Origin of the sequence: Lentzea terrae (assembly GCF_003265345.1) — a bacterium.
GTDB classification, from domain to species: Bacteria; Actinomycetota; Actinomycetes; order Mycobacteriales; family Pseudonocardiaceae; genus Lentzea; species Lentzea terrae.
Genome location: NZ_QFWW01000038.1, coordinates 56,457 through 167,823, shown reverse-complemented (window position 1 = coordinate 167,823; position 111,367 = coordinate 56,457). Strand labels below are relative to the sequence as shown.

The following is a 111,367-nucleotide window of genomic DNA, read 5'->3' as shown; positions in this document are numbered from 1 at the left end:
ACCGGTTCCCCACCGCGTTCGAGGATGCGCTCGTTCAAGCCGTCCAATGAGGACAGCGAGATCATCAGCACCGCGGCCGCGTCCGCGAACCCCATCAGCCCCGCGGTCTCCCCGGAGGTCTCCCGGTGCAGGTCCGGCGGCGTGCGCATCAGCCGCACCGACATGCCGAGCACGTCCGAGAAGTGCGCTGCGGCGGCGTCGCCCTGGTCGATCCCGAAGCCCTGCCACTTGTGCACGACGACCGGAACCCGTGGCCCGTCAACGACAACCGGGAACGAGTTGCCGCCGACGAGCAACGCGGAGTCCGAAAGGTACGGACGCAGCGCGGCCATCTGCGGCACCTTGCGCTGTGACAGGAACACGCCGTCGTCGTCGACCAGCATCATCATCCGATCACCGCGCAACCCCGTGAGGTCGACCGGAGTGGACCCGACGGAGTACCCGCCGCAGCCCTTGATCGGATAGATGCGCAGGTCGGAAACGATCACAGAATGGGCTCCGGCTCGTAGGCCGGGTACTTCTCGACCACCGCGGCGACCTGCTCGACGATCGACGCGACCTGTGCCGACGCCACGCCCGTGAACGACAGGCGGTCGGCCAGCAACGCGTCCAGCGCGGCGCGGTCCAGCGGCAGGCGCTCATCGGCGGCCAGGCGGTCCAGCAGGTCGTTCTGCGCCAGGCCTTCCTCGCGCATCGCCAGCGCCACGGCCACCGCGTTCTCCTTGATGGCCTCGTGCGCGGTCTCCCGGCCGACACCCGCGCGCACGGCCGCCATCAGCACCTTGGTCGTGCCGAGGAACGGCAAGTAGCGGTCGAGCTCGCGCGCGACCACGGCCGGGTAGGCCCCGAACTCGTCCAGCACCGTCAGGAACGTCTCCAGCAGCCCGTCGAACGCGAAGAACGCGTCGGGCAGCGCGACCCGGCGGACCACCGAGCACGACACGTCGCCCTCGTTCCACTGGTCGCCCGCGAGCTCGCCGACCATCGACAGGTAGCCGCGCAGGATCACCGCGAAGCCGTTCACGCGCTCGCACGAGCGGGTGTTCATCTTGTGCGGCATCGCGCTGGAGCCGACCTGACCAGGCTTGAAGCCCTCGGTCACCAGCTCGTGGCCGGCCATCAGCCGGATGGTCTTCGCCACCGACGACGGCGCCGCCGCGAGCTGCACGAGCGTCGACACGACGTCGAAGTCGAGCGAGCGCGGGTAGACCTGGCCGACCGAAGTCAGCACGCGCTCGAAGCCCAGGTGGCCGGCGACCGTGCGCTCCAGCTCGGCCAGCTTCGCAGGCGAACCGAGCAGGTCGAGCATGTCCTGAGCGGTGCCGACCGGGCCCTTGACGCCGCGCAACGGGTAACGCGCGATCAGCTCGTCCAGCCTCGAGAACGCGACCAGCAGCTCGTCCGCCCCGGTCGCGAACCGCTTGCCGAGCGTCGTGGCCTGCGCCGCCACGTTGTGCGAGCGACCGGCCATGACCAGGTCGGAGTGCTCGGCCGCGAGCCGCGCCAGCCGGCCGAGCACGGCGGCGACCTTGGACCTGATCAGTTCGAGCGAGCGCAGCACCTGCAGCTGCTCGACGTTCTCGGTCAGGTCGCGCGAGGTCATGCCCTTGTGGACCTGCTCGTGGCCCGCCAGCGCGTTGAACTCCTCGATGCGCGCCTTCACGTCGTGCCGCGTCACCCGCTCACGCGCGGCGATCGACTCCAGGTCGACCTGCTCCAGCACGCGCTCGTAGTCGGCGATCGCGGTCGCCGGCACGTCGATGCCCGCAGCCGCCTGGGCGCGCAGCACGGCGAGCCACAGCTGGCGCTCCAGCACGATCTTGTGCTCGGCCGACCAGAGCGTCGCGAGCGACGTGGAGGCGTAGCGACCTGCGAGGACGTTGGCGATGCGCGGCTTGCTCACGCCCCTCAGGCTAGTGCACCCCGGACTCACTCCCAGGTGATGGCCCGGTCCATGACCAGCGCTGTGAGCACGTCCACATTCACCGGGATCATCTGCCGGTAGCCGGTCATCGTCGACGGGTTGTGCGAGTAGGCGGAGATGATGACCGACCTCTTGCCGTCGGGGAGCCTCCGCATCGCCACGGCCTTGACCCGTTCCGGGCCCTCCTGGAACTCGGCCTCGGTGACCACCGTGCCGTCCTGCTGCGGCACGTCCCGGCAGAAGGCCGGCTTGCCCGCCCCGCAGATGTCGTTGGTCGAGACCGCGTCACCCATGGTCACCAGCAGCGCCGTCGGCCCGATCGAGTCGGTGAAGTACAGGAACCCGTACATGTCGTCGGAGTCCGGCCGGATCGGCTGCAGCGGCGCCTCCGGCTTGAACGTGGTGCCCCGGAAGCCGTCGAAGGACGGGTAGATCTCCTTCAGGTCCTGCCGCGTCTCCTGCAGCCTGCTCGCCAGGGCGTCGCCGATCTTCTTCTGGCGGCCGTACACGGACAGGGACGGTGGCGTCGACGAGGCGGTCGTGTCGGTCGGGGAGCCGAGCTGGCTCTCGCGGTCGCGCGGCAGCAGTCCGGGCAGCGCGAACGACGCCACGGCGATCATCGCCGTAGCCACGCCCACAGCGACCAGCGCTCGACGACGACTTTTTTTCTGCTCGACCCGCCTGATCAGCGTGTCGGGGTCGAAGTCGAGCGGCGGCTCGTCCCAGACGGCCAGCAGCATTCCCTCGCGGATCTCCTGCTCACTCACGACGCGACCCTCCCCGAACTGCTGTCGAGCTTCTCCACGATGACGCGCAACGTCGCGAGGCCGCGCGCCGTCTGGCTTTTGACCGTTCCCTCGGTGCAACCCATGGCCACCGCCACCTCGGCGACCGACAGGTCTTCGAAATAACGCAGCACGAGCACCGCTCGTTGCCTCGGCGGCACCTGGAGCAACGCGGTGTGCACCAGCTCACGCGCCCACAGCTTCGCGCTGGTCGTGTCGGGGTCGACGCTGGCGTCCGCGGCGTCCGGCAGCTCCCCGTCGCGCTGCTCGGCTCTGCGCCACGGCCTGCGCTTCTCGTCCAGCCAGGTGCGCAGCAGCACCTTGCGGGCGTACGCGATCAGGTTGTCGAGGTCCTTGATGCGCTTCCAGGCCAGGTACATCTTCATCAGGCTCGACTGCATCAGGTCTTCTGCCGTGTGCCAGTCGCCACAGAACAGATAGGCAGTGCGTCGCAAAGACGCGGCATTGGCTGCCGCGAACTCGCGAAAGCCCTGCTCATCGGCCTTGCGCATGCGATCCCCTCTCGCGTCCTCAACCAGGGGAACGCATCAGGGGAACGTGAGGTTGCATCACCCGTGACGCGAAAGGGCCGTTCGGAGCATCCTGGCCGCGACGCCGCGCGGGTCCGACTTGAGCTCGATGAACGAGTTGACCACCGAACCGTCGACCAGCGCGATCAGCTCCTCGACCCGATCGGCCGCGATGTCGCGACCGGAGCGGGCGAAGATGTCGGCGATCAGCGCGTGCAGCTCCATGGACATGATGCGCATCAACGGCCGCAGATACGGGCGGCGGCCGGTGGCGACGAGGCGTTCGTAGCGCAGCAGCATCGTCTCGGTGTCGGTGACGTCCTGGCCGACGAGCAGGTCGAGGATCAGCTCGATCAGCACGTCGTCGTCGCTCAGCCGGTCCGCGAGCTCCGCCAGCCGGGCGCGGCAACTGGCCAGCTCACCGCGGCCGTGGAACTCCACCGCGGCGGTGATCAGCTCGTCGAGCGAGTCGAAGTAGTAGGTGGTCGACGCGAGCGGCAGACCTGCGCGTTCGGCGACCGCGCGGTGCCTGACCGCGTCGAAGCCGCCCTCCACGAGCAGTTCGGACGCGGCCTCCACGAGCGCCTGCCGCCTGCGCTCACCCTTCGGGGTTGCTGCCGTCATAGTCGCGCCAGGGTACTGGGCGCGCTGTCAGAACTTCCGGGCCAGTGCGGCCGCGATGGGCCTGGCCTTGCCCTTCAGCTCGCCGTCGCCCTGCGTGAATACGAACAGGTCCTGGCCTTGTCCGGTCTTCAGCTGCTCCGTCTGCGCTCCGGCCGGCGGCACGAACCCCTGCGGCGTGACGATCGCGGTGATCGTCAGTCCGTCGATCTTGAAGGCGGCCGAACGCGAGTCGGGCGAACAGGTGACCGTCGGGACCTGGGCGAAGTCCGGTGAGACCGAAAGCTCGCCGGCGAGGGCGTCTGCGAGCTCTCGGTCCACCGCCGCGCAGCCCTGCACTGCGCGTTGTGCACCGGTCGAGAAACCGGTGCTCCCCGGCGTGGACGCGTCCCCCTGCGTGGACACGTCTCCGGGGTTGTTCTTGGGGGGTGGCTGTGCCTCCAGCGGGTTCCCCGGCGCTTCTGCGCCGTTGTCCTGCTGCTGCGCAACACCCGCGCCGTTCTTGTCCGTGCTGATCCAGTTCGTGCTCGCGACGGCACCGCCGAAGCCGAGCACGACGACCAGCGTAGTGCCGGCGGCGATGGAGTTGCGCCTTCTGAGCGTGGCGCGTCGCGAAGCCGTTCGGACGTCACTCGCGTCGAAGGACGCCGGTGGCGCGTCGTGTGCCGCGTCGCGGAACAGGTCAGCGAGCTTCTGCTCGTCCATCTACGTCCTCCTTTCGCTGTTCACGACGCCGGCCTCAGGTCGTCGATGGCGTCACCAAGAGCTTCCCGCAACGCGGTCAGCCCGCGGGCGGTCTGACTCTTCACAGTTCCTTCCGAGCACTTCAGCACCTCGGCCGTGGCCGTCACGTCGAGGCCCTCGAGGAACCTCAGCACGAGCACCGCCCGTTGCCGCGGCGGAACTCTGCGCAGGCCCTTCAACAACGCCTCGCGCGTGGCCACCGCGTCGCCGATCTCGTGGTCCTGGGTCGGCGACTCCGGCAGCTCGTCGGTGAACTTCTCGCGCCGCCACGGACGGCGCGACTCGTCGATCACCGCGCGCACCAGCGTGCGCCGCACATAGGCGTCGAGAGCCTGCTTGTCCCGGATCTTCCGCCACCTCCTGTGCACCGCCACGAACGCTGTCTGCGCGAAGTCGTCAGCGCGGTGCCAGTCGCCGCACAGCAGGTATGCCGTTCGGCGCACGGCCTCACGGCGAGCCACGAAGTACTCCGCGAACTCCTGCTCGTCGCGCTGATCCACGCGGACTGCTCTCCGCTCGTTCCTCGAGTTGCACTTACCGGACGGAATCTGAGGCACCAACGGTTGCACGAACCACCAGCGAGAGCTACATCACCCCCTCGGTCGTTCACCGGATGTGATGTGATCGGGTCCGTGACCCCCATCGACCTGCGCTCGGACACCGTCACCCAGCCGGACGAGGAGATGCGCCGCGCGATGGCGGCGGCCGAGGTCGGCGACGACGTGCTGGACCACGACCCGACCATGGCCGCGCTGGAGGAGCGGGTCGCCGCGCTGCTCGGCGTCGAAGCCGCTTTGTGGGTGCCCTCTGGATCCATGGGCAACCTCATCGCGTTGTTCTTGCACTTGCGGCGCGGTGATCGGTTCCTGGCTCCGCTCGGTGCGCACGTGCTGGACGCCGAACTGGGCACCGCCGCGTGGCTGGCCGGCGGGATGCCGCACGGGCTGCCGGTCATGTCCCCGGAGGCCGTGGTCGCCGCCGGTGGTGGTGAGTCTCCCTACTACGGGCTGAACACCACGTTGTTGTGCTTGGAGAACACGCACAACGCGTCCGGTGGCACCGTGACCACGGCTGATGAGCACGCACGACTGGTGTCGGCGGCTCGGTCCGTCGGGCTGGCAGTGCACCTGGACGGGGCTCGATTGTGGAACGCGTCGGTAGCCCTCGGGGTGGCTCCCTCGGTGCTGGCTGCCGGGGCGGACACCGTGCAGGTGTGTCTGTCGAAGGGTCTCGGCGCGCCGGTCGGGTCGCTGGTGGCCGGTTCCGCTGCGTTCGTGGTCGAGGCCCGGCGGGTGCGGAAGATGCTCGGTGGCGGGGTGCGGCAGGGCGGGGTGCTGGCGGCCGCCGGTCTCGTCGCTCTTGATCGCGTTGATCGCCTGGCCGCTGATCACGCGAACGCATCGGCTTTGGCTGACGGGCTGCGTTCGCTGGGCTGGGACGTTGCCGAGCCCGCCACGAACATCGTGCTGGCGTCGGTGCCGGACCTGGAGAAGACGCTGACGTCGTTGCGCGATGTCGGGGTTTTCGCCAGTCCGATGTCCGGCAAGGTTCGGTTCGTGACGCACGGCGACGTGGACTCGTCCGACATCGCCGAGGTGCTGCGCCGGCTACGAGAGGACGCCTGAGATGCGCTGGATCGTGTTCGACTTCGGCGAGGTCATCAGCCAGCGGAACCCGGCGTTGCCCGCGATGGCTGAGCGTCTCGGCGTCTCGCTGGAGCGGTTCGAGTCGGCCTACTGGGACCGGGACGCCTACGACCGCGGTAGTTCGGACGCCGACTACTGGTCGTTGATCGGGTCCTCGCTGGGGATGACGTTCGACGCTGCCACCGTGCGCGAGCTGACCGCGCTGGACAACGCGGGCTGGCTCGACGAGCCGGTCGCGGAAACCGTTGCGCTGATTGATGATCTGTACTCGCTGGGCGTGCCGCTGGCGTTGCTGTCGAACGCGCCGGTGACGTTCGCGCGGCTCGCGGAGAAGGAGCCGTGGGCCAAGCACTTCCAGCACCTGGTGTTCTCCGGAGACCTCGGCTACGCGAAGCCGGATGCAGCGATCTGGCACCACGTGGAGTCGGTCCTCGGGTCGTCCGACCTGGTCTTCTACGACGACCGCGGCACGAACGTCGAAGGTGCTCTGATTGCTGGATGGGACGCGCGGCTGTGGACGTCAGCTGCCGCTGCGCGCGTTGAGCTCCGCGCGGAGTTCGGCGATCTCGGCGCGTAGGTTCCGCAGCTCCTGCGCGGTCTCGAGCTCGGCTTCCTCGACGCCGCGCAGCTTCTCCACCAGCCAGCTGGCGATCGTGCCGGTGATGACACCGAGCAGCGCGATGCCGCCGACCATGAGCAGCCCCGCGACCAGTCGTCCTTCGACCGTGACGGGATAGCGGTCGCCATATCCGACCGTCGACATGGTGGTGAGGGTCCACCACAGCGCGTCGCCGAACGTGGTGATGCTCGCGTTTTCCGCGTGCCTTTCCGCGTCCAGCACGGCGAGGCTCGCGCAAAAGACGACGAGAATCGTCACGCCGCCGACGTAAATGCTCACCCGCTGCCGGATCTTGTGCTGGAACTTCTTGTTGAGCAGCGTGATGACCGTGATCAGCCGCAGCACCCTGAGCTGCCGGACCATCGGCAGCACGACCGCGGCAAGATCGAAGATGTGCGTTTTGAGGAATTGGACCTTGTTGCCGGCGAGCGTGAACCTGGTCGCGAAGTCGGCCGCGAACACCGCCCAGACCAGCCACAACACGATCTCCAACGGGAAGTGCATCACCCCGTGGTCGTCGAACACCTGCCAGGCGTACACGACGAGGAAGAGCACGGCGAGAGCCGTCAGCGGCCACTCGACCTTGCGCTCCCACCGTTCGAGGCGCGCCTCGTTGGACTGCAACACCGCTTCATGGTGAGCGGTTCGTCCCGTTTAGACCAGGGTCATCTTTTGGATTTGATCGCACCGTAAGCCGCTGTGCCTGCGAGGAGTAGTCCTCCAATCACAGCGAGCCAGAAAAGACCTTTCACCACGGCCCCGACGACGGCCAGCACGATCCAGATCGCCACCAGCCAGCCGATGATCGCCCACATGGCGTTCCTCCCCTTCTACAGCCATGCCTTCAGACGTACCAACGCCTCCTCGATGTCCTGTGTTGCACCCGCGAACGACATCCGCACGAAGTGGTGCCCGTCGACCGGGTCGAAGTCGATGCCGGGGACGATCGCGACGCCCGTGTCGTCGAGGAACCTGCGGCAGAACGCCATCGAGTCGTCCGTGAGGTGCCGGATGTCGGCGTAGACGTAGAACGCGCCGTCGGCCGGTGCGAGCTTGTCGATGCCGAGGTTCGTCAGGCCGTCGAGCAGCAGGTCGCGGTTGGTCTTGTACCTCTTCAGGTGCAGCGCCGTTTCCGCGTACGCGTCCGGGTGGAACGCCTCGACCGCGGCGTACTGGGCCAATGCGGGCGGGCAGAGCGTGAAATTGCCGGTCAGGCAGTCGACCGCCCTTCTGAGCCGTTCCGGCAGCAGCATCCAGCCAAGCCGCCAGCCCGTCATCGCGAAAGCCTTCGAGAACGAGTTGACGACGATCGCTTCTTTCGACGTCTCCCAGGCGCATTGCAGCGGTTCGCCGTAGCTGATGCCGTGGTAGATCTCGTCGCTGACCAGCTGGACGCCGTTGCTCTGACACCACTGCGCGATCGGGCCGATGTCGACCGTGGTGCCGGTGGGGTTGGCCGGGCTGGCGACGATCAGGCCCTTGAGGTCTGCGTCGAGCATTTCGACGGTGGGCTGGAAACGCGTTTCCGGGCCGCACGGCAGTTCGACGACCTCACACCCCAGCGCTTTCAGGATGTTGCGGTAGGCGGGATATCCGGGCCTGGCCAGAGCGACCTTGTCGCCGGCGTCGAAAGCGGCCAGGAACGCGAGCGTGAAGGCGCCCGACGAGCCCGTCGTCACCACCACGTCGTCGGCGTTGATCTTCAGGTCGTACTGGCGCTGGTAGTGCCCGGCGATGGCGCTGCGCAGCTCGGGGATGCCGAGCTGCTCGGTGTAGCCGAGGGCGTGCTCGTCGAGGGCTCGTGCCGCGGCTTGGCGGACCGGCTTCGGCGCCGGGCTCGACGGCTGCCCTGCGGCCAGCGAGATGACGTCACCGTGCGTCCGCTGCCGTTGTGCGGCAGCGGAAAGCACGTCCATGACGTGGAAGGGCGGTACGTCGGCGCGGGCAGCCACGGTCAGCATGCCGTCAGGCTAACTCCTAGTAGCCCTGGTAGCCGCCGCCCTGAGCCATCGCCTTGAGTCCCGGATGGCCTTCGAAGCCGCCGTAGCGCGAGAACGTGTACCGGACGCCGGCGATGATGTTGTCGACCGGGTTCCAGATGTCGTCGTGGCCGGGCAGCTTGTGCGCCTGGAAGGTCGGGTCGATGCACTGCATCAGGCCCTTGGACGGCGTGCCCTTCGCGGCGTTGGAGTCCCAGTTGTTGATGGCGTGCGGGTTGCCGCTCGACTCCTTCTCGATGATCTTCCAGATCTCGTCGATGTTCTCGTCGGTGACCGGGATGCCGTTGGCCTGCAGGATCTTGATGGCCTCGCGGATCCACTCCTCGACGTTGCCGGGAGGAGGGCTGCCCGACGGCGGGCCGCCGCTGGGGCCCAGTCCGCCGCCGCCACCGCCGCCGCCACCTGAGGCGTCGCCGCCACCGCCACCACCGCCGCCACCGGTGTGCTGGGCGGGTGCGGGTGCGGGTGCGGGTGCGGGCTTCGGCTGGGTGTCCGAAGAGGACTGTTTGGTCGAGTCGTCCGGCGGCGGGGTCGGTGCCCACTCGATCGGCTTGCCCGGCGCCGGCGTGAAGGACTGGGTGTTCGGGTCCTCAATGGACGAGAACTTGGGCGACAACGCTGCTGGACGGCCTTTCAGCGTGCCCGCGGCCGCGTTCACGGCGTTCTCCGCCTGGGAGATCACGGGTTTCGCGTCGCCGGTGGCCTCGGCGCAGTAACCGCGGATGATGCTGTCGACGTCCTCCTGCGGCTGGTTGTGCAGCTGCTGGCGGGTCTGCCGGGCGCGGCTCAGCAGGTTCTCGCAGATGCTGCTCATCGAGGTCTTCGCGGCTTCCAACGCGTTCGCGGCCGCCTCCAGGTCGGCCGCGGCGCCGTTGAGCGCGTCGCTCATCGAGGTGCCGGCCTTCATGACGTTGCCCATGTAGGCCACGAAACCGTCGGCCGACTTGCCCTCCCAGGCACCGTCGAGCTGGCTGATCGACCGCTGCAGCGCGTTCGTCTGGTCGCCGCACTTGCCGGCGGCCTGCTTCCAGCGGTTCGCGATGTCGCGCACGGCCTGCGGTTGCGCGGTCTCGATCTTGTCAGCGAGCGCGGCCAGCTCAGCCCCGCCGGGCAGCGCCGCGACCTCGTCCATCGCGCTCACGTCACACCGCCCTCAGCGAGTTCTTGTTGGCTTCCTCGGTGTCCGTGACGTTGGTCTGGATCGCGTCGAGCGCGCTCTCGACCTTGCGCAGCACCTTCTCGGCGGCCTCGAACTCCTGCGCACCGGCCTGGTCCATTGCCGTCACCGCGCTTTGCACCGAGTTTGAAGCACCGAGTTTTCCGAAAATGTCCGGATTTCCGTACTGGTTGGCAAAGCCGTCGCCGATCGCGCCGAACTGCCCGGCCTGGCTGCTCACGGTCGTGCGGCACTGTTCCATGGCCTCGATGTTGAACTTGGCCACCGCCATGCGCGCCCACCCCCTAAATCTCTCCCCGCCGACCTTAGAACCTGTTGCTTTGCACGGTCGGGTGATTGTTCGACGCGGGGATCGGGCCGGGCGTTCCGCTCACACCTCCTGCAGCAGCTCCCAGACGGCCGCCGCGAGCCGATGGTTGTCCACCGGCGTGATCGTGCACCACTGGCGCCCGTCACTGCTGGGCTTGAGCTGCCGCAGGTATCGCCCGTTGTGCGTGTCGTGGAACGAAACGACCCGCTTGGCGCGCTGCCCGTTGCGCTGCACGCCGAACTGCCCGCGCGTGGACGTCCCGTCGAGCATCCCGGCGAGCTCCTGCGCGTCACCGAGCCGCATTCCCTGCCGCTCCAACATGGTGATCAACCGCTGCGCGTCCGTCCCGACGTCCTTGGCCGCCTTGACGAGTTCCTCGTAGGGCAAGCTGATCGAGCGCCCGAACCCGGCAGGCATCTCCCCGGCCACCGACACGGCGGCCTCGGCCAGCGCAGTCCCGCGCGCCTCGATCAACCACATCTCGTCCCGATCCTGCACCGCCAGGATCGCGTCGTCGCCGATCGCCGCAGCGAGCCCGCTGATCTGCCGATCGGCCCAGATCCACAGGTCGATCGACATGTTCGCGTTGGCCAGCAACGCAAACCCGTCAGCGAGCTCGGGCACGACCCGTCCGTTGTGCGCCAGCCCGCGCGCCTCCAACGACTCCCAGGCCCGCTTCACCACCTCGGCCTTCTCGGTGTGGGTGATGGAGGGAATCCGCGTGTCGAGCGCAACGTGCGCGGCCGGGAGGCGTTGCGCCTCCCAGACCACGGCGAACTCCACTGTGGACAAAACCACAGAACCTGGTGAGCTCAAGGGATTACTGGTCCTTCGGGTCTTCGCCGATGACGGACTGCACCACCATGCGTTCGTCACCGAACACATCATCGGAGTCGACGCCGTACTTGCGCACGTGCTCGCCGTCCTCCTCGCCCTCACCCCTGGCCCCGCCAGCGGCAGGCGACATGAGCGACCCAGCCCCCTTGCCCGCTGCGGCCGCACCCTTGCCCGGCGCTGCTCCCGGCCGGTTGGCCTCGGGCCCAACACCCGTCGCACCGCCGGGCGCCATCATGCCCGGCGTCTTGGCGGCGGTGCCCGTGCCCGCGCCTGCTCCTGGGCCGGTGCCGGGTGCGCCTGGGCCGCCCTTGCCAGCGCCGATCGTGGGCGGGGCACCCTTCGGACCGGTGGGCGCGATGGGGGTCTTCGGGGCCTGGCTCGGACCTCGGCCGCCACCCACCACCTGCGGGCCCTTCGCGGTGCCCGCTGCGCCCGCGAGGCCGGTGGCGGCTGCGGTTGCCGCGGTGATGCCGAGGGGGAGGACGGACGGGAAGGGCTTGGGCAGGCCCGTGCCTGCTGCGATCGGGTTCGGGGTGCCGGTGCCGGGGAGGATGCCGGTGGTGCCGCCTGGGAGGCCCGGGGTCGGGCCGAGCGGGGCACCTGGGGTGCCGGGGCTGCTGCCCGGGGTGAAGCCGGGGCCGCCTGTGATGCCGGGGGTGGTACCGCCTGGCGTGCCGACCGGAGGTCCGACGGGCGTGCTTACCGCACCGCTGGTGACCACGATGTCCGGTGCCTGGTTCGGGGCGCGGAAGCCGTCCAGCGAGTTCTGGCTGCCCGCGACGTAGCCGTTCAGGCTGTCAATGGCCTGCTGGCGGGCACGGTTGGTCGCCTCGACTTCTTTTGCGTGGTCGGTCTCGATCCCGACCACGCTGCCGAGCTTGTCCTTCCAGTTCTGCTCCGAGTCGCCGCGGAGGTCCTGCGCCGGCGGCGTGCTGTAACGGGCCTGGCTCGTGCTCTCGCCCTGCTGCCCCATCGCGACGGAGCTCTGGTTCGACGCCTGGCTGCTGTCGTCGAGACCAGCAGCGACGACATCCGTTTTCTCCTGGCTCTTCTCGCCGGCAGCGCCGCCCCACTCGATCTTGAGTTCCTTGAGCTGGGCTCGGATAGTGCTGTCCACCGAATCCAGCAGGTTGGCAAGATCACGCAAGGCCGCAGACGCGTCACCGAACTTCGAAGCGACGGAGCTGCTTGAGAGCTTCTGGACCTGGTCTGCCAGCTGCCCGTTGGACCAACCTTCGAAGTTCCAGTCAGTGAGCTGCTGATAACCCGACATGGCTCCCCCTCACTTCAATGTCTTGAGCGTAGCGAGCGCGAGACCGGCGGCTTTCTCAGCGTTCCCGCACAACACTGACTGCGCCGGTTTCTTGGCTGAAGTCGGGACGTAGCTGACCATCAGCTGCTGGCCTTCAGCCACGTCAATCGCGACTGAGCAATCGAATCCAGATACGCCCTTCAGCTGAACCTCGACGGCACCGAAATCCGCAACCTTGATCACCTTGGTGTCGAAGTTGCCGCCCTGCAGCCAGTAGGACACACCATTGTGAGTCACCGCACCGATTGTGTAGGCGAAGCTGTCTTCACCGTTGTAGTGGCAACTGGGTGATTTCGCGCCGTCCACCAGGTCAAGGGTTGTCGGATTGGTGGCGACAGCCTGAAGCTGCTTCATCTGATCTGCGTTCAGCAGCTTACATGCATCCACAGAATCCAACTTCAGACTCGACGGACGCGCCGGAAGACTACTCCCAGCGCTATTTCCCGACGAGGATCCCGGCGTCGAGGCGGGCGTAGGGTTTCCCTTTTCGCCGCTTGTCGTACAGGCCGACACGAGCACCGCAATGAGGACTGCGGAGGCTAGTTTGTAAGTACGCATCTTCACGCTTTCGGCCTGAACGTCGCCTTGATGTCATCATCAGAGAGACCGTACTGTTCGGCAGACGCCTTCAACTGATCGGAAAGGTGCTTCAAAGCATCCTTGTATTGTCCGATCCGAGCGGCGTACGAGTCGTCACGTTCGCCGACCAAGCGGTCGTTCCAGGCCTGGACAACGTCAGCGGTGACCTGGTCGCCGTTGAAGTTGATCCGCAGCTTGGGGACAACGTTCAAGTATGCCTGCTCAAGCATCAGCCACTGGTCGTGAATGACCTTGCCCGCTTTCAAGACGGTGTCCTTGTCGACGTGGAACTGCTGAGTCGACGGGCCGGCTGCCTGAGCGACCCTGTCCATGATCGACGTGGCGGCCTTGAAGGCGCTGACCGCACCACCGATCGCGCCACCAGCCAGTCCCGCAGCGGCACCGAGAACGGCATCCGCCCCCGCGTTCTCCTGTGTCACGACGTCCTACCCCCGTACGGTTGGTAACGGTTCGGTCCCGCTTCGCAGGTTACCAACGCCTGCGTAAGACGTACCTGAGGTTGGACGAAGACCACCCCTCGTTGGTTCCACGTCACTCTGAGTTCCGTTTCCGCTGGCGCACCGTGTCGATTCCGGTAGCTTCCGCGACTTGGGGGAGGAACGCAGCCGACCACCTGGGGGAGCACGTGCACGGGCCACAGCAGCCTTATCCGCCGCAGCAACCGCATCAGCAGCCCTATCCGTTTCAGCAGTACCCGCAACAACAGCTGCCGCCGCCCAAGAAGAAGCGCGCCGGGTTGGTCATCGCGGCGATTGTCGGAGCGCTGGTCCTCGTCGGCGGTGGGGTCGCTGCCGCGATCCTGGTCAAGGGCGGCGACAAGGCACCAGCGGCTGGGCAGGTGGAGCCCGGTCCCGTTGACACTGCGGTGATCGCGCAGAGGGTGGGGCCGGAGGCCACCAGGTACGGCGACGTGGCCGTGTTCGACGCCTGCACCGTGATGCCTGCGACGCTGATCGAAGAGGTGGGCTTCCGGGACGCCGCGCACGGCTGGCACAACCAGATCTATCTGAGCCGGTCCGTGCCCGTGAGCGACGCGACCATCAAGAACGAGCTCGACCCGATCTCGGTCTGCATGTACGAGCCGATGCTCGAGAACCGGATCGAGCGCCTCTCGCTTGCGGTCTACCAGCGACCGTTCAACAGCCTGCTGCCCGCGGACTACGTGGCCGAAGACGACAAGCTGATCACGGTCGAAGGGCTCCAGACCGTCTTGTCCCCTGGGCTGAAGGCGGACGGGTTCGACGCTCGCATCACCACGAGCGACGGCAAGACGCAGGTGGTCGTCGGCGCCTCGACGATGAGTGACAACAAGGAGATCACCGACCACAAGGCCACGTTCATGGAGCTGGTGGAGCGCGTGGCGCAGAACCTGAACAAGGGGCCGCAAGGTCTGACCACGCACGTGCACACCGGACGGTACGAGAGCGTGCCGAGCGCCTGCGACATCTTGAGCGCCGAACTGTTCCAGGAGATCACGCAGAGCAAGGACTCCGGCGTCGCAGAGGCGGACTTCCGTGAACGGGAGAGCATGGAGAAGTTCGTCAACGACAAGGGCGAGACGCGGTACTACTACTCGAACCAGCAAGACTGCCGGCGGCTCTCGACCGAGTGGTACAACGCCAAGTCTCGCAGTGAGGGCAAGGCGTTGAAGGTCGAGCTGCGGACCTACCGGGACGCCGACATGGCGGTCCGGAACGCCCACGACTGCAACCCGAACTCGCCGGCCCGCAAGATCATGGGTGAGGCCGTCCTGACGGACGAGAAGATCGGCGACTTCGCGACGTGCAGCTATCCGGTGGGTGACTCTCCGACGATGTCGTTCGTCGCGGGACGCACCCAGGTGCGGCTCACGGGGTACGGCAACTGGGCTCCCGATGACCTCAAGGCGTACAACGCGGTCTTCACGCCGATCGCCAAGCGGATGGTGGACGAGGTTCGCAAGGCGATCGGATAGGGCACAGGAAGTCGGGTACGACCGAAGCGCAGCCCATAGCGTTGTGGACGTGCTGGAACGACTCAACGAAGCCATGGCCCGCATCGAGGACGACCTCGAAGGAGAGGTCGACGTCAGGCAACTCGCCCGCATCGCCGGCACGAGTGAGTACCACCTCAGAAGGATGTTCAGTGCGCTCGCGGGCATTCCGCTCAGCGAGTACATCCGGCGGCGGAAGCTCACGAAGGCCGCGAATGAGGTCCTCAGTGGACAGGACTCCCTGCTCGACATCGCGATCAGGTGGGGGTACGGGTCCAACGAGGCCTTTGCGCGGGCGTTCAGGGCCATGCACGGTGTCGGGCCGCAGGAGGCTCGCGCCAAGAAGAAGCCGTTGCAGTCGCAGCAGATTCTCACGTTCAGGCTGGTTGTCGAAGGGAGTACGAGCATGGAGTACCGGATCGTGAACAAGGAGGCGTTCAAGGTGGTCGGCAGGGGGACGCGGGTGCCGTTGGTGCACCTCGGGATGAACCCCGCGATCGTCGAGTTCGTCAAGGGCATCGGGATGCCGACGCTCGAGCGGATGAAGGAGCTCGGTGACGGGGAGCCCAACGGCCTGCTGGCCATCACTTCCAACCAGGAAGGCACCGACGAGGGCGACCAGCTCGACTACTTCCAGGGCGTGGTGACCAGCCGGGACGCGCCGGAGGACATGGAGACCATGACGGTGCCCGCGCACACCTGGGCCGTGTTCCGGACGGAAGGGCCGTACCCGGAGACGATTCAGTACATGTGGCGGGACATCTACGCGCAGTGGTTCCCGTCCAACAGCTACCGGAGCGTTGAAGGGCCGTCGATGTTGCAGACGCAGATCGACGGCGACACGGCCAAAGCGGAGTTGTGGATTCCGGTCACCAGCTGAGGGCGAGGCGTTCGATCACGTCGCGGAGCTCCAGCACGGAAATCCACGACGAGGGAATCACGGCAACGCCGTCGCGGGCGCCCAGGATGTTGCCGCAGATCGAGCCGGTTGAGTCGCTGTCACCTGAGTGGTTGACGGCGACCCGCACCGCCGAGGCGAAATCGGGTGCCACCAAGGCGGCGTGCAGGCCGATGGCCAGGGCTTCTTCGCCCACCCAGCCGCCGCCCAGTTCGGCCTCGATTTCCTCGGGGGTCAGCGGGCCGAGCGAGACGACCTTGTCCAGCAAGGTGGTCTGTTCCTCGTGGCCGTCCCAGCGGACCAGTTCGGCGCGGGAAACCGCAATGGCCGACGGCAGGTCCGCGCCATCCAGCAACGAACGGACGATCACTGCCAGGACGCCTGCCGACAGGTAGCCGCTCGGGTGGTGGTGGGTCATCTTCGCCGTGTCCACGGCCAGTGAGAAGACCTCGCGGACGTCGGACGACCACACGGCGACGGGGGCGGCGCGCATCACGCCGCCGCAGCCCTTGGAGTTGTTCTTTTCGTTGTGCTTCAACGCGGTGATGCACGTGTGGCCCGGCGCCCGCCGTGAGTGCAGGCGCTGGTCCGCCATCAGCCAGCCGTCAGAGGCGACCGGTGGGCCGCCCTGCGTGTGCAGCCAGCGCGCGTAGGCGGCCCGCACGGTCAGCAACGGGTCGACGCCGTGCTCACGGGCCAGAAGCAGGCCTTCGAGAGTGAAGAGCACCATCTGGGTGTCGTCGGTGATCTCCAACGACGGCAGATCGACGACACCGGCATCACCGTGACGACGCCGGATCTCGTCGATCGACGTGAACTCGATCGGCGCGCCCAGCCCATCTCCTACCGCGCCGCCCAGGAGGCAGCCCAGCAGGCTCACGGCACCGTGATCTTGCCGTCGACCGCCTTCAGAGCGATGTCGGAGCGGTGGTGGGAGCCGGCGAGGTGGACATCCGCGATGCGCTTGTAGGCGCGCTCGCGGGCCTTCGACAGGGACTTGCCGGTGCCGACCACCGACAGCACGCGGCCGCCGGCGGACACGACCGCGCCGTCCTCGCGGCGGCGGGTGCCGGCGTGCAGGACGCCCTCGGATTCGGAGCCGGTGATCACGTCACCCGTGCGCGGGCGGCCGGGGTAGCCCTCGGCGGCCACGACCACGGTGACGGCGTAGCCGTTCTCCCACTCCAGAGCGGGCAACGACGACAACGAACCCGTCGACGCCGCCAGGAACAAAGAAGAAATCGGCGACTTCAACAGCGCGAGCACCGACTGCGTCTCCGGGTCGCCGAAGCGGCAGTTGAACTCGATCACCTGCACGCCGGACGACGTCAGCGCCAGACCCGCGTACAGCAGGCCGACGAACGGGGTCTCGCGAGCGCGCAGCTCGTCGACGACCGGCTGCACGCAACGCGAAACGATCTCTTCGACAAGCCCGGAAGGCGCCCACGGCAACGGTGCGTAAGCGCCCATGCCGCCGGTGTTCGGACCGTGGTCCCCGTCACCCACGCGCTTGAAGTCCTGCGCCGGGATCAGCGGCACGACGGAAACACCGTCGGTGACGCAGAACAGCGACACCTCCGGACCGTCCAGGAAGGACTCCAGCAGCACCGGGTGCCCGCCGTCGAGCAACGTCATCGCGTGCGCACGGGCCAAAGCCAGGTCCGAGGTCACCACGACGCCCTTGCCCGCGGCCAGGCCGTCGTCCTTCACGACCCAGGTGGGGCCGAAACGGCCGAGCGCGGCGTCCAGGCGGGCCGGGTTGTCCACGACCTCGCTGTGGGCGGTCGGGACGCCCGCCGCGTTCATGACGTCCTTCGCGAACGCCTTGGAGCCCTCGATCCGGGCGGCGGCCTTCGAGGGCCCGAAGCACGGGATGCCCAGTGCTCGGACCGCGTCAGCGGCCCCGACGACCAGCGGTTGTTCGGGGCCGATGACGACGAGGTCGGCCTTCCACTCCTTCGCGAGGGTGGCGACCGCCGAGGCATCTGCGACGTCCACGCCGTAGATCTCGGCGTGTCCCGCGATACCTGCGTTGCCAGGCGCGCACGCCAAAGCAGTCAGCTGCGGATCGCGTGACAACGCGAGGACAAGGGCATGCTCACGGGCTCCAGACCCGATGACCAGGACGCGCACGATGCCCCAGCGTAGTTCAGCCGAGTGCCTGCTTCGCTCCAGGGTGCAGCGGGACCGGGTCGGACGCCGAAGCCTTCGCGCGATCGATGTCCTTCACGGCCGGGTGCACCTTCTCCAGGTCAGCCTTCTTGTCGAAGATCAGCTTGGTCACGGCGCACGCGTTGTTGGCCGCGAAGTCCTCGCGGACCAGCAGCAAGTTCGGTACGACGATCGTCTTAGCCTCCGCGGTGCCGTACGTCGCAGCCGGGATCGTCCCCGTGTCGTACACCGGGCTGATCTTCTTCATCTCCGGCAGCAGCGGGGTGATGTCGATGAACTTGACCTTGTCCTTCATCGACGTCGTGATGTCGGTGATCTGCGGCGTCGGCAGACCGCCGGACCAGATCAGGCCGTCGATGCTGCCGTCCTTCATCCCGTCCGCGGTCTTGGTCAGGTCCAGCCGCTGGGCAGAGACGTCGGAGTCGATGTTGAGACCCGCCGACTTCAGCAACCGGCCGGCGATCACCTCGGTGCCCGACTTCGGCGAGCCCGTCGAGATCCGCTTGCCCTTCATGTCCGCGACCGAGTTGATCCCGGAGTCGGCTCGCACCAGCACCTGCGTGTAGTTCGGGTAGATCCGCGACAGCGCCGCGATCTTCTCCTTCTTGCCGTTGAACGCACCGGTGCCGTTCACCGCGTCCGCAGCCGTGTCGGCCAGCGAGAACGCGATGTCGTACGTGCCGCTGACGAGCTGCTGGATGTTCTGCACGGACGCGCCGGTCTCGGCGGACGACGCCTTCAGCTTCGAGTTGTCGGAGATCAGCTTGGCGAGACCGCCGCCGACCACGAAGTACACGCCACCGGAGTTGCCGGTCGCGATCGTGATCCGGCCGTCGGACGCCTCGCACGACGCCTGAGAGCCACCGGCGTCCGGCGTGGTGGGCGTGCGCTTGCCGCCACACCCGGAAACCACGAGCGCCAATGCGATCGCACCGATCGCGTATTTACGCAGCATCACGAACCCTCCCACGGGTGACCAGGTGTACCGCCACGGCCACCACGAGGAACCCGGCCCCGATGGCGATCGTCAACGGCTGCAGGTAGAGCAGGAACAACGCGGCCGGCACGCACAGCAGGCGTTCCGGCCAGCGCGCAGGACCGAACAGCCACCCGCCCGTCAGCACGGCCAGGGCGGCGACTCCCAGTGCGGACGCTCCGAACGCCCACACCGAGTCCAGCAACGGCCCGCGCAACAACAGCGCGGCACCGGAATCGGTCAGCACGAACGCCAGCGGCACCAGGAACGCGGGCAGCGTGTACTTCCACGTCTGCCACATCGTCTTCATGACATCGCCGCCGGTCAGCGCGGCCGCGGCCACCGCAGCGAGCGCGGTCGGCGGCGTCACCTCGGACAGCACCGCGTAGTAGAAGATGAACATCGCGGTCTCGGCCGGCTCGACGCCCAGCGTGATCAACGCCGGACCGATGACGACCCACGAGATGATGAACGACGCCGTCACCGGCACCGCGAGTCCGAGCACTGACACCGCGACGGCCGCGAACACCGCCGTCAGCATCAGGATGACGACCTCGGACGACGACAGCGCCGAAGCGAGGTCCACCAACGACCCCGCAAGCGCTTGCCCCAGCCCGGTCTTGGTGATCGTCGACGTGATCACACCGGCCGCCGCGCAGACCGCGATCACCGGGAACGCCGAGCGCACACCGGTCGACAGCGCGTCGGCGATCAGCCGGAACCACTCGCGCCGGTGGTTGATCAACGCGAACAGCGCGGCGACCCCCGTCGCGTACACGACCGCCTTGTAGACCGGGATGCCCAGCGCCAGGAAGACGATGATGATCCCGAGCGACAGGAAGTGGTACCAGCCGAGCTTCAGGACGTCCCAGAACCGCGGCGCGTCGATGTCGACCGGCCGCGCCCCGAACCGCCGGGCGTCGGCCTCGACCGCCAGCGCGATGCCGAGGTAGTAGAGCAACGTCGGGATGATCGCCCAGATCAGCACCGACAGGTACGACACCTGCAGGTACTCGGCGATGATGAACGCCGCCGCGCCCAGCGTCGGCGGCGACAGGATCGCCCCGATGCCGGACGCCGCGAGCAGCCCGCCCGCGTTCTCCTTGGGATAGCCGGCCTTCCGCAGCATCGGCCACGTCACCGCGCCCAGCGACACGGTCGTCGCCGTGCCCGAACCGGACACCGTGCCCAGCAGGAAACCGGCGGTCGCGGCGGTGCGGCCGGGCGCGGTCCGCGACTTGCGGAACGCCGCGAAGCTGACGTCGACGAAGAACTTCCCGGCACCGGAGGCGTTCAGCACCGCGCCGTAGATCGTGAACAGCACGATGTAGGTCGCGGCCACGTCCAGCGGAATCCCGTAGAACCCGCTGGAGTCGTTGAAGAAGCCGTTGATGATCTGCGCGAAGTCGATGCCCGAGTGAGCGATCGACCACGCCGACGGCAGGAACCCGCCGTAGTAGGCGAACGCGATGAACCCGAGGCACACCACCGGCAGCACCCAGCCGGTCGTCCGCCGGCACGCCTCCAGGATCAGCACGAGCAGCACCGCGCCCGCGATGACATCCAGCGTGGTCAACTGCCCCTGCCGGTTCAGGAACTCGTCATAGCCCCCGAACAGCGGGTACGCGCCGGCCACGAACGCGGCGAGCGCCAGCACCCAGTCCCACCACGGCGGCTGGTGACCGCGGCCGTAGGACAGGAACACCAGCGGCAGCGTCACCGCCAGGAAGATGATCAGGTAGTACTGGCTGCCCTTGGCGAACGGGAAGAAGACCTGCTTCAGAACCAGCAGGGCGATGAGGAGACCGGCGACCCACAGCGCCCGCTCCCACCTGGGTGAGAGCGAGCGCGACGGCATCTCCTCGTCGTGCTCCGCGACGATGCGGGCGAGGTCCGGGTTGGCCACGATCGCACCGTACTGTGGGGCCTGTCACAGCGTTAGACGATCAATCCAAAGGGATTGCAAAGAAGCTCAGACGATCCGAGTGTCCACATAGCACCAGCGCCAGTCCTCGCCCGGCTCGAACGAGCGCATGACCGGATGCTGGGACGACCGGTAGTGCTTGGTCGCGTGCTTGCCGGGGCTCGAGTCGCAACACGCCACGTGCCCGCAGGAGAGGCACATCCGCAGGTGAGCCCAGTTGCGCTCACCCTCAGCAAGGCAGTCGACACAGCCATCGGCCGACTCCGGCGCCACCGCCTGGGGCAGCGCTCCCACGTGCGAACAGGTCATGCCGTCCATCTTTACGCAGAATGAGCGGCATGGTCGGGCCTGAACTCCTGCTGCTGTTGCTCGGCGCGCTGGTCGTCACGTCCATCGCGCGCCGGCTGAACTGGTCGGCGCCGCTGGTCCTGGTCGCGGTCGGGCTCGTCGTCTCGTTCATACCGGGCGTGCCGGAGTTCGAGCTCGATCCGCACCTGATCCTGGTCCTGGTGCTGCCGCCGCTGCTCTACAGCGCCGCGCTGGACAGCTCGTACCTCAACATCCGCGCGAACCTGCGGCCGATCGGCCTGCTCGCGGTCGGGCTGGTGCTGTTCACGACGTTCGTCGTCGGCGTGACAGCGAGCCTGGTCTTTCCCGACCTGCCGTTCGCCGCGGCGCTGGTCCTGGGCGCGGTCGTGGCGCCACCGGACGCCGTCGCGGCCGTCGCGATCGGACGCAAGCTCGGGCTGCAGCGCCGGGCGATGACGCTGCTGGTCGGCGAGAGCCTGATCAACGACGCCACGGCGCTGACCGCGTTCAAGGTCGCGGTGGCGGCCGCGGCGGGAGCAGCCATGCACCCCGTCCAGGGTGTCGGCATGTTCCTGCTGGTCACGGCGGGTGGCATCGCGATCGGCCTGGTCGTCGGGGTGGTGGTCAGGTTCCTGCGCAAACGGCTCTGCGAGGGCGTCCTGGAGAGCGCGCTCGGCCTGCTCGTGCCGTTCGGCGCCTACCTGCTCGCCGAAGAAGCCGCGCACGTCTCCGGTGTGCTCGCGGTCGTCGTCGCGGGGCTCTACATCGGCCACCACTCGCCGCGCGGCACCTACACGACCCGGCTGCAGGACGCGGCGGTGTGGCGGTCGGTGGACGTGCTGCTGGAGTCGTTCGTCTTCGCGCTCATCGGGCTGCAGGTGTCGGCGATCGTCGGCGAGGTCGACCTGAACATCGGCCTGCTCCTGGGCGCAGGTGCCGTACTGCTGGCCACGATCCTCGCGCGGTTCGTCTGGATGTACCCGGCCACGTACGTGCCGATGTACCTCTCCAAACGCCTGCGCGAGCGCGAACGGTGGCCGCACCTCGGTCAGGTGACGGTGATCGCGTGGGCGGGCATGCGCGGTGTGGTGACGTTGGCCGCAGCGGCGGCGATTCCGAACGATGTGCCGGGGCGCGACATCATCGTGTTCTGCGCCTTCGTCGTCACGGTCAGCACGTTGCTGCTGCAGGGCACGACGTTGCCGTGGGTGATCAACAAGATCGGTTTCGAGGGCAACGACGCGCGCGAGGACGCACTGGCCGAGGCGCAGATCCAGCACCGCGCGGCACAGGCAGCGGTCGACCGGCTGGACCAGGAGATCTCCGACGTTCCCGAGCACGTCGCGGACCAGTTGCGGTCACTGGCGGAGCACCGGGGCAACGCCGCGTGGGAACGCCTTGGGCGGCAGGAGGAGGAGAGCCCGGCGGCCGCGTACCGGAGGCTGCGCAGGGTGATGCTGAAAGCGGAGCGTGACGAGTTCATCAAGGCCCGCGACGCCGGCGAGATCGACGACGAGGTGCTCTTCCGCGTGCTGCGCGAGCTGGACCTGGAGGAGGCCGCCCTGTCACGTGAATAGACACTGCCTCGTGAGTAACCGTTCACCTGCTTTTCGTGTTGCGATGCTTGGGTGCGCTCTCAACACGAACTGGGAGGTCGAACGATGTATCGGAGAGGTCTAGCCGCCGCAGTCCTCGTTTTCGCGGGTGCGGTGGTGGCGTCCCTGCCCTCCGCGTCGGCTCACGACGACAAGGGTCCGATCGTCATCGGGCACCGCGGCGCATCGGCGTACCGGCCGGAGCACACGCTCGCGGCCTACGAGCTCGCCGCCCGCATGGGCGCCGACTACATCGAACCGGACCTGGTGCCCACGAAGGACGGCAAGCTGGTCGCCCGGCACGAGAACGAGATCGGCGGCACCACCGACGTCTCGGTCAAGCCGGAGTTCTTCGACCGCAAGAAGACCAAGACCATCGACGGCACGCAGGTCACCGGCTGGTTCACCGAGGACTTCACGCTCGCCGAGCTGAAGACGTTGCGCGCCAAGGAACGCATCCCGGCGATCCGCCCGCGCAACACGCTCTACGACGGCCGCTTCGAGGTGCCGACGCTGCAGGAGGTCATCGACCTCACCAAGCGCCTGTCCCGCGAGCTGCACCGCGAGATCGGCATCTACCCCGAGACCAAGCACCCGACGTACTTCAAGACGATCGGCCTCGCGCTGGAGCCGAAGCTCGTCGACGTGCTGAACCGCAACGGCCTCAACCGCCGCAACGCCAAGGTCTACGTGCAGTCGTTCGAGGTCTCGAACCTCAAGGAGCTCAACAGGTCGCTGCGGGTGCCGCTGGTCCAGCTCGTCAACGCCTCCGGCGCGCCGTACGACTTCGTCGTGGGTGGCGACAAGCGCACGTACGCCGACCTCGTCACGCCCGCCGGCCTGCGAGAGATCCGCGGCTACGCGGACGGCGTCGGCCTGCACAAGGACCTGATCATCCCGCGCGACGCGGCCGGCTTCCTCAAGCAGCCGACCACCGTCGTCAAGGACGCGCACAAGGTCGGCCTGGACGTGCACTCCTGGACGTTCCGCAACGAGAACTCGTTCCTGCCGGCGGACTTCCGCAGCTCGGCCGACCCGGCCGCGTACGGCCGGGCCTTCGAGGAGTACGACGTGTTCTACAAGACCGGCATCGACGGACTGTTCGCGGACAACCCGGACACGGCCGTCGAGGCCAAGGTCAAGCGCTAGCGAGTGACAGCGTGCGGTCCTTGTCGAGCAACCCGCGTTGCTTCAACAGGGGCCGCACGCCCTCGCCGAACCAGTAGGCCTCTTCCAGGTGCGGATAGCCGGAGAGGATGAACTCGCTGATCCCGATGGAGTGGTACTCCTCGATGAGATCCGCGACCTCCGAGTGCGAACCCACCAAGGCCGTGCCCGCACCGCCGCGCACGAGGCCGACGCCCGCCCACAGGTTCGGGTAGATCTCCAGACCTCGGACGCCACGGCTGAGGTCACCACCGTGCAGTGCCACCATCCGTTGCTGGCCAACGGACTCAGACGTCCGCAGTTGGTCCTGCGCCTTCGCCACCGCCGCCGGGTCCAGCGCGTCGAGCAATCGTGAAGCCGCTGCCCACGCTTCGGTCGACGTGTCACGGCTGATCGTGTGGAGACGGATGCCGAACCGGATCGGCCGGTCCGTCAACGCCCGCACCCGCGCGATCTTCGCGGCCACGTCTGCCGGCGGCTCACCCCAGGTCAAATACACATCCGCGCGTGCAGCCGCCACCGGCAGAGCGGCGTCGGACGAGCCACCGAAGTAGATCGGCGGCACCGGGTCCGGCGCGGCCAGCACCGTCGCGTCCTGCACCTGGTAGTGCTCGCCGTGGAACGAGTACGGCTTGCCGGTCCAGACGCCGCGCACGATCTGCAGGAACTCATCGGTTCGCGAGTAGCGTTGGTCGTGATCGAGCCAGTCACCGAACCGTTGCTGCTCAACGGAATCACCGCCGGTCACGACGTTGAGCAGCAGCCGTCCGCGCGAGATTCGTTGATACGTCGCAGCCATCTGCGCGGCCAGCGTCGGCGACAGCACGCCCGGCCGGAACGCCACCAGGAACTTGAGCTTCGAGGTCTGCGCGATCAACGCGGACGTGGTCAGCCACGCGTCCTCGCACCACGTGCCGGTGGGCGTGAGCACGCCGGTGAACCCGACCTGCTCGGCCGTGCGCGCGATCTGCGCCAGGTAGTCGATGTCCGGCTCGCGGCGCGCTCCGGCAGCAGGTGCGCGCTGGGCGTGGAAGTGCTCCACGACCGTGCGGCCGTCACCAGATGTCGGCAGGAACCAGTGCAGTGTGACGCTCATGCGAGATCTCCCTGGAACCTCGTGTCGACGAACTTCGCGAAGTCGACCTTGCCCGGCAACGTCTTGTCCTCGGTGAACGCGTCCGCGAGCTGCTGCTCGGACTTGATCAGGGTGTCGTCGATCCGCACCGGCAGGTCGCCGTTGCGCTGCACGGCGGCGAGCGCGACCTCGTACTTGAGCCCGGTCTCGGCCGCCCACGCCTTCGCCCACTCCTCGCGGTGCGTGTCGGCCCACTTCTGCGCCTTGTAGTAGCGGATCAGGTACTCCTTGATCGCCGGGTTCTTCCCCTTGTCGTCCAACGCCTTGCGGCCCGCGACCTGGAAGCCGTACCCGTTCGACTCGCCCCGGCCGTCGGTCAGCACGCGCGCCTTGGCCTCCAGCTGCGCCTGCGCGGTGTAGGGATCCCAGATCGCCCACGCGTCGACCTTGCCCTGCGTGAAGGCGCCGTACGCATCGGACGGCTGCAGGAAGTTCAGCGTGACGTCCTTGGTGGTCAACCCGTTGGCGCGCAACGTCAGCAGGACCTGACCGTGGGCCGAGCTGCCCTTGGCCACGGCGATGTTCTTGCCCTTCAGGTCGCCGGCACTGCGCAGCGGCGAGTTCTCCGGCACGAGGATCGCGTCGGCGTCGACCTCCCCCTTCGACGCGCCGACCGCGGCGATCTTGGCGTTGGCGGCGGCGGCGAAGATCGGCGGTGTGTTGCCGACGCCGCCGAGGTCGATCGCGCCGGCGGACGCGGCTTCGAGCAACGGCGGCCCGGAGGTGAACGTCGACCACTCGATCTTGTACGGGAAGTCGTTCAGCAGGCCGGCGGCGGTGAGCAGAGCCTTCGCCCCGCCCTTCTGGTCGCCGACCTTCAGCACGACCTCGCCGGCCGGGGTGTCCTGCGCGGCGGCCGAGCACCCGGTCGTGAACAAGATCGCAGCGAGCAGGCTAAGCAGCGGTTTCAACATCCACTCCCAGGTCGGCGAGCACGCGGGTGCGTTGCTCCACAACGGATGCCCGGCGGCGCGGGCGGGGCAGGTCGACGTGGTGCGCCGCGACGATCCGGCCCTCGTCGAGCACGAGGATCCGGTCGGCCAGCAGCAACGCCTCGTCGACGTCGTGCGTCACGAGCAGCACGGCGGGCCGGTGCCGGGCCCACAGGTCTTCCACCAGGTGGTGCATGGCGAGCCTGGTCAACGCGTCCAGCGCGCCGAAAGGTTCGTCCAGCAGCAGCACGTCCGGCTCGCGCACCAAGGCCCGTGCGAGCGAAACCCGTTGCGCCTCACCGCCGGACAACGTCAGCGGCCACGCGTCGGCGTGATCGGCCAGCCGCACTTCTTCCAGTGCTTTCAACGCGATCGCGTGGCCGTTCGGCTTGTTCAGGCCCAGCGCGATGTTGCGCCAGACCTTGCGCCACGGCAGCAGCCGCGGCTGCTGGAACGCGATCGACACCGTGCCGGGGACTTCCGCCGTGCCGTCGACCTGGCGGTCCAGGCCGGCCAGGATCCGCAGCAACGTCGACTTGCCGCAGCCGCTGCGGCCGAGCAGGGCCACGAACTCGCCCGGCGCGATCTCCAGGTCGATCCCGTCCAGCACCGAGCGCGGCCCGAAAGCCTTGCGCAATCCCCGAATGCTCACCGCGCTTGCCATCGCAGCACCTTCCTCTCCAGCAACCGCACCAGGGCGTCCGTCGTGAGGCCGAGCAGCGCGTAGACCACGAGGCCGACGACCACGACGTCGGTGCGGAGGAACTCACGGGCGTTGTTGATCAGGAAGCCGAGCCCGGCGTCGGCGTTGATCTGCTCGCCGACGATGAGCGACAACCAGGCCGTGCCCAGCGCGATCCGCAGTCCCACCAGGGTTTGCGGGACGGCGGACGGCAGCACGACGTGCACGATCCGTTCGAAGCGGCTGTACCCGAGCACGCGCGCCGCCTCGACCAGGCCGGGATCGGTCTGCCGGATGCCGGCGTGCAGGTTGAGGTAGAGCGGGAACGCCACACCGGACGCGACCAGCGCGAGCTTGGGCTCCTCCCCGATCCCGAACCACAGGATGAACAGCGGGATCAGGCCGAGGTGCGGGAGCGTTCGCAACATCTGGACCGGCGGATCCAGCAACGTCTCACCCCACCGGGAAAGACCGGATGCCAGCCCCAAAGCGACACCGATCGTGCCGCCGATGACAAATCCCAGGAAAACGCGGCCGAGCGAAACCACGAATGCCTCACCCAATTGGCCGTCGGCGATCAGCTCACCGGCAGATTCCAGCACGGTGAGCGGCGAGGCCAGTTTCTCGGGCGAGAGCACACCCGTTGAGCTGGCCAGTTGCCACAGCAGGACCAGCGCAACCGGGCTGATCCAGCGCAGCTGCAGCGCGGGTTTTCGAGCGAGAGAAAGGGCCACGACGGGAATTACAGGCGAGCGCAGAACGTGCGTCAACGACGCCCAAATCGTGAAAAAACGTCGGACGTCGAGATAATCGGTCGCGGTGGTTTCCCGCCAACGGCCGAGTGACAACACGGGATCCGGCGATCATCATCCGGGGATGAACGAGGGGGAGAGATCCGGCGTGCCTTCCGGCACCACGCTCAGGTTCGCGTCGCTGGTGCTGCTGACGATCGCGACCACGTTGTTCGTCTTCGGGCAGTACGCGGTGTCGACTCCGGAAGACGAGCGCTGCCAGGTGACCACAGGGCTATACCTGACCAGGCCCCACTTCATCGCCCCCGACGAATCCAGGTGGGCTGCTTATCGCGCGTGCATGGCCGAGCTCGTCGTTCCGCACGCGCTGTGGCTCTCCGGCGGGCTCGTGCTGCTCTTCGCCGTCAGCCTGCTGATCTACCTCGTCCGGCCCGCGTGGCGCATCCGCAGGCGAAAGCTCATGCCCGTACCGGAAGAGCTGCACGAAAGCCTCGCGGAACTCGCCGCACAGGCCGGTCTCCCGCACACGACCTTCCTGCTCGACCCGACCAGCCTCCGGGCCGGCGGCGCCGCGTTCGGCAACCACCGGCGCAAGTACGTCGTGCTGAACGCCGGCATGCTCGTCCTGCACCGGACCGACAACGGGACGTTCCGCGCCATCGTTCTGCACGAACTGGCGCACGTCCGGTCAGATGTGACAACGACGTACGCGACTCTCGCGCTCTGGCGGGCATTCGTGCTCGTGGTGCTCGGGCCGTACCTGTTCCTCCTGGCCGACGACTTGTCCGACACCGACACGTACGGCCTGATCGGGAGGCTCGGGGCGTTGGTGGCGCTGGTGTTCCTCGCTCGCGTCGCGGTGTTGAGAGCCCGTGAACAGCATGCCGACGTGTTCGTGGCGCGCTGGACCGGGTCTGCGGACCCGTACCGCACGCTCGAGCCCTCAGGCCGGTTTCGACGCTGGTTCGGCCTGCATCCGCCGCCGGCCGCCAGAACCGCGGCGATGCGCGAGCCGGACTCGTTGCTGCGACCGGGTTTCTGGGAGGTACTGGGCTGCACGGTCGCGTTGCAGGTCGCGTGGTGGCACCTGCGTGCCGGACTGCACGTGCTCACCTGGTACCGGGCGGAAAACGAGTCGTTCCTCGTCCTGCGGGCCGGCTGGGCGGTCCTGATCACCGCACTGATCGGGCTGATCGCGTGGCGCGGTGCCGCGTTCGGGGCCAGGCGCGGGGTGTTCGCGTTGCCGGGCCTCGCCGTCGGGCTCGGGCTGGTGCTCGGCGAACGGCTGGACGCCTACAACTTCGAACCCGTCACGCTGCCCAGCGCGGTCGCGGCGCTCGTCCTCGCCGGCACGGCCGTGCTGGTGACGGTGTGGGCCACGTACTGCGCCACGCTCGTGCGCACCCGTTGGCACGCCTGGGTTCTCGGCCTGTCCACGGCCGTGGTCGCGTTCACGCTGCTGGGCTGGTTCCCCGAGGCTCGCTACGCCGGTCCGACGTGGCGTGACCACATCGGCCCAGCACTGGATCAGTCCGTTGTGGACGTTGTCTTGGTTCCGTTCCTGCTGAACTCGAACCGCGTCCTGACCGTGGTGTCGCTCGCCCTCGTCTGGCTGGTGCCGCTGGTGTTGCGCCGCGAGTTCCCCAAGGTGGCATTGGCAACGGGCGCCGTGGGCAGTGTGCTCGTGACTGTCGTGGTCACACTGCTCGACTCCGGGACCGACCCGTTGGTCAGCACGGCCCGGCAGGTCGTGGCGGTGGTGATCGTTCAGTTCGCCGTGGTGTTCGTGGCCTCCCGGTGGGTGGACCGGGTCGGCGCGCTGCTGGTGGCGTGGCTGATCGGACTGGCCGGCACCGGCGTGATCTGGCTGACGCACCTGCAAGGCACCCAGGTCGACAGCGCCTTGGCCACCCGCCCGCACCAGGTGCTGCCGTTGTTCGGCACGCTCGCGGCGCTGGCCGGAAGCCTGTACGCGGTGCGCCGCACCGAACAACAGGGACGACCGTGGGCGCTGATCGGACTCGCGGTCGTCTCGGTCGCGTTGGCGTCGTGGTGGCCGAAGGCCCCGAACGCCGCACCACTCCTGCCACCGGCAGCCGCTCCCACGAGCACACCGCCGACAACTCCGGTACCGACGACGACCACTCCCAAGCCCGTGGACCCGGCGGAGGCGATGCGCACCTGGAAGGTCGACGGCGGCCTCGAGCGCCTCGCGGCCGTGGAACAGGCGAACCTCGCGTTGTGGGCCGAGACGAAGCCGGACAACGACGCCCGCCTGGAACCCATGTGCGTGGCGCTGGCTCAGCTCGCCGGGGAGACGTTCCCAACGCCACCGGACACCACGATCGGTGCGAAGTGGACGGAGACGCTGCGGGCGTTGCACAAGGGCGCGCAGGCGTGCGCCGACGCCATCCACGGCGTGGTGAAGGACGACGGCACGATGGCCCGAGAACTGATCAAGGGCCGCAACCAGCTCGCGGAGCTGATCACGGCCCTTCGCTGACCTGTCTGCTGTCGGCTGTCAGCCCAGGACGTCGTGCCGGACGATCGTCTGGTCGCGGCCGGGGCCGACACCGATCGCCGAGACGCGGGCTCCGATGATGCTCTCCAGGTACTCGACGTAGGCCTTGGCGTTGGCCGGCAGCTCGTCGAACGTGCGGCAGTGCGAGATGTCCTCGAACCAGCCCGGCAGCTCCTCGTAGACCGGCACGGCGTGGTGCACGTCGGTCTGCGTCATCGGCATCTCGTCGACCCGTCGACCGTCCACTTCGTACGCGACGCAGACCGGCACCTTCTCCAGGCCCGACAACACGTCGAGCTTGGTGAGGAAGTAGTCGGTGATGCCGTTGACGCGGGAGGCGTAGCGGGCGATCACGGCGTCGAACCAGCCGGTGCGCCGGCTGCGGCCGGTGGTGACACCGAACTCACCGCCCTGCTTGCGCAGGTACTCGCCCTGGTCGTCGTTGAGCTCGGTCGGGAACGGACCGGAGCCCACGCGGGTCGTGTAGGCCTTCAGGATGCCGATCACGGTGCTGATGCGGGTCGGGCCGACACCGGAGCCGACCGTCGCGCCACCGGACGTCGGGTTCGACGACGTGACGAACGGGTAGGTGCCGTGGTCGACGTCGAGCAGCGTGCCCTGCGAGCCCTCCAGCACCACGATCTCGTCGCGGTCCAGCGCCTGGTTGAGCAGCAGGCGGGTGTCCGCGATGCGGTGCACGAAGTGCTGACCGCGCTCCAGCACCTGGTCGACGACCTGGTCGGGGTCGAGCGCCTTGCGGTTGTAGACCTTGACCAGCACCTGGTTCTTGAAGTCCAGGGCCGCCTCGACCTTCTGCCGGAGGATCTTCTCGTCGAGCAGGTCCTGCACGCGCACGCCTACGCGGGCGAGCTTGTCCTGGTAGGCGGGCCCGATGCCGCGACCGGTGGTGCCGATCTTCGCCTTGCCGAGGTAGCGCTCGGTCACCTTGTCGATGGCCACGTGGTACGGCATGATCAAATGCGCGTCCGACGAGATCAGCAGGCCGCTGGTGTCGACGCCCTTCTCCTCGAGTCCCGCGAGCTCCTCGAGCAGCACGCCGGGGTCGACCACGACACCGTTGCCGATGACGTTCTTCACACCGGGCGTGAGGATGCCGGACGGGATGAGGTGCAGGGCGAACTTCTGGCCGTCCGGGAGGACCACTGTGTGACCCGCGTTGTTGCCGCCCTGGTAGCGGACGATCCACTGGACACGCTCACCGAGGATGTCGGTGGCCTTGCCCTTGCCCTCATCGCCCCACTGGGCACCGATCAGCACGACGGCCGGCATGTGAAACTCCAAGCGCTTGGACTGGTTCGAGCGAACGCCGGTAAGCGAGGGTAGACCAGGAGATGACCGTGCACGGAATCGTGTTGGCCTGCGGAAACTCGCAGTTGCCAATGATCACTCAACGTGACGGGGTGCAGCTCGTCCCCGCCCGCCCCGGCAAGGACCACGTAGATCAACACCTGGACGCCGAACGGCTCGTCGTCGTGGGCACCGACGCCGACCTCTCTGCCGTCGCATTGCGGTTGCTGCGCAAGGAAAAACTGGGCTCTGTGGCCCTCGGTTACGTCCCGGTGGCCGACTCGCCGGTGGCCGCCCTCTGGGGCCTGTCGACCGATCCCGCACGGGCCCTGGACATCGCCCTGAACGGTGACGTAGATCCCGTTCCGTTCGTCCGCGACGACGTCGGCGGCGTGCTGATGGGACTCGGCGTGTTGTCGCCCGTCCGTGGCGTCGGTTACAGCGACGAGCACAACGTCCTGCGCGGCCAGGCCTCTCGGATCGAATGCACGCCGGACCCGGACGGCGGCCGCGGCCTCGTAGTGCGAATTGTTAACAAGCGCCTGATCGGGTCGCGCGTCCGGGAGAGCCGCCCGCGCGCGTTCCAGCTCGGCTGCCTGCCCACCACAGCCGTTCTCGATGGTCACAAGCACCCCCGCCCGGTCGACAAGTGGACCTGGTACCGCCACACCGAGGACTTGAGGCTCGTCCGAGGCGTCTAGCCGTGCGCTTGTAGTTCACTTGAGTGTCACCCGAAGGCATTGCCTAATTCCATACAGTGACTAAGGGTATGTCCCGATCACTTCCAACAAGGAAGGTCGGGATGATGTCAAAAGTTAACCGAATCATCGGTGTTTCCGTTGCCACCGTGGCACTCGCCGTTGGTTTTGTTTCCCCTGCACTCGCGACACCGCCGAACATCCCCAGCACCACCACCGCGAAGTCCGAACTGGCGAGCCTCACGGTCGCCAGCGAGGGCTCGATGACGGGCTATTCGCGCGACAAGTTCCCCCACTGGATCACGCCGTCGGGCACCACCTGCAACACCCGCGAGACCGTGCTCAAGCGGGACGGCACGAACGTCGTGACCGACTCGTCGTGCGCGGCCACCTCAGGCCGCTGGTTCTCCCCGTACGACGGCGCCACCTGGACCGCGGCCTCCGACGTGGACATCGACCACGTCGTGGCGCTGGCGGAAGCCTGGCGGTCCGGCGCGTCCTCGTGGACCACGTCCAGGCGCCAGGCGTTCGCGAACGACCTGTCGGGTCCGCAGCTGATCGCGGTCACCGACAACGTGAACCAGGCCAAGGGTGACCAGGACCCGGCCTCCTGGAAGCCGCCGCTGACGTCCTACTACTGCACGTACGCGAAGATGTGGGTTCGGACGAAGAAGAACTGGGGACTCACCTTGCAGAGTTCCGAGAAGACCGCACTGACCGGGATGCTGAACGCCTGCTGATGAACTCGCTCTCTTCGCTTTTCGTGGCCGGCCCTGGCGGCGTGATGACCGACGAGGTCGGCGTCGTCACCGGGGACCTGGAGCTGTGCACGGAACTCTCCGACGACGGAAAGCTCCGCGCACTGGTCCGCTACGAGGGCGCGGAAGAGTGGTACGCCATCACGGGCGCTGCTTGCGTCCTGGCTGATCCTCGCGATCACGAGCAGGTGCACTCGCTTCTGCGCGGGCTTCTGCACCGCCCGGAGGGCTGAGAGGCGGCAACGCCTCCATCGCCTCGCTCCGGCTCAACCCGGTCGCCTGCAACAGATCCACCGCGACACTCCGGATCTGCGCCAGCACCACCTTGGACGAGAACCCGTCCCCACCGAGACGCCGCGCGGTCAACTGCCGCGCGGCGTCCCGCACGGCCTCCCGCGTCTCCTTGGGCGTCTTCCCCTTCTCCAACTCGCCTTTGAGGCAGTCAACGGCATCCGCGTACGCCTTCAACACTTCCGGCACACCGTCCGGAATCCGCTCGTCCGCCTTGAGCGCCGCCATCGTCCGCCGCGCCAGCACCCGCGTGTTCCGAATCGCGTAGTCCACCGGCCCAGCCGCCGTCTGGTACCTGCTCAACTCGTCCTTGGACCGCCACCGGATGGGCGCGATCCTCGCGATCTCACTGCCGGTCTGCAGCGCCGACTTGTAGTCGTCGATCGTGCTCTGGCTGGTCCGCAACTCGGACAACACCCCAGCCGCCTTGACCGCGTCCTTCTCGGTCAGGGCCTCGGCGATGTTCCGCAACGCCGCACTGAGCGTGTTCGTCAACGCCTTGAGCTGCCGTTGCGCCACCGTGACCGGATTGGCAGGCAACAAGGCCGCCACCGCAAGCCCGACCAGCCCACCGGTGAGCGCGTCGATCATCCGGTCGAACCCACCGCCCGCACTGGGCGGCAACAACGTCGCAACCAGCACCGCGCTACTTCCAGCCTGCAGCGCGATCACCGAACCACCGTCGAGCAACACCGCCGCCGACATCGCCAGCCCGACCACGAGCGCGATCTGCCAGGGCCCACTACCGATCCAGCTGATCAGCGCGTCGCCGACCCCCACACCAACCGACACGCCGACAACAAGCTCACCAACGCGCCGCAGCCGCTGCCCCAACGAAACCCCGAGGCAGACCACCGCAGCAATCGGCGCGAAGAACGGGTGCTGGTGTCCGATGACGAGGGTCGCCACGACCCAGGCGAGCCCCGCCGACAGGGCACTTTGGACGATCGGCAACGCGGCCCCGCGCCACCGCGCAAGCCCACGCCCGACCGCATCCCTGACCGCGCCCACCACTCACCCCGCCCGCTGATCCCGACTAGCCGCCCCAGTCTTGGTCCAGCGGCCACCAGGCACAACCTGCGGGTACGCCACAACACATGTCGACGGTGGTTACAGGGGGTTCCTCATGGGTCGGCGGTACTCGACACGCCTCAGATCTCCCGCGAAGGCGAAGCCAAGCGGCGATGGCGAAGCCGAGGCGCGTGAAAGCTTGAAACGCGGTGCGGGCGGGTCCCCGTCACGAGGACCCGCCCGGACCGCACCACCTACGCAACAGGCAGCCGCCGTAAGCAACAGGCGTGCCATCAACCCGCGTGCGGCGCTGGACCCCCCGATCAGATTGGCGGGGGGTTTGGGGGCGGCGCCTCCCAAGGGGAAGCACGCACGGTGAACGGGAGCACGCAACAGGGGGACGACCTACGCAACCGACGCGCCCACGCCGAAACGGCGGCCCGGCGCAAACACGCCGGAACGGCGGCCCCTAAACCAGCCCCAACGCAGCAGGAGCCTTGGGATCCGAATCAGCCAGGAACTGGGAGCACCGCTCCCACTCCTCGTCCTCCCCGATCTCCCGAGCAGCCCGAGCAAGCGCACCCAACGCCCGCAAGAACCCCTGGTTCGGCCGGTGGTCCCAAGGCACAGGCCCGAACCCCTTCCACCCGGACCGCCGCAACTGATCCAGCCCCCGGTGGTACCCGGTACGCGCATAGGCATAGGCAGCCACCGGGTCCCCAGCGTGCAACGCCCGCTCAGCCAGCAATGCCCAGGCCTCGGAGAAGTCCGGATAAGCCCGAACGATCTTGCCGGGGTCCGTACCCCCGTCAGCAGCAGCCTGCGCCTCAGGACGATCAGGCAAACGAGTCGGCTCGGGTCCGAGGAGGTTCTCAACCATGCGGCCATCGTGCCGCACAACTCGAACCTACGAGAGGAAGACCCGCATGACCGCAGCCACAACGGCCAGCATCAGCGCAGTAACCAGCACCCCAGCGATGATCTTCTTGCTCATGGCCAGGCATGGTTCCGCGCTAGCCCGACCAGATCAACGCCGTTCACCCGATCGTGCATACGAATTGGAAACATCAGGGTAAAACCAGGGTGGTTTCGGCTTCCTGGACACCGACCAGCCACGCATGATGTCGGGATGATCCAGGGGGTAAGGCAGTTCCGCGACCAGTACTGGGAGCGGGGTACACCGGGCAGGGACACACCGGCGAAGCTCACGAAGCAGCTCTACCAGCTGTGGCTGGTCGGTCTGCTGCTGAAGCTGATCGGTTCGTCGTGGGACGTCTCCTGGCACTTCAAGTGGCTGCGGGACGACCTGGCTCCGCCGCACCTGATCAACACGGTCGGCACGGTGATCGTGGTCGGGCTCACGTTGTTCCACACGTTCACCGGGTACGGCGTGGACAAGCTGACCCTGCGACTGATGCAGGTCGGCTGCGGGATCTTCCTGGTCGCCCTGCCGATCGACGTGATCAACCACCGCGTCAACGGCCTGGACATCACGTCCTGGTCCGGCTCGCACGCCCTGCTCTACCTGGGCACCGCGGTGATGCTGGCCGGCGCGATCCGCGGCTGGATGAAGTTCTTCCCGCAGGGCAACGCCAGGACGTTCGGGCTGGTCGCGTTGTGGTTCTTCTTCCTGGAGAACATCTGGTTCCCCAACCAGCACCAGGAGTACGGCGTGCGCGCGCTGCAGGCCTACGACAACGGCAGGCCAGAGGCCGAGCCGATCCTGCTGCAGTTCGCCGCCGACCAGCTCGGCATCCCGGTCGGACGCGAGGCGGTGGTGAACTTCGCCCTGCCCATCGCGGACTGGGTCTACCCGGTCTGGGGTCTGGTCGCCGCGGCGATCGTGCTGGTGATCGCGCGCAGGACGATCGACAAGCCGTGGGCGGCCACGGCGGTGGCGGGCGGGTATGTCGCGTACCGGTGCCTGATCTGGCCGTTGCTCGCGGGGATCGACTTCCCGAAGTCCGCGGTGCCGCTGTTCCTGATCGTCGTCGGACTGGCGATCGACGCGGCGCACGTCGTCAAGATGCCCACGCCGGCCGCGGCCGTGCTGGGGTCGGCGGCGGTCACGACGGTCGGGTACGTCGGCATCTGGTTCCAGCAGGAGTACCTGTGGGGCCCGCCGATCGCGTTCGCGTCGGCAGCGGTCACGGCCGTGCTGCTGGCGGTGCTCTGGACGTTCGGCGACATGGCCATCCACCGGCCGGAAACCCAACTGCTCGCCTCACGCCTCAAACTGAGCTGACAAAAAGGGCCCCGGCAAGCGCCGGGGCCCTTTTCACAGCACGAGTCAGCCCGCGATCATGCGGCCCGACGACTTGAGGTGCTCGCACGCCTGGGCGATGCGGGCGGCCATGGCCTGCTCAGCGGCCTTGAGGTAGCTGCGCGGGTCGTAGGTCTTCTTGTTGCCGACCTCGCCGTCGATCTTCAGCACGCCGTCGTAGTTCGCGAACATGTGCGCCGCGATCGGGCGGGTGAAGGCGTACTGGGTGTCCGTGTCGATGTTCATCTTGATGACGCCGTACGACACGGCCTCGTGGATCTCCTCGAGCAGCGAGCCGGAGCCGCCGTGGAAGACGAGGTCGAACGGCTTCGAGCCGGCCGGCAGGCCCAGCTTCTCCGCCGCCACGTCCTGGCCCTGCTTGAGGATCTCCGGACGCAGCTTGACGTTGCCCGGCTTGTACACGCCGTGCACGTTGCCGAACGTCGCGGCGAGCAGGTAGCGGCCCTTCTCACCGGCGCCGAGCGCGTCGACGGTCTTCAGGTAGTCCTCTGGCGTCGTGTAGAGCTTGTCGTTGATCTCGTTGTCGACGCCGTCCTCCTCGCCGCCCACGACGCCGACCTCGATCTCGAGGACGATCTTCGCCTTGGCGGAGAGGTCGAGCAGCTCGCTCGCGATCTGGAGGTTCTCCTCCAGCGGCACGGCCGAGCCGTCCCACATGTGCGACTGGAAGAGCGGGTTGCCACCCTTGTCCACCCGCTCCTGGCTGATCGCGATCAGCGGACGCACGTACCCGTCGAGCTTGTCCTTCGGGCAGTGGTCGGTGTGCAGCGCGATGTTCACCGGGTACTTCGCCGCGACGACGTGCGCGAACTCCGCGAGCGCCACAGCGCCGGTCACCATGTCCTTGACCTTGGTGCCCGAGGCGAACTCGGCACCACCGGTCGAGATCTGGATGATGCCGTCGCTCTCGGCTTCAGCGAATCCGCGCAGAGCCGCGTTGAGAGTCTCCGACGAGGTGACGTTGATCGCGGGATAGGCGAACTCGTTCGCCTTGGCCCGGTCCAGCATCTCCGCGTAGACCTCGGGGGTTGCGATGGGCATCGGTCGTCCTCCTCAGGTGCCCTGAACGCCGTGTCGACCGCATCCTACGAGCACGTGTCACGGGGCCAGCGCGGCGGCCAACTCGGCGTACCTGCCGTTCAACGACTGGATGGCCACGTGGTCCGCCCCTGAATCCAGGTGAGCGCGCAATTTCGCGGCAACCTGAGCCGGGCTGCCCCATGCGACCAGTGCATCGATCAAGCGGTCCGAGCCGGGCGCGGCGACCTCCTCCGGCGAGAAACCCCAGCGCATCCAGTTGTTCGTGTAGTTGGTCAGCGTGAAGTAGTACGCCAGCTGCTCGCGCGCGATGGCCCTGGCCGCCTCCGGGTCCTCCTCGACGACCACGGTGACCTCGGGCGCGAGGATCTTGTCGCCGAGCACCCTCCGCGCCTGCGCCGTGTGCTCGGCCGTGACCAGGTACGGGTGCGCGCCGGCGGTCCGGTCGGCCGCGAGCTTCAGCACCTTCGGGCCGAGCGCGGCGAGCAGCAGCCGGTCCGCGGGCACGTTCAGCCGATCGAGGTACGAGACCAGCTTCGGGTACGGCTTCTCGTAGGCCTGGTCGATCTGCTTGTGGCCGACGCCGACCCCGAGCACCAGCCGATCGCTGCCGATCCGGTGGAACGAGCGGGAGACGTCCTCCGGCTCGGTCTGCCACACGTTGACGATCCCGGTGGCGATGGTCATCGACTTCGTGACGCCCAGCAGCCGCTCCGGCAGTGCCAGGTCCGACTCCGGCGAGCTGCCGAGCCAGAACGTCCCGAAGCCGAGCGACTCGAGCTCGGCCACCTCGTCGACCCGGTCCGCCCACTGGTACCGCGAACCCCACACCCCGAACTTCCCCAACAACTCGCTCATGCTTCTCGGCAACGCGGACTACGGTCCCGTTATGCCGATCTTGAGCACCACTGATCTGAACGTGTCCCGGCTCTGCCTGGGCGGCAACGTCTTCGGCTGGACCGCCGACGAGGACCAGTCGTTCGCCGTGCTCGACGCCTACGTGGACGCGGGCGGGAACTTCCTCGACACCGCGGACGTGTACTCGGCCTGGGCCGACGGCAACTCGGGCGGCGAGTCGGAGACGATCATCGGCAGGTGGCTGGCCAGGCGCACCGACCGCGACCGGATCGTGGTGGCGACGAAGGTCGGCATGCTCGCCGGGTTCAACAACCAGAAGCGCGACACGGTCCTGGCCAGCGCCGAACGCTCGTTGAAGCGGCTCGGCGTGGACCACATCGACCTCTACTACAACCACCTCGACGACCCGAACACGCCGCTCGAGGAGACGCTGGCCGCGTACGACCAGCTCGTGCGGGACGGCAAGGTCCGCCACATCGCGGCGTCCAACTTCTCCGCCGCACGCCTGCAGCAGGCGCTGGAGATCCAGGAGCGCGAGGGCTTCGCGAAGTTCGTGGCGCTGCAGCCGGAGTACAACCTGGTCAGCCGCGCCCAGTTCGAGGGCGAGCTCCAGGAGACGGTCGCGAAGCACAACCTCGCGACGGTGCCGTACTGGTCGCTCGCCAAGGGCTTCCTGACCGGCAAGTACCGGCCCGGCGTCGAGGTGCGGAGCGCTCGGGCGACAGCTGCCTCGAAGTACCTGGACGAGCACGGCCTGCAGGTCCTGGAGGTGCTCGACGAGCTGGCCGAGACGCACGAGACCACGGTCGCCTCGGTCGCGCTGGCGTGGCTCGCCCAGCAGCCCACGGTGGCCGCGCCGATCGCGTCCGCCCGCACGTTGGAGCAGCTCAGCGACCTCGTGCCGCTGCTCACCCTGGAACTCTCCCAAGCCGAGGTGGACCGCCTGAGCGCAATTTAACTTGCCAGTAGCTTACCGGGAGTAGGTTGCGTTACCGTGGCGGCATGGACGTCACGGGCAAGGTGGTACTGATCACCGGCGCGGCCAGGGGCATCGGCGCCGAGGTGGCGAGGCAACTGGCCGCGCGCGGGGCACGTCTCGCGCTCGTCGGGCTCGAGAAGGCCCAGCTCGAAGAGGTGGCGCGGGAAACCGGCGGCAAGGCGTGGGAAGCCGATGTCACGGACTGGGACGCCCTCGAGACCGCGTTCCACGAGGTCGCCGAGCACTTCGGTGCCATCGACGTCGTCATCGCGAACGCGGGCATCGCGGCCACCGGCTTCGTGCGTTCCATGGACCCGAAGGCGTTCGAACGGGTCGTTGAAGTAAATCTGCTCGGTGTGTGGCGCACGGTCCGCACGGCGCTGCCACACCTGATCCGCAGCCGCGGCTACTGCCTGGTCGTGTCGTCGCTGGCCGCGATCGTGCACATCCCCGGCAACGCGGCCTACTCGGCGGCGAAGGCGGGCTGCGAGGCGTTCGCGGACAGCCTGCGCGCGGAGGTCAGGCACCTCGGCGTCGACGTCGGCACCGCGTACTTCTCGTGGATCTCCACGGACATGGTCAACAGCGCCGACGAGCACCCGGTCTTCGGCAAGCTGCGCCAGGGCATGCCGGGCCTGGCCGGCAAGAAGTACCCCGTCCGCAACGTCGGCAGGGCCGTCGTCCGGGGCGTCGAGAAACGTGCGAAGGCGGTCCACGTCCCCGGCTGGGTGGGCGCGCTGAAGTACTTCCGCGCGTTCACGCCGATGGTCGTGGACCGCCAGGCGGTCGAGGAGGTGGCCGACGCGGACCGGCAGATGGCTGCCAGCGACACGTCAGGCCTGGTCGGACCAGGTGGTCAAGCCGCTAGTCGGTGAGCCAGGAGCCGAGCAACGCGTTCCAGACGCGGATCTCCCACTTCGTGATCACGTTCGCCGGGGTGTAGGGGTCGGCGGAGATGATCTCCTTCAGGGTCGTCTCGTCCGCGGCTTCGTAGATGATCAACGCGCCGGTGTCGTCCGCGTACGGCCCGGCCGCGAGGACCACGCCTTTCTCGGACAGGGAGGCGATGTACTCGCGGTGTGCGGGGCGCACCGCGAGACGCTTCTCCCGATCGGGACCGAACACCAATTCGACAGCAAAGCGGGCCATGCGCCCACCGTAGTGAAGCTGACCGGTACCGTCCTACCTTGTGGTTGGCGAAGAAACCCCGCGCACCGTGCAGGACACCCTGACCAACCTGCGAATCAAGGACGGCGTCGCAGGACCTCCCACAGGGCCCCTCACGCTTGAAGACCTGTACAAGCAGCACCGCATGCGCCTCGTCAGGCTCGCGCTGCTGCTGGTGGACGAGCCGTCGACGGCCGAGGACGTGGTGCAGGAGGCGTTCGCCGGACTGCACCGCAACTGGAAGGGCCTGCGTGACGCCCAGGCGGCCGTGGGTTACCTCCGCACGGCCGTGGTCAACGGCTCGCGCAGCGTGCTGCGCCGCCGCAAGACCGCGCGCGACTACACCCCGCCGCACGTGGCGAACGCCCGGTCGGCCGAGTCGCTCGCGATGCTGACGGCAGAGCACCAGGCCGTGGTCAAGGCCCTGCAGCAGCTGCCGCCGCGCCAGCGCGAGGTCCTCGTGCTGCGCTACTACGGCGACCTGTCGGAGGCCGAGATCGCCGAGGCCACCGGCATCTCCAAGGGCACCGTGAAGTCGACGGCTTCCCGCGCGTTGGACGCTCTGCAGAAGATCATGGCGGGGTAGGGAAACCCCTTACCAGGCCGTTTTGCCCGGTGAGAGCGGTCTCACCGGGTAACGTCACGCCCCCAATCCGGTACTTGGTATAGACCAATAGGGCTCCGATGCCGCAGGATCAGTCCTCGTGGCACGCAGACACGTGGTCGCCGTCGACATCGGCGGCACCGAAACCAAGGCGGCGCTGGTCACCGGCACCTCGCAGGAGGTGGCGGCGCAGAAGCACGCCCGCCGGCCGACCCCGGCGCAGCTGGAACCCCTCCTGGCCGTGATCGCCGAGCTCGTCGACGAGCTCCGGCACGCCTCCGAGCACGAGATCGACGCCGTGGGAGTCGTGGCGCCGGGCATCGTGGACGAGGCCAACGGCGTCGGCGTGTACACGACCAACCTGCCGTGGAGCCAGTTCCCGTTCAGCACCGTCCTCACGGAACGGCTGGGCGTTCCCGTCGCGTTCGGACACGACGTCCGCGCCGCCGGGCTCGCCGAGTGCCGCATGGGGGCCGCCAAGGGACTGCGCAACGCGGTGATCCTGCCCATCGGCACCGGGATCGCCGGTGCGCTGCTGCTCGACGGGAAGATCTTCAGCGGCGCCGGCTACGCGGGTGAGATCGGGCACGTGAACGTCGGCCACGGCGTGCCTTGTGCGTGTGGCCAGATCGGCTGCGTGGAGACAGTGGCGTCCTCCGCGGCGATCGCCCGCCGGTACACCGCACGTACCGGCACCCCCGTCAACGGCGCCGCTGAAGTCGCACGCAGGGTCACCGCCGGGGAGCAGGACGCTGTCGCCGTGTGGCACGAGGCCGTGGACGCGCTCGCCAGGGGGATCCTGGTGCTGGCGACGTTGCTCGGCCCGGAGGCCGTGGTGCTCGGCGGCGGACTCGCGCTGGCAGGTGATCTGCTGGTGGAGCCGCTCGAGGAAAGGCTGGACGGGCTGATCGCCTTCCAGCGCCGACCGGAGCTGCGGCTCGCGGCGCTCGGCGACGAGGCGGGCTTCCTCGGCGCGGCGCTGCTGGCCATCGACATGCTGGAGGCGTCATGAGCACGTGGGGTGGACCTGTCGACGTGACCCTGACCAATGGTCGGGTCGTCACGCCGGACAGGGTGCTCGAGAACGGGTGGGTGAGCGTCCGGGACGGCCGGATCGCCGCGGTCGGTGAGGGCGCCGCGCCCGACGGCCCGACCACCGACGTCGGCGGCGGCACGATCGTGCCGGGGTTCGTCGACATCCACTGCCACGGGGGCGGCGGTGACGCGTTCACCAGCAGCGACCCGGCGAAGGTGCGCAAGGCCGCGGCCGCGCACCGCAGGCACGGCACCACGACGTTGCTGGCCTCGCTGGTCTCCCGCCCGGTGCCGGAGCTGGCCGACCAGGTGTCCGCACTGGCCGAGCTGGTTCAGGAGGGCGTCGTCGCCGGCATTCACCTCGAAGGCCCGTTCCTGTCCGCCGCACGTTGCGGCGCGCACGACCCGGCGATCCTGTGCCCGCCGGAGCAGACCGCGGTGACGAAGCTGCTCGACGCGGGCAAGGGCACCGTCCGGATGGTCACCATCGCGCCCGAGCTGGAGGGCGCCGTGCGTGCCGTGCGCCAGCTCGTGGACTCGGGCGTCATCGCCGCCATCGGCCACACCGACGCGACCGAGGCGCAGGTCCGTCCTGCCGTCGACGCGGGCGCATCGGTGGCGACGCACCTGTTCAACGGCATGCGCCCGTTGCACCACCGCGAGCCCGGCCCGATCGGCGCGCTGCTGGACGACGAACGCGTCACGGTCGAGCTCATCTGCGACCTGGTGCACCTGCACCCGACCGCGGTCCGGCTGGCCGCGCACCACGCCGGTCTCCAGCGCACGGTCCTCATCACGGACGCCATCGCGGCCGCCGGGGTGGGCGACGGCGTGTACGACGTCGGCGGGCTAGAAGTCCGCGTGGTCGACGGCGTGCCGACGCTGGCAGGCGGTGCCGCGCTGGCAGGCAGCACGCTGACCATGGACATGGCCTTCCGCAACGCCGTCAACGCCTGCGGACTGTCGCTCGTGGAGGCCGCGTACGCCACCTCGACCCGCGGCGCGGAGCTGCTCGGCCTCGACACCGGCAAGCTCCAGGCGGGATGTGCCGCGGACATCGTGGTGCTCGATGCAGAATTGAAGCCGCGAGACGTGCTGAGCAAGGGCGAATGGGTCAAGGACTAGGTGGATGGCGGACGATCCGGAACGGCTGGTGACCGACGCGTTGCGAGCGCAGGCGACCAGCACGAATGCCGGATTTGCCGTACCCGTCCCGGTTCCTGAGGAACGTTCCGCCCCCATGTCGGTCTGGCTGGTCCTCGGCCTCGCGCTGCTGTTGGGCCTGGCAGCGGGCACGGTGGCCGCAGTGATCACGCTGAGCTGACCTGTACCGTTGTGCCCGTGACGATTGCATTGGGCCCTGACTGGCTGGATCCCGAAAAACTGCTGACGATGCTCGGCCCGTGGATGCTCGTCGGGCTTTGCTTGATCGTCTTCGCCGAGTGCGGACTGCTCGTGGGGTTCTTCCTGCCGGGCGACTCGCTGCTGTTCACGGCGGGTCTCTTCGTCGCGGCGGGGCACATCTCGACGCCGCTCTGGCTCGTCTGCATCCTGCTGACGGTGTGCGCCTTCGTCGGCAACGTCGTCGGCTACTACATCGGCCACAAAGCCGGTCCGGCGTTGTTCAACAAGCCGGAGTCGAAGATCTTCAAGAAGGAGTACGTCGACAAGACGCAGGAGTTCTTCGACAAGTACGGCCCGCGCGCCATCGTCCTCGCGCGGTTCGTGCCGATCGTCCGCACGTTCATCACGGCCATGGCCGGTGTCGGGCGGATGGACCCGAAGAAGTACTTCACCTACTCCGCGATCGGCGGTGTGGCGTGGGCGGCGGGTCTGACGGTGCTCGGCTACTACCTCGGCCAGATCTCGTTCATCAAGAACAACCTCGAGGTCACGCTGCTCGCCATCGTCTTCCTGTCGATCGTGCCGATCATCATCGAGGTGATCAAGGCGCGCCGGGAGAAGAAGTCGCTCCTGCAGGAAGAGGCCGACGACATCACCCAGGTCATGCAGAAGATCGAGGACTGAGGCACTGAGGCCCGTCTGCTGGACGGGCCTTTTTGCTGGCGTGATTTGAATACAGAGCTGTACTGTATTTGTATGGTAACGATCGCGGGGGCGGGCCCGACCGGCTTGGCGCTGGCGTGCGGACTCCGGCAGTTCGGGGTGGATGTGCGGATCGTGGACGCGGCTTCCGGGCCCGCCACGACGTCGAGGGCGCTGGGGCTGCAGCCTCGGGGCGCCGAGGTGCTGGCCCGGCTGGGGGCGTTGGGCGACCTGCCGGACAAGGCGATCCGGTTGCGGTCGCTGCGGATCAACGGCGCGGTGGCGCTGGACATGGGATTTCTGCGGGACGCCGGTCAGTTGATCGTGTCGCAGGCCTGGGTGGAGGAACGGCTGCGCGACCGGTTGTCCGCGCTGGGCGTGCAGATCGAGTGGAACACGCCGGTCGCGTCCGTCTCCGGCTGGGACTGGCTGGTCGGCTGCGACGGCGCGCACTCTGCGGTGCGCAAGATGGCGGGGATCGCGTTCGAGGGCGAGTCCGTCATGGAGAACTTCTTGCTGCGCGACGTGCACGCGCGGTGGGACCTCGACCGCGAGTCCATCCACGTGTTGCTCGACGGACCGCGGATGACGACGCTCTTCCCGCTGCCCAGCGACATCTGGCGGGTGATGTCACCGGACGGCGGGCGGTGGACACCGGGGCCGATCGACTCGGTGGTGTGGGAGTCGGCGTTCCGGATCCACCGGCGGCAGGCTGCGGCCTACCGGCGGGGGAACGTGCTGCTGGCGGGCGATTCCGCGCACATTCACAGCCCGTTGGGCGGGCAGGGCATGAACACCGGGCTCGGCGACGCGGAGAACCTCGCGTGGAAGCTCGCGCTGGTCGTGCAGGGCAGGGCTGCGCCGGCCTTGTTGGACACCTACGAGGCTGAGCGCAGGCCGGTCGCCGCGCGGGTGCTGGCCACGACCACGCCGGCGACCAGGGTGGCGATGCGGCCGGGGCTGGTGAGCGGGGCGCTCCGGGACCTCATGTGGCCGTTGCTGACCCTTCCCGTCGTGCAACGGCGTCTGGTCCGTGCTGCCTCGCAACTGGACGTCCGGTACTCCGGTCCGCTGGCCGTCGGACGGCGGGGAGGACAGCGCGTGCCGGCGTTCGCGCGGGTCGGTCGGTGGGTGCTGGCGGGGCCGGCGACGGGCCTGGAGGTGGCGCGGGAGCGACTTGGGGACGTCGTGCACCATGAACGCGCCGGTGACACGCTGCTGGTGCGTCCAGACGGCCACCTCGCGTGGCGTGGTCCCTCTGAAAGGCTTTCCGCGTGGCTGAACGAAGTGCTGGGCGTCCCCGCGACCCCGAGGCCGACCACGCGATCCTGACGGCGGCCTTCGAGCTCTTCCTGGAACGTGGCCTCGACGGCACCTCGATCGAGCAGGTGGCACGTCGCGCGGGCGTGACCCGCGCGACGGTCTACCGCCGGTTCGCCACCAAGGAAGAGCTCCTGTTCAGCGTGATCGAGCTGCCGCGCACCGTCGCGGCGCTCGATCCCGAACGGATGGCCGTCGCGCCGCCGGAGGAGACGCTGAAGGGCTGGGCTGCGCTGATGTCGACGCCGGAATCCGTCCAGCTGCTGCGCCGGATCGTGGGCGCGTCCGCGGACAACTTCGAGCTGATGCGGCGGTACTGGGACCTGTTCATCGCGCCGCGCCGGGCCGTGCTCTACGAAGTCATCCGTCCCGGTTTCCCGGCCGGGACCGACCTCTCCCTCGTGGTGGACCTGGTCGGCGGCGCCCTCTTCTACCGCGCCCTGACCCGCCCGGAGCAGAACACCCCGGCAGAACTGGAAACTTTCTTGCACAAAGTGTTGCACCAGGTCGGATACCGCCCTTAGGTTGCTGTGGTCTGGACCATTGCCGAAGAGCGATAGAGGCCACTGATGTCTTTGCTCCGCAAGGGATTGGCGGTCGCACTGGCCGCACTTTCCGTCTCACTTGGCGTTGTCCCTGCAGCTGAAGCCGGCCCGCGCAAGATCGTCGGCGCCTACTACGGCAACTGGTACAGCGCCTCGAAGCCGATCTCGTCCATTCCCACGAACACGCCGATCACGCACCTGTTCTACGCGTTCGCACTGATCGAGAACGGCAAGTGCGTGATGCCCGCGGCGACCGCTGCGAAGGACTTCGCCGACATCCGGGATCTGAAGCAGCGCAAGCCTTCCCTGAAGGCGTTGATCTCGCTCGGCGGCTGGGGTGCGGGCGGTTTCTCCGATGCCGCACTGACGGCCGAGTCGCGTTCCGTCCTGGTCAAGTCCTGTGTGGACCTGTTCTTCCGCGACGGCACGTTCGACGGCATCGACATCGACTGGGAGTTTCCGGTCCACGGCGGTCCGACCGAGATCAAGGACCGGCCGGAGGACAAGCGCAACATGACGCTGCTGACCCGCGACTTCCGCAAGGCGCTGGGGAAACGGCTGGTCACCGCAGCGCTGCCCACCGGCCGCCTGCAGACCGACGGCCCGTACGACCCGGCGAAGTCGTTCGAGCTCCGCGAACTGTCGCAGCTCATGGACTTCATCAACGTCATGACCTACGACATGGGCACCGGTTTCTCGCCCGTGGCCACGTTCAACGCGCCGTTCCGCGAGGTGGCCAACGACCCGATGCCACCTGCAGACCGGCGCTGGAACAACGTCGTCGGCGCCATCAACTACTACCAGCGGCACGGCGTCTCGCCGCGCAAGATGGTGCTGGGCGTGCCGTTCTACGGCCGCGGTTTCAACGTGCAGACCGAAGGCCCGCAGCACGGCCTCTACCAGGCCTACGACAGCGCGTTCTGGGTCGACGGCTACGAGGAGGCGTTGAAGCTCAAGGCATCTCCGGGCTGGCAGGAGTACTGGCACCCGGTCGCGCAGTCGCCGTGGCTGTACAACGCGGCTGAGAAGAAGTTCGTGTCGTACGAGAACCCGCGGTCGATCGGGATCCGCGCGGACTTCGCAAAGACTCGTGGCTTGCTCGGCACGTTCATGTGGGAGCTCGGGCACGACGACGCCCAGTACTCGCTGCTGAAGGCGATGTCGCGCTAACGGGTTTGAGTCTGACGCAACGTCAAGGTGTTGGTTGAACGGCATGACTGACACCACTCGACGTGAAGTGCTGGGTTGGCTGGCAGGGCTCGGTGCGGCAGCAGTGCTCGCACCGGGCCGGGCCAGCGCTGCTGTGGCTGTTGATGTCACTAGCGTCACCGCACTGCGAGGCGTCACGCTCGTCGACTCCGCACGCGTTGTCCCCAACGCCACCATCGTGCTGGCGGACAACAAGGTTCTCGCGGTCGGGTCGCGCGACCTGCCGCTGCCGCGCGGCTCCACGGTGCTGGACCTGCCCGGCAAGTTCGTCATCCCCGGCCTGTGGGACATGCACGTGCACGGCGCGTACCTGGACCGCATCACGTTGTCGCTGTGCCTGGTCAACGGCGTGACGGGCATCCGCGAGATGTGGGGCTTCCCGCCGATCTACGAGCTGCGCGCGCGAATCGAACGCGGCGAGGTGTTCGGACCGCGGTTGGTCGTCGGCAGCACGATCATCGACGGCCCGCACTCGACGTTGCCCGGCGCGCAGATCGTGGCCACGCCGGACGAGGGCCGCCAGGCAGTGCGGGACGCGAAGACCCAGGGCGCGGACTTCGTGAAGGTCTACTCGTACCTGGACCGTCCCACGTTGACGGCCATCGCGGACGAGTGCGCGCGGCAGGACATCACCTTCGCCGGGCACTGCTCGAACCACGTGGCTCTGGGGGACGCGAGCTCGCTCGGCCAGCGCACGTTCGAGCACATGTACGGCCTGCCGCTCGCGACCAGTACGCGTGAAACCGAGCTGCGCCAAGCGATCGCGGACCTGCCGCTCGACCCGGCGAACTCGTTCGCGTGGTTCAAGCAGGTGCTGGAGTTCGAACGCGCGGCGGCTTTGTCGCACAGCAGGTCGAAGGCGGTGCGGGTGGCAAACGTGCTGCGGCGCAACGGTTCCGCGTTGTGCCCGACGATGGTGGCGATGCGGGTGTACGCCAGCCCCGCGGACCGGTACGCGAACGACCCGAGGCTGAGGTACATGCCCGCGTTCTACCGGGACTTCTGGCGGGACAACCTGAACAACTGGGCACCGGTGACACCGCAGGAGATCCGGCAGCAGGCCGAGTTCTTCCGGCGCCGCATGGACCAGGTCGCCGAGATGCACTCGCACGGCGTCGAGGTGCTGCTCGGCACGGACGCGGGCAACCCGTACGTGTTCTCCGGCTTCTCGGTGCACGACGAGCTGGAACTGCTGGTGGAAGCGGGCCTGTCCCCGAAAGCCGCTTTGCAGGCGGGCACGCGCAACGGCACGCTGCAGCCCGGCGCGGACGCGAACCTCGTCGTGCTGGACGGCAACCCGGTCAAGGACATCTGCAACACGCAACGGATCCACGCCGTGCTGACGCGGGGCAGGGTGCTCGGACCGGCGGAACGGCAGCAAATGCTCGCGGACGTGGAAAAGGCCGCTCAGGAGCCGTTCCCGCCTGCCGTGCGGACCTGCTGCTAGAGGCTGAACATCGAGCCGGGGTTGAACAGGTTCTCCGGGTCCAGCGCGCGTTTGATGTCGCGGTGCACCCGGAGGCCGACCGGTCCGATCTCCTTCGCCAGCCACTCGCGCTTGATCTTGCCGATGCCGTGCTCACCGGTGACCGTGCCGCCCAACGCGAGGCCCACGGCGAGGATGTCGTCGAACGCCTTCTGCGCCCGCGCGAACTCGTCCGCGGAGGTGGGGTCGTAGACGATCGTCGGGTGCATGTTGCCGTCGCCCGCGTGGCCGACGACGGCGATCTTGAGGTCGACCTCCTTGGAGATGTCCTCGCAGCCCTGGATCAGCTCGGCGATGCGGGTGCGCGGCACGCACACGTCGTCGGTGAGCCACGAGCCGTAGACCTCCAACGCGGTCAGCACCGCCCGACGCGCGGTCAGCAGGTCGCGGCCTTCGTTGATGTCGTGCGTCGCGTAGACGAGGTCGGCTTCCGCACAGATGGTCTCGATCTGCTGCAGCTCGTGCCTGGCCTGTTCACCGCCCGCGTCCGACTGGCAGATCAGCAGCGCCGCGCAGCCGGGCCCGGCACCGATCTCGGTCTTCAGGTACTGCTCGACGGCCTCGATCGAGGTCCGGTCCATGATCTCCATCAGCGACGGCACCAGGCCCTCGCGCACGATCCGGCTCACCGCGGCACCGGCCGTGGCGGTGCTGCTGAACGCGGCGACCAGCGTGGCCGGCGCCTGCGGGAGGGGCTTCAGAGCCAGCGTGGCCTTGGTGATCACGCCCAGCGTGCCCTCGGAGCCGATGAAGAGCTTGGTCAGGTCGTAGCCCGCGACACCCTTGACCGTGCGCCGGCCCGTGCGCAGGACCTCGCCGTCGGCCAGGACCACTTCGAGCCCCAGCACCGAGTCGGTGGTCACGCCGTACTTCACGCAGCACAGGCCGCCTGCGTTGGTGGAGAGGTTGCCGCCGATCGTGCACCAGTCGTAGCTGCTCGGGTCCGGCGGGTAGAACAGGCCGTTCTTCTCGACGGCTCCGCGCAGGTCGAGGTTGATCACGCCCGGCTCGACGACGGCGAGGCGGTTGTCGGCATCGATCTCGACGATGGCGTCCATCTTGGTCGTGACCAGGACGACGCAGCCGTCGATGGCGTTCGCGGCCCCCGAGAGGCCGCTGCCCGCGCCACGCGGCACGATGGGGACGCGGTGCCGTGCACAGGCACGGACGACCGCCTGGACCTGCTCCGTGTTCAACGGGAACACCACCGCCAGCGGGCTGCCGTGCGGCGCCAACGGCATCATGTCGCGCTGGTAGCTCGCGGTGACATCGGCGTCGGTGAGCACACCACTGGAGCCGAGTGCGGTGCGGAGTTCGGCGAGCAAGGTCTCCATGCTCCCACGCTAGTCCGATTCGACTGGTTCACTCGAAGGTGATCTCAACGGAAGGGGAGTTCACGTGGTGACCGAGCGTGCTCAATGCAGATTTCGTGATCCCGTTAGACCGATGTCGCCGCGCCGCCCGCGCAGCACGACGTAGGCTGGTTCACCGTGGCGCATGCTTTTGCCTCGCTGGAGACCGCAGGTCCGGTGGCCGTGTGGGTCATCGTGCTGAGCTTCATCTTCTTCGAGTGCGCGTTCATCTTCGGGTTGTTCCTGCCCGGTGACTCGCTGCTGTTCGCGGCCGGCGTCGTGCTGGCCTCGCACAACAGCGAGCTGTCGGCGTGGGCGTTGTCCGGTGTGGCGCTCATCGTGGCCGTTGTCGGCAACCAGGTCGGCTACTACATCGGCAGGCACACCGGTACGCGCGTGCTGGCCCGCAAGGGCGGCAAGGTGCTGAACCGGAAGAACCTCGAACGAGCCGGTGAGTTCCTCGACCGGCGCGGGTTCTGGGCCGTCGTGCTCGCGCGCTGGTTGCCGTGGGTGCGCACGCTGGCGCCGATGATCGCCGGTGCGGCTCGCATGGACGTCCGCAAGTTCACGCTGGCCACCACCATCGGTGCCATCGCGTGGGTGCCGACGCTCGTGCTCGCCGGCTACTACGGTGCCGGCATCCTGCAGCAGCTGCCGTGGCTGGAGACGGCCGCGCTGATCGTCAGCATCGCGTTCTTCCTCGGCGGCACCGGGTGGGGCATCTGGCGCTACCGGCAGGAGATGCAGAAGCCGATCGACGAGACCAGCGAGGACCTCGAGCACCTCAGCCACCACCACCCGCACCCGCACCCGAGCAAGTAGCTACAGCACCTCCGTGATCAGCAGGTCCGCTGACCCCTTCGACGAGTTGACCATCAGCGCGTTGACGTGGTCGGTACCGTGCAGCACGCGTTCCTCCGCCTCCGACAGGGTGCGCCCGTACCGCAGGTGGCGGTCGATCAGCCGCTGCACGCGCACGTCCTCGTCGATGAACAGGAACCAGGCCTCGTCGAGGATGATCCGGACGCGCTTCCACTTGTCGTAGTTGAGCAGCAGGTAGTTGCCCTCGGTCACGACGAGCGGGACGTCCGGGTGCACCGGCACCGCGCAGGCGACCGGCTCCTCGATCTCGCGGCGGAACTCCGGCGCGTAGATCATGTCCGGCCCGCACGCCTTGATCCGGCCGAGCAGGTCCACGTAGCCGGGGATGTCGAACGTGTCGGGCGCGCCCTTGCGTTCGACCAGCCGCAACCGTTCCAGCTCCCGCTGCGCGAGGTGGAAGCCGTCCATCTCGACGAGCACGGCCTGGCCGTCGAGCGCCTCGACGAGCCGGCGCGCGAGCGTCGACTTGCCGGAGCCGGGCGCCCCGCCGATCCCGAGGATCTTGCGCTCACCCTGGTCGGTGAGCACTCGAGCCCGTTCTAGCAGCTCGTCGAACCTGACCTGCTGTCCTGCCACCGCGCCAACCTCTCAACCCAGTCCCCGACCGCACCGACCCGGACCGCCGCCGCCTCCGACGCGAAGCCGATGGCCGCGACCGGATCCGCACCTGACGCCAGCGCACAGGCGTACGCGCCGTGCCAGACGTCGCCGGCACCGTTCGTGTCCTTCACCTCCACCGCGGGCACGGGCACCTCGCCGGTCGAGCCGTTCCGCGACCAGGTCACCGGATTCGCACCGTGCGTGCGAATGACCAGCGGCACTCCGTACGAGTGCACCTCGGCCTCGGACCGCTCGAACCCCGAACTGCAGGCAGCCACGTCCACCAGCGGCAACAGGTGATCGAGGACAGGTTTCCAGCTCCCGGCGTCGAGCACCACAGTCAATCCCCGTGCTTTCGCCTGCTGAGCGACGGGGATCACCAGGCCGTCGTGGTGTCCGTCCAAGAGCACGACGTCCGCGGCGTCGAGCAGAGCGGACAAATCCGGCGCAACGACCGGCACCGACGCGTTGCGGGAGACGACCGTGCGCTCCCCATCTGCGGCTCTGACGACGACCATGCTCACGGGCGTCGTTCCGGCCACGGCGGTGACTTGGACCGGGTCCAAGGATGCCCGGACGAATTCACCCAGTGCGTCGGCACCCAACGCGGTGAGCAGTGCCGACTGACCACCGAGAGCCGCGACGGCACGGGCCGCGTTGGCCGCAGGACCGCCGGGCGAGAGTTGTGCGTCGAGCGAGCGGACCTTCTCGCCGGGCTCCGGGAAGGCATCCACCCGTTGAGTCACATCGAGAGTTGTCAGCCCGACACACAGCACGGCTGCCATCTGGGCTTCCTCCAAACGGGTAAGGTCCCTGGCCATGGTCACCATGCGGGATGTCGCGGCTCTCGCGGGGGTCTCCATCACCACGGTGTCACACGTGATCAACGAGACCAGGCCGGTAGCCGGTGACACGCGAGAGCGCGTCCAGAAGGCGATCGACGAAACCGGGTACACGGGTGACGCCATCGCGCGATCGCTGGTCATGGGCGGCACGAAGTCGCTGGGCCTCGCGGTCTCGCTGGTCTCCCACCCGTACTTCGCCGAGCTGATCGCCGCCATCGAGTCGGAAGCGACCCGCAACGGCTACTCGCTCGTGCTGATCGACACCAGGGACACCCCCGAATCCGAGCAGACCGCGGTCAGAATGCTGCGCTCACGCCGGGTCGACGGACTGCTGCTCACACCGACGGCCGCCGCCGGTGGAAGCCTCGTGCTGCCGGAACTCAAGCGGCTCGGCATCCCCACGGTGCTGGTGGACCGGCTGACCGTGGCCAAGGACATCGACCAGGTCGGGCCGGAGAACGTCCAGGCCACCTCGGGTCTGGTCCGCCACCTCGCCGAACTGGGCCACCGGCGGATCGGCATCGTCTGCGGCAAGGCCGGTGTGGCGACGACCGAGGAACGCATCCTCGGCTACCGGCTCGGCCTCGGCCGTGCGGGGCTGAAGTGGGACGAGGCGCTGGTGTCGCAGAGCGGCTGGCTCGCGCCATTGCTCGACCAGGACGACCCGGCGACCGCCGTGGTCGCCGCCGATCACCTCGTCACGGTCGGGATGCTGCACGAAATGCGCGCTCGTGGCCTCAAGCTCGGCACGGACCTCGCGGTCGTCGCGTACGACGAGGTCGAATGGGCGACGTTGATCGAACCGCCGCTCACCACGCTGGCCCAGCCGGTCGAGGAGATCGGCAGGACCGCGGTGAAGCTGCTGCTGTCCCGGATCGCCGACCCGGAGCGGCCGCCGGAGACCATCCGGCTGGCGCCCTCGCTGATGCACAGGCAGTCCTGCGGATGCTGATCCCCGGCCTCGTCTCGGTGACGTTCCGGCAGCTGACCGTCGAGGAGATCGGCGACCTGGCGACGGAGTGCGGGCTGCAGGCCGTGGAGTGGGGCGCCGACGTGCACGTGCCGCCCGGTGACTTCGCGGCGGCCCGGCGGGCGCTGGACACCGGGCTGAAGGTGGCGGCGTACGGGTCGTACTACCGGGCCGGCGTGTCCGATCGCGGTGACCTGGCGGCGATCCTGGAGACCGCGGCCGAGCTGGACGCGCCGCTGGTCCGGGTCTGGGCCGGCACCGCCGGGTCGGCCGAGTGCCCCGACCGCGGGCCGGTGATCGAGGCGTTGCAGCACGCCGTGGAGCACGCGGACGCGATGGGCACGCGGATCGCGTTGGAGTACCACCGGAACACGCTGACGGACACGCTCGACTCCGCGGTCCAACTGCTCGACGAGGTCGACGGCGTGGTGCCGTACTGGCAGCCGCGCGGAGGCCAGGACGTGTTCTCGGCCGTGCACGAGGTGCGGACGCTGGAACCGGTGACCGCGCACGTGTTCTCGTGGGGTTCCGGCGGTTACGAGGACCGGCTGCCGCTCGCCGCGCGCCGCGACCTGTGGAAGCCGGTGCTGACCGAACTCGCGCGCGACGGGATCGAGCGCAACGCGTTGCTGGAGTTCGTGCTCGACGACTCGCCGGAGCAGTTCCGCGAGGACGCCAAAACCCTGTTGAGCTACCTCAAGCCGTGACGTCGAGGCCGTGCCGTTCGAGCAGAGCGGCGGCCTCCAGGCACATCCAGCCGCCGAGCTGGACGGACAGGTCGCGGCCTTCCCGTTCGTCCGCCGGGACCGTCCACTCCGGACCGAACAGCGGGCCGCTCACCGCCATCACGCGGTTGAGCCACGCCGCCTCCGCGGACTGGATCACGAGCTCCCTGGCCAGGTCGGCGGTCTCGTGGCGCTCCGGGTCCAGCTCGGGGATCGTCAGCGCGGCCTTCGCCAGGTAGCGGGTGAGGATGCCCGCGAACAGGCCGCCGTCGCCGCCGCCCTGGCCCCTGATCACGCCGTTCGTGGCCAGGTCGTCGTGCACCGCGGTGATCGTGCGGGCGGCCTTGCCCAGCCACTTCTCCTGCTGCCCGTGCTGGGCCAGCTCGACGCACGCGCCGATCAGAACTCCTTGGCAGTACGTGTAGATGTTCTTCTCGTACTCGCGGATCTCGCCGTTGGGGTGGACGTGCAGGCCGTCCCAGGCGAGGCCGCTTCCGGGGTCGACGAGGTTGTCCTCGATCCAGTCCACGGTCGACCTGGCACGGGCGAGGTCGGTGCGTTCGTTCTGGCGGGCCAGGAAGATCGCGGCCGGACCGTTGGCGGGCACGTTCTTGAAGTCGTCCTTGCGCTTCCACCAGATGCCGCCGCCGGCGTGGTCGGTCCAGCCGTCCCGCAGCTGCTCCGCGATCGCGTTGAGCGCCTTGGGCTTCGCGATGCCGAGGTGCTTTTCGGCGCGTTGCAGGGCGAGGCCGAGCCACGCGATGTCGTCGTAGAAGTCGTTGGTCCAGCCCAGGACGTTGCGCATCCGGATGCCCCGCACGACCTTGGTGATGGCGGTCTTGCGCAGCTCGCTGGGCGAGCGCAGGTAGCCGTCGATCATGCAGTCGAGCAGGTGCGCCTGCCACCAGTAGCTGAAGCTGAGGTGCAGCTTGTCCCTGACGAGCGCAGGCCAGGCGCGTGCACCGAGCAGCGTGCCCGGCACACCCCAGACCCGCCGCAGGTGCCTGGAGTACACCGCGCGCTCCGCGACGCCCGCGCGCGCCGCCAGCAGTTTCGCGATCACCACGGGATCATGGTGAGTGCTTGACCGGTCAAGAAGCTCGGTGAATCGCCCAGTGGTAGAGGCCCATGGCCACAGAAGTTGTCAGGTTGTAACTGCTGACCTTCGCGCGCATCGGCAGCCGGACGATCCTGGTGGCCTTCTCGCGGACCTCTTCGGAGAGGCCGTGGCGTTCCGAACCGAACGCCAGCACGGCGTTGTCGGGGATCGGACCCGCGAGGAGATCGCCGTCGGCGTCGAACGCGATCAGCTCGCCCGGGAAGTCGAGGCTGGTGGCTTTGGCGACGGGCAGGGCGAAGTGCAGGCCGGCTGATCCACGCAGCACGTTGGGGTGCCACGGATCCACGTCGCCGGTGGACAGCACGCCACCCGCGTCGAGACCGGCCGCCACCCGGATGGTGGCGCCGAAGTTGCCCAGGTTGCGCGGGTTGTCGAGCAGGACGATCGGCGCGTTGCGATCGAACGGCAGGTCGGGTTTCTCCGCGAACCCCGCCACCCCGGTCGGGTGCGTGCGGCCGGCCCGGAGCTTGAAGTGCTTCTCGTCGACCTCGGTGGCGCCTTTGAACTGCTCGACGAGGTCCGGCGCGTGCGTCTCGGCGAGGCTGATCGCGGCGCTGAGGTCCGTGGTGAGCAACGGGTGCACGTCGGCGCCGAAGCGCAACGCGTGCTTAACAGCGTGAAAGCCTTCGAGCAGCACGGCCGCCAGCATAGAAGCCGATCCACGAGGCCAGGACGATCGCCCCGAGCACCAGCTGCACGAGCGTCGTCGCGCTCTGCGGGTACCAGACGCCGTCGATGTAGTGGTCGATGAACCCGGTCTCCAGCAACGGCATGCCCGCCTGCCCGCGCAGCTCGTTCTCCAGCACGGTCAGCGGGCACGTGAGATCGATCGTGAGGCTGAGGATCGCCCACACCGCGACGGCGAGATGCGCGTAGATCACGCCCCGCCAGCGCCACGCGACGAACCCTCCCAGCACGATGAACGCCAGGAAGGCGAAGTGCAGAACCACGACCGCTTCGACGAGCACCCTGGCCATTCGCACCACCCCGCCCTCCAGACTAGGGCGGGGTAGCTCGAAGCGCTCTCGATAAAACCTCTCAGGCGAGCCCGAGGTCGTTCAGGTCCAACAGGTACCGGTACTGCAGCCCCTCGGCCTCGATGGCTTCCTTGGCTCCGGTGCCGCGGTCGACGACCGTGGCGACCCCCACGACCTCGGCACCGTGCTCGCGCAACGCCGTGACAGCGGTCAGCACCGAACCGCCGGTGGTGGAGGTGTCCTCGACGGCGAGCACCCGCTGGCCGCGCACGTCGATGCCCTCGATCTGGCGCTGCATGCCGTGGGCCTTGCTGGCCTTGCGCACCACGAAGGCGTCGAGCACGTCACCAGCGGCCGCAGCGGAGTGCATCATCGCGTAGGCGACGGGGTCGGCACCGAGCGTGAGACCGCCCACAGCGACGAAGTCCCAGTCGCTGGTGAGCTGGCGGAGGAGCTTGCCGATCAACGGGGCCGCCGCGTGGTGCAGCGTCGCCCGGCGGAGGTCGACGTAGTAGTCGGCTTCCTTGCCGCTGGAGAGGGTCACCTTGCCGTGCACCACGGCCAATTCGCTCACCAGACGAGCGAGTTCCGACTTCGCGTTCGCGTCCAAGACCACTTCAGTTCGCACGGGTCGCTAGCTTCGCACACATGGGCGATCGGTGCCGCATACCCTGCATCACCGTGAGCCTGCTGAACACCGACACCCTCTTCGTGGAACACCAGTTCAACTTCCTGAGCCTGCTCTTCCGGCCGCACTACCGGGTGCAGGTGTTCGACGAACGGGACATGCCGCTCGCCGGCGTCGCCGAACGTTCCGGGCCAGGTCTGCAGCGGCCGTTGCGCTACACCGGCTTCTCCGGGTGGACGTCGTTCGACCTCGTGGTCACCGCGCCGCACGGGCAGCCGTTGCTGCACATCCGCAAGCCGTTCGGGCGCAGGCCGCACATCCGGGTCACCACTCCCGACGGACAGGCCATCGGGTCGTTGCGCCAAGAGAGCGTCCGGCGGCAGGCACTGCACGACGCGCACGGCACGCGGGTATGCCTGCTCGGCGACGTCGCCCAGATTCACACCGGTCACCGCGCCAAGCGGCACGGGCAGCGGGTGCGCCGGGACGTGGTGCGCATTCGTCCCGGCCTCACCGAACCGCTGCGGTCACTGGCCGTCGCCGGCGCCCTCGCCTTCGACATCGCGCGGGGCAAGGGCACGGCTCAGATCGACCAGAGCATCGACATCGTGCCCTGAGCTACCAGGCGTCCTGACGGAAGTGGCTCGGGCCGTCCTCGTCGTCATCGTCGCGTGGCGGCCGAGCTGCCGGGTTCCCCGACGCGATGATGTCGTCGATGTCCTGGCCCTCCTGGATCGCCGTGTAGGCGCGCTGGAAGTCTCCGAGCGAGCTCGCGAGCGCCTTCTGCACACCCTCGTCGCCCAGCACGCGCCCGGCGGCGACGTCCTGCCAGGAGAACTCTCCCGCGTCGACGCGCCCCTGCAGGTCCCTGAGCTCCTTGGGCGCCTTGCCGCCGCGGGCGAACCGCTCGATCTCGGCGAGGTCGGCCTCGGTGAGACCCTTCGAGCGCGGCTGGAACTGCGCGGCCTGCTGAGCGACCTGCACCGCCGCCGCCGTCCTGGTGTCGACGTCGTCGAACAGCTGCTGCAACCGAGCCTGGTCGTACGGGAACGTCACTGCTGTCCTCCACCGTCAGCGCCGGAGGCGGCGGAACCACTGGGAGCTCCTGTGGCCGGCGGTGTGCTGTACCTGGTCGAAGCCGCACCAACGGAGCTCTTGAGCTTGTACCCGTCCCACGCAGCACTGAGGGCGCCGGACTTCACGGCCGACACACCGTTGTCGTACTTCTGCTTGCCGTCCTGCACACCGTCGACCACGTCGAGCGCGTCGTTGACGTCGCGGACGTCCTTGATCTTCATCAGCGCGGTGCCCATCGCGACGATGCCGTCGACCATGCCCTGGACGCCCTCGATCATCGTCTGGATCGCGATGATGATCTTGCGGATGCGGTCGACGATCTGGATCGCGTCGTAGACCATCCACACGGCCCTGCCCCAGCCCACCACCGGGATGAAGAAGGTCATCGCCGCTTCCATGAGCTTCGTGACCAGCATGTCGAGCAGGGTCAGCGCGAGCCCCGTCGCGGTGCGGCACGTGTTCGCCATGGACTGGAACTTGTTGCCGATGATCCTGGCGACCTGGGAGTCCGCTTCGATCGCGATGACCCACAGCGTGTCCATGCGGCGTTCGAAACCCTGCGCGGCCTTGCCGTTCCAGTGCGGGCCCAGCTGGCCGACGCCGTCGCCGACGTTGTGGCGCACCGCGTCCAGAGCCTTCGCCACCTGGTCCCACGCGTTGGCGTTGGCGTCGATCTTCTCGAAGTCGCCGAGCAGCGGGTTGATCAGCGACTCGACGAGGTTCTCGCCGGTGACCTTCTCGTAGATCCAGTTGACGCCCTGGATCTTCCAGCCGGCCTTCTCGATGAGCTCCTTGGTGCTCTGCCGGCCAGGGCGGTCCTCGGCGGCGGCGCTGAGCGCGACCGACGGGTCCTGGACGTCCGCGTACGCGGTCATCGGCCACCTCCGGCCTGCTGCAGGAGCCGGACGCCGTGGAGGTCGACCTTCTCGTAGGTGTCGGCGGTCTTCTTGAGCGCGTCGGAGTCCTTGAGCATCATCTTGTTCGCGAAGTCCAACGTCTCCCCGAAGAGGTTCGCGACGCCCGTCACGACGGGGTGCAGCAACGTCAGCAGGCCCGTGAAGCCCGCGGTGTCACCGCCCTTGGAGATCGCGTGGTCCTTGATGGTCAGGAAGTGCTGCGCGTTGCGGTCCAGCAGCTCGCTGTACCCGCGCAGCTCGTCCGGCACGACGTGGAACTGTTCACTCACGTGCGCTCCGACGCTCCCCGACCCTCGTCGGTTCCGCTCACGTCCGGCCGCGACCGCCCGCGAACCGGGACGCCATCTTGCGCACCAGGGCGCGGGGCAGCACCTTCGTGAGGCTCACGATCGCCTTGTACTGGGTGCCGGGAATCGACAGGACCTTGCCCCGGCGCAGGTCGCGCAGGGCCTCGTGGACCAGCCGGTCGGCGTCGACGTAGAGCCAGTCCGGCGTCTTGGACATGTCGATGTTCGCCCGCTGGTGGAACTCGGTCTTCACGAAACCGGGGCACAGCGCCATGATCCGCACGCCGGAGTGCCCGACGGCGAGGGACATGCCCTCGGAGAACGACGTCACCCACGCCTTGTCGGCGCTGTAGCTGGTGCCGCGACCGGGCAGGAAGCTCGCGACGCTCGACACGTTGATCACGTCACCCTTGCCGCGCGTCATCATGCCGGGGATCGCGGCCCGGCAGAGGCGCAGCACCGTGGCGACGTTGACGTCCAGCTGGGCCTGCAGCTTCTCCACGTCCGCGGCGAAGAACTCGCCGGTGTTGGCGAAGCCCGCGTTGTTGACGAGCAGGTCGACGGGCGACTCGGCCAGCCGCGCCTCGACCTTGGCGCGGTCGCCGTGGTCGCTGAGGTCGGCGGGCAGCACGTCCACGTGGACGCCGTGCCGATCGCGCAGCTGCTGCGCGATCTCCTCGAGTGCGGACGCGGTGCGCGCGACCAGCACGAGGTCATATCCCTCTGCGGCGAGCCTGCGGGCGAAGGCGGCCCCGATCCCGACGGTCGATCCGGTCACCAGTGCGGTTGGCATGCCACCGCACGGTAGTCGGGTCTACGCCGGGGTCGAAAGCGCGCCGATGATCACGCTCAGTTCTTCGCCGGACGACGGAGAACCAGCAGGCGCAGCGCGAGGCCCGAAACGACCAGAGCGACTCCGCCGAACAGCAACCACCCGACTGACGCGCCCGTGTTGGCCAGCGTCACCACGGACGCCGTACCCGCCACGGCTGCGGGCGGAACAACCTTTCCTCCGTACATCGTGCTTCCCTCCGGGGGGTTGGGGACACGACGCTTACGCACGGAGTATCTGGATCAGCTACGAATGTTTTACACAGAGTGAAGTGTGAGGTGGATCACGCTACTTTGGTTACGGCTACGGCTGCTTCCGGCCGAACGACGGGCGGTAGACCTCGCCACCTTCGTCGTCCTCCACCGGCTCCTCGCGCTCGGAGGGGTCCGGGTCGAACGGGTCGATGACGTCCGCCAGCTCACCGATGTCGCGCAGCAGCCGCTCCAGGCGCGCGGGCGACGAGTTCGGCGGCGCGGCGGCCAGCACCCAGTCGTTCTCCATCCAGACGACCGTGACGTCGCCACCGATCTCTTCAGCGGCGTCGATCAGGTCCGGCGTGATGATCTTGCGGGCGGCCGGCACGTCGGTGACGAAGGCGTACCGCGACCCCACCGGCCCGAGCAGGTCCGGCATCGGCATCTTGTCGTTGTCGCGCTGGAACGGCACGGTCGACAGCCAGAGCTCGATCACCACCGACAACGCCCTGCGGCAGCGCACGCCGACCAGCACCGAGTTGACCTTGCCGCTGGTCTCGTGGTCGAGCACGTAGACCTGCCTGCGCCCGTCCGCCGTGAAGGTCGAGCCCGCGACGACGTCACGGGCGAGCCCCGTGCCGTAGTACGCGATGGCTCCCGCTTCCCAGCGAGTCGGCAGCACGTGGTCTGTCTCCTCGAACTGCCAGCCACGGAGGGCAGCCCAACGGCGCCGTTCACGATTACGCGCGGTTCGTTGCGCCCGGTCGGTCGCGAGCAGGGCGAACCCCGCCACGCCCGCCACCGCGGCGACGGTGAACCAGACCCACGCCGGTATGCCCACAGCTGAAGCGTAGTGGGTCCGGCCCGTGGAACGAAGATCACTTCCGCGCGTCGTGAACTGGGCGTGCCGATTCGACGTGCTTCAGGGCATGTCCGTCACGTTCCCGTTCACCACGCCGCGTTCGCTGGACCACGAACCGGAGGCCCAGGAACTCCTCTTGAGACGTGGTCCCGTCGTGTCCGCCACGATGGGACCGATCCCGATCTGGCTGGCGCTTTCCTACGCCGCCTGCAGACAGGTGCTGACCGATCCGCGCTTCAGCCGCGAGGAGGCCACCCGCCCTGGTGGCCCGGTCACGGTGCCGTCCGGCGCGAACCCGTTGGTGCTCTCCTCGATGGAGGGACGCAAACACGCCCGCACCCGCAAACTCGTGGCCTCCGCGTTCAGCCCGCGCATGGTCGCGTTGCTGGAACCGCGCATCCAGTCGATCGTCGACTCCCTGCTGGACGCCCAACCCACGGACCTCGTCGCCGGCCTCTTCGTCCCGCTGCCCACGATGGTGATCTGCGAGCTGCTCGGAGCGCCCTACTCCGACGCTCCGGACATCCGCCGCTGGACCGGCCGCCTGATGACCGCTCGCCTCACGCCGGACGAGCTGCGCGAGGCCGAGAACGACATGCAGGGCTACCTCGCCGACCTGGTCGAGGAGAAGCGCGTCCGGCCGGACGACCAGCTGATCACCGCTCTGGTGCTGGCGCACGACGAGGGCGGGCACCTGACGTCGTCGGAACTGCTGGCGAACCTGCAGATGCTGCTGGCCGCCGGGCACGACACGACCGTCAACCAGCTGGGCAACTCGCTGCTGACCCTGCTGCGCCACCCCGCGGAGATGCAGCGGCTGATCGACTCGCCGGCGTTGATCGACACGGCCGTCGACGAACTGCTGCGGTTCTCCCGGCTGATGGCGGCGACGCTGCCTCGGGTCACCACCGAGGCCGTGGAGCTGGACGGGGTGCAGCTGGCGAAGGGCGACGCGGTGCTGCCGATCATCTCGGCGGCCAACCGGGATCCGAAGGTGTTCCCGGATCCCGACCGGCTGGACCTCGGGCGCGACGGCGCGGCGCCGTTGGCGATGGGGTTCGGGCCGCACTACTGCCTCGGTGCGCAGCTCGCGAAGCTGGAGCTGCGGATCGCGCTTTCGTCCGTGCTGAAGCGCTTTCCCGGACTGCGGCTCGCGGTGGACGAGTCCGAGCTGACGTACCGGATGGAGACCAACGTCCGTGCGTTGGTCTCGCTACCCGTTGCTTGGTGAGTGCGGCACCACGACGACCTGGTCCGCGTCCTCGTAGACGACGCGGCCGGGGTCGTCGGATTCCAGCCGACACCACGGCACGCCGTGAGCGTCGAGAATCGCCAGATAACCGGGCAGGCGGTCGAACAAGTGCGTCGCCTCGATCTTGAACCACGCGCGGGCGCCGGGGTTGACCTCCCGGTCGTAGACAGTCGCGTCAACCGTCGACGGGTCGGTGTAGGCCGCGTTGTACCAGGCGTTGTTGACACGCATGAACGCTTCTTGCTCATCGGTGAGCTGACCGCGCCGGCGCAGGCCGTTCACCAGCCCGAAGATCCCGGGGAAGCGCCCGTTGGCGTTGGGTTCTGCCGATTGGTAGCGCACATAGCGAAGATCCCCCACAGCGGCCAACTTACCCGCCGCTGCGGGGGATCCGAGCTCAGACTCCGCGGCCCACGATCAGCCCCGAGTTGTCGTCCATGACGTCGACCCGAACCGTGTCGCCGTCCCGGACCTCACCGGCCAGCAGCTCCTTCGCGAGCTGGTCACCGATCGCGGACTGCACCAGCCGCCGCAACGGCCTGGCCCCGTACACCGGGTCGAAACCGTTGAGCGCCAACCAGTCGCGCGCCGAGGCCGTGACCTCCAGCGTCAACCGGCGCGCCGCCAGGCGGTCCGCCAGGCGTGCGATCTGGATGTCCACAATGGACGTGAGCTCCTCGGTCGCCAGCGAGTGGAACACAACGACGTCGTCGAGCCGGTTCAGGAACTCCGGCTTGAAGTGCCGTTGCACCACGGCCAGCACGGCGTCGCGGCGTTCCACCTCCGTCAGCGACGGGTTGGCGATGGCCTGCGAGCCCAGGTTCGACGTCAGCACCAGGATCGTGTTGCGGAAGTCCACGGTCCGGCCCTGGCCGTCGGTGAGCCGGCCGTCGTCCAGGACCTGCAGCAGCACGTCGAACACGTCCGGGTGCGCCTTCTCGACCTCGTCCAGCAGCACCACGGAGTACGGGCGGCGGCGCACCGACTCGGTCAGCTGACCGCCCTGGTCGTAGCCGACGTAGCCGGGAGGCGCGCCGACCAGGCGAGCCACCGAGTGCTTCTCGGAGTACTCGCTCATGTCGATGCGGATCATCGCCCGCTCGTCGTCGAACAGGAACGCCGCCAGCGCCTTGGCCAGCTCGGTCTTGCCGACGCCGGTGGGGCCGAGGAACAGGAACGAGCCCGTCGGGCGGTCCGGGTCCGCGACGCCGGCACGGGTGCGCCGCACCGCGTCCGAGACGACCCGCACGGCTTCGGCCTGGCCGACGACCCGGCGGCCGAGCTCGTCCTCCATGCGCAGCAGCTTGGCGGTCTCGCCCTCCAGCAGGCGACCGGCGGGAATGCCGGTCCACGCCGACACGACGTCGGCGACGTCGTCCGGGCCGACCTCCTCCTTGAGCATCGCGGCGTCCTGAGTGGACGCTTCGGAGGCTGCGGCGAGTTCCTTCTCCAGCGCGGGAATCCGGCCGTACCGGAGCTCGGCGGCACGACCGAGGTCGCCGTCGCGCTCGGCGCGTTCGGACTCGCCGCGCAACGACTCCAGCTGCTCCTTCAACCCGCGAACCCGGTCGATGGAGCCCTTCTCGTTCTGCCAGCGAGCTGTCAGCGCGGACAGCTCCTCGCGCTTCTCCGCGAGCTCGGCCCGCAGCGCCGAGAGCCGTTCCAGGGAGGCCGCGTCGGACTCCTTGGCCAGCGCCATCTCCTCGATCTCGAGGCGCCGCACGGCACGTTCGACGGTGTCGATCTCGACCGGCCGCGAGTCGATCTCCATGCGCAGCCGGGACGCGGCCTCGTCGACGAGGTCGATCGCCTTGTCCGGCAGGAAGCGCGCGGTGATGTAGCGGTCGGACAACGTGGCCGCGGCCACGAGAGCGGCGTCGGTGATGCGCACACCGTGGTGCACCTCGTAACGCTCCTTGAGGCCGCGCAGGATGCCGACGGTGTCCTCGACCGAGGGCTCGCCGACCAGCACCTGCTGGAACCGGCGTTCCAGCGCGGCGTCCTTCTCGATGTGCTCGCGGTACTCGTCCAGGGTCGTGGCACCGACCATGCGGAGCTCGCCGCGGGCCAGCATCGGCTTGATCATGTTGCCGGCGTCCATGGCCGACTCGCCGGTCGCGCCGGCGCCGACGATCGTGTGCAGCTCGTCGATGAACGTGATGACCTGGCCGGCCGAGTCGGTGATCTCCTTCAGGACGGCCTTGAGCCGCTCCTCGAACTCACCGCGGTACTTGGCGCCCGCGACCATAGAACCGAGGTCCAGCGACACGACCCGCTTGCCGCGCAACGACTCGGGCACGTCACCGGCCACCACGCGCTGCGCCAGGCCCTCGACGATCGCCGTCTTGCCGACGCCGGGCTCGCCGATCAGCACCGGGTTGTTCTTGGTGCGCCGGGACAGCACCTGCACGACCCGGCGGATCTCGGCGTCACGGCCGATCACCGGGTCGAGCTCGCCCTTGCGGGCGCGTTCGGTGAGGTCGACGCCGTACTTCTCCAGCGCCTTGTAGGTGCCCTCGGGATCGGGCGACGTCACCCGCGCCGAACCGCGCACCTTCTCGAACGCGTCCTTCAACGCGTCCGGCGTCGCACCGTGCCGCCGCAGCAGGTCGGCCACCTGGCCGCCGTGCTGCGCCAGCCCGACGAGCAGGTGCTCGGTGGACACGTACTCGTCACCCATTTCGGTGGCGAGCTCCTGTGCCCTGCCGAGCACCCGCACGGCGTCGCGCGAGAGTTGCGGAGCGGAGACCGTCGAGCCCGAGGCGCTGGGCAGCGACCGGGAGACCTGCTCCAGCTCCTTGCGGACCAGCGTCGGGTCGGCTCCCACCGCGGAGAGCAACGGCGCGGTCAACCCGTCCGCCTGCGCCAGCAGTGCGCTGAGCAGGTGCGCCGAACTCACGTCGGGGTTGCCGTTGAGGGTCGCCGCCTGCACAGCTGCGGAAACAGCCTGCTGAGTCTTCGTCGTCGGGTTGAAAGCGTCCATTCCTCCACCTCGTGGTCAGCCTCCAGCATGGACCATCATTCCGCACAACGTCAGAAAAGTTGAGCGTGTTCCGCTCAACTATGAGAACGGGCCCACATCACTGATGGTCAACGGTTTGCGCACGGGCCGTGACCAGCTCGACGCCTCCACAGCCCCAACGTCCGGCGGGGACAAGCGGTTGCGTCCGAGCACGTCGAACTTGCCGTAGCCGCGCACACCGGCCCTGAGTGCCGCCTTCGTCGGTGCGAGCAGCCCGTGCGACCCGCGCACCAGCGCCGGATCGGCCAGCAGGAAGCCCGGCCCGGAGACTCCTGGCTGCGGCGACCACACCAGGTTGCCACCGTGAACAGGCCTGCTGACAGTGGCCGCGTTGCCGACACCGAGGCCGCCGACCGCGCTGACCAGGTTGTTCGCGAACGTCAGGTCCTCCGGCGGCTTCACCCCGCCACCGAAGTCGACGCCCCGGCCGGCCGTCGCGATGAACGAGTTGCCCGTGACGACCGCCTTGCGCACCTGCGCGTGTCCGGTGAACGGACCCGACGGCGGCACACCTGGCGGTGGGTTCCCGGGCTTCTCGTCGCCCGCGAACATCAGGAACGCGTCCTCCAGCGTCTCGACGTAGTTGTCGGTGATGACGTGGTCGTCCTCGCTCAGCCGGATGCCGTGCGCGGCCTTGAGCCCGTCGGCGAAGACGAAGTTGCCGTGGATGACGTTGGCCTGCCCGGCCCGGATGTTGATCTCCCCGGCGGACTCGCGGACGGTGTTGTAGCGGAAGGTGTTCGCCGAGCTCTTCAGCGACAGCACCTCGGCGTCACCGGACAGCCGGACCAGCAGGTTGTACTCGAACACCGTGTGCGCGTGGAAGTAGTCGCCGGACGGCCCGAACCCGCCGACGCGCAACGCCTCGCCACCCTGCACACCTGATGCGAGGTCGTGCAGGTAGTTGTGGTCGACGAGGGTGTTCGTCGGTGTGAACGGCCGTGCGCCGATCTGGATCATGTGCCCTTGCTGCGCCTTGGGTCCCATCTCGTTGTGGTCGACCCGGTTGCGATCGCCCCGCTGCCCGTGGACCTGCACGAACTCGGCGGCCGACGACCGGAACAGGCTGCGGGTGATCCGCGAGCCGACCGTGTCGACGAGCCGGAGGTTCGCGCTGCCGGTGAACGTGAAGCCCTCGACGGTGACGCCCGAGCCCGTGACGATCACGGTCCCGGTGGTGAACCCGGCGCCCAAACGCTTGCGCGCCTTCAGGTGCACCTCGTCCGCGCTGATCGTGACCGGCGCATACGTGCCGTCCTCGACCACAACACACGTTTTGGGTTTGGTGATCGCCTCGGCCAGCGCCGCATCCGTGGCCACTGTCGTGCACGGTGCTGCCGTTGCGGTGCCCGGAACGAACAGGCAAGCGAAGAGTGCGGCTGGAACCAACAGCCTCATGGACGCGCCCTTTCCCGAAATCCGGGCGGCGGTTCCCCCAGGCTAGGCGAAGATCGGTCCCATGACCTCGATCATCCACAACGTCACCGTTGACGCACGTGACTCGTACACGATCGCCTCGTGGTGGGGCCAGGTGCTCGGCCTGCCGCTGGACCCGGAGGACAACCCCGGCGACCCGGAGTGCCTGATCCAACTGCCGAGCGGCATCCGCTACCTCTTCATCAACGTGCCGGAGGGCAAGGAGATCAAGAACCGCCTGCACGTCGACCTGCAGCCGACCGACGCCACCCGCGACGAGGAGGTCGAGCGCCTGCTCGGCATCGGCGCGACGATCTTCGACGATCAGCGCAGGCCGGACGGCACCGGCTGGGTCACCATGCGCGACCCCGAGGGCAACGAGTTCTGCGTTGAACGCAGCGCAGCCGAACGTGCCGCGACCGCTTGATCACCATCACTCGTTCGTACCAACAGCTTGTCCACAGCGGGGGCCAGGTTGTCCACAATCCGCTGTTCAGTATCCACAGGTGAATCAAGTTCAGTGGCGACCGTCTGTGCACCAGAAGCCGTTGGGGTGACATCCACGGAGTCCCGCAGCGGCTGCTCCTTGATCAGCAACACCGCGATCACCGTGAAGACCGCGAGACCAGCGGCGATGAGGAACAGTTCGCCCATCGCATCGCCGTAGGAGTTCCGCACGACTGGGGAGAGGGAGCCGCGGTCGAGCGTCTTCGTGCTCACGTGCGCCGCCAGCACCGCACCCAGCACCGAGACGCCGGCCGTCCCTCCCAGCGACCGCAGGAACGTGGCCGTGGAACTCGCCGCACCCAGATCCGCCATGCCCACGCCGTTCTGCACGGCCAGCACGAGGTTCTGCATGGTCAGCCCCACGCCGACCCCGACGAGCAGCAGATACGCGCCCATCAGCGTCAGGTTCGTGTCGTGGTCGATCGTCCCGAGCAACGCCAGCCCGATGACCAGCGAGAAGGCGCCCCACACCAGGTAGCTCTTCCACTTGCCGCTCCTGGCGATGAGCTGCCCGCTGACCGTGCTTGAAATGCTCAGGCCCAACACCAACGGCACCGTGAGCAGCCCGGCCTTCGTGGGCGAGAACCCGCGCGCGATCTGGAAGTACTGCCCCATGAACACCGACGCGCCGAACATCGCCGTACCGACCGCGATGCCACCGAGCATGGCCAGCACGACCGTGCGGTTCTTGAACAGGTGCAGCGGGATGACCGGGCTGCTGGCCCGCCGCTCGACGAAGTACGCGGTGACGATCGCGAGGACAGCCCCGCCCGCGAACAGCGCGCTTTGCTTCGAGAACCACGCGAAGTCCTTGCCGGCGAACGACACCCACATGAGGACGAGGCTCACGCCGCCCGTGATGAGCGTGGCGCCGAGGTAGTCGATCTTCACGTGCTGCTTCGTGGTCGGCAGGTGCAGCGTCTTGTGCAGCACGGCCAGCGCCACGAGCGCCAGCGGCACACAAACGAAGAAGCACCAGCGCCAGCCGGGCCAGTCGACGAGGAACCCGCCGACCAGCGGCCCGCCCACGGTGCCCGCCGAGATCACCATGCCGGTGTAACCGCTGTAGCGGCCGCGTTCACGCGGGCTGAGCAACGCGCCGACCACGACCTGGCCGAGCGCCTGCACGCCGCCCATGCCCAGGCCCTGGACCACCCGGAACGCGATGAGCTGCTCCATGTTCTGACTCAGCCCGGACAGCACCGAGCCGACCACGAAGATCACGATGCTCGTCTGCAGCAGCTTCTTCTTGTCGAACAGGTCCGCGAGCTTGCCCCACAGCGGCGTGCTGGCCGTGCTCGCCAGGAGCATCGACGTGATGACCCAGGTGTACTGGGTCTGGGTGCCCTTGAGCTCGGCCAGGATCGTCGGGAGTGCGTTCGAGACGATGGTGGAGCTGAGGATTGCGACGAGCAGCGCCACCCAGATGCCGGACAGCGCTTCGAGGATCTCCCGATGCGACGAGGGCCGGTTCAAGCCCACACCTCCAGTAGTTAGTTGATGCTACGCAACTATATCTGGAGATAGTTAGCTAGGCCAACTAATTCGGGATGGCTGATGGGTCACATCCAGGGTCGCGCCGGCCACTAGAGCGACGGCAGCGCACGAAGAGAGGGGCTGCCGGGCAACGTTCGCCAGGCAGCCCCTCCCGAAGCAACGACGCAGGTCAGTCGGCGGTCTTGCCCGCCTTGACCCCGAAGTAGTCGCCGCCCTTCCGCTTCACGTCATCCGTGCCCCAGTCGCGCACGCGGTCGACCGGCATCATCCGCGGGATGTGCTTGCGGCAGTGGATGTAGGCCTCCTGCACCTCGACCACCACCCACCGCTCCACCTTCTTGTCCTCGGTGGGGACCTCCTCGCGCGGCGCGATCCGCGCCCGCCCGTTCACGTGCAGCCCGATCAAGTCGTGGGTGAAGTCCACCATGAGCATCCCGACGTGCGGGTTCTCCATGATGTTGCCCAGCGAGGCCATCACGCCGTTGCCGCGGTACTCGGGGTACGCGACGGTCCGGGAGTCGATCACCTGGATGAACCCCGCCGGCCCGGCCCGCAGGGTCGAGTCGCACTCCCCGTCGGCATCAGCGGTCGAGATGAAGGCCATCTCCATCCGGCCGACGAACTCGGCCATCGCGGGGTTCAGGTGGTCCAGGACCTGGTCGTCGTAGAAGCGTGTGGCGCGATCGGACGTCTCCAGGGCACATTGGAGGAAGTGCTCACCTCGTGAGCCGGGTTGCTCCACACGGTCGAGTGAGGTGGTTTCAGTCAAGTCAGGCGGGGACACCCGCCACACAGTTCCACGCAAGCGCGCAACACGGTACAGACGGGCCGTCGGATTCACACTGTTGCGGTAACAACAACTGACGGAGAGTGATCAGACTTCGCTCGAAGGTGGCATCAAGGAGTCAAACCCACCAATCAGGGGTTACTGTCCACCCTGTCGGGGGACGGATGCTTGACGAGGACTGCTGCGCCTTGCTGGCGCCAATGAGAACGTGGAGACTGCGCGCGGACCATGACTGCGAACGCTGTGCTGAGCCCGATCCCTACCCCGCCACACCGTGAACCCCCGCCTGGCGTCACCGCGATGGTGCGGATGATCCGGGAGAGCTTCGCGGTGGTGGAGCCGCACGCCGAAGAAGTGGCGAAGTTCTTCTACGGCATGCTCTTCTCGCTCTCGCCTGCCACACGCGAGATGTTCCCCGCGAACATGGAGGTGCAGCGGAGCCGCCTGCTGCGCGCCCTCGTGCACGTCGTGCAGATGGTCGACCGCCCGGACGACCTCATCCCCTTCCTCCGCCAGCTGGGCCGCGACCACCGCAAGTTCGGTGTCATCAACGTCCACTACGAGGCTGTCGGTACGGCGCTGCTGTCCGCGGTGAAGAAGTTCGCGGGCGCTGCGTGGACGCCGAAGGTCGAGATGGCGTGGGCAGAGGCGTACACGTTGATGGCGCGGGCCATGCAGGAGGCCGCCGACGCCGACAACGGACCCGCCTACTGGCACGCCACCGTGCTGGAGCACCAGCGCGTCTCGTGGGACCTGGCCGTCGTGCGGCTGCAGCCCGACCACCCGGTCAACTACAAGTCCGGTCAGTACGTCAGCGTGGAGACGCCGCAGCGCAAGCGCCTGTGGCGGTACTACTCGCCGGCGAACGCCCCGCGCGAGGACGGCGTCATCGAGTTCCACATCCGGTCCGTGGACGGCGGCTGGGTGTCACGCTCGGTGGTCGGCCACACCCAGGCCGGTGACACGTGGCGCATCGGACCGCCCATGGGACGTCTGTCGGTCGACCGCACGGCCGGGTCGGACGTCCTGATGGTCGCCGGCGGCACCGGCGTGGCACCGATGCACGCGATCATCGACGAGATGGCGCAGTGGGGCGACAACCCCCGCGTGCACCTGTTCTACGGCGGCCGCACCCGCGAGGACCTCTACGACCTCGACAACCTGCAGCGCATCGCGACCACGAACCCGTGGCTCACGGTCGTGCCGGTGCTCGAGTCGGACCCCGGCGTCCGCGGTGTCGAGCAGGGCACCCTGGCCGACGTGGTCACCCGCTACGGCGCGTGGGAAGACCGCGACGTCCTGGTCTGCGGCAGCCCGGCCATGATCAGGTCCACCGTGTCCCGCATGCTGGTCGCCGGAACGCCGCTCGATCGGATCAAGTACGACCCGTTCACGCTGGACTAAGCTCGGCACGTCGAAAGCGACTGGCGTGCCGAGGGTGGAACTGACCACCGGGAAGCGACGGCCGAGCGCACCGAACGCCTGGGTGCCCGGCACGGAGATCCGCCGTGCTCGCAAACGTTGATCCCGAAATCGCCGCCCTCATCCAGGCCGAGGCCGCGCGGCAGGCCCGCAAGCTGCGCATGATCGCCTCCGAGAACGACGTCTCGGCCGCCGTGCTCGAAGCAACTGGCTCGGTGCTGACGAACAAGTACTCCGAGGGCTACCCAGGCAAGCGGTACTACGAAGGCCAGCAGGTCATCGACCAGGTCGAACAACTGGCGATCGACCGTGCGAAAGCGCTGTTCGGCGTGGACCACGCGAACGTCCAGCCGCTCTCCGGCGCCCCGGCGAACCTGGCCGTCTACCTGGCCTTCCTGCAGCCGGGCGACACCGTGATGGGCATGTCGCTGCCCATGGGCGGCCACCTCACCCACGGCTGGAGCGTCTCGGCCACCGGCAAGTGGTTCCGCGCGGTGCAGTACGACGTCCGCAAGGACACCGGTGTCGTGGACCTGGACGAGGTCCGCTCGCTGGCACTGGCGGAACGCCCGAAGGTCATCTTCTGCGGCGGCACCGCGATCCCGCGCACCATCGACTTCCCCGCGTTCGCCGAGATCGCCAACGAGATCGGTGCCGTTCTGGTCGCCGACATCGCGCACATCGCCGGCCTCGTGGCCGGCGGCGCACACCCGTCCCCGGTCGGCCACGCCCCGGTGATCACCACGACCACGCACAAGACGTTGCGCGGCCCGCGTGGCGCCATGATCCTCTGCGCCGCCGAACACGCGAAGGTCATCGACCGCGCGGTGTTCCCCGGTCTGCAGGGCGGCCCGCACGACCACACGACCGCCGCGATCGCCGTGGCACTGCACGAGGCCGCGCAGCCGGAGTTCCGCGAGTACGCCCACACCGTCGTCGCGAACGCGAAAGCGCTGGCAGAGGCGTTGCTGGAACGCGGGTTCGACCTGGTCTCCGGCGGCACCGACAACCACCTGATCCTGATCGACCTGACGTCGAAGACGATTGCCGGCAAGCCCGCGGCGCAGGCACTGGACCGCGCGGGCATCGAGCTGAACTACAACGCGGTGCCGTTCGACCCGCGCAAGCCCTTCGACCCGTCGGGCATCCGGCTCGGGACGGCGGGGATCACGACGCGCGGCCTCAAGCCCGAGCAGATGCCGTTGATCGCGGACTGGATCGACCGGGTGATCGCCGCCCACGACGACGACCAGGCGCTGGACCGCATCGCCGCCGAGGTCGAGGACCTACTCGGCACCCTCTAGCGAGGCGGCCGCGACCCGAACCTCCTCGAGCGCCCGGCGGGCGACGTCAGCGAAGTCCCCGCCGGCCTCGAGCCACTCGGCGTAGCCGCGCCGCAGCGCCAGTATCCCCAACTCCGCGGCGACGTCCGCATCGAGCGCCGACACACCGCGTTGGAGCAGGGCGTCCTTCATCGTGCGGCCGAACCCGGTCATCTTCAACGCGTCCCGCTCGCGCAGCTCGTCGTTGCTCTCGATCACCGCCAGCCGCCGCGGCCCGTTCGTCCTGCGCTCCTCCGTGAACGTGACGGACATGGCCACGAGCGCCGCCTCGACCGCGGTCAGCGCTCCAGCGGACTCGGGCGCGTCGGCGATGCCCTTGGTGATCAGGTCGAGCAGCTCGTCCTGACCTCCGAACAACACCTCGCGCTTGTCCCGGAAGTGCCGGAAGTACGTGCTCTTCGTGAGGCCGGCGCGTTCGGCGATCTGTGCGACCGACGTGTTCTCGTACCCCTGCTCGCTGAACAGGTCGAGTGCGGCGCGCACCAACCGATCCCGCGCGTCCGGCTCCCATCGACCCATGCCGCCCATCCTAAGTGATGCGACTTGGTCCCATCACTCTGCTACCGTTGATGAGACCAAGTCCCATCACTTGAGGGAGTGCCATGAAGGTCTTCGTCACAGGCGCCAGCGGACACGTCGGCTCGGCGCTGGTCCCGGAACTGCTCCGCGCGGGTCACGAGGTCGTCGGCCTGGCCCGTTCGGACGCGTCCGCCGCCAAGCTCGCCGCGCAGGGCGCCACCGTCCAGCGCGGCGATCTGGACGACCTGGACGGGCTGCGCAAGGGCGCGGCCGAGGCGGACGCTGTCATCCACCTGGCGTTCAAGCACGAGGAGATGTTCGCGGGGAACTACGCCGGTGCGTCGGCCGCCGATCTCGCGGTCGTCCGGGCGTTCATGGACGAGCTGTCCGGCACCGGCAAGGCGTTGATCGGCACCGGCGGCACGCTCTCGTACTCCGGACTCGGCCGCACCGCCACCGAGGACGAACGCGTGCCGGACGACCACAGCCGTGGCACCGCCCGAAACCTGATCATCGACGCGCCTGATCTCCGCGGTGCGGTGGTCGTGCTGCCACCGACAGTCCACAGTGAACTGGACACGGCCGGCTTCATCCCGCTGCTGGTGCGGATCGCGCGTGATACCGGGGTTTCCGGCTATCCCGGCGACGGCACGAACCGCTGGTCGGCCGTGCACACGCTGGACGCGGCACGGCTGTACCGGCTGGCGGTGGAGCAGGCGCCCGCCGGTTCGGTGCTGCACGCGGTCGCCGAGGAAGCCGTGTCACTGCGGGAGATCGCCGAGGTGATCGGGCGAAAGCTGGACGTGCCGGTGCAGAGCGTCCCGGCGGAGCACTTCGGCCCGCTCGCGAGCATGGTCGCACGCGACGCACCCACTTCCGGTGCGCGCACGAAAGCGTTGCTGGGATGGGAAACGAAGGAACCCGGCCTCCTGGCGGATCTGGAGGCCGGGTTCTACTTCGAGTGAGTCACTTGCTGTGCACTACTTCCTGGGCTTGGGCTTCCACACGACAAGCGCGGTCTCCTGCCGGATCGGGACCAGGTCGCGCCGGTAGGAGGCGTGCACCGCCGCGGCCGTGGAGTCGGCCACCGCCAACGCCTGCGCGAGTTCCTGCTGCAGCTCGGTGACGCGCATCCGCAGCGCATCAACCTGGTTCTCCAGCTCGATGATCCGCTTGATGCCCGCGAGGTTCACGCCCTCTTCCTGGGAGAGCCGCTGAACCTCGCGCAGCAGCACGATGTCGCGCATCGAGTAGCGGCGGCCACCGCCCGAGGTGCGGCCGGGCGAGACCAGGCCCATCCGGTCGTAGGACCGCAGGGTCTGCGCGTGCAGACCGGAGAGCTGCGCCGCCACTGAGATCACGAAGAAGGGCGTGTCCTCGTCAGTCCCAGGAGGGAACGGAAAACCCACGGAACTCACCGCCCTTCAAGAAGTGCGTTCAGATCACCACGGGGGTCGTGGTCCTTCGTCACGTCCGCGTACGCCTCGAGGGCCTTGCGCGCCTCGGACGACAGGTTGTTCGGCACCGCGACCTCCAGGGTGATCAGGAGATCGCCCGAAGTGCCGTCGCGCTTGGTGATCCCCTTGCCCCGAGCCCGCAGCACGCGCCCGGAGGCCGTACCGGCAGGCACCTTCAAGGTCACCTTGCCGTCCAGCGTCGGGACGGTCAACGTCGTTCCGAGCGCGAGCTCCGAGAACGTCATCTGCGCGGTGAGCGTCAGGTCGTTGCCCTGGCGGCCGAAGACGCTGTGCGGGTTGACGTGCACGCGCACGAACAGGTCGCCCGACGGTCCGCCGTTGCGGCCGGGCTCTCCTTGTCCCGCAAGGCGAATCCGCTGGCCGTCGTCGACGCCCGACGGGATCCGCACGGTCAGCGTGCGGGTGCGGGTGCTGACGCCGTCGCCACCGCACTCGGGGCACGGGTCGTCGATGATCCGGCCGGTACCGCGGCAGTCGCGGCACGGCTCGCTGAACGCGAAAGCGCCCTGCGAGCGGGTCACCAGGCCGGAACCCGAACAGGTGGCGCAGGTGTGCGGCGTGGTGCCCGGCTTGGCACCGGAGCCACCGCACGTCGTGCAGGCGGCGGGGGACGACAGGCGCAACGGCACCGTCGCCCCGCGAACCGCCTCGGTGAAGTCGATGCGGACGTCGGTCTCGACGTCCTCGCCACGGCGCGGGCGGGTGGCCGAGCCGGCCGCGCCGCCGCCGCGCCGGTTGAACAGGCCGCCGAGCAGGTCGCCGAGGCCGCCGCCACCAGTGCCCTGGGCCGCGCGGCCGAACAGGTCGTTGACGTCGAAGCCGCCGGCACCGCCGAAGCCGCCGGGGAAACCGCCGCCGCCCGCGAACAGGCGGCGGGCCTCGTCGTACTGCTTGCGCTTGGCCGAGTCCGACAGCACGCCGTAGGCCTCGGAGACCGCCTTGAAGCGGGCCTCCGCCTTGGCGTCGCCGGGGTTCGCGTCGGGGTGCAGCTCGCGGGCGAGCTTGCGGTACGACTTCTTGATCTCGTCCGCCGACGCGTCGGAGGAGACGCCCAGCTCGCGGTAGAAGTCCTTTTCGATCCAGTCCCTCGCACTCACCGGACGTCTCCTCCTTTCGAGTGCCGTGGCCGTTGGGCTTTGCCCCGCATTTCGCCGGTCAGACGGGTCCATCGCGGTGCCGCGAGGGGCCCTGCTGAGCGCCGGAAGGCGCGGTGAAGACCGGCGGCCACGGCGCTAGTTCTCTTCGGCCGGCGGTGCCGCCGGCGCAGGCTCGTGGTCGGTCACCGCGACGAGCGCGGGCCGGACGAGCTTGTCGCCGAACGTGTAGCCGCGGCGCAGGACCGCGGTGACGGTCGGGCCGTCGACGTCCGGGGACGTGCTGTGCTGCACGGCCTCGTGCACCGACGGGTCGAACGCCTCACCCTCGTGCGCGAACGGCTCCAGGCCGGTCTTGGCCAGCGTGGACACGAGCTTGTCCGCCACCGCCTTGAACGCACCGGTCAGGTCGCCGTGCGCGGCGGCCCGCTCGATGTCGTCCAGCACGGAGAGCAGCTCGGCGGCCACGGACGCCTTCGCGTTGTTGATCACCGATTCCCGGTCGCGTTCCACCCGCTTGCGGTAGTTCGCGTACTCGGCGGTGAGCCGCTGCAGGTCGGCGGTGCGCTCGTCGAGCTGGGTCTTCAGCTCGGCGGCCACCTCGTCCACGATCTCCGCAACGACCGGCTCGTCAGCTTCCGGAGCAGCACTGTCCTCGGCGGCGACGTGGGCCGGCGCCCGGACCTCACCCGTTTCGGGGTCGATCCGGCGCCGGTCGTTCACGACCACCTGAGGCTGCTCCTCGTCAGGGGCGGCGTGCCTCGGCTCGGTCACTTCTTCTTTTCCTCATCCACGATCTCGGCGTCGACGATGTCGTCCTCGGCCTTGGCGCCCGCACCCGCGGCACCCGGCGCGTCCGCACCAGGGGCCTCGGCACCGGCGGCACCCGGCGCGTTGGCGTAGATCGCCTGGCCGATGGCCTGGGACTCGGTCGCGAGCTTCTCGACCGCCGTCTTGATGGCGTTGATGTCGGTGCCCTTGAGCGCCTCGTTCGCCTCGGCGATCGCGGCGTTGACCTTCTCCTTGATGTCCGCCGGGAGCTTGTCGTCGTTCTCCTTGACGACCTTCTCCGTCTGGTAGACGAGGGTCTCCGCCTGGTTGCGGACCTCGGCCTCCTCGCGGCGGCGCTTGTCCTCCTCCGCGTGGGCCTCGGCGTCCTTGACCATGCGGTCGATGTCGTCCTTCGGCAGCGCGGAGCCACCGGTGATCGTCATCGACTGCTCCTTGCCGGTGCCCAGGTCCTTCGCGAAGACGTGCACGATGCCGTTCGCGTCGATGTCGAAGGTGACCTCGATCTGCGGCACGCCGCGCGGGGCGGGGGGCAGGCCGGTCAGCTCGAACATGCCGAGCTTCTTGTTGTGCGCCGCGATCTCGCGCTCGCCCTGGAAGACCTGGATCTGCACGGACGGCTGGTTGTCGTCGGCCGTCGTGAAGGTCTCGGAGCGCTTGGTCGGGATCGTGGTGTTGCGCTCGATCAGCTTGGTCATGATGCCGCCCTTGGTCTCGATGCCGAGGGACAGCGGGGTGACGTCGAGCAGCAGGACGTCCTTGACCTCGCCCTTGAGGACACCGGCCTGCAGGGCGGCGCCGACGGCGACGACCTCGTCCGGGTTCACGCCCTTGTTGGGCTCGCGGCCGCCGGTCAGCTCCTTGACGAGCTCCGCGACGGCGGGCATGCGGGTCGAGCCACCGACGAGCACGACGTGGTCGATGTCGCCGACGGAGATGCCGGCGTCCTTGATCACGTTGTTGAACGGCGCGCGGGTGCGGTCGAGCAGGTCGGACGTGATGCGCTGGAACTCGGCACGCGACAGCGTCTCGTCGAGGAACAGCGGGTTCTTGTCCGCGTCGACCGTGATGTACGGCAGGTTGATCGACGCCGTGGACGAGCTGGACAGCTCGATCTTGGCCTTCTCCGCAGCCTCACGGATGCGCTGCAGGGCCATCTTGTCCTTGGTCAGGTCGATGCCGTTGGCCTGCTTGAAGCGGTCGACCAGCCAGTCGACGACGCGCTGGTCCCAGTCGTCGCCACCGAGGTGGTTGTCACCGGAGGTCGCGCGGACCTCGACGACGCCGTCGCCGAGCTCGAGCAGCGAGACGTCGAACGTGCCGCCACCGAGGTCGAAGACCAGGATGGTCTGCTCCTTCTCGCCCTTGTCGAGGCCGTAGGCCAGCGCGGCCGAGGTCGGCTCGTTGACGATGCGGAGCACGTTGAGGCCCGCGATCTGGCCGGCCTCCTTGGTGGCCTGGCGCTGCGCGTCCTCGAAGTAGGCGGGGACGGTGATGACGGCGTCGGTGATCTCCTCACCCAGGTACGCCTCGGCGTCGCGCTTGAGCTTCATCAGCACGCGCGCGCTGATCTCCTGCGAGGTGTACTGCTTGCCGTCGATCTCATCGGTCTTCCAACCGGTGCCGATGTGCCGCTTCACCGAGCGGATGGTGCGGTCGACGTTCGTGACGGCCTGGTTCTTCGCGGGCTGACCCACGAGAACCTCGCCGTTCTTCGCGAACGCGACGATGGACGGGGTCGTCCTCGAGCCCTCCGAGTTGGCGATGACCGTCGGCTCACCGCCTTCGAGGACGGCGACGACGGAGTTGGTCGTCCCGAGGTCGATGCCGACTGCACGCGCCATTGGAGTTCCTTCCGCTAGTACTTGTTGAGCGTTGCTGGCTCAAGTTTGCCATCTGCTCAAACCTGAGCCTACCCGACTCAAGCTTTCTGACTGGACCAACGGCCGGGAAGATCTGGTTGTTCCCTCAGAACGCACTGAGGACCACCCCTTGTGGAGTGGTCCTCGGCACATTCGCCCGCGGAACGGCTCAGATGCCCAGCACCTTGACGTTGCCGGAGCTGGCGTCCAGCTTGAGCTCGTGCTTGGCAGCAGGATCGGTCGGCACGTCGATCTTGCGGTCACCGCTGTCGGAGCCGCCGGTGACCTTGTACGGGCCGGCGGACGCCGGCACGTGCACGGTGATGTTGCCGGAGCCGCTGTCGACGCGGGCCGTGCGCGCCGAGACGAAGGTCAGCTCGACGTTGCCGGAGCTGGCGATGGCCGTCACGTCGTTGTCGATGGCGGTGCCGGTGATGTTGCCCGAACTGGTGTTGACCAGCACCTTGCCCGCCAGCTGGTCGAGAGTGATGTTGCCGGAGCCCAGGTCGGCGGTGACGCTGCCCTTGACCCGGAAGGCCTCGAACTTGCCGGAACCGGTGCCTGCCTTGACGTCGCCGGTGATGTCACGGACGTCGATGTTGCCGGAGCCGCTGCTGACCTGCACGTTGCCGGCGATGGTCTGTGCCTTGAAGTCGCCGGAGCCGATCTTGTAGTCGATCGCGGCGAGACCTTCGAACTCCGCGTTGCCCGACCCGGCGTCGAGGGACTCCACCTTGATGTCCGCGGACGGCACCTGGATCTGGTAGTTGATCGAGCATTCGTTGCCGCAGTCGTCCAGCACCAGCGTGCTGCCCTCGATCCGGTGCGCGACACCGGTCGGCCGGTTGTCCCTGCCGTGCTCCACCCTGCGGTGGATCTTGGTCTCGGTGATCCCCTGCACGTGCCGGATCGCCACGTTCCCCGAGCCGGCGCGCACCCGCACCGACGTGTACTTCTCCGCGACGACGTGGTCGTCGGTGAACTCGTACTTCATGATGCGGATGCCACACCCGGAGAGCAGAGCCCCCATCAGCACCGCCACCAGCGCCGTCCTCAGCATGAGCACAAAACTAGAGGTGACGCGGCTCAGCTACACGGCAGTCAGCCCCCGAAGGCAGGGTGGGGCTGTCCCTACCTGAATCAGACAAGATCCTCTAAGACCGCGCGCAACGCCGGAGCGGTGCGCGCCGGGTCGTTCAGGAACCGTGTGGACGCCAGGATGTGCGCAGGTGCGATGCGCTCCCAGAGCAGTCCGTCGACGGGCACCTCGGCGATGTGCAGCTCGACGCTCTGCGCCCACCGGCCGATCCGCGACTCGATGCCGCGCAGCACGTCGCCGATCGGCAACGCCACCGGAGCCTGCACGCGGTGCAGCTGCTCGATGCCGGTCTTCATCGCCAGCACCGCGGCGCGGCTGGCCGGCCGGGTCAGCAACGCCTCGGCGTCCTCCGGCACGGCGGGTTCGGCGCCGCGCGTGCACGCGTCCAGCGCGTCGGCCCACCAGCCGGGCCACTCGCGCGTCACGGCAGCGCGGTCGACGCCCGCGGGCACCTGGACCGGCAGCGACGGGTCCAGGCCCGGCACGTGCGGCTCCACGTCGACCGACAACGCCAACGAGTCGCGGACGTAGAGCGCTGCCAGCAGCCCCGGGCTCACCCCGTGGCTGATGCCGGACACCTCTCGCGCGAACTTCATGGCTTCATTGTTCCCGTGCCGGAGGAGTGAAATCGTCGCGGCCGCAGATCAAGAAGGACACGATTGGCTCCAGCTCGTCCTCGGTCGGGGCAACATCGGCGATCAGGCCCTGGATCAGCAGCCCGTCGACGGCCGCGAGGAACGCGCGGAACGCCACCGGGTCCGCCGGTTGCACGGCTTCGACGGCGAGGTCGAGCCACCGGCGTGCGGCGGCCTTCAGCTCGGGACGGCGACCGGCCAGCAGGTACAGCTCGTACTCGGCGAGTGTGCGCGCACGGTTCTCGTTCACCGCACGAGCGAGCGCACGGGCGATCTCCCGCGCGGTGCCTCCGCTCGCGACGATGTTCAGCATGTCGTCGCACAGCTCTTCCGCGGCCCACAGCATCGTGGCGATCAACAGGTCGTCGAGCGTCGCGAAGTAGTAGGTGGACGCTGTCGTCGGCACGCCTGCTTCTCGGGCGACGCTGCGATGCGTCACGCCGCTGATGCCCTCGCGCTCGACCACCCGCAGGGTCGCTTCGACGATGGCGCGCCGCTTCTTCTCCCCGCGCGCCTTGCGGCCGTCTACGACTGCAGTCAGTGCGTCCTCCCGAGCTCGAGCGTCACCACGCCTCCGATGATCAAAGTCAACCCGATGACCATCGTGGGGTTGAGGGTTTCGCCCAGGAACTTCCAGCCGATGACCGCGACGGCTGCGACTCCGACGGCGGACCACACGGCGTAGGCGACGCCCACGGGCATACCCAACTTCAACGCGCGCGAAAGGGCTGTGAAGGCGATCGCATATCCGACGACGACCACCACCGACGGCCACAGTCTCGTGAAGCCCTCGGACAGCTTCAACGAGACGGTGGCGGCGATCTCTCCCGCGATCGCGGCAGCGAGATACAGGTACAACATGGCGACCCCCGGATGTTGACACAAACTACTTGAACAATTGTTCCATAATTTTTTGATCAACATCCGGATACTTGACCGGTACGTGAGGAGACACCGGCCACGTCCAAGTGGTTACCCACGAGTAACGTGGCCTAGACTCCCGCCATGACCCTCCAGCTGGTTCTCGGACTCGTCGCCGTAGCGGTGAGCGTCGTCGCCTGGGGCGTGTTCGTCGCTGGCGTGTGGAAGATGATCAAGATCATCCGGCTCGGCCAGCCGGACGGGACCCGCAAGGGACCGTTCTGGCCGCGGCTGAAGACGTTGATCGTCGAGTTCGTCGCGCACACCAGGATGGCCAAGTTCCGCTCGGTCGCCCCCTGGCACTGGATGGTGATGTGGGGCTTCCTGATCGGCTCCGCCGTCCTGTTCGAGGCCTACGGCGAGGTGTTCGACCCGCACTTCCACTGGCCGATCATCGGCACGTGGTCGATCTGGCTGTTGCTGATCGAACTGCTGGGCGTCGGCACCGTCGTCGGTGGTGTGGCCCTGGCGGTCATCCGCCAGCGCAACCACCCGCGCCGCGCCGACCGGGTCTCCCGCTTCCAGGGCTCCGACTTCAAGTCCGCCTACTTCGTCGAGGCGGTCGTGGTCATCGAGGGTGTCGGCATCCTGATGGTCAAGGCGTTCAAGCAGTCGAGCGGCCTCGAGACCGCGCCGCTGTGGACGTCGTTCGTGACGCAGCCGCTCGCCGCGATCCTGCCGGCCGCGCCGATCTGGGTGTCGGTGATGGCGCTGGTCAAGCTGCTGAGCGGCATGATCTGGCTGGTCGTGGTCGGCCGGAACCTGACGATGGGCGTCGCCTGGCACCGGTTCTCGGCGTTCTTCAACATCTACTTCAAGCGCGAGGACGACGGTGGCGTCGCCCTGGGTGCGTTGAAGCCGATGATGTCCGGCGGCAAGGTGCTGGATCTGGAGGAGGCCGACCCGGACAAGGACGTGTTCGGCGTCGGCAAGGTCGAGGACTTCAGCTGGAAGGGCTGGCTCGACTTCTCCACCTGCACCGAGTGCGGCCGCTGCCAGTCGCAGTGCCCGGCCTGGAACACCGGCAAGCCGTTGTCCCCCAAGCTGGTCATCACGCAGCTGCGCGACCACGCGTTCGCCAAGGCGCCGTACCTGCTGGCCGGCGGCTCGCGCGACATGGCCGGCGACGAGGTCGGCCTGGTCGAGGACAAGTACGAGGACTACAAGAAGCGCCTCGAGTCGATCGACGTGCTGGCGATGGCCGAGTCCGAGCGCCCGCTGGTCGGCGGCCCGGACGAGCTCGGCGTGATCGACCCCGAGGTGCTGTGGTCCTGCACGACCTGCGGCGCCTGCGTCGAGCAGTGCCCGGTCGACATCGAGCACGTCGACCACATCGTCGACATGCGCCGCTACCAGGTGCTGATCGAGTCGAACTTCCCGACCGAGCTCGGCGGCATGTTCAAGAACCTGGAGAACAAGGGCAACCCCTGGGGCCAGAACGCCAAGGACCGCCTGGCGTGGACCGAGGGCCTCGAGTTCGAGGTGCCGGTGTTCGACGGCGAACTGGGCGACACCGAGTACCTGTTCTGGGTCGGCTGCGCCGGTGCGTTCGAGGACCGCGCGAAGAAGACCACGCGCGCCGTCGCCGAACTGCTGCACACCGCGGGCGTCTCCTACACCGTGCTCGGCCCGGAGGAGACCTGCACCGGTGACCCGGCCCGCCGCGCCGGCAACGAGTTCCTCTTCCAGATGCTCGCGCAGCAGAACGTCGAGGTGCTCAACTCGGTCTTCGAGGACCGGCCCGTGGGCCAGCGCAAGATCGTCGTGACGTGTGCGCACTGCTTCAACACGCTCGCGAACGAGTACCCGCAGGTCGGCGGCACCTACGAGGTCGTGCACCACACGCAGTTGCTGAACAAGCTGGTGCGCGAGCGTCGCCTGGTGCCGGTCGCCCCGGTCACCGAGGACGTCACCTACCACGACCCGTGCTACCTGGGCCGCCACAACAAGGTCTACGAAGCACCGCGTGAGCTCATCGGGGCTTCCGGCGCGAAGCTGCGCGAGATGCCGCGCCACGAAGAACGCTCCATGTGCTGCGGTGCCGGTGGCGCTCGCATGTGGATGGAGGAGCGGATCGGCAAGCGCATCAACGTCGACCGCGTGGACGAGGCGTTGTCCACCGCGCCGTCGAAGATCGCGACCGGCTGCCCGTTCTGCCGCGTGATGCTCACCGACGGCGTGACCGCACGCCAGTCCGACGGCCAGGCCGGCGCCCACGTCGAGGTCGTCGACGTGGCGCAGATGCTGCTGGAGTCCGTTCGCCGCGGCACGGAGAAGAAGGACATCCCGACCGACGAGGCGCCGACCGGCACACCGCTGCCGGACGAGGACAAGTCGAAGGTCTGATCTGTGCAAAACGCCCCTCGGTCCGATGTGGACCGAGGGGCGTTTTTTCGTCGGCGGGTCAGTCCTTGTCGGTGACCTTGTCGTAGATCACGTTCAGCACCCAGCCGGTCAGGGCGACGATGATCGCGCCCCAGAACGCGGGCCAGAAGCCGTCGACGCGGAACGGCAGGTCGAGCTGCTCGGCGATCCACCCGGTGAGCATGAACAGCAACGCGTTCACGACGAGGCCGATCAGGCCCAGCGTCACCAGGTAGAACAGACAGCCGAAGAACTTCACGAGCGGCTTCACGACCGCGTTCACCAGGCCGAAGATCACCGCGACGCCGAGCAGCGTGAGGATTCTCGAGCTGGTGGTGCCCTCGCCCAGGTCGATGCCGGGGAGGGCGGTCGACACCCAGACCGCCACGGCAGTCAGCAGCACATGCACCAAGATGCCCATGCCGCGCAGACTAGCCGTGGCGGGTCCTAACGGGTCCTAAGTGGTCACGACCGGCGGCGGCGCGCCACGAAGAACGCACCCAGACCGGCCGCGAGCAGCACGCTGCCGAGTGCCAGGAGGCCCAGCGGCGAGGCACCGGTCGACGCGAGCCCGGACTTGTTGCCCGCCTTGGCCACGACCGTCGTGGTCGTGGTGCTCGTCGGTGCGGTGGTTGCCGAAGACGACGACGTGGTCGTGGTCGTGGACGGCTCGGACGTGGTGCCCTTCTCCACGACCTTGATCTTCCGGTAGAAGGGCTGACCCTGGTTCTTGTGGTCGAAGTCCTTGAACCCACCGATGAACGGGCGGGCGAACGGCGAGATCTCCTTCAACTCGGTGCTGGCGAGTTCGAGCTTCATCACGACGGTGATCGACTCACCGGGCAGGAGCTTGTTGACCGTCTCGAACTCCTGCATCGTGCCGGTGACGTTGTCGCTGAGCGAGATCAGCTTGGCGTCCATGGAGCCCAGGCCGAACATGATGACCGACAGCTTGCCGGGGACGTCGCCCTTGTTGAGCAGCTTGAACTTCACCTCGATCTGCTCACCGACGACGTAGGTGTCCTTGGCCGGGCTGATCGTGGTGTCCTCGAGCGCGCCGTCGCCCTTGGGCTCGAAGTAGCGCATGTCGGCGCGGTAGTTGCGCTTCCCGTCGCTGCCCGTCGGGAACGCGAGCGTGCCGGTCACCCAGTCGATGTCGTTGTCGGACTTCGGCTTGGCGAGCGCGAGCCCGTTCCTCCTGAGGTCGGGCGCGTTGACCTGGTACTGCCCCAGCGGCAGGTCGAAGCGGTACGAACCGTCGGCGTCGGACCGGGTCTCGACGTTCACCTCGACGCCCGAGATCGACTTGCCGGTGACCTTGATCAGGCCCTCGTGCGTCTTCTCGTCGTCCTGCTTGTCGCCGTCACCGTTGGCGTCGACGAAGGTGAAGCCCTCGAGGAAGTAGCCGGCGAACCCGAAGTCGGCGTCGGCTCGGCTCTCGGAGAGGATCCACTCCGCGCGGTTGCCCGTGTAGTCGCCGAAGTTGGCGATGCCCACCGCGTACTTCGGCCCCTTGTCCAACACCGCCTTGTACCGGCCGTCGGCCCCGGTCGTGAACTCCCACACGACCTTGTGGGTTGCGGTGTCGACCGCCGACATGCGGAGGCCGGACCTGGGCGTCTCGCCCGCGTCGGGCTTCTTGTTGTTGTTGCGGTCGAGGAAGTTCACCCCCTCGATGGTGATCTTCTCCTGCTGCGCCGCGGCCGACGTGGCCACGGTCGGCAGCAAAAGGGCAGCCGTCATCGCGACGGCGAAAGTCTTCTGCACTGTTCCCCCAGCGTTCGATTTCTCCACCTAGGACATCGGAACGCCAGGGGCACAGTGTTGCGTGATCTGGCTCACTCGGACAGCGGATAACCACCCATGTCGTCGCACCCCTCCCTCTCGCGCCAGTTAGCACGATATCGGATAGTACGAGTTCGTAGCAATTATCCCTTGCTGTCGAGGGCGAGCCTCGTGCGGCGGTGAGCAGGCCCCAGCTCGCCCGAGAGCACCTCCATCACCTGACGCAGCAGGTCGCGCAGGTTCTCGAGGTCACCGCCGGGCAGCGCGGTGAACAGCTCCTTCTCCCGTTCGGCCTGGCCGGCGACGATCTGCAGGAAGATCTCGCGGCCCGCGTCGGTCAGCGTCGCGGGCAACGACCGGCGGTCGCTCGGATCGAGCTCGCGGACCACGAGACCGGCCTTCTCCAGCCGGTCGAGGCGGCTCGTGATCGTCGTCGCCGGGCTCAACGTGCCGTTCGCGAGCTGCTTGGGCGTCAGGCGGTGCGGCGGCCCGATCCAGAACAGGCGGGCGAGGATCTCGTAGTCGGCCCGGTTCAGCCCGTGCGGCGCGGCGATCTCCGTGGCGAGGAAGTCGAGGTACTTGCTGATCTGGTGCACGCGGTCGACCACGCCTTCGACCACCGGATCGATCGCCGGAACCATGGCCCTCCACGACTCGACCTCGGCATCGGTGTCATCCGCACCACGCTTGCCCATCCCACGATGGTAGTTGCGCCCGCATGCAGAACGGCCCGCGTCTCTCCCGGACGCGGGCCGTTCCGTCTTACCCCCTGGTGATCAGCGTCCCCCCGGAGCAGATCCCAGCCTTAAGACACCGCAGGGCCGCGAGATGTTGCCCTGCCCCGCGAATGTCACTCGAATGGCTTAACGATCACGCGGCCAGCCAGTGATCGAGGCCTAAAGTGATCGCCATGAGTGAGAAGCCGCAGGGCTCTGGCGAAAGCACACTCACCGTCGTCCTGGCCCTGCTGGTGAACCTGGCGATCGCGATCACCAAGGCCGTCGCGGGCGTGCTGACCGGTTCGGCAGCCATCCTCTCCGAAGCCGCACACTCGGTCGCCGACACGTTCACCGAGGCTCTTCTGCTCACGGCCCTGCGCCGCTCGGACCGCCCAGCCGACCGCCACCACCCGTTCGGCTACGGCAAGGAGCGCTACTTCTGGTCGCTGCTGGCGGCCGTCTCGATCTTCGCCTCGGGCGCGATGTTCGCGTTCTACGAGGGCTTCCGCACGGTCTTCGGCGAGCCGGAGGAGCAGACCAGGCCGCTGGTCGGCTACATCGTGCTGGCGCTGGCGTTCCTGCTGGAGTCGATCTCGTGGAACCAGGCGTTCCGGCAGGTGCGCCGCGAGGCAGCCGCGCACGGCCGCGGGTTCTGGGACTACCTGCGCATGTCCGACGACCCGACCGTGAAGACGGTTTTCCTGGAGGACTCGGCCGCACTGATCGGTCTCGTGCTGGCGTTCTCCGGCCTCGGCCTGCACCAGCTGACGGGTTCGTCGTTGTGGGACGGCCTGGCCTCGCTCGCGATCGGCGTCTTGCTGGCGTTGGTCGCCTACGTCCTGGCGCGCACCAACAAGGGCCTGCTGATCGGACGGCAGGCGGATCCCGTGCTGGTGAAGGCGATCTGGCGGCGGCTGTCGGAGGAGCAGGAGGTCGACGCCGTCGTGGACGTGCTGACGATGCTGATCGGCACCGACCGCGTCCTGCTGTGCGCACGGCTCGACTTCAACGACGCTCTGACCGCGTTCGAACTGGAGAACGCGTGCGTGCGCATCTCCGCAGAACTGCGTTCAGCGTTCCCGGACCTCGACGAGATCTTCCTGGAACCCGTCCCCCGCACCGATCCGGACCTGCGACGGCGCGTGCTCGACCGCTACGGCTTCTAGCGCCGCGTGTCGGTGCGGTGGAAGTTCAGGTAGGCGCGGCTCGGCGTCGGCCCGCGCTGCCCCTGGTACCGGCTGCCGGCCTGCTTCGAACCGTACGGGTGCTCCGCCGGGCTGGAGAGCTTGAACAGGCACAGCTGCCCGATCTTCATGCCGGGGTGCAACGTGATCGGCAGGTTCGCGACGTTGGACAGCTCCAGCGTGATGTGACCGGAGAAGCCGGGGTCGATGAAGCCGGCCGTCGAGTGCGTGAGCAGACCGAGCCGGCCGAGGCTGGACTTGCCCTCGAGGCGCCCGGCCAGATCGTCCGGCAACGTCACCATCTCGTAGGTGCTGCCGAGCACGAACTCGCCGGGGTGCAGCACGAACGGCTCGTCCGCCGGCGCCTCGACCAGGCTGGTCAGCTCGTCCTGCTGCATCGACGGGTCGATGTGCGTGTACTTGGTGTTGTTGAAGACCCGGAAGAACCGGTCCAGCCGTACGTCGATGCTCGACGGTTGCACCATCTCGACGTCGAACGGGTCGAGCAGCAGACGGCCCGACTCGACCTCTTTGCGCAGATCCTGGTCACTCAGCAGCACCCGGACAGGCTAACCGAGACCTGGGCACAGGGCGTTGCCGCGCTGTGTATGATCGGCTGCGAGCTTGCTCATGCGGGTGTAGTTCATTGGTAGAACGACAGCTTCCCAAGCTGTAGAGGCGGGTTCGATTCCCGTCACCCGCTCGAAACCGGTGACCGGCGTGTGTGTCCGCGAAAAGCGCGGACCTCGCCGGTTTCGGTGTTTTCCTGGGGGCCGAGCCCCCAGACCCCAGCCGGAGGGCACCGCCCCCGGGACCCCCGGCCTGTCCCGCAGCCACCTGGTCGACCGGCAGGGCGCACGCTGGCTGCCCGCCACCATGCTGGTGGCGGGCATGGGACTGGTGCCGTGGCGGCTCTTCGCCAATTTCGGCGATTCGCTGTGGACCGTCTCGGCCAGCGTTCTCTACGTGTTGGCCGCGTTGGCGGGCATCTGGCAGATGTGGCGCATCTGCGTGACGCCGGCCATCGGGTCAGTCGACCGGTAGGCCCCACGGGCGGCGGTCCAACTCCACCCAGCCACCGCCGCGGGCCAACGCAGCGCGCACACCCGCCACGTGCTGAGCGAACGACGCGAGATCGCCGTGCAGCAGCTCGGCGCGTTCGACGTCCAACGGGTGCGTGTCGTCGTGCCAGAGGTCGACCGGGAACGAGGCCACGAACGGCATCGACTGCAGGAGTTGCAGCAAAGCCACCGAAGGCTGGGCGGTCTCGGCCAGGTAGTCCAGGCGGATCAGTTCGCAGGCCGCGAGCAGCTCGCGGACCTGGCGGATGGCGTCGGCAGGGGTGCCGTCCCACGACGGGTCCGGGTAGACGCGGTCGCTCAGCTCCAGCCAGAGCCGCCAACCCGCGGTCAGTTCCGCGTCATCTGCAGGAAGCCACGCACCCATGCCATCCACTGTGCATGCGCACGAGCGCATGAGTCTCGTGACGATGACGCACACCACGACAACCATTGGGTCACACATGCGTCTTGAAGCGCATGACGCGAACGTGGCAAGGGCGCACTGTGGTGCTGAGCCTCGTGGTGGGGATCGCGCTGGGCGCCGTCCTCACGCTGCTCGCCGTGCCGGCGCTCAAGTACGAGGTCGCCGACCACGCCAACCTGCTGACCCGCGTGCTGGCCTACGGCTTCCTGCTCGTGCCCGTCGCGGTGTTCACCGTGTTGAAGAGCCACTTCCCGGTCACGCACACGACTGGGCTCGTGGCGGGTGCGACGGTGGTGCTGGCGGGCACGGCCACCACGTACACCGGCACGCCCATGCCCTACATCTGGCTCGCGGCGGCGACCCTGTTCGGGTGCGCCGCCGCGAGGATCATGAAGAACGAACGCGCTGCTACGCCTTGACCGCTTCCACGTCGGGAGCGTCGGACTTGAGCGAGTCGATCAGGGCGTCGCGTTCTGTCGACGGTTCCGGCTTCGCGAAGCCGATCACCAGGTAGAGGACCAGGGAGACCAGGAGCGGCGTCGAGACGATCAGGGCCTGTGAGACTGCGAAGTCCTTCAGGAACTGCTGTTCGACGTAGAGGAAGATCCAGGTCGACAGACCACCGATGGTCGACGACAGTGCCGCCGTCGGGCCCACCTTGCGGAACCACGGGAGCAGGCCGAGCATCAGCGGGATCGCGATCGGGCCCATTGTGGCCGCCACCAGGGCGATCACGACCTTCAGCACGAAGCCCTTGGTGTCTGCGGTCAGCGCGATGGTCATCGACAGGCCGATGAACAGGAACGTGGTGATGCGCGCCAGTTTCAGTTGGGCGTCCGCGGTCATCGCACGCGCGCCCTTCCAGAGGCGCGGCAGGATGTCACGGGTGATGACGGCGGTGATGACGTTGGCGTCGGAGGAGACCATCGCCATCGTGTGGGAGAAGAAGCCGGCGAGGACCAGGCCGATCATGCCCGCGGGGAGCATGGCCTTGCCCATCTCGACGTAGGCCTGTTCGGCGTTGGCACCCATGCCCGGCACGATCAGCGGTGCCGCCCACATCGGGAAGAACAGGATGAGCGGCCACACCAGCCAGAGGAACGCGGACAGCAGGGCCGATCGCTTCGCCGCGAAGCCCGACGGGGCCGCCATGTAGCGCTGGGCCAGGTTCCACATGCCGCCGTTGTACTCGAGCGTCTTGATCAGGAAGAGCGCCATGAAGAACGTCAGCGTGTAGGGGCCGGTCAGCGGATCGCTGTGGCTTTCGGGGAGCTTGTCCCAGATCGTCCACATGAAGTCGAGGCCGCCGAAGTGGGAGGCGACCGCGAAGAACATCGCGAAGCCCGCGAGGCCCTGGATGATGAACTGGCCGAAGTCCGTCAGCGCGTCGGCCCAGAGGCCGCCCAGCACCGAGTAGACCATCGTGACGACGCCGACGAGCGCGATGCCCCACGGGATCGGGACGTTGGCGAAGCCCTGGAGCAGCAACGACACGGCGACCCACTTGGCCGCGATGTCGACGACCTTCAGGCCCGCGCCCGCCCACGCCATGAGCTGCTGGGTCGGCACGTTGTAGCGGATGGCCAGGTACTCGAGCGGCGACTTCACGTCGTGCTTGGCGCGCAGCCGGTTCCAGGCCGGCGCCCAGAGGAAGGCGCCGATGCCGACACCGATACCGATCGTCAGCGACCACCAGATGTAGACCGTGAGGCCGAGCCGATACGCCTCCGCCGCGAACGCGACGAACATGACGGCGCTGTACCCGGACATGTGGTGCGAGATGCCCGACAACCACCACGGCATCTTGCCGCCCGCGGTGAAGAAGTCGGCGATGTTCCTGATCCGCCCGCGGGACCAGAGCCCGATGCCGACCATCACCACGAAGTAACCGGCGACCACGATCCAATCGAGGGTGCCCATGTGACCTCCTTGCGTGCACACACGTGTGCCCGCGAGAGCACCAGGCCTAGTGGCGGCGGGAACCTGGCACATCCGCACGGGATATGTGACGTAGGTCTTACGAGACTGTTGCCCCGGGGCGGAAGACCTTGGACGGTCTTGAATCACATTCGTGACCCTTGTTCATCTACATGAACTCGCCTTTCCACGTCACACGTCCAGGGGAACCACGTCTCACCTCCAGAAGCACGAACGGAGGTGTTGATGCTCCCGCCAAGCCGGCCTGCCCCCGGTGTCGCGTTGATCGACCCCGTGCCGCTCTACCGAGAGGGCCTGTCCGCCCTCGTCAAGCGGACCGCCGGCCTGCGCTGGCTCGGTTCGACGGGCGATCTGCACGCCGCCGTTCGCCTGCACGAACGACTACGCCCCGACGTGCTGCTCGTCGACTCCGTGCTCGACCCCGTCGGCCACCTGGCGCGGCTGCTGGTCGAACGGGACCCGCTCCTGCTGATCATCGGACTGGTCCGCGACGCCCACTCGCACGCGAACTACGTGACGTCCGCGCTGGAAGCCGGGGTGCGCGGCGTGGTGCCGCGGTCGGCCCAGCCGGAGCAGATCGTGCGGGTCATCGCCGAGACCTGCCGGACGCGCGGCTTCGTGCACCCCGACCTGCGCCCACGGGAACGGCCGACGCTCACCAGGCGCGAGTACGAGGTGCTCACGCTGATCGCGGACGGTCTGGAGAACCAGCAGGTCGCGGACGAGCTGATCGTGTCCGTGGAGACCGTGCGGACCCACGTGAAGGGCATCCTGCGCAAGCTCAGCGCGCGCGACCGGACGCACGCCGTGTCGCTGGCCTACCGGTCAGGCCTGCTGGTCGGCCGCCCAGCCGTGCTCGAGTAAGCCGAACACCTCGTCGGCCGCCCGCTCGCGGTCCTCCCGGTCGAAGATCACTTCGCGCGCCTCCAGGGCGAACCTGGCCAGCGCCGCGCACCTGACGTCGTCGGCCGGAACACCGGTCTCCTCCGCGATGGCCCGCGCCAACGCGTCCTGATGCCGCGTCCACATCCGGTGTCCGTAGTCGCGCAACGCCGGCGTCTCCAGCACCAGTCGCTGGAAGATCTCGAACTGCGGGTGGTCGGCGTGGCCCTGCGCGGCTCGCACGAAGTGGTCGCGCAACGCCATCGGGATCGACCTGTCGCCGCGGTTGCGCACCACCGCGACCAGTGCCGACTCCTGCTCCTCGTCCTCGTCGAAGAGCAGCGCCTCCTTGCTGGGGAAGTGCTTGAACAGCGTCGTCACCGACACGTCCGCGGTGTCGGCGATCTCCTTCACACCCACCTCGTCGAAACCGCGCTCGAGGAACAGCCTCGTGGCCGCGTCGGAGATCGACTTGCGGGTCTGCAGCTTCTTCCGCTCACGGCGGCCGAGCTCGGTCACCGCATCACCATACCGCATTGGTTGAGCGAGTTAAAAAGTGTAGTGGTTGCACTTTTTCAGTCGATACGCTTTCATGGAGACATGACCACACCACGCATCGCCATCGCAGGGGCCGGACTCGGCGGCCTCACCTGTGCCCGCGTTCTCCAGCTGCACGGCTTCGAGAACGTCACCGTCTTCGAGCGCGAGAGCTCGCCGGAGGCCCGCCAGCAGGGCGGCACGATCGACCTGCACGCCGACAGCGGCCAGGAGGCCGTTCGCGCCGCGGGCCTGTTCGACGAGTGGCGCGCGCTCGCCCGCTTCGAGGGCCAGGAGCAGCGCAAGGTCGACCCGCTCACGGCCGAGCTGATCGAGCACGAACCGCCGGAAGGCGACTTCCGCCCGGAGATCGACCGCGGCCAGCTCCGCGAGCTCCTGCTCGACTCGCTCGCACCGGGGACGGTCAGCTGGGGCCTCGGTGTCGGTTCGGCCAGGCCGGGCGAGGTCACCTTCCTGGATGACTCCACGGCGCAGTTCGACCTGGTCATCGGCGCGGACGGGGCCTGGTCACGGGTGCGCGGGGCCGTCTCGCCCGCCGTGCCGCACCACACCGGCGTGCTGTTCGTCGAGACCAGGCACGACAACGACGGGCAGATGCTCGCTCTGACCGGCCAGGGCACGATGGTCGCGGACGGCGACGGCCTGATGTTGTGGGTCCAGCGCAACAGCGGCAATCACATTCGCGCGTACGCGTGCATGCGCGCGCGTGAGGATTGGCGGCCCTCCAACGCCGAGCTGCTGGAGCTGTACGCCGACTGGCACCCCTCGCTGCAGGCGTTCCTCACCGGCGAGCTGATCCACCGGCCGCTGTACGCGCTGCCGGTGCCCCACACGTGGGAGCACACACCGGGCGTGACCCTGCTCGGCGACGCGGCCCACCTGATGCCACCGCTGGGCGTCGGCGCGAACCTCGCGATGCAGGACGCGGCCGACCTCGCGCTCGCGCTCGCCCGCGACGGTGTCCGAGACGGCGTGCCCGCCTACGAATCTGTCATGTTGCCCCGCGCGATCGACGCACAGGAGCGCACGAACGCCGGACTGCAGGACATGGTCCCCGAGCGCCCGATACGCGTCTGACCGGCGCTCATGCACGATTCAGGCCGGTTGCGGGAGTGTCTACTTCGCCACCAGTGGGTGGTCGCTCTTGCCGGGGTTACTGTCGGGTAATACTCTGTTGTTACCGGTCAGTAGGCGACCCCGCCGCGACCCTGAGGAGTGAGCTGACGAGATGGGCCACTACAAGAGCAACGTCCGGGATCTCGAATTCAACCTGTTCGAGGTCTTCAACGTGCAGGACCACCTCGGCAAGGGGCCGTTCGAGCAGTCCGACGAGGACACCGCGCGCGGCGTTCTGGCCGAAATGAAGACTCTCGCGGAGGGTCCGCTCGCGGACTCGTTCGCCGATGCCGACCGCAACCCGCCGAAGTACGACCCGGCCACGTTCTCGGCAACCCTGCCGGAGTCGCTGAAGAAGTCGTACCAGGCGATCTGGGACGGCGAGTGGTACCGCATGTTCCTGCCCGAGGCGCTGGGCGGCTTCGGCACGCCGCCGTCGGTCGCCTGGGCCGCGTCCGAGATGATTCTCGGCGCCAACCCGCCGATCTACATGTACCTCGCCGGCCCGAGCTTCGCGACGGTCGTCTACAACAACGGCACCGAGCGCGACCAGCACTGGGCGCAGCTGATGATCGACCGCGGCTGGGGCGCCACGATGGTGCTGACCGAGCCGGACGCCGGTTCCGACGTCGGTGCCGGTCGCACCAAGGCGATCAAGCAGGACGACGGCTCCTGGCACATCGAGGGCGTGAAGCGCTTCATCACGTCCGGTGACCAGGACCTCACCGAGAACATCATGCACATGGTGCTGGCGCGTCCCGAGGGCGAGGGCATCGAGGCGAAGCCGGGCACCAAGGGCCTGTCGCTGTTCCTCGTGCCGAAGTTCCACTTCGACCCGCAGACCGGTGACCTGGGCGAGCGCAACGGCGCCTTCGTGACCAACGTCGAGCACAAGATGGGCATCAAGGCGTCCACCACGTGCGAGCTGACGTTCGGCCAGCACGGCGTGCCCGCCAAGGGCTGGCTGCTGGGCGAGGTGCACGACGGCATCGCGCAGATGTTCGACGTCATCGAGTACGCCCGCATGATGGTCGGCACCAAGGCCATCGCGACGCTGTCGACCGGCTACCTGAACGCGCTGGGCTACGCCAAGGAGCGCGTCCAGAGCGCCGACCTGACGCGCATGACGGACAAGACCGCCCCGCGCGTCACCATCACCAACCACCCGGACGTGCGCCGCAGCCTGATGCTGCAGAAGGCGTACGCCGAGGGCCTGCGCGCCGTGTACCTGTACACCGCGACGTTCCAGGACAAGGTGATGCTCGGCGGCGACGACGCCAAGCTCGCGGCGGCGGTCAACGACCTGCTGCTGCCGATCGTCAAGGGCGTCGGCTCGGAGCGCGCGTACGAGCAGCTGGCGCAGTCGCTGCAGACCCTGGGCGGCTCGGGCTTCCTGCAGGAGTACCCGATCGAGCAGTACATCCGGGACTCGAAGATCGACTCGCTGTACGAGGGCACCACGGCCATCCAGTCGCTGGACTTCTTCTTCCGGAAGATCATCCGCGACAAGGGCCAGGCGCTCGCGTTCATCAACGGCGAGATCCAGAAGTTCCTCGACAACGAGGGCGGCAACGGTCGCCTCAAGGAGGAGCGCGCGCTGCTCAAGCAGGGTCTCGAGGACCTGCAGGGCATGCTCGGCTCGCTGGTCGGCTTCCTGACTTCGTCACAGGAGGACGTCCGCAACCTCTACAAGGTCGGCCAGAACTCGGTCCGCCTGCTGATGACCGCGGGTGACGTGCTCGTCGGCTGGCTGCTGCTGCGCCAGGCCGAGGTCGCGCTGGAGAAGCTCGGCGGCACGCCGTCGGCCAAGGACAAGGCGTTCTACGAGGGCAAGGTCGCCGTGGCGTCGTTCTTCGCGAAGAACGTGCTGCCGGAGCTCACCGCCCGCCGCAAGATCGCGGAGTCCACCGACAACTCGCTGATGGACATCGACGAGAGCGTCTTCTAAGACGCCTGCTCGGCAATAACGACGGGTCCGCGCACCTCCTGCCCGAGGTGCGCGGACCCGTTTTTCATGCCACGAGCAAAGGACCGACGACCGCGCCGATGTTGAACGCGGCAGTCGCGTACGAGCCGGCCATGGTGGGCGCGCCCGCCGCGTGGTGCAGAACGCGCGACCGCGAACGACACCAGCCCCAGGACGAACACCAGCGGCAGCAACAGGAGCGGCTCCCGGCCGAGCAGCCCGAGACTTGCCCAGCCGACGAGCACCAGCGGCCCGCCGATCAGCACGACGGGACGCGGTGCGGAGTCCGACAGCCTGCCGCCGACGGTGACACCGGCGAACGACCCGGCCCCGAACAACACCAGCGCCACGGGCACCCACCACTCGCTCAACCCGGCTGCGTCCGTGACCACCGGGGCCAGGAACGTGAAGTGACCGAACGTCACCGCGTTCACGATCACCGAGAGCACGATGACCAGCATCAGCCGCGGCTTCGCGAGCTCGGCCAGTTCCGGTCGCAGCGCAGGAGTCCCGGTGCGGTTGCTGCGCGCGGGAATCCCCTTCAGGACCCCGATCGCCGCCGGGACGCAGAGCAGAGCGACCGCGAGAAACGTTGCCCGCCAACCGAGTGCGGTACCGAGCAACGAACCTCCCGGCACACCGGCGATCGTGGCCACTGTGGTTCCTGACAACAGCACGGCGAGCGCGCGCCCACGCCGTTGCTCTGGCACAAGTGCGGAGGCCGTTGTCAGTGCCACAGCGAGAAAGCCGGCGTTCGCGAGGGCGGCGACGACCCTGGTAGCGAGCAGCACAGCGAAGTTCGCAGTGATAGCCCCAGCCACGTGTGCGGCCAGGAAGACGACGACGAACCCGAACAGGCTGATGCGCGGCGACCAGGCACGGGTGAGCACCGCCATCAGCGGTGCACCGACCGCCTTGCCGGCGAACGCCGAGGTGAGCAGTCCGGCTGTGCCGACGGGCACGCCGAAGTTGTCGGCTGTGGCCGGCAGCAGACCGGCGAGCATGAACTCTGAGGTGCCCATGGCGAATACGGCCAGGGCGAGCAGGTAGAGCGAGAAAGGCACGGAATGACTCCGGAGGCGAAGAGGTTTTCGGGGCTGACGGCTAGACCGCAGCCCCGAACCTGTTCGCCTCCGGACTCACCACGAGCAGCACGCTACTGGCGCTGCGCTGGTGAGCGCACGCCGTTATCCCGGTGGGCGCGAGCCGCCACGAAGCAATAGACGCCGAACGCCGCGATGCCGATCGCGACCGCGGACAGCAGGTACATGCCGTAAGGCTGTGCTGCCAACGTCTTCAGCGCCTTGTCCATGCCACCGGCCTGCTGCGGATCGGCGTAGATCGCGGCGAGTCCGATGAGGACACCGATGACGCCGTACGCGGTGCCCTTGCCGATCCAGCCGATCCGGCCGACCGGCTCGATCCACGACGGTGCGCGGCTCATGTCGAGGTCCTTCTCGAAGGACTTCTTGATTCCCTTGTAGACGATTACGCCGGCGATGATGAGCACGCCGATCGCGACCGCGCCGACGATCCACTGGCCGCCGGGCCAGCCGAGCACCTGCGCGGTCAGTTCCTGCTGCTGTTGCGTCGTGTCTCCGGCCGCGCCGCTCGTCGCGTACTTGAAGGCACCCAACGCGATCGCGCCGGCGGTGATGGCGCGGGCGCCGGAACCGATCCGCTTGGAGATCCGCTTGCGCTTCTCGCTGCGGTACGAGTAGCCGACGAAGGCCAGAACGACCTGCCAGAGCGCGAAGAAGACCAAGCCGATGCCGACGGCCCAGAGCAGCCAAGCGCCGTTCGCGGCGAGCTCGGTCAGCGCACCCTTCGAATCCGTCCGCTCGGCGCCGCCGCCGAACGCGACCTGGAGCGCGAGCCACGCGATGAGCACGTGGACCGCTCCGTACACAACCATCCCCACCCGCCCCAACGTCTGGACGGCGGGGTGTCTTCGCGCCTCATGCGCAACAGTGGCCACGAGCGGGGGCTACCCACTCGTGGCCACTCACGAACAACTGTTGCGACGATCAGCCGCCGGGTGGCGGTTCGCAGATGATCTTGAACTGCGGGTCGTAGCGGACCGTGCGCGACTCGGTACGGGTCTGGCCGCTGCGGCGGTCCTTGATCGTGCGGGTGTCCGTCACCGAGAAGCCGGGGGCGCCGTTGCTCGGCGCGCAGCCGGGCTTGTCGACCTTCTTCTCCTGCGGCTGGGTGGGGTTGAACTCGCCGCTGGTGGAACCGGTGACTTCGTAGTTCTTGGTGCCCCACAGCCGGATCGTGATCGAGGACGGGGTCCAGATCGTCTGGATGGCGACGCCCGTGTCGTCCGGGTTCGTGAACGCGATGTCGATCAGGCTGTTGCCCGCGCCGTCCATGAACACCGTGGCCTCACGGCCCTTCGGGTACCGCGTGATCCAGTAGCTGTGCTCCTTGTGGCCCGCGTCCTTCATGCCCGCGTAGTAGTACGCGTTGTAGAGCGTGGTCGCGAACTGCGAGATGCCGCCACCGACCGCCTTGCCGGGGATGCCGTTCTCGATGATGCCCGCCTCGACGTAGCCCTGTGCGCTGCCGCGGGGGCCCGTGTACTTGTTGAGGCTGAACGTCTCCTTGGGCTTCACGATCGCGCCGTTGACCTTCTCGGCCACGACCCGGATGTTGACGCCCGAGGCTGCGGCGAAGCCACCGGTCTGGAACTCGCCGATGACCTCCTTGATGCCCATCTTGTTCGCCTGCTCGGTGGTGACCTTCGCGGGCGTGTGCTTGTACTCGAACTTGACCTCGCGCGCGTCGGTCTTCTGCAGCGTGTCGAAGTACGGCTGGAGGTTCTTGTCCCAGTCGAGGTCGAGGCCGTCCACCGACTCCTTGACGGTCGGCCGGCCGCCCTCGAACACGATCTGGGCGTCCTTGCCCTGCTTGACCGTGTCCTTGAGCTGCGGCGCCGCGGCCTCGGCGAGCTTGTCCTTGTTCGGCTTCACGTTGAGCGAGCCGCCGTCGCCGGGCTCGAACGTCAGCGTGCTGAAGATCTGTTCCGGCGTGAGGTTCGCGTCCTTGCCCTCACCCTTGATCTTGACCGGCCCGGACACCGCGGTCTTCACGACGTCGTTGAGCGCCTTCTCGACGCCCTCCTTGGTCGTCTTGACCGGGGTGAAGTCCATCGGGACCTCGACCGGGTTGCCGGAGGCCCAGTTCGACACGACGACGTTGACGGCCTCCTCGGCCTTCAGCTTCTGGCCGTTGTGCGGCTCGACGGCGACGGCGGCCGCGTTCTCGAACTTGATGGTGCCCTCGGTCGGCTCGTGGTCGAGCTTCGGCCGCAGGGCCTCCAGCGCGCCGGCGACCTTCGTGTCGTCACCCTTCGTCGCGACACCGACCTCGCGGCTGGTGAAGAACGAGGTGACGCGCGTGACGGGGCTGAGCGGCTGGCTGCCCGCACGATCGATCGTGGCGTTCCAGTCGAGCTCCAGACCCGCTGCCTTGGGGTCGAGCTCCGCGGTGACGTCACCGGCCTTGAGCGCGACGGGCTTGCTCAGCCGCGGGCCGATCTCGTCGCGGAGCTTCTTCTCGGCCTCGCTGTGGCTCATGCCGCCGACGTCGACGCCGGCCACTGTCACGCCACGCGGCACGTTGCCGCTGGAGACGAGGATGTCGAGGCCGTAGAGCAGGCCGAACGCGCCGACGACGGCCGCGGCCACGATCAGGGCCTTCTTCTTGCCGTTCTTCGGAGCTGGTTCGTCCTCGCCCGGCTCGATCATCACGGGCCCGTAGACGCCCGAGTCCTCCGGCGTCTGCTGCGGCGGCGTCACCGGCTGCATGAACTCGGTGGCGTCCTCGCTCGCGGGGAAACCCACACCGGGCACGGCAGCGCTGATGGTCGGCTCGTTGTCCGGCTCCTCCGACGGCCACGCGTCGGCAGGCCCGCCGGTGTGCACGGGCGAAATCTTCGTCGTCTGCTCGGAGGCGGTGCCTCCCGGGTTGACCGGCGGCATCGCTCTCGTCTTGTCAGCGTCGTACGGCACAGCTCTCCCCGTTGCCCTGTCTCTCCACTGAGGCGGCGTATACGTGTGTAGCTATCAGGCCAAAATCACGAACCGGCGGCTCACAGGTACAGACCAGTACCGTGTTCGGTGAGTTCGCTGGCAACTGCGTGCAGATCGCGTTCCCTCATCACGAGATACGTGGCGCCTTGCACCTCGACCTCAAGCTGATCTTCCGGGTTGAACAAAACCCGGTCGCCCACCTTCACGTGCCGCACGCTGGTACCGACTCCGAACACGCTGCCCCACGCCAACCGCTTGGCCATCTGGGCCGTGGCGGGGATCACAATGCCTCCGCTGGAACGCCGCTCGCCGTCTTCCGGCGAGATGCGGACCATGACGCGGTCGTACAGCATCTGGATCTCGAGCTTGACATCAGGCACCAGCAGAGTCTACGTGCCCTGCTGAGGTGCCTCGTCCATGCCGCCCATGAGCAGGGGCAGCCGGGTAGGTGCATCGGCAACCACTCGAATCGGCACCCCCCAGTCCTGCCTGGTCAGACGGCAGACCGGGTGTTCGTCGGCAGGATCGTCACTGCAACTGGCCGCCTGCGCTACGACGTGCAGAACGCCGTTCGTGATCTGATCGTTGATCCGCAACGCCCGTACCAGTTCGGTGCTGACGCCCGCGCCTTCCAAGATCAGCTCGGGCGGTGAGCTGGTGATCTCCAGCCGCGTCGAGGGTCCGTACCTTTCGTCCAGTTTGGTCCCTTTGGGCGGGGTGAAGATGACGGCCAGTTCGAACTGTCCTGGCGCGATGTCCGTGCTCGGGCGCTTCACCTGGTGCTCGGCGCCGTCGATCTTGGTGGCGGCTGCGGAGAACCGTTCGAGCCGATGGGCGGCGCTGGCCACCACGACGAGCTCGCCGTCGATCTGGAGGGCGTCGGACGGTTCGGCGATGTCCGTCGCGATCGTCGTCAGGGTGTCGGTCTCGGGGTCGTAGCGCCTGATCGCGTTGTTGTAGGTGTCCGAAATGGCGATCGAATGGTCACTGAGGACCGTGACGCCCAGCGGGTGCTGCAGGAGGGCTTCTTCGGCGTCGCCGTCCTTGTGTCCGAACGCGAACAGGCCCTTGCCGATGACGGTGTGGACCTCGCCGTGCTCCAGGTAGCGGAGTGCGCTCGTCTCGGAGTCGACCATCCAGAGCGTCTCGCCGTCCGCTGCCAGTCCGGACGTCTGCGCGAAGAAAGCGCCTTCCGCGGGCCCGTCGTTGATGCCCTCGACCGTGGTGCCCGCGAGCCGTTCGGTCGTGTTGGTCGCGGGGTCGAAGAAGCTCAGCGTGTGGTTGCCGGCCATGGCGATCGCGACGCCGCCGTTCCACCACGCGACGTCCCACGGGCTGGTCAGGTCGATCTTGTCGGCCGGCCCGTCGGTCTCGCCGTCGCGCCACTGCTCGCCCGTGCCCGCCAGCGTCGTGACCTCGCCGGTCTCCAGGTTGAGGCCCCTGAGCAGGTGGTTGACGGTGTCCGCGATCACGACGTCGTAGCCGTGGGTGTTGGGGACCAGCGTGAGCCCGGCCGGCTCGGAGAAGGTGGGGTTCAGGCCGTCCGCACGGCCGCGTTCGCCGGTGCCGATGCGGCGGATGACGGTCTCGCCGTCGGCTTCGAGCTCGACGATGCTGTGGTGGGCCGAGTCGCTGACCAGGATCGTGTTGTTCTTGGTGACGATCGCCTTCGCGGGGAACCTGAGCGTCGTGTTCTCCGGCTCGGGCGCGACGTACGGGCCGTTGCCGCGGTGCAGCGTGCCTTTTTCTTCGTGCTCTTCTGTGAGTTCCCTGATGATCGTGTCCAGCGCCTCGACGTGCCCCTCACCTGCGGCGACGTGGACGACGTAGCCCTCGGGGTCGATCAGGACGAGCGTGGGCCAGGCCTTGACGGCGTAGTGCTGCCAGGTCGTGAGCTCCGGGTCGTCCAGAACCGGGTGGTGCACCTCGTAGCGCTCGACGGCGGCCTTCAGGGCCTCCGGGTCGGCCTCGTGGACGAACTTCGGCGAGTGGACGCCGATGGTGACCAGGACGTCCTCGTGCGCCTTCTCGAGCGGTCGCAACTCGTCGAGGACGTGCAGGCAGTTGATGCAGCAGAACGTCCAGAAGTCGAGCAGCACGATCTTGCCGCGCAGGTCCTTGAGGCTGACCTGCTCGCCGCCGGTGTTGAGCCAGCCACGTCCGACCAGCTCGGGGGCGCGGACACGGGCACGGCGTTTTGCAGTCGTCACGGCCGTATCCAACACGGTGGGACGGACGTGTGTTCCGCCGTCCACGATGTGGGCGCCGAGTCAACTCGGACGCGATCAGCTCACACCCTGATCAACTCCGGTTCCGAGCAGAACAACTCGGAGGTCGCGAACACCTCGACGCCAAGGAAGCCCTGATTCGGTGTCGTCCCAGAGTTCGACGAGCTCCGAATCCGCCGCGAGCACGCGGTCCAAAGCCAGAACGGCGAGCGCCCGCAGATCTGCCGAGAAGATGGGCAGTGGCTGATCAGGGCCGTACGCCGTGGTGATCGGTTCTCCTCCGGGGCACTGCGCGGCGATCAGTGCGGCTGAGGCCACGACCTCGCACCCTTCGTTGCTGTCGAGATACCCGTCGGTCTCGATCGTGCGGATCAACGCGGCCCGAACGATGTTCTCCCGTTCATCCTCGGCGGCCTCGTCCAGCGTGTACGAGAAGTCCGCTGCCGTGTCGTTCTCGAACGGACCAATACCCCAAGTGCCCATTGTGGTCTCCTGACATTGATGTCCGAGGATCGTTGCAGTGCGCACCGACGTCACGTGGCCGGCAGCTTCAGCCCCGGCTTCTCGCCCTCGTCGAACACCGGCATCACCCGCACGACCGCTTCCGACAGGTCGACCTCGCCGCCTGCGAACCGGGCCCCGCGGAACGACACCTCGCCGGCGTTGAACTCCGCGCCCTCGAACTTCACGCGACCACCGGTGAACTGGGAGTTGTCGAACGTCACGCGCGCACCGTCGAAGGTCGCGCCGCCGAACCACACCTCACCGCCGCTGACCGTCATCCCGTCGAACGAGATCCAGCCGCCGGAAAAGCGCGCCAGGCTGAGGAAGAACTTGCCCGACGGCATGCGGATGCCCGAGAAGTCCGCCGAGCGCAGCACCGCGCGGACCAGGTCGAAGTCGTGGCCCTGCCAGCTGACCGGCGCACCGTCGCGCAGGTGCTGGGCGATCACGCTGGTGATCGACAGGCGCACCTCGGACTCCGCGTCGTGGAACCACTCCGACGTCAGGTCCGGCTCGTACGGGATACGGAGGTACGCGCAGAGGACGTCGATGCACGTCTGGCGCTGCTGCGGCCACTCGTCGGCGAGCGAGGCCAACGCGTAGACGCCGGCCAGGCGGACGGTCGGCGCCTCGTTGCCGATCTGGTTGCAGGCGGCGCCGAAGCGCTCGTTCAGCAGCTTCAGGTGTTCGCGGGTTTCGGCGGACTCGCTGACGCGTTGTTTTCGGTAGGCGACGACCAGAGCCACGACGCCGCCGACGCCCGCGACGATGGTCAGGGCAACCTTGATGATGTCGAGTCGCGAGCTCGACGCCGTGGGAAAACCCAGTGCTGCCCACAACAACGCGGCCGCGAGGGCGAAGACCGTTAGGCCGATCAGCACAACTGCGCTTATGTGCCTTCTGATTGACCAAAGTTGTCCCGAATCCACGATGATGGACGGTAACCGCCCAGCTGAACCTTTTCGCCGTTTACGGCGTAGAGGACGCCGGGAGGTGCGTGATGGTGGAGTACCTGGTGATCGGTGCGGGACCGGCAGGCCTGCAGATCGGGCAGTTCCTGCACCGGGCGGGCCGCGACTACGTGATCCTCGAGGCGGCGCCGGAGCCGGCGAGCTTCTTCCGCAGGTTCCCGCGGCATCGGATCCTCGCCACGGACGACAACACGTTGTTCGACGGCGTGTCGTTCGCGCGGTACAGCAAGCGGGCGTATCCCAACGCGGACGATTTGGTGCGGTATTTGGAGGACTTCGCGCGACCGTTGCACGTGCGGTACGACACGCCGGTGAGCGATCTGGGGCAGTACCAGGCGCGGCACGTCATCCTGGCCACCGGCAAGAAGCCTTACGTGCCAGGCATTCCGGGGATCGAGCACGCCGAGACGTACGCGAGTGCCAGCACGGATCCGACGAGGTACGCCGGGAAGCGGGTGCTGATCATCGGGCGGGGGCGCAGTGCGTTCGAGACGGCCGACAACATCGCGACGACCGCGCGGGTCACGCACACGGTCGGGCGGGCGGTGCAGCGGATCGTCAAAGAGGGCAACGAGTTCGTGGCGTTGATCGACGGGACCGGGGAGCTGCGGTACGACAAGGTGATCGTGTGTGCCGGGTTCCGCAGGGACACGAGTCTCGACGTGCCGAACGCGCACGTGCTCACCGGCGACTCGATCAAGGCGATCCGGCATGCGGCGCGGGCGTTGCACCGGACGTTGGAGGCTGAGCACCACGGGGTGCCGTGGCCGCATCGGAAGCTGCGCAACCGGCCGGACTCGTTGGCCGCGACGGTCGCCGTCCGGGCCAAGCAGATTCCGGACGGGCTGGCGGATGTCGTTGTGCCGCAGGGGCAGCACGCGATCCTTTACGACGAGATGCCCACGACCGAGCGCAACGGGTTCGTCGTCACGAGCACGCAGATCAGCCACTACCGGAAGAACGAGCTGATCGCGGTGGAGCGCCGGTTGCACCGCAAGCCGCTGGAGAGGTTCTTCTCGCAGCAGCTCGCGGTGCCGTGCATCTCTTAGGCGGGCAACGTGCGGGCGAGGAACGCCGCGGTCCGGTCCCAGGCGCGGCCGGCGGCGTCCTCGTCGTACCAGGGGCCCAGGTGGTTGAGGAACGCGTGGCCCGCGGGCTCCAGGGCGATCTCGGCGCCGTCGTGCGCCTCCACCGCGTCCACCACCTTCTGGTACTCGGTGATGAACGAGTCCTCGGTGCCGAAGTGGAACAGGATCGGGCAGGACACCTGGTCCAGCGTGCCGATCTGGTCCGGCACGCCGGAGCCGTAGAACGAGACGGCGGTGTCCGGGTCCGAGCCGGCCGCCGCCGCGTAGGCCAGGGTGCCGCCGAGGCAGAAGCCCAGCACGCCGACGCCGCCGGTGACCTCCGGCAGGCCGCGCAGGTACTGCACCGACGCGATGACGTCCTGCACGGCGAGCGGGAAGTCGAGGTTCTGCACGACCTCCATCGACTTCTGGATGCCGGCCTCGTCGTGCTCGCCCACCCAGCCCGGCTGGAAGCGGTGGAACAGCTCGGGGACGGCCACGACGTAGCCGAGCGCCGCGAGCTTCTCCGCGACGCCGCGCAGGTAGCCGTCCAGGCCGAAGATCTCCTGGATCAGGACGATGCCGGGGCCGGAACCGGACTCGGGCAGCCACACCGGCAGCGGCATGTCGTTAACTCGATGGGTCATAACACGATCCTGCCCGATAATCGGCCGATGATCAGGCTGATCGCGACCGACCTCGACGGCACGCTGCTGCAGCCCGGCCGGGTGATCAGCGACCGCACTCGCGCCACGCTCGCGGCCGTCGACGCGGACGTCGTCGTCGTCACCGCGCGGCCGCCGCGGTTCGTGCAGGAACTCGGCCTCACCGGCACGGCGATCTGCGCGAACGGGGCGATCATCTACGACCTGACGAACGACGAGGTCACGCACGCCCAGACGCTGCCGTTCGACGTCGTGCGGAAGGTGGCGGAGGCGTTGGCCGGCGCGATCCCGAACGTCGGCATCGCGGTCGAGACCGGGCTGGAGGTGTTGTGCGAGCCGGGGTTCAGGGCTTTCGGCGAGAAGGACCCGCATCGGACGCTCGAACTGCTCGACCACGTCTTCGAGGAAGCGCACCAGGTCGTGCAGATGCTCGCGTGGGCGCCGGACAGCGAGTGCGACCACATGATGGAGATCGCCCACGAAGCAGTCGGGCAGCACGTGTCGGTCACGCACTCCGGCGGGATTGGCCTGCTGGACCTCAGCCCGCCAGGGGTCTCGAAGGCCGCGACGCTCGAATCCCTCTGCCGCACAAGGGGAATCGACAAGGACGAGGTGATCGCGTTCGGTGACATGCCGAACGACCTGTCGATGCTCACCTGGGCCGGCACGGGGTACGCGATGGGCAACGCGCACCCGACGGTCAAGCAGGCCGTCGGCAACCACGCGCCGCCGAACACCGAGGACGGCGTTGCCCAGGTCCTCGAACGGATCTTCCGGCTCTAACGGCGGGGCACCGAGGTGGGTCCGGCCACCTCGGCACCCAATGCCGTCACCCGTCGCCGCAGCTCGCGGTCGGCGGTCACCACGGTCACCGGTCGGCCGGCGCCCTCGTCGCGCACGACCTCGACGATCTTGTCGTCACCACTGCCGTCAGCGGCGACGACTCGGACACCGTCGACGCTGGACACGTTGCGCGCCTTGCCTTCCACGACGAGGACGACCTCCTCGTCCCGGCCCTGCAAGGCGTCGCGGAGGCGTTCTGCCGCGCCCGCCCGGTCGCGCCACCACCCGTCGGGCACCGAACCCACGACGTTGGCTGCGTCGACCACGAGCAACGGCTTCACGTCTCCCAGACTGCCTCAGCCCCGGCGTGCTCGCAGCGCGTCCAGCGAGTCCGGGCCCTCGTCAACCGCAAGAGCGCCAACGGCCCCGGAGACGCCGGCCCAGCGCAGCACGGCCGCGGTGGCCGCGGCGCGCTCCTGCTCAGGCAGCCGAGCGATGTTGGCACCGTGGTTGCCGCCCGGCACCGAGAACGACAGCGAGTCGCGCGTGCCCGGCCCGAGGCGGAACGGTTCGGCGCTCCACGGGTCGTTCTGCCCGTTCACGAACAGCAGCCGCGAGCCCTGGTAGCGCACCCAGCGGTCGACGTCCTTCATCGCGTGCCGGTCGAAGCGCGGGAACTTGATCGAGTCCGGCACCATCGTGCGCGGCACGCTGACGCCGGGGTAGCGCAGCAGGTCGCGCACCGCGGACTCGTCGGCTTCCGGCCAGCCGAGCTGCGTTCCGGCCTGGTAGTAGTACGTCTCGTACGGCGCGACGCCCGCATCGGTGTAGAAGTCCCAGCCGACGGTCTTGTCGATGAACGTCCAGAGGTCGTCCACCGAGGCACCCGCGCCGGGCACGATCGCGCACTGGGACTGGGTGCCGTACTGCCAGAACGTGAACGGTGTGTCCAGCACCAGCACTTCCAGCGCCCGGTGCGCGCCACCGAACTGCTTGTACGTGTACCCCTTGGCCTCCAGGCGCTGCACCACAGCGTCGCGGTGCTGCAGGAGCTGCCGCTGCACGCCTTCCAACCGTCGGTTGCACGTCGGGTCGTTGCCGACGTTGCGAATGAACTCGCCGTAGATGTCGCGGTCGTTCACGACGTCGTTCGGCGCCACGTACGCGATCGTCGCGTCGACGTCGCGCGGGAAGAACCTGCGGTGGTAGATCGACGTCATGCCGCCCTTGCTGGCACCGGTCGAGAGCCAGCGAGCGCCGTAGATCTTCTTGAACGCGCCGACGATCCGGTGGTGGTCGTTGGCCGCCTGCCAGATGTTCAGGTCGTCCCAGTCGGTCGGCGACGGCCGGGACGGCGTGAAGAACCGCTGCTCCACGCTGATCTGGTTGCCGTCGACGAGCCGGGCGGGCTCGGACGGGTTGATGGTGCCCGGCAGGTGATAGCCAGAGGTGTGCAGCACCATCGGCTTGGACTCGGCCTTGTGCAGCAACGAGAACCGCTGCTCGAACTTGAGGCCGCGCGGCTTGCGGTGGTCCGCGGGCTGCTGGATGCCGAGCACGAACGTCCGCGCGGTGCCGGACGTTCCTTCGCTGATGATCCGGACACCGGGCAGCGCGGCGATCCGGTCTTTGACGTCAGGGGCGGCGGAAACCACCGAGGCGACAGCCACGGCCTGTGCCGATGCCAGGCCGAACGCCAACAGGGAGCGTACGAGTCTGTTCACTCAGCCAAGCTATTGAGCCCGCACGCCCCGCCGGACCGGCCGATCGTCGGACTTATTCGAAGCTGGCGTAATAAGCCGCCGCCATGTCCTCACTGCCATGACCACGCGTCACCGCGCGGTTGAGGCGAGCGGCGGAAGCCTGCGCCACGTCGAGCTGCACGTCGGCCAGCACTGCGGCCTCGTTCACCAACAGCGCGTCCTTCAACGCGTTCTGCACGGTGAAGGCGGGCGGGAAGGACCGCTCGATGATCGCGTTGCCCTTCGTCTGCAGGTACGCGCAGTCCATCGCGCCACCGGAAACCGCTTCCAGGAACAGCTTCGGGTCGAGCCCGGACGACTCGGCCAGCGCCACGGCCTCACCGACGGCGGCGGTCAGCGCGAGCACCCAACTGTTGGCGACGAGCTTCAGGCGTGACGACGCGCCTGCCTCGCCGACCCACATCGTGCGGGCGCCGATCACGTCGAAGACCGGTTGCACGCGGTCGCGCAGTTCATCAGCGCCCGACGCGAGCACGACGAGCTTGCCCTCGGCAGCCGGTTTCGTGCTGCCCAGCACCGGGGCGTCGACGAACTCCAGTCCGAGCGAGCGGGCCAGCGCGATGTGGTCGTCCGTCGATTCGACGCCGACCGTGGACGCCTGGATCCAGACGGCGTGATGAGGCAACGCGGGAGCGGCCTCCTGCATGGTCGCGGTGACCGTGGGGCCGTCGTTGAGCATCGTCAGCACGATCTCCACGCCGTCGACGGCTGCGGCGGGCGTGTCAGCGACGACCGCGCCCTGAGCGGCGAGCGGTTCGGCTTTGGCGCGCGTGCGGTTCCAGACCCGGACCTCGTGTCCGGCCGCGGCGAGGTTGGCTGCGATGGGGGCACCCATGAGGCCGGTGCCGAGCACGGCGATCAACATGGGTCCAGCAAACAAGAAACCTCGCGGTGCTGCCAGGTCGGGGGTCCGACAGCACCGCGAGGTCAACCGTGACATCGGCGGACCGACGTGCACCGTTACAACGCCATCATACTGTGGCGCGGATCACGTTTAACAGAATGAAACCCCTGGAGCGCGGGAGGTGCTCCAGGGGTTTCCGTTTGGGGAGGCACTCGCGCCGGGGCGCCGTGCGAGTGCCGGGTCGTGAAGTCAGCGCAGGGTGGTGACCTGAGCCTGGGCGATGGCCATCAGCTCGTGACGCATGGCCGGGGTGGTGGCCATGTCGATCGCGCGAGCCACGGCCTTCCGGTTGCGCGCCTCGGCACGACGGGCGCGGAGCTTCGCTGCGAAGTTCATCTCGGTCTGCACTTCCCTCTCGGAGGTCTGTTTGGTTGGTGACTTAAGTATGCACCCTCCTACCCGCAAACGCACGCGATTATCCGGTGAGTTGGGGCACAGGCCGATGAATCATCGGCCGACAACGTGAACAGCCGGACAACGGCAGGGTGCCTCAGGTCACTCCTCGCGACCGAGCAGGAACCTCCCGAAGTGGGGCACGGTGAAGGCGATCTGACCCCGTTCCGCGCTGTAGACCAGGCCTTTCTTGATGAGCGAGTCCCGCGCGGGCGACAGCGACGAGGGCTTGCGGCCCAGGTGGTCGGCGACCTGGGCGGTGTTGACGCCGGCATCCTTTCCGTCGGTCAACTCGGCCATCGCCCGGAGATACTCGCGTTCAGCAGGCGTTGCACGCTCGTATCGGGAGCCGAAGAAGCCCACGGCCAGCTCGGCGTCGGCCTCCGGAGCGGCCACCGACACGTCCATCGCGCTGATCGGGTCAGCCGGTGCGGCGTCCCAGGCGGCCTTGCCGTAGGCCTGGATGAAGTACGGATAGCCACCGGACGCGTCGAACAGCGCGTCCAACGCCTCGTCGGTGATGCCCGCGTCCTCACGTTCGACCGGCGCGAGCACCGCGCGGTCGGCGTCCTCGCGGCTGAGCCGGTCGATCCGGACGTACCGGAAGAGTCGTTCCGAGTACGACTTGCTCGCACTCAAAACCGCCGGAAGATGCGGCAGGCCGGCGCCTACGACCACCAGCGGCGCGCCGAGCTGCGAAAGCTCGTGGCACGCCGCGCACAACGCGCTGATGTCGTCCGGTTTGAGGTCCTGCATCTCGTCGATGAGCAGCGCGACGCCCGTGCCGACGTCCTGCGCGAGCTCGGCGACGTCGGTGAACAGCTCGACCAGGTCGATCTCGATGTCACCGGAGTCCGCCCTGCCGCTTGCCGCCGGGACGTCGATCCCCGGCTGCCAGCGATCGCGCAGCTTGGCGCCGTCCGGGGCGGCTCTCAGCGCGAACGCCTTGAGGATGCCCAGGATCGCCTCGACCCGGTCCGGCGCACGATGCCGCACCGCGAGGTCGCGGATCGCCCGGTGCAGCGCGGCGGAGAGCGGCCTTCTGAGGTCGGCGTCCGGCCTGGCCTCGACCTTGCCGGCACCCCATCCGCGTTTGACCGCCATCGACCGCAGCTCGCCGAGCAGCACGGTCTTGCCGACGCCCCGCAGCCCGGTCAGCACGAGGCTGCGTTCGGGACGGCCGCGCGCCACGCGTTCGAGCACCACCTCGAACGCTCCGACTTCCTTGTCCCGGCCGGCGAGCTCAGGAGGCCGCTGGCCTGCACCGGGAGCGAACGGGTTGCGCACCGGGTCCATGGCTCGCACCGTATCGGCGTTTCTAGTGCCTGAAGTAGAGACGCGCAGACGAACCTCGAAGTGCCTCCGGATGCCTGCGTATTCAGCTTTCTAGTGATTGAGCTATACAACTGAATAGTTGCGGATGGACCTTGGCACCGGAAGGCTGGGCGGTGTGGCTGAAGTCGTGACGAAGGGGACCGGCGAGGTCGAGCGGACCGCCGACCGCGCCCAGGTGGACGTGACGTTCGAGGCGCTCGGTGCCGACCGCACCGAGGCGGTGAGCACGCTCAACCAGCGCATTTCCGCCGTCGAACCGCTGCTCGAGGACTTCGAGGTGCGCTCGCGGCAGCTGTCCGTGCACGACAACTGGGACAACAACCAGCGCTCCGGCAGCCAAGCGTCCCAGCAGTACGTGATCTGGGTGACCGACCTCGACCGCCTCGACGGGTTGCTGGCCGACCTCGTCCAGGCCGAGCCGTCGTGGGTGAACGGACCGTCGTGGACGCTCGTCGACGACACCGAGGCGATCCGCGAGGCGCAGAAGGAAGCCGTGGCCGATGCACTGCGTCGGGCCGAGGGCTACGCCTCTGCGTTGGGGCGGCGGCTCGGGCCGTTGCTGCGGATCGGCGACACCGAGGGCGGGCACTACGCCCCGATGGCTCGGTCGGCGAGCTTCGAGATGGCCGGAGCGGCTGGGATGGTCGACCAGCTGAACCTCAAGGCGCAGCAGATCACCGTGTCCGCGTCCTGCACGGCCGCCTGGTCGTTGCTCGACTAACTGGCCAGCGCTTGCGCCGCCGCCTGCACCGCGGCCGCGTCCCGATCGTCCGGCCTGGCTTCGAGCCACTTCACCAGCCAGACGTTGCGGTGCGCGGCCGCCGCGGCCAGCGTCAGCACGACGTACGCGCGGCGCTCCCAGTTTCGTGCCGACGCCATCGCGTCGGCGGCCGGTCGCCACTCGTCGCGCACCGTGCTGGTGAGCGCACGGGCGAGCACCGGATCTTCTTCTGGATCAACCTGCAGCAGCATTCGCCCTACCCCCAGTACCGCAACATCGCGGTTCAGAGAGTGTGCACGGCGCTCAGCCAGAAATCACGCATGACGTCCGGTGGCGTGGGACTGGTCATGGCCGTGCGGGTGAGCAGAACCGTGATCAGGTTTTGCGACGGGACGACGTGGGCTGCCGTGCCGGAGCCGCCGACCCAGCCGTAGCGACCGGGGACGTTCCACGGGTCGACCTCGGCGACGTCGACGCAGCCACCGAAGCCCCAGCCCTGGCCCTCCAGGAAGATCTCCGCGGCTTCGCGCTCGGCGGCCGAGGTGGTGTCGACCGCCAGCAGCGGGAGCAGGCCGCTCGACAGCAAGAACCGGTTGAACGCCAGCAGGTCGTCCGCGGTGGACTGCAGGCCGCCCGCACCGGACGGCATGGCCTCGCCGAGGAAGCTCGTGTTCGTCATGCCCGCCGGTGCGCAGATCCGTTCGGCGAGGAAGGCCGGCAACGAGCCCGTGACGCGGTGGACCAGTGCCGACAGTGCGTCGTACGAGGTGTTGTAGAGCCAGCCGTCGCCCGGCTGGTGCAGCAGCGGCACGTCGGCGAGGCGCTTGAGCCAGTGGTCGAGAGCTAGGTCCTCGCTGCCGTGCAGGTGTGCGTCTGCCAGGAGCTTCTCGGTGGCGGGCAACGAGAAGTCCGCCGTGAAGCCCCAGCCGGACCGGGACGTCAGCAGGTGCCGGACGGTGATCGGCTGCGTCGCGGGGACTACGTCGTCGACCGGACTGCTCGGCGTGCGGACGACGACCGGGTTCGCCAGTTCGGGCAGCCAGGTCGCGATCGGGTCGTCCAGGGCGAGCTCGCCGTCCTGGACGAGCAGCATCGCCGCGGCCCCGACGATCGGCTTGGTGACCGAGGCGATCGCGAAGACCGACTCGCGGGTCTCACCGCCGACCGACGCGATCTCTACGTCATCACCGCGGGCGACGAGCGCCAGGGCGTTCGGCGTGGTCTCGCGGTGGGACTCGAGCACTTCCTGCAGCGTCACCGTTCCAAAATAGCGGTGATGCCCTGACCGCCGGCGGCACAGATCGACACGAA

General features: G+C 68.1%; 120 protein-coding genes, 1 tRNA gene, 1 pseudogene and 1 riboswitch (2 of these 123 only partly in view). Of the genes and pseudogenes, 41 read left to right on the top strand and 81 right to left on the bottom strand.

Translation table 11 applies throughout. The features are described 5' to 3' along the window. The 7 genes in view from DI276_RS47535 to DI276_RS47505 are tightly spaced (at most 57 nt apart) and all read right to left on the bottom strand, a layout consistent with a single transcriptional unit that may run on beyond the window. Window positions 1–488, bottom strand: the 5' portion of a protein-coding gene (locus DI276_RS47535; protein WP_112276731.1) for an MOSC domain-containing protein. The gene continues 307 nt to the left of window position 1, outside the view; only the first 488 of its 795 coding nucleotides appear in the window; the start codon lies at window positions 486–488; its stop codon lies beyond the left edge, outside the window. Further along, a complete protein-coding gene (purB, locus tag DI276_RS47530) occupies window positions 485–1,903 on the bottom strand; it encodes an adenylosuccinate lyase (protein WP_112276729.1) in 1,419 nt (472 codons plus the stop codon). Before purB ends, DI276_RS47535 begins: the two co-directional genes overlap by 4 nt. Before the next feature lie 26 nt (window positions 1,904–1,929). Continuing rightward, window positions 1,930–2,691, bottom strand: a complete 762-nt coding sequence (locus DI276_RS47525) for a hypothetical protein (protein WP_112276727.1) — start codon at window positions 2,689–2,691, stop codon at window positions 1,930–1,932. Then, on the bottom strand, window positions 2,688–3,221 hold the full coding sequence (locus tag DI276_RS47520) for a SigE family RNA polymerase sigma factor (protein WP_112276725.1): 534 nt from the start codon (window positions 3,219–3,221) through the stop codon (window positions 2,688–2,690). The genes DI276_RS47525 and DI276_RS47520 overlap by 4 nt, the downstream gene beginning before the upstream one ends. Window positions 3,222–3,278: 57 nt before the next feature. Beyond that, window positions 3,279–3,863: a TetR/AcrR family transcriptional regulator gene (locus DI276_RS47515; RefSeq protein WP_112276723.1), complete on the bottom strand. Its 585-nt coding sequence runs from the start codon at window positions 3,861–3,863 to the stop codon at window positions 3,279–3,281. 27 nt (window positions 3,864–3,890) lie between these two features. Further along, complete coding sequence (locus tag DI276_RS47510; RefSeq protein ID WP_112276721.1) at window positions 3,891–4,565, bottom strand: hypothetical protein; 675 nt, start codon at window positions 4,563–4,565, stop codon at window positions 3,891–3,893. A gap of 20 nt (window positions 4,566–4,585) precedes the next feature. Next, window positions 4,586–5,104 carry a SigE family RNA polymerase sigma factor gene (locus DI276_RS47505; RefSeq protein ID WP_112276719.1) on the bottom strand — a complete coding sequence of 173 codons (519 nt, stop codon included), beginning with the start codon at window positions 5,102–5,104 and terminating at the stop codon, window positions 4,586–4,588. Window positions 5,105–5,287: 183 nt separating this feature from the next. Between DI276_RS47505 and DI276_RS47500 the strand changes: the two genes are divergently transcribed. Together DI276_RS47500 and DI276_RS47495 are read left to right on the top strand one after the other, a co-directional pair. After that, window positions 5,288–6,229 carry a threonine aldolase family protein gene (locus DI276_RS47500; RefSeq protein ID WP_408610649.1) on the top strand — a complete coding sequence of 314 codons (942 nt, stop codon included), beginning with the start codon at window positions 5,288–5,290 and terminating at the stop codon, window positions 6,227–6,229. 1 nt (window position 6,230) lies between these two features. Then, window positions 6,231–6,827, top strand: coding sequence for an HAD family hydrolase (locus tag DI276_RS47495; RefSeq protein ID WP_112276716.1), 597 nt, complete (start codon window positions 6,231–6,233; stop codon window positions 6,825–6,827). Here DI276_RS47495 and DI276_RS47490 read toward each other — a convergent pair. From DI276_RS47490 to DI276_RS47455, 9 genes are all read right to left on the bottom strand, one after another. Next, on the bottom strand, window positions 6,771–7,496 hold the full coding sequence (locus tag DI276_RS47490; protein ID WP_112276714.1) for a potassium channel family protein: 726 nt from the start codon (window positions 7,494–7,496) through the stop codon (window positions 6,771–6,773). The genes DI276_RS47495 and DI276_RS47490 overlap by 57 nt on opposite strands. Before the next feature lie 38 nt (window positions 7,497–7,534). Beyond that, window positions 7,535–7,684 (bottom strand): hypothetical protein, encoded by a 150-nt coding sequence (locus tag DI276_RS51690; RefSeq protein ID WP_166049133.1) that lies wholly within the window; start codon window positions 7,682–7,684, stop codon window positions 7,535–7,537. A 15-nt stretch (window positions 7,685–7,699) separates the two neighbouring features. After that, window positions 7,700–8,830, bottom strand: coding sequence for a pyridoxal phosphate-dependent aminotransferase (locus tag DI276_RS47485; RefSeq protein WP_112276712.1), 1,131 nt, complete (start codon window positions 8,828–8,830; stop codon window positions 7,700–7,702). A 16-nt stretch (window positions 8,831–8,846) separates the two neighbouring features. Then, window positions 8,847–10,010, bottom strand: a complete 1,164-nt coding sequence (locus DI276_RS47480; RefSeq protein ID WP_232837415.1) for a WXG100 family type VII secretion target — start codon at window positions 10,008–10,010, stop codon at window positions 8,847–8,849. A 1-nt stretch (window position 10,011) separates the two neighbouring features. Then, window positions 10,012–10,317 carry a hypothetical protein gene (locus DI276_RS47475; RefSeq protein ID WP_112276710.1) on the bottom strand — a complete coding sequence of 102 codons (306 nt, stop codon included), beginning with the start codon at window positions 10,315–10,317 and terminating at the stop codon, window positions 10,012–10,014. 99 nt (window positions 10,318–10,416) lie between these two features. Continuing rightward, window positions 10,417–11,154, bottom strand: a complete 738-nt coding sequence (locus tag DI276_RS47470; protein WP_232837414.1) for an ESX secretion-associated protein EspG — start codon at window positions 11,152–11,154, stop codon at window positions 10,417–10,419. Window positions 11,155–11,176: 22 nt separating this feature from the next. Then, the gene (locus tag DI276_RS47465; protein WP_112276706.1) at window positions 11,177–12,466 is read right to left on the bottom strand and encodes a hypothetical protein; all 1,290 of its coding nucleotides are present in this window, start codon (window positions 12,464–12,466) and stop codon (window positions 11,177–11,179) included. 9 nt (window positions 12,467–12,475) lie between these two features. Further along, a complete protein-coding gene (locus tag DI276_RS47460; RefSeq protein WP_232837419.1) occupies window positions 12,476–13,063 on the bottom strand; it encodes a DUF3558 domain-containing protein in 588 nt (195 codons plus the stop codon). A gap of 2 nt (window positions 13,064–13,065) precedes the next feature. After that, window positions 13,066–13,524, bottom strand: a complete 459-nt coding sequence (locus DI276_RS47455; protein WP_112276702.1) for a hypothetical protein — start codon at window positions 13,522–13,524, stop codon at window positions 13,066–13,068. A 206-nt stretch (window positions 13,525–13,730) separates the two neighbouring features. Here DI276_RS47455 and DI276_RS47450 point away from each other — a divergent pair, with 206 nt between their 5' ends. Both DI276_RS47450 and DI276_RS47445 read left to right on the top strand, forming a co-directional pair. Next, a complete protein-coding gene (locus DI276_RS47450; RefSeq protein WP_112276700.1) occupies window positions 13,731–15,059 on the top strand; it encodes a flagellar basal body-associated FliL family protein in 1,329 nt (442 codons plus the stop codon). Between the two features lie 49 nt (window positions 15,060–15,108). Continuing rightward, the gene (locus tag DI276_RS47445; RefSeq protein WP_112276781.1) at window positions 15,109–15,957 is read left to right on the top strand and encodes an AraC family transcriptional regulator; all 849 of its coding nucleotides are present in this window, start codon (window positions 15,109–15,111) and stop codon (window positions 15,955–15,957) included. Here the strand turns inward: DI276_RS47445 and DI276_RS47440 are convergent. The 5 genes from DI276_RS47440 to DI276_RS47420 all read right to left on the bottom strand — a co-directional run bounded on the left by DI276_RS47440 (window position 15,947) and on the right by DI276_RS47420 (window position 21,356). Further along, window positions 15,947–16,855, bottom strand: coding sequence for an ADP-ribosylglycohydrolase family protein (locus DI276_RS47440; protein WP_112276698.1), 909 nt, complete (start codon window positions 16,853–16,855; stop codon window positions 15,947–15,949). The two genes, DI276_RS47445 and DI276_RS47440, sit on opposite strands and share 11 nt — an antisense overlap. Further along, entirely contained in the window at window positions 16,852–18,108 is a 1,257-nt protein-coding gene (purD, locus tag DI276_RS47435) for a phosphoribosylamine--glycine ligase (protein ID WP_112276696.1), read from the bottom strand. Before purD ends, DI276_RS47440 begins: the two co-directional genes overlap by 4 nt. 16 nt (window positions 18,109–18,124) lie before the next feature. Continuing rightward, window positions 18,125–19,102 carry a TAXI family TRAP transporter solute-binding subunit gene (locus tag DI276_RS47430; protein ID WP_112276779.1) on the bottom strand — a complete coding sequence of 326 codons (978 nt, stop codon included), beginning with the start codon at window positions 19,100–19,102 and terminating at the stop codon, window positions 18,125–18,127. Beyond that, window positions 19,092–20,981: a TRAP transporter permease gene (locus tag DI276_RS47425; RefSeq protein ID WP_112276777.1), complete on the bottom strand. Its 1,890-nt coding sequence runs from the start codon at window positions 20,979–20,981 to the stop codon at window positions 19,092–19,094. Before DI276_RS47425 ends, DI276_RS47430 begins: the two co-directional genes overlap by 11 nt. Window positions 20,982–21,095: 114 nt before the next feature. Then, window positions 21,096–21,356 carry a UBP-type zinc finger domain-containing protein gene (locus DI276_RS47420; RefSeq protein WP_112276694.1) on the bottom strand — a complete coding sequence of 87 codons (261 nt, stop codon included), beginning with the start codon at window positions 21,354–21,356 and terminating at the stop codon, window positions 21,096–21,098. 29 nt (window positions 21,357–21,385) lie between these two features. On the opposite strand from DI276_RS47420, the gene DI276_RS47415 reads away from it, so the two are divergent. Both DI276_RS47415 and DI276_RS47410 read left to right on the top strand, forming a co-directional pair. Then, window positions 21,386–22,933, top strand: coding sequence for a Na+/H+ antiporter (locus tag DI276_RS47415; RefSeq protein ID WP_198681342.1), 1,548 nt, complete (start codon window positions 21,386–21,388; stop codon window positions 22,931–22,933). Window positions 22,934–23,017: 84 nt separating this feature from the next. Then, window positions 23,018–24,100, top strand: coding sequence for a glycerophosphodiester phosphodiesterase (locus DI276_RS47410; protein ID WP_112276690.1), 1,083 nt, complete (start codon window positions 23,018–23,020; stop codon window positions 24,098–24,100). Here DI276_RS47410 and DI276_RS47405 read toward each other — a convergent pair. Genes DI276_RS47405 through DI276_RS47390 form a run of 4 tightly spaced genes read right to left on the bottom strand, consistent with a single transcriptional unit; the run spans window position 24,090 to window position 27,601 of the window. After that, window positions 24,090–25,214 (bottom strand): LLM class flavin-dependent oxidoreductase, encoded by a 1,125-nt coding sequence (locus DI276_RS47405; RefSeq protein ID WP_112276688.1) that lies wholly within the window; start codon window positions 25,212–25,214, stop codon window positions 24,090–24,092. The genes DI276_RS47410 and DI276_RS47405 overlap by 11 nt on opposite strands. Next, window positions 25,211–26,164: an ABC transporter substrate-binding protein gene (locus tag DI276_RS47400; protein WP_408610647.1), complete on the bottom strand. Its 954-nt coding sequence runs from the start codon at window positions 26,162–26,164 to the stop codon at window positions 25,211–25,213. The genes DI276_RS47405 and DI276_RS47400 overlap by 4 nt, the downstream gene beginning before the upstream one ends. Continuing rightward, the gene (locus DI276_RS47395) at window positions 26,148–26,849 is read right to left on the bottom strand and encodes an ABC transporter ATP-binding protein (protein WP_112276773.1); all 702 of its coding nucleotides are present in this window, start codon (window positions 26,847–26,849) and stop codon (window positions 26,148–26,150) included. Before DI276_RS47395 ends, DI276_RS47400 begins: the two co-directional genes overlap by 17 nt. Beyond that, the gene (locus DI276_RS47390; protein ID WP_232837412.1) at window positions 26,834–27,601 is read right to left on the bottom strand and encodes an ABC transporter permease; all 768 of its coding nucleotides are present in this window, start codon (window positions 27,599–27,601) and stop codon (window positions 26,834–26,836) included. The genes DI276_RS47395 and DI276_RS47390 overlap by 16 nt, the downstream gene beginning before the upstream one ends. Before the next feature lie 142 nt (window positions 27,602–27,743). Here DI276_RS47390 and DI276_RS47385 point away from each other — a divergent pair, with 142 nt between their 5' ends. Next, window positions 27,744–30,122 carry a M48 family metalloprotease gene (locus DI276_RS47385; RefSeq protein WP_112276684.1) on the top strand — a complete coding sequence of 793 codons (2,379 nt, stop codon included), beginning with the start codon at window positions 27,744–27,746 and terminating at the stop codon, window positions 30,120–30,122. 18 nt (window positions 30,123–30,140) lie between these two features. Here the strand turns inward: DI276_RS47385 and DI276_RS47380 are convergent, their stop codons facing one another. Further along, window positions 30,141–31,430 carry an adenylosuccinate synthase gene (locus tag DI276_RS47380; RefSeq protein ID WP_112276682.1) on the bottom strand — a complete coding sequence of 430 codons (1,290 nt, stop codon included), beginning with the start codon at window positions 31,428–31,430 and terminating at the stop codon, window positions 30,141–30,143. A gap of 110 nt (window positions 31,431–31,540) precedes the next feature. On the opposite strand from DI276_RS47380, the gene DI276_RS47375 reads away from it, so the two are divergent. Beyond that, the gene (locus tag DI276_RS47375; protein ID WP_112276771.1) at window positions 31,541–32,149 is read left to right on the top strand and encodes a hypothetical protein; all 609 of its coding nucleotides are present in this window, start codon (window positions 31,541–31,543) and stop codon (window positions 32,147–32,149) included. Window positions 32,150–32,253: 104 nt separating this feature from the next. Continuing rightward, window positions 32,254–32,886 (top strand): HNH endonuclease family protein, encoded by a 633-nt coding sequence (locus DI276_RS47370; protein WP_112276769.1) that lies wholly within the window; start codon window positions 32,254–32,256, stop codon window positions 32,884–32,886. 159 nt (window positions 32,887–33,045) lie between these two features. Here DI276_RS47370 and DI276_RS47360 read toward each other — a convergent pair whose 3' ends face one another. After that, the gene (locus DI276_RS47360; protein ID WP_112276678.1) at window positions 33,046–34,206 is read right to left on the bottom strand and encodes an FUSC family protein; all 1,161 of its coding nucleotides are present in this window, start codon (window positions 34,204–34,206) and stop codon (window positions 33,046–33,048) included. A 469-nt stretch (window positions 34,207–34,675) separates the two neighbouring features. Next, window positions 34,676–35,086, bottom strand: a complete 411-nt coding sequence (locus tag DI276_RS47355) for a DUF3151 domain-containing protein (RefSeq protein ID WP_045315667.1) — start codon at window positions 35,084–35,086, stop codon at window positions 34,676–34,678. Between the two features lie 249 nt (window positions 35,087–35,335). Between DI276_RS47355 and DI276_RS47350 the strand changes: the two genes are divergently transcribed. Continuing rightward, window positions 35,336–36,451, top strand: coding sequence for a hypothetical protein (locus DI276_RS47350; protein ID WP_112276677.1), 1,116 nt, complete (start codon window positions 35,336–35,338; stop codon window positions 36,449–36,451). Window positions 36,452–36,496: 45 nt separating this feature from the next. Here DI276_RS47350 and fbaA read toward each other — a convergent pair whose 3' ends face one another. Both fbaA and DI276_RS47340 read right to left on the bottom strand, forming a co-directional pair. Beyond that, on the bottom strand, window positions 36,497–37,531 hold the full coding sequence (fbaA, locus tag DI276_RS47345; protein WP_112276675.1) for a class II fructose-bisphosphate aldolase: 1,035 nt from the start codon (window positions 37,529–37,531) through the stop codon (window positions 36,497–36,499). 57 nt (window positions 37,532–37,588) lie between these two features. Then, entirely contained in the window at window positions 37,589–38,386 is a 798-nt protein-coding gene (locus tag DI276_RS47340; RefSeq protein ID WP_112276673.1) for an LLM class F420-dependent oxidoreductase, read from the bottom strand. A 31-nt stretch (window positions 38,387–38,417) separates the two neighbouring features. Between DI276_RS47340 and DI276_RS47335 the strand changes: the two genes are divergently transcribed. Continuing rightward, entirely contained in the window at window positions 38,418–39,344 is a 927-nt protein-coding gene (locus DI276_RS47335; protein ID WP_112276767.1) for an aldo/keto reductase, read from the top strand. A 44-nt stretch (window positions 39,345–39,388) separates the two neighbouring features. Next, entirely contained in the window at window positions 39,389–40,240 is an 852-nt protein-coding gene (locus DI276_RS47330) for an SDR family oxidoreductase (protein WP_112276671.1), read from the top strand. Here the strand turns inward: DI276_RS47330 and DI276_RS47325 are convergent. Beyond that, window positions 40,230–40,514: a YciI family protein gene (locus DI276_RS47325; RefSeq protein WP_112276669.1), complete on the bottom strand. Its 285-nt coding sequence runs from the start codon at window positions 40,512–40,514 to the stop codon at window positions 40,230–40,232. The two genes, DI276_RS47330 and DI276_RS47325, sit on opposite strands and share 11 nt — an antisense overlap. A gap of 40 nt (window positions 40,515–40,554) precedes the next feature. Here DI276_RS47325 and DI276_RS47320 point away from each other — a divergent pair, with 40 nt between their 5' ends. The 9 genes from DI276_RS47320 (at window position 40,555) to DI276_RS47280 (ending at window position 48,738) form a co-directional block, all read left to right on the top strand. After that, window positions 40,555–41,118 (top strand): SigE family RNA polymerase sigma factor, encoded by a 564-nt coding sequence (locus tag DI276_RS47320; RefSeq protein ID WP_086661329.1) that lies wholly within the window; start codon window positions 40,555–40,557, stop codon window positions 41,116–41,118. Window positions 41,119–41,236: 118 nt separating this feature from the next. Beyond that, on the top strand, window positions 41,237–42,148 hold the full coding sequence (locus DI276_RS47315) for an ROK family protein (RefSeq protein WP_232837411.1): 912 nt from the start codon (window positions 41,237–41,239) through the stop codon (window positions 42,146–42,148). After that, complete coding sequence (gene nagA / locus DI276_RS47310; protein ID WP_112276665.1) at window positions 42,145–43,296, top strand: N-acetylglucosamine-6-phosphate deacetylase; 1,152 nt, start codon at window positions 42,145–42,147, stop codon at window positions 43,294–43,296. Before DI276_RS47315 ends, nagA begins: the two co-directional genes overlap by 4 nt. Before the next feature lie 4 nt (window positions 43,297–43,300). Further along, window positions 43,301–43,495: a hypothetical protein gene (locus tag DI276_RS47305; protein WP_112276662.1), complete on the top strand. Its 195-nt coding sequence runs from the start codon at window positions 43,301–43,303 to the stop codon at window positions 43,493–43,495. Between the two features lie 68 nt (window positions 43,496–43,563). Continuing rightward, a complete protein-coding gene (locus DI276_RS47300; protein ID WP_112276765.1) occupies window positions 43,564–44,199 on the top strand; it encodes a DedA family protein in 636 nt (211 codons plus the stop codon). 72 nt (window positions 44,200–44,271) lie between these two features. Beyond that, window positions 44,272–45,549 carry an FAD-dependent monooxygenase gene (locus tag DI276_RS47295; protein WP_112276660.1) on the top strand — a complete coding sequence of 426 codons (1,278 nt, stop codon included), beginning with the start codon at window positions 44,272–44,274 and terminating at the stop codon, window positions 45,547–45,549. Next, window positions 45,492–46,061, top strand: a complete 570-nt coding sequence (locus DI276_RS53205; RefSeq protein WP_112276658.1) for a TetR/AcrR family transcriptional regulator — start codon at window positions 45,492–45,494, stop codon at window positions 46,059–46,061. The genes DI276_RS47295 and DI276_RS53205 overlap by 58 nt, the downstream gene beginning before the upstream one ends. Before the next feature lie 45 nt (window positions 46,062–46,106). Continuing rightward, complete coding sequence (locus tag DI276_RS47285; RefSeq protein ID WP_112276656.1) at window positions 46,107–47,252, top strand: glycoside hydrolase family 18 protein; 1,146 nt, start codon at window positions 46,107–46,109, stop codon at window positions 47,250–47,252. 43 nt (window positions 47,253–47,295) lie between these two features. After that, window positions 47,296–48,738: an amidohydrolase family protein gene (locus DI276_RS47280; protein WP_112276654.1), complete on the top strand. Its 1,443-nt coding sequence runs from the start codon at window positions 47,296–47,298 to the stop codon at window positions 48,736–48,738. Here the strand turns inward: DI276_RS47280 and DI276_RS47275 are convergent. Then, a complete protein-coding gene (locus DI276_RS47275) occupies window positions 48,735–50,111 on the bottom strand; it encodes an FAD-binding oxidoreductase (protein WP_112276652.1) in 1,377 nt (458 codons plus the stop codon). The two genes, DI276_RS47280 and DI276_RS47275, sit on opposite strands and share 4 nt — an antisense overlap. A gap of 156 nt (window positions 50,112–50,267) precedes the next feature. On the opposite strand from DI276_RS47275, the gene DI276_RS47270 reads away from it, so the two are divergent. Next, complete coding sequence (locus tag DI276_RS47270) at window positions 50,268–50,951, top strand: DedA family protein (protein WP_112276650.1); 684 nt, start codon at window positions 50,268–50,270, stop codon at window positions 50,949–50,951. Here the strand turns inward: DI276_RS47270 and DI276_RS47265 are convergent, their stop codons facing one another. Both DI276_RS47265 and DI276_RS47260 read right to left on the bottom strand, forming a co-directional pair. Beyond that, on the bottom strand, window positions 50,952–51,587 hold the full coding sequence (locus DI276_RS47265; protein WP_112276648.1) for a nucleoside/nucleotide kinase family protein: 636 nt from the start codon (window positions 51,585–51,587) through the stop codon (window positions 50,952–50,954). It abuts the gene before it with no gap. Next, window positions 51,551–52,396: a PfkB family carbohydrate kinase gene (locus tag DI276_RS47260; RefSeq protein WP_112276646.1), complete on the bottom strand. Its 846-nt coding sequence runs from the start codon at window positions 52,394–52,396 to the stop codon at window positions 51,551–51,553. Before DI276_RS47260 ends, DI276_RS47265 begins: the two co-directional genes overlap by 37 nt. Window positions 52,397–52,430: 34 nt before the next feature. Between DI276_RS47260 and DI276_RS47255 the strand changes: the two genes are divergently transcribed. Next, window positions 52,431–53,408, top strand: coding sequence for a LacI family DNA-binding transcriptional regulator (locus DI276_RS47255; protein WP_112276644.1), 978 nt, complete (start codon window positions 52,431–52,433; stop codon window positions 53,406–53,408). Further along, a complete protein-coding gene (locus tag DI276_RS47250) occupies window positions 53,402–54,133 on the top strand; it encodes a sugar phosphate isomerase/epimerase family protein (RefSeq protein ID WP_112276642.1) in 732 nt (243 codons plus the stop codon). Before DI276_RS47255 ends, DI276_RS47250 begins: the two co-directional genes overlap by 7 nt. On the opposite strand, the gene DI276_RS47245 is transcribed toward DI276_RS47250, so the two are convergent. The 4 genes from DI276_RS47245 to pyrE form a co-directional block, all read right to left on the bottom strand. Next, the gene (locus tag DI276_RS47245) at window positions 54,123–55,217 is read right to left on the bottom strand and encodes a glycoside hydrolase family 76 protein (RefSeq protein ID WP_112276640.1); all 1,095 of its coding nucleotides are present in this window, start codon (window positions 55,215–55,217) and stop codon (window positions 54,123–54,125) included. The two genes, DI276_RS47250 and DI276_RS47245, sit on opposite strands and share 11 nt — an antisense overlap. Before the next feature lie 25 nt (window positions 55,218–55,242). Beyond that, window positions 55,243–55,908, bottom strand: a complete 666-nt coding sequence (locus tag DI276_RS47240; RefSeq protein ID WP_232837410.1) for a TrmH family RNA methyltransferase — start codon at window positions 55,906–55,908, stop codon at window positions 55,243–55,245. After that, a complete protein-coding gene (locus tag DI276_RS47235) occupies window positions 55,880–56,248 on the bottom strand; it encodes a DUF2784 domain-containing protein (protein ID WP_112276636.1) in 369 nt (122 codons plus the stop codon). Before DI276_RS47235 ends, DI276_RS47240 begins: the two co-directional genes overlap by 29 nt. Before the next feature lie 61 nt (window positions 56,249–56,309). Then, complete coding sequence (gene pyrE, locus DI276_RS47230; protein WP_112276634.1) at window positions 56,310–56,864, bottom strand: orotate phosphoribosyltransferase; 555 nt, start codon at window positions 56,862–56,864, stop codon at window positions 56,310–56,312. Window positions 56,865–56,929: 65 nt separating this feature from the next. Between pyrE and DI276_RS47225 the strand changes: the two genes are divergently transcribed. After that, complete coding sequence (locus tag DI276_RS47225; protein ID WP_112276631.1) at window positions 56,930–57,493, top strand: LURP-one-related/scramblase family protein; 564 nt, start codon at window positions 56,930–56,932, stop codon at window positions 57,491–57,493. Window position 57,494: 1 nt separating this feature from the next. On the opposite strand, the gene DI276_RS47220 is transcribed toward DI276_RS47225, so the two are convergent. From DI276_RS47220 to DI276_RS47195, 6 genes are all read right to left on the bottom strand, one after another. Continuing rightward, window positions 57,495–57,932 (bottom strand): hypothetical protein, encoded by a 438-nt coding sequence (locus tag DI276_RS47220; RefSeq protein ID WP_112276629.1) that lies wholly within the window; start codon window positions 57,930–57,932, stop codon window positions 57,495–57,497. Beyond that, a complete protein-coding gene (locus DI276_RS47215) occupies window positions 57,929–58,828 on the bottom strand; it encodes a WXG100 family type VII secretion target (RefSeq protein ID WP_112276627.1) in 900 nt (299 codons plus the stop codon). Before DI276_RS47215 ends, DI276_RS47220 begins: the two co-directional genes overlap by 4 nt. Continuing rightward, window positions 58,825–59,139, bottom strand: coding sequence for a hypothetical protein (locus DI276_RS47210; RefSeq protein ID WP_112276625.1), 315 nt, complete (start codon window positions 59,137–59,139; stop codon window positions 58,825–58,827). The genes DI276_RS47215 and DI276_RS47210 overlap by 4 nt, the downstream gene beginning before the upstream one ends. Window positions 59,140–59,176: 37 nt before the next feature. Further along, on the bottom strand, window positions 59,177–59,950 hold the full coding sequence (locus tag DI276_RS47205) for an SDR family NAD(P)-dependent oxidoreductase (protein ID WP_112276623.1): 774 nt from the start codon (window positions 59,948–59,950) through the stop codon (window positions 59,177–59,179). Between the two features lie 56 nt (window positions 59,951–60,006). Next, window positions 60,007–60,177 (bottom strand): LPXTG cell wall anchor domain-containing protein, encoded by a 171-nt coding sequence (locus DI276_RS47200; protein ID WP_112276621.1) that lies wholly within the window; start codon window positions 60,175–60,177, stop codon window positions 60,007–60,009. 115 nt (window positions 60,178–60,292) lie between these two features. Further along, a complete protein-coding gene (locus DI276_RS47195) occupies window positions 60,293–61,024 on the bottom strand; it encodes a type III secretion system chaperone family protein (protein ID WP_112276619.1) in 732 nt (243 codons plus the stop codon). Window positions 61,025–61,112: 88 nt separating this feature from the next. Between DI276_RS47195 and DI276_RS47190 the strand changes: the two genes are divergently transcribed. Next, window positions 61,113–62,276, top strand: a complete 1,164-nt coding sequence (locus tag DI276_RS47190; RefSeq protein WP_157985385.1) for a cytochrome P450 — start codon at window positions 61,113–61,115, stop codon at window positions 62,274–62,276. Here the strand turns inward: DI276_RS47190 and DI276_RS47185 are convergent. From DI276_RS47185 to DI276_RS47175, 3 genes are all read right to left on the bottom strand, one after another. Further along, window positions 62,259–62,639, bottom strand: coding sequence for a hypothetical protein (locus DI276_RS47185; RefSeq protein WP_232837409.1), 381 nt, complete (start codon window positions 62,637–62,639; stop codon window positions 62,259–62,261). The genes DI276_RS47190 and DI276_RS47185 overlap by 18 nt on opposite strands. A 55-nt stretch (window positions 62,640–62,694) precedes the next feature. Beyond that, on the bottom strand, window positions 62,695–65,280 hold the full coding sequence (clpB, locus tag DI276_RS47180; RefSeq protein ID WP_112276613.1) for an ATP-dependent chaperone ClpB: 2,586 nt from the start codon (window positions 65,278–65,280) through the stop codon (window positions 62,695–62,697). Window positions 65,281–65,358: 78 nt separating this feature from the next. Next, window positions 65,359–66,639 carry a chondroitinase-B domain-containing protein gene (locus DI276_RS47175; RefSeq protein ID WP_157985384.1) on the bottom strand — a complete coding sequence of 427 codons (1,281 nt, stop codon included), beginning with the start codon at window positions 66,637–66,639 and terminating at the stop codon, window positions 65,359–65,361. A 139-nt stretch (window positions 66,640–66,778) separates the two neighbouring features. On the opposite strand from DI276_RS47175, the gene DI276_RS47170 reads away from it, so the two are divergent. Continuing rightward, entirely contained in the window at window positions 66,779–67,162 is a 384-nt protein-coding gene (locus DI276_RS47170; RefSeq protein WP_112276609.1) for a VOC family protein, read from the top strand. On the opposite strand, the gene DI276_RS47165 is transcribed toward DI276_RS47170, so the two are convergent. Both DI276_RS47165 and DI276_RS47160 read right to left on the bottom strand, forming a co-directional pair. Continuing rightward, on the bottom strand, window positions 67,060–68,718 hold the full coding sequence (locus DI276_RS47165) for an MDR family MFS transporter (protein ID WP_232837408.1): 1,659 nt from the start codon (window positions 68,716–68,718) through the stop codon (window positions 67,060–67,062). The two genes, DI276_RS47170 and DI276_RS47165, sit on opposite strands and share 103 nt — an antisense overlap. Before the next feature lie 190 nt (window positions 68,719–68,908). Next, on the bottom strand, window positions 68,909–69,532 hold the full coding sequence (locus DI276_RS47160; RefSeq protein WP_232837416.1) for a pyridoxamine 5'-phosphate oxidase family protein: 624 nt from the start codon (window positions 69,530–69,532) through the stop codon (window positions 68,909–68,911). A 294-nt stretch (window positions 69,533–69,826) separates the two neighbouring features. On the opposite strand from DI276_RS47160, the gene DI276_RS47155 reads away from it, so the two are divergent. Both DI276_RS47155 and DI276_RS47150 read left to right on the top strand, forming a co-directional pair. Then, complete coding sequence (locus DI276_RS47155; protein ID WP_112276603.1) at window positions 69,827–70,930, top strand: FAD-binding oxidoreductase; 1,104 nt, start codon at window positions 69,827–69,829, stop codon at window positions 70,928–70,930. Window positions 70,931–70,936: 6 nt separating this feature from the next. Beyond that, window positions 70,937–71,021, top strand: a riboswitch (ZMP/ZTP riboswitch). Between the two features lie 13 nt (window positions 71,022–71,034). Next, entirely contained in the window at window positions 71,035–72,252 is a 1,218-nt protein-coding gene (locus tag DI276_RS47150) for a serine hydroxymethyltransferase (protein WP_112276600.1), read from the top strand. On the opposite strand, the gene DI276_RS47145 is transcribed toward DI276_RS47150, so the two are convergent. Continuing rightward, on the bottom strand, window positions 72,235–72,810 hold the full coding sequence (locus DI276_RS47145) for a TetR/AcrR family transcriptional regulator (protein WP_112276595.1): 576 nt from the start codon (window positions 72,808–72,810) through the stop codon (window positions 72,235–72,237). The two genes, DI276_RS47150 and DI276_RS47145, sit on opposite strands and share 18 nt — an antisense overlap. An 83-nt stretch (window positions 72,811–72,893) precedes the next feature. On the opposite strand from DI276_RS47145, the gene DI276_RS47140 reads away from it, so the two are divergent. After that, window positions 72,894–73,775 (top strand): SDR family oxidoreductase, encoded by an 882-nt coding sequence (locus DI276_RS47140; protein WP_112276591.1) that lies wholly within the window; start codon window positions 72,894–72,896, stop codon window positions 73,773–73,775. A gap of 15 nt (window positions 73,776–73,790) precedes the next feature. On the opposite strand, the gene DI276_RS47135 is transcribed toward DI276_RS47140, so the two are convergent. The 8 genes from DI276_RS47135 to DI276_RS47100 all read right to left on the bottom strand — a co-directional run bounded on the left by DI276_RS47135 (window position 73,791) and on the right by DI276_RS47100 (window position 80,628). Next, window positions 73,791–74,219 (bottom strand): heat shock protein transcriptional repressor HspR, encoded by a 429-nt coding sequence (locus DI276_RS47135; RefSeq protein ID WP_232837407.1) that lies wholly within the window; start codon window positions 74,217–74,219, stop codon window positions 73,791–73,793. 5 nt (window positions 74,220–74,224) lie between these two features. Beyond that, complete coding sequence (gene dnaJ, locus DI276_RS47130; RefSeq protein ID WP_112276586.1) at window positions 74,225–75,385, bottom strand: molecular chaperone DnaJ; 1,161 nt, start codon at window positions 75,383–75,385, stop codon at window positions 74,225–74,227. Window positions 75,386–75,520: 135 nt separating this feature from the next. Further along, window positions 75,521–76,156 (bottom strand): nucleotide exchange factor GrpE, encoded by a 636-nt coding sequence (gene grpE / locus DI276_RS47125; RefSeq protein ID WP_112276584.1) that lies wholly within the window; start codon window positions 76,154–76,156, stop codon window positions 75,521–75,523. Beyond that, window positions 76,153–78,015 carry a molecular chaperone DnaK gene (gene dnaK, locus DI276_RS47120; protein WP_112276582.1) on the bottom strand — a complete coding sequence of 621 codons (1,863 nt, stop codon included), beginning with the start codon at window positions 78,013–78,015 and terminating at the stop codon, window positions 76,153–76,155. The genes grpE and dnaK overlap by 4 nt, the downstream gene beginning before the upstream one ends. Before the next feature lie 187 nt (window positions 78,016–78,202). Continuing rightward, on the bottom strand, window positions 78,203–79,093 hold the full coding sequence (locus DI276_RS47115; RefSeq protein WP_112276580.1) for a DUF4097 family beta strand repeat-containing protein: 891 nt from the start codon (window positions 79,091–79,093) through the stop codon (window positions 78,203–78,205). A gap of 80 nt (window positions 79,094–79,173) precedes the next feature. Beyond that, a complete protein-coding gene (locus tag DI276_RS47110; RefSeq protein WP_112276578.1) occupies window positions 79,174–79,728 on the bottom strand; it encodes a hypothetical protein in 555 nt (184 codons plus the stop codon). 4 nt (window positions 79,729–79,732) lie between these two features. Then, the gene (locus DI276_RS47105; RefSeq protein WP_112276763.1) at window positions 79,733–80,308 is read right to left on the bottom strand and encodes a TetR/AcrR family transcriptional regulator; all 576 of its coding nucleotides are present in this window, start codon (window positions 80,306–80,308) and stop codon (window positions 79,733–79,735) included. Then, window positions 80,305–80,628 carry a DMT family transporter gene (locus DI276_RS47100; protein ID WP_112276576.1) on the bottom strand — a complete coding sequence of 108 codons (324 nt, stop codon included), beginning with the start codon at window positions 80,626–80,628 and terminating at the stop codon, window positions 80,305–80,307. Before DI276_RS47100 ends, DI276_RS47105 begins: the two co-directional genes overlap by 4 nt. Before the next feature lie 144 nt (window positions 80,629–80,772). Between DI276_RS47100 and DI276_RS47095 the strand changes: the two genes are divergently transcribed. Next, window positions 80,773–83,034 (top strand): (Fe-S)-binding protein, encoded by a 2,262-nt coding sequence (locus DI276_RS47095; protein ID WP_112276574.1) that lies wholly within the window; start codon window positions 80,773–80,775, stop codon window positions 83,032–83,034. 58 nt (window positions 83,035–83,092) lie between these two features. Here the strand turns inward: DI276_RS47095 and DI276_RS47090 are convergent, their stop codons facing one another. From DI276_RS47090 to DI276_RS47080, 3 genes are all read right to left on the bottom strand, one after another. Beyond that, window positions 83,093–83,473, bottom strand: a complete 381-nt coding sequence (locus DI276_RS47090) for a phage holin family protein (protein WP_112276572.1) — start codon at window positions 83,471–83,473, stop codon at window positions 83,093–83,095. 44 nt (window positions 83,474–83,517) lie between these two features. After that, window positions 83,518–84,819: a hypothetical protein gene (locus DI276_RS47085; RefSeq protein WP_112276570.1), complete on the bottom strand. Its 1,302-nt coding sequence runs from the start codon at window positions 84,817–84,819 to the stop codon at window positions 83,518–83,520. 161 nt (window positions 84,820–84,980) lie between these two features. Next, window positions 84,981–85,532, bottom strand: coding sequence for a MarR family winged helix-turn-helix transcriptional regulator (locus DI276_RS47080; RefSeq protein WP_112276568.1), 552 nt, complete (start codon window positions 85,530–85,532; stop codon window positions 84,981–84,983). A gap of 215 nt (window positions 85,533–85,747) precedes the next feature. Between DI276_RS47080 and DI276_RS47075 the strand changes: the two genes are divergently transcribed. Next, on the top strand, window positions 85,748–86,722 hold the full coding sequence (locus DI276_RS47075) for a cation diffusion facilitator family transporter (RefSeq protein WP_112276761.1): 975 nt from the start codon (window positions 85,748–85,750) through the stop codon (window positions 86,720–86,722). On the opposite strand, the gene dcd is transcribed toward DI276_RS47075, so the two are convergent. Further along, a complete protein-coding gene (dcd, locus tag DI276_RS47070; RefSeq protein ID WP_112276566.1) occupies window positions 86,719–87,300 on the bottom strand; it encodes a dCTP deaminase in 582 nt (193 codons plus the stop codon). The genes DI276_RS47075 and dcd overlap by 4 nt on opposite strands. Before the next feature lie 72 nt (window positions 87,301–87,372). Here dcd and DI276_RS47065 point away from each other — a divergent pair. Both DI276_RS47065 and DI276_RS50610 read left to right on the top strand, forming a co-directional pair. Continuing rightward, window positions 87,373–87,443, top strand: a tRNA-Gly gene (locus DI276_RS47065). A 188-nt stretch (window positions 87,444–87,631) separates the two neighbouring features. Beyond that, window positions 87,632–87,784: a hypothetical protein gene (locus DI276_RS50610; RefSeq protein ID WP_232837406.1), complete on the top strand. Its 153-nt coding sequence runs from the start codon at window positions 87,632–87,634 to the stop codon at window positions 87,782–87,784. Here the strand turns inward: DI276_RS50610 and DI276_RS47060 are convergent. Further along, a complete protein-coding gene (locus DI276_RS47060; RefSeq protein WP_112276564.1) occupies window positions 87,770–88,186 on the bottom strand; it encodes a hypothetical protein in 417 nt (138 codons plus the stop codon). The two genes, DI276_RS50610 and DI276_RS47060, sit on opposite strands and share 15 nt — an antisense overlap. A gap of 92 nt (window positions 88,187–88,278) precedes the next feature. On the opposite strand from DI276_RS47060, the gene DI276_RS47055 reads away from it, so the two are divergent. After that, window positions 88,279–88,644 (top strand): hypothetical protein, encoded by a 366-nt coding sequence (locus tag DI276_RS47055; RefSeq protein WP_157985382.1) that lies wholly within the window; start codon window positions 88,279–88,281, stop codon window positions 88,642–88,644. On the opposite strand, the gene DI276_RS47050 is transcribed toward DI276_RS47055, so the two are convergent. After that, window positions 88,634–90,145, bottom strand: a complete 1,512-nt coding sequence (locus DI276_RS47050) for a sodium:solute symporter family protein (RefSeq protein WP_112276560.1) — start codon at window positions 90,143–90,145, stop codon at window positions 88,634–88,636. The two genes, DI276_RS47055 and DI276_RS47050, sit on opposite strands and share 11 nt — an antisense overlap. A 243-nt stretch (window positions 90,146–90,388) precedes the next feature. Here DI276_RS47050 and DI276_RS47045 point away from each other — a divergent pair, with 243 nt between their 5' ends. Beyond that, window positions 90,389–91,027 (top strand): response regulator transcription factor, encoded by a 639-nt coding sequence (locus tag DI276_RS47045; protein WP_112276759.1) that lies wholly within the window; start codon window positions 90,389–90,391, stop codon window positions 91,025–91,027. On the opposite strand, the gene DI276_RS47040 is transcribed toward DI276_RS47045, so the two are convergent. After that, window positions 90,989–91,564, bottom strand: a complete 576-nt coding sequence (locus DI276_RS47040; RefSeq protein ID WP_198681333.1) for a TetR/AcrR family transcriptional regulator — start codon at window positions 91,562–91,564, stop codon at window positions 90,989–90,991. The two genes, DI276_RS47045 and DI276_RS47040, sit on opposite strands and share 39 nt — an antisense overlap. Window positions 91,565–91,645: 81 nt before the next feature. Here DI276_RS47040 and DI276_RS47035 point away from each other — a divergent pair, with 81 nt between their 5' ends. Continuing rightward, window positions 91,646–92,680 (top strand): FAD-dependent oxidoreductase, encoded by a 1,035-nt coding sequence (locus DI276_RS47035; RefSeq protein ID WP_112276556.1) that lies wholly within the window; start codon window positions 91,646–91,648, stop codon window positions 92,678–92,680. Between the two features lie 151 nt (window positions 92,681–92,831). After that, window positions 92,832–94,667, top strand: coding sequence for an acyl-CoA dehydrogenase (locus DI276_RS47030; protein WP_112276554.1), 1,836 nt, complete (start codon window positions 92,832–92,834; stop codon window positions 94,665–94,667). Between the two features lie 67 nt (window positions 94,668–94,734). On the opposite strand, the pseudogene DI276_RS47025 reads toward DI276_RS47030, so the two are convergent. From DI276_RS47025 to DI276_RS46995, 7 genes and pseudogenes are all read right to left on the bottom strand, one after another. Beyond that, window positions 94,735–95,749, bottom strand: a pseudogene (locus tag DI276_RS47025) (Cmx/CmrA family chloramphenicol efflux MFS transporter); the annotation flags it as partial. 92 nt (window positions 95,750–95,841) lie between these two features. Next, the gene (locus tag DI276_RS47020) at window positions 95,842–96,600 is read right to left on the bottom strand and encodes a DUF1206 domain-containing protein (protein ID WP_112276552.1); all 759 of its coding nucleotides are present in this window, start codon (window positions 96,598–96,600) and stop codon (window positions 95,842–95,844) included. Window positions 96,601–96,712: 112 nt separating this feature from the next. Further along, the gene (locus tag DI276_RS47015) at window positions 96,713–98,497 is read right to left on the bottom strand and encodes a VanW family protein (RefSeq protein ID WP_408610648.1); all 1,785 of its coding nucleotides are present in this window, start codon (window positions 98,495–98,497) and stop codon (window positions 96,713–96,715) included. A gap of 284 nt (window positions 98,498–98,781) precedes the next feature. After that, on the bottom strand, window positions 98,782–99,075 hold the full coding sequence (locus DI276_RS47010) for a GroES family chaperonin (protein WP_112276755.1): 294 nt from the start codon (window positions 99,073–99,075) through the stop codon (window positions 98,782–98,784). Window positions 99,076–99,111: 36 nt separating this feature from the next. Beyond that, complete coding sequence (locus DI276_RS47005) at window positions 99,112–100,932, bottom strand: NHL domain-containing thioredoxin family protein (RefSeq protein ID WP_232837403.1); 1,821 nt, start codon at window positions 100,930–100,932, stop codon at window positions 99,112–99,114. Window positions 100,933–101,007: 75 nt separating this feature from the next. After that, window positions 101,008–101,433 (bottom strand): DUF4259 domain-containing protein, encoded by a 426-nt coding sequence (locus DI276_RS47000; protein ID WP_112276550.1) that lies wholly within the window; start codon window positions 101,431–101,433, stop codon window positions 101,008–101,010. A gap of 50 nt (window positions 101,434–101,483) precedes the next feature. After that, window positions 101,484–102,335, bottom strand: coding sequence for a pentapeptide repeat-containing protein (locus DI276_RS46995; protein WP_112276548.1), 852 nt, complete (start codon window positions 102,333–102,335; stop codon window positions 101,484–101,486). A 119-nt stretch (window positions 102,336–102,454) separates the two neighbouring features. Between DI276_RS46995 and DI276_RS46990 the strand changes: the two genes are divergently transcribed. Then, window positions 102,455–103,474, top strand: coding sequence for an NAD(P)-binding domain-containing protein (locus DI276_RS46990; RefSeq protein WP_112276546.1), 1,020 nt, complete (start codon window positions 102,455–102,457; stop codon window positions 103,472–103,474). Here DI276_RS46990 and DI276_RS46985 read toward each other — a convergent pair. Continuing rightward, entirely contained in the window at window positions 103,471–104,139 is a 669-nt protein-coding gene (locus DI276_RS46985; RefSeq protein WP_112276544.1) for a dienelactone hydrolase family protein, read from the bottom strand. The genes DI276_RS46990 and DI276_RS46985 overlap by 4 nt on opposite strands. A gap of 27 nt (window positions 104,140–104,166) precedes the next feature. On the opposite strand from DI276_RS46985, the gene DI276_RS46980 reads away from it, so the two are divergent. Then, window positions 104,167–104,940 carry an HAD family hydrolase gene (locus DI276_RS46980; RefSeq protein ID WP_198681332.1) on the top strand — a complete coding sequence of 258 codons (774 nt, stop codon included), beginning with the start codon at window positions 104,167–104,169 and terminating at the stop codon, window positions 104,938–104,940. Here DI276_RS46980 and DI276_RS46975 read toward each other — a convergent pair. From DI276_RS46975 to DI276_RS46960, 5 genes are all read right to left on the bottom strand, one after another. Then, on the bottom strand, window positions 104,937–105,281 hold the full coding sequence (locus tag DI276_RS46975; protein WP_232837402.1) for a PIN domain-containing protein: 345 nt from the start codon (window positions 105,279–105,281) through the stop codon (window positions 104,937–104,939). The two genes, DI276_RS46980 and DI276_RS46975, sit on opposite strands and share 4 nt — an antisense overlap. A 15-nt stretch (window positions 105,282–105,296) precedes the next feature. Next, window positions 105,297–106,664 (bottom strand): alpha/beta hydrolase family protein, encoded by a 1,368-nt coding sequence (locus tag DI276_RS46970; protein ID WP_112276540.1) that lies wholly within the window; start codon window positions 106,662–106,664, stop codon window positions 105,297–105,299. Between the two features lie 52 nt (window positions 106,665–106,716). Continuing rightward, complete coding sequence (locus DI276_RS46965; RefSeq protein ID WP_112276538.1) at window positions 106,717–107,568, bottom strand: NAD(P)-dependent oxidoreductase; 852 nt, start codon at window positions 107,566–107,568, stop codon at window positions 106,717–106,719. A 228-nt stretch (window positions 107,569–107,796) separates the two neighbouring features. Continuing rightward, on the bottom strand, window positions 107,797–107,943 hold the full coding sequence (locus DI276_RS51685; protein WP_167969512.1) for a hypothetical protein: 147 nt from the start codon (window positions 107,941–107,943) through the stop codon (window positions 107,797–107,799). A gap of 159 nt (window positions 107,944–108,102) precedes the next feature. Beyond that, window positions 108,103–109,296, bottom strand: coding sequence for an ATP-binding protein (locus DI276_RS46960; protein ID WP_112276536.1), 1,194 nt, complete (start codon window positions 109,294–109,296; stop codon window positions 108,103–108,105). 154 nt (window positions 109,297–109,450) lie between these two features. Between DI276_RS46960 and DI276_RS46955 the strand changes: the two genes are divergently transcribed. Next, the gene (locus tag DI276_RS46955) at window positions 109,451–110,056 is read left to right on the top strand and encodes an SIMPL domain-containing protein (protein ID WP_112276749.1); all 606 of its coding nucleotides are present in this window, start codon (window positions 109,451–109,453) and stop codon (window positions 110,054–110,056) included. Here DI276_RS46955 and DI276_RS46950 read toward each other — a convergent pair. The 3 genes in view from DI276_RS46950 to DI276_RS46940 are tightly spaced (at most 32 nt apart) and all read right to left on the bottom strand, a layout consistent with a single transcriptional unit that may run on beyond the window. Further along, window positions 110,053–110,307: a hypothetical protein gene (locus tag DI276_RS46950; protein WP_112276534.1), complete on the bottom strand. Its 255-nt coding sequence runs from the start codon at window positions 110,305–110,307 to the stop codon at window positions 110,053–110,055. The genes DI276_RS46955 and DI276_RS46950 overlap by 4 nt on opposite strands. Window positions 110,308–110,339: 32 nt before the next feature. Next, complete coding sequence (locus tag DI276_RS46945; RefSeq protein ID WP_112276532.1) at window positions 110,340–111,314, bottom strand: serine hydrolase domain-containing protein; 975 nt, start codon at window positions 111,312–111,314, stop codon at window positions 110,340–110,342. Then, window positions 111,311–111,367, bottom strand: partial view of an acetyl-CoA C-acetyltransferase gene (locus DI276_RS46940; protein WP_112276505.1) — the final stretch only. 1,149 nt of this gene lie beyond the right edge of the window; the window shows 57 of its 1,206 coding nt (coding positions 1,150–1,206); its start codon lies off the right edge, out of view; it ends in the stop codon at window positions 111,311–111,313. Before DI276_RS46940 ends, DI276_RS46945 begins: the two co-directional genes overlap by 4 nt.

Coding starts and splice junctions, on each gene's coding strand:
- DI276_RS47520 (WP_112276725.1), bottom strand. CDS start 3,221: ATGCGCAAGGCCGATGAGCAGGGCTTTCGCGAGTTCGCGGCAGCCAAT.
- DI276_RS47515 (WP_112276723.1), bottom strand. CDS start 3,863: ATGACGGCAGCAACCCCGAAGGGTGAGCGCAGGCGGCAGGCGCTCGTG.
- DI276_RS47510 (WP_112276721.1), bottom strand. CDS start 4,565: ATGGACGAGCAGAAGCTCGCTGACCTGTTCCGCGACGCGGCACACGAC.
- DI276_RS47500 (WP_408610649.1), top strand. CDS start 5,288: ATGCGCCGCGCGATGGCGGCGGCCGAGGTCGGCGACGACGTGCTGGAC.
- DI276_RS47495 (WP_112276716.1), top strand. CDS start 6,231: ATGCGCTGGATCGTGTTCGACTTCGGCGAGGTCATCAGCCAGCGGAAC.
- DI276_RS51690 (WP_166049133.1), bottom strand. CDS start 7,684: ATGTGGGCGATCATCGGCTGGCTGGTGGCGATCTGGATCGTGCTGGCC.
- DI276_RS47485 (WP_112276712.1), bottom strand. CDS start 8,830: ATGCTGACCGTGGCTGCCCGCGCCGACGTACCGCCCTTCCACGTCATG.
- DI276_RS47475 (WP_112276710.1), bottom strand. CDS start 10,317: ATGGCGGTGGCCAAGTTCAACATCGAGGCCATGGAACAGTGCCGCACG.
- DI276_RS47465 (WP_112276706.1), bottom strand. CDS start 12,466: ATGTCGGGTTATCAGCAGCTCACTGACTGGAACTTCGAAGGTTGGTCC.
- DI276_RS47460 (WP_232837419.1), bottom strand. CDS start 13,063: ATGCGTACTTACAAACTAGCCTCCGCAGTCCTCATTGCGGTGCTCGTG.
- DI276_RS47430 (WP_112276779.1), bottom strand. CDS start 19,102: ATGCTGCGTAAATACGCGATCGGTGCGATCGCATTGGCGCTCGTGGTT.
- DI276_RS47425 (WP_112276777.1), bottom strand. CDS start 20,981: ATGCCGTCGCGCTCGCTCTCACCCAGGTGGGAGCGGGCGCTGTGGGTC.
- DI276_RS47420 (WP_112276694.1), bottom strand. CDS start 21,356: ATGACCTGTTCGCACGTGGGAGCGCTGCCCCAGGCGGTGGCGCCGGAG.
- DI276_RS47415 (WP_198681342.1), top strand. CDS start 21,386: ATGGTCGGGCCTGAACTCCTGCTGCTGTTGCTCGGCGCGCTGGTCGTC.
- DI276_RS47410 (WP_112276690.1), top strand. CDS start 23,018: ATGTATCGGAGAGGTCTAGCCGCCGCAGTCCTCGTTTTCGCGGGTGCG.
- DI276_RS47405 (WP_112276688.1), bottom strand. CDS start 25,214: ATGAGCGTCACACTGCACTGGTTCCTGCCGACATCTGGTGACGGCCGC.
- DI276_RS47395 (WP_112276773.1), bottom strand. CDS start 26,849: ATGGCAAGCGCGGTGAGCATTCGGGGATTGCGCAAGGCTTTCGGGCCG.
- DI276_RS47385 (WP_112276684.1), top strand. CDS start 27,744: ATGAACGAGGGGGAGAGATCCGGCGTGCCTTCCGGCACCACGCTCAGG.
- DI276_RS47380 (WP_112276682.1), bottom strand. CDS start 31,430: ATGCCGGCCGTCGTGCTGATCGGTGCCCAGTGGGGCGATGAGGGCAAG.
- DI276_RS47375 (WP_112276771.1), top strand. CDS start 31,541: ATGATCACTCAACGTGACGGGGTGCAGCTCGTCCCCGCCCGCCCCGGC.
- DI276_RS47370 (WP_112276769.1), top strand. CDS start 32,254: ATGTCAAAAGTTAACCGAATCATCGGTGTTTCCGTTGCCACCGTGGCA.
- DI276_RS47355 (WP_045315667.1), bottom strand. CDS start 35,086: ATGGTTGAGAACCTCCTCGGACCCGAGCCGACTCGTTTGCCTGATCGT.
- DI276_RS47350 (WP_112276677.1), top strand. CDS start 35,336: ATGATCCAGGGGGTAAGGCAGTTCCGCGACCAGTACTGGGAGCGGGGT.
- fbaA (WP_112276675.1), bottom strand. CDS start 37,531: ATGCCCATCGCAACCCCCGAGGTCTACGCGGAGATGCTGGACCGGGCC.
- DI276_RS47340 (WP_112276673.1), bottom strand. CDS start 38,386: ATGAGCGAGTTGTTGGGGAAGTTCGGGGTGTGGGGTTCGCGGTACCAG.
- DI276_RS47335 (WP_112276767.1), top strand. CDS start 38,418: ATGCCGATCTTGAGCACCACTGATCTGAACGTGTCCCGGCTCTGCCTG.
- DI276_RS47330 (WP_112276671.1), top strand. CDS start 39,389: ATGGACGTCACGGGCAAGGTGGTACTGATCACCGGCGCGGCCAGGGGC.
- DI276_RS47325 (WP_112276669.1), bottom strand. CDS start 40,514: ATGGCCCGCTTTGCTGTCGAATTGGTGTTCGGTCCCGATCGGGAGAAG.
- nagA (WP_112276665.1), top strand. CDS start 42,145: ATGAGCACGTGGGGTGGACCTGTCGACGTGACCCTGACCAATGGTCGG.
- DI276_RS47305 (WP_112276662.1), top strand. CDS start 43,301: ATGGCGGACGATCCGGAACGGCTGGTGACCGACGCGTTGCGAGCGCAG.
- DI276_RS47300 (WP_112276765.1), top strand. CDS start 43,564: ATGCTCGGCCCGTGGATGCTCGTCGGGCTTTGCTTGATCGTCTTCGCC.
- DI276_RS47295 (WP_112276660.1), top strand. CDS start 44,272: ATGGTAACGATCGCGGGGGCGGGCCCGACCGGCTTGGCGCTGGCGTGC.
- DI276_RS47285 (WP_112276656.1), top strand. CDS start 46,107: ATGTCTTTGCTCCGCAAGGGATTGGCGGTCGCACTGGCCGCACTTTCC.
- DI276_RS47280 (WP_112276654.1), top strand. CDS start 47,296: ATGACTGACACCACTCGACGTGAAGTGCTGGGTTGGCTGGCAGGGCTC.
- DI276_RS47275 (WP_112276652.1), bottom strand. CDS start 50,111: ATGGAGACCTTGCTCGCCGAACTCCGCACCGCACTCGGCTCCAGTGGT.
- DI276_RS47260 (WP_112276646.1), bottom strand. CDS start 52,396: ATGGCAGCCGTGCTGTGTGTCGGGCTGACAACTCTCGATGTGACTCAA.
- DI276_RS47255 (WP_112276644.1), top strand. CDS start 52,431: ATGGTCACCATGCGGGATGTCGCGGCTCTCGCGGGGGTCTCCATCACC.
- DI276_RS47250 (WP_112276642.1), top strand. CDS start 53,402: ATGCTGATCCCCGGCCTCGTCTCGGTGACGTTCCGGCAGCTGACCGTC.
- DI276_RS47235 (WP_112276636.1), bottom strand. CDS start 56,248: ATGGCCAGGGTGCTCGTCGAAGCGGTCGTGGTTCTGCACTTCGCCTTC.
- DI276_RS47215 (WP_112276627.1), bottom strand. CDS start 58,828: ATGACCGCGTACGCGGACGTCCAGGACCCGTCGGTCGCGCTCAGCGCC.
- DI276_RS47205 (WP_112276623.1), bottom strand. CDS start 59,950: ATGCCAACCGCACTGGTGACCGGATCGACCGTCGGGATCGGGGCCGCC.
- DI276_RS47200 (WP_112276621.1), bottom strand. CDS start 60,177: ATGTACGGAGGAAAGGTTGTTCCGCCCGCAGCCGTGGCGGGTACGGCG.
- DI276_RS47190 (WP_157985385.1), top strand. CDS start 61,113: ATGTCCGTCACGTTCCCGTTCACCACGCCGCGTTCGCTGGACCACGAA.
- clpB (WP_112276613.1), bottom strand. CDS start 65,280: ATGGACGCTTTCAACCCGACGACGAAGACTCAGCAGGCTGTTTCCGCA.
- DI276_RS47170 (WP_112276609.1), top strand. CDS start 66,779: ATGACCTCGATCATCCACAACGTCACCGTTGACGCACGTGACTCGTAC.
- DI276_RS47155 (WP_112276603.1), top strand. CDS start 69,827: ATGGTGCGGATGATCCGGGAGAGCTTCGCGGTGGTGGAGCCGCACGCC.
- DI276_RS47145 (WP_112276595.1), bottom strand. CDS start 72,810: ATGGGTCGATGGGAGCCGGACGCGCGGGATCGGTTGGTGCGCGCCGCA.
- DI276_RS47140 (WP_112276591.1), top strand. CDS start 72,894: ATGAAGGTCTTCGTCACAGGCGCCAGCGGACACGTCGGCTCGGCGCTG.
- dnaK (WP_112276582.1), bottom strand. CDS start 78,015: ATGGCGCGTGCAGTCGGCATCGACCTCGGGACGACCAACTCCGTCGTC.
- DI276_RS47115 (WP_112276580.1), bottom strand. CDS start 79,093: ATGCTGAGGACGGCGCTGGTGGCGGTGCTGATGGGGGCTCTGCTCTCC.
- DI276_RS47110 (WP_112276578.1), bottom strand. CDS start 79,728: ATGAAGTTCGCGCGAGAGGTGTCCGGCATCAGCCACGGGGTGAGCCCG.
- DI276_RS47100 (WP_112276576.1), bottom strand. CDS start 80,628: ATGTTGTACCTGTATCTCGCTGCCGCGATCGCGGGAGAGATCGCCGCC.
- DI276_RS47095 (WP_112276574.1), top strand. CDS start 80,773: ATGACCCTCCAGCTGGTTCTCGGACTCGTCGCCGTAGCGGTGAGCGTC.
- DI276_RS47090 (WP_112276572.1), bottom strand. CDS start 83,473: ATGGGCATCTTGGTGCATGTGCTGCTGACTGCCGTGGCGGTCTGGGTG.
- DI276_RS47080 (WP_112276568.1), bottom strand. CDS start 85,532: ATGGGCAAGCGTGGTGCGGATGACACCGATGCCGAGGTCGAGTCGTGG.
- DI276_RS47075 (WP_112276761.1), top strand. CDS start 85,748: ATGAGTGAGAAGCCGCAGGGCTCTGGCGAAAGCACACTCACCGTCGTC.
- DI276_RS50610 (WP_232837406.1), top strand. CDS start 87,632: ATGGGACTGGTGCCGTGGCGGCTCTTCGCCAATTTCGGCGATTCGCTG.
- DI276_RS47060 (WP_112276564.1), bottom strand. CDS start 88,186: ATGGGTGCGTGGCTTCCTGCAGATGACGCGGAACTGACCGCGGGTTGG.
- DI276_RS47055 (WP_157985382.1), top strand. CDS start 88,279: ATGACGCGAACGTGGCAAGGGCGCACTGTGGTGCTGAGCCTCGTGGTG.
- DI276_RS47050 (WP_112276560.1), bottom strand. CDS start 90,145: ATGGGCACCCTCGATTGGATCGTGGTCGCCGGTTACTTCGTGGTGATG.
- DI276_RS47045 (WP_112276759.1), top strand. CDS start 90,389: ATGCTCCCGCCAAGCCGGCCTGCCCCCGGTGTCGCGTTGATCGACCCC.
- DI276_RS47035 (WP_112276556.1), top strand. CDS start 91,646: ATGACCACACCACGCATCGCCATCGCAGGGGCCGGACTCGGCGGCCTC.
- DI276_RS47030 (WP_112276554.1), top strand. CDS start 92,832: ATGGGCCACTACAAGAGCAACGTCCGGGATCTCGAATTCAACCTGTTC.
- DI276_RS47020 (WP_112276552.1), bottom strand. CDS start 96,600: ATGGTTGTGTACGGAGCGGTCCACGTGCTCATCGCGTGGCTCGCGCTC.
- DI276_RS47015 (WP_408610648.1), bottom strand. CDS start 98,497: ATGCAGCCGGTGACGCCGCCGCAGCAGACGCCGGAGGACTCGGGCGTC.
- DI276_RS47010 (WP_112276755.1), bottom strand. CDS start 99,075: ATGCTGTACGACCGCGTCATGGTCCGCATCTCGCCGGAAGACGGCGAG.
- DI276_RS47000 (WP_112276550.1), bottom strand. CDS start 101,433: ATGGGCACTTGGGGTATTGGTCCGTTCGAGAACGACACGGCAGCGGAC.
- DI276_RS46990 (WP_112276546.1), top strand. CDS start 102,455: ATGGTGGAGTACCTGGTGATCGGTGCGGGACCGGCAGGCCTGCAGATC.
- DI276_RS46985 (WP_112276544.1), bottom strand. CDS start 104,139: ATGACCCATCGAGTTAACGACATGCCGCTGCCGGTGTGGCTGCCCGAG.
- DI276_RS46980 (WP_198681332.1), top strand. CDS start 104,167: ATGATCAGGCTGATCGCGACCGACCTCGACGGCACGCTGCTGCAGCCC.
- DI276_RS46965 (WP_112276538.1), bottom strand. CDS start 107,568: ATGTTGATCGCCGTGCTCGGCACCGGCCTCATGGGTGCCCCCATCGCA.
- DI276_RS51685 (WP_167969512.1), bottom strand. CDS start 107,943: ATGAACTTCGCAGCGAAGCTCCGCGCCCGTCGTGCCGAGGCGCGCAAC.
- DI276_RS46960 (WP_112276536.1), bottom strand. CDS start 109,296: ATGGACCCGGTGCGCAACCCGTTCGCTCCCGGTGCAGGCCAGCGGCCT.
- DI276_RS46950 (WP_112276534.1), bottom strand. CDS start 110,307: ATGCTGCTGCAGGTTGATCCAGAAGAAGATCCGGTGCTCGCCCGTGCG.